Genomic DNA, 113,115 nt, shown 5'->3' on the forward strand with positions numbered 1-113,115 from the left:
GAGAAGACGTCCCGGCCGGTCCACGAGGGACCGGCCCGGACGCCACCGTCAGAGAACTCAGACCAGGTCGAACCGGTCCAGGTCCATGACCTTGCTCCACGCCGCGACGAAGTCCTTCACGAACTTCTCCTTGGCGTCATCGCTCGCGTAGACCTCGGCCAGCGCACGCAGCTCGGAGTTCGAGCCGAAGACGAGGTCGGCGCGGGTGCCGGTCCACTTGACCTCGCCCGTGGCGGCATCGCGGCCCTCGAACGCGTCCTGCGCCTCGGACGTCGACTTCCAGGCCGTGCCCATGTCGAGCAGGTTGACGAAGAAGTCGTTCGACAGGGTGCCCGGCTTGTCCGTGAACACGCCGTGCTTCGACCCGGCATGGTTGGCGCCGAGGACGCGCAGACCGCCGACGAGGACCGTCAGCTCGGGCGCGCTCAGGGTCAGCAGGTTCGCCTTGTCGAGCAGCAGGAACTCGGCCGGCAGGCGGTTGCCCTTGCCGACGAAGTTGCGGAAGCCGTCGTGGGTCGGCTCCAGCGCGGCGAACGACTCGACGTCCGTCTGCTCCTGCGCGGCGTCGACACGGCCCGCCGTGAACGGCACCTCGATCTGGACACCCGCGTCCTTGGCCGCCTTCTCGACCGCCGCGGAACCGCCGAGAACAACCAGGTCGGCCAGCGAGACCTTCTTTGCACCGGAGTTGAAGGACGACTGGATGCCCTCGAGCGTACGAAGCACCTGCGCGAGGCCGTCCGGGTTGTTCACCTCCCAGCTGCGCTGCGGCTCCAGGCGGATACGGCCGCCGTTGGCGCCACCGCGCTTGTCGCTGCCGCGGAAGGAGGACGCCGCGGCCCAGGCCGCGGAGACCAGCTGCGCGGTGGTGAGGTCCGAGGCGAGGAGCTCCTCCTTGAGCGATGCGATGTCCGAGGCGTCGATCGGCTCGCCCTCGGCTGCCGGCAGCGGGTCCTGCCACAGCAGCACCTCGTCGGGCACCTCCGGGCCGAGGTAGCGCACGATCGGGCCCATGTCACGGTGCGTCAGCTTGTACCAGGCACGGGCGAACGCGTCCGCGAACTGGTCCGGGTTCTCGTAGAAACGCCGCGAGATCTGCTCGTAGACCGGGTCGAAGCGCAGCGACAGGTCGGTGGTGAGCATCTGGGGGCGGTGCTTCTTCGACGCGTCGAAGGCGTCGGGGATGATCGACTCGGCGTTCGTCGCCACCCACTGGTGGGCACCCGCCGGGCTCTGGGTGAGCTCGTAGTCGTACTCGAAGAGGTGCTTGAAGAAGTCGTGGCCCCACTGCGTGGGCGTGGTGGTCCAGATGACCTCGAGGCCGCTGGTGGTGGCGTCGGGACCCACGCCGGTGCCGTGGGTGTTCTTCCAGCCGAAGCCCTGCTGCTCCATGAGCGCGGCCTCGGGGTCGTCGCCGACGGCCTCGCTCGGTCCCGCGCCGTGGGTCTTGCCGAAGGTGTGGCCGCCCGCGATGAGCGCGACGGTCTCCTCGTCGTTCATCGCCATGCGACGGAACGTCTCACGGATGTCGCGGGCCGCGGCGACCGGGTCCGGGTTGCCGTTGGGGCCCTCGGGGTTGACGTAGATGAGACCCATCTGGACCGCGCCGAGCGGGTTCTCCAGCTCACGGTCGCCGGTGTAGCGCTCGTCGTCGAGCCAGGTGGTCTCGGGGCCCCAGTACACGTCCTCGTCGGGCTCCCAGACGTCGGCGCGGCCACCGGCGAAGCCGAAGGTCTTGAGGCCCATCGTCTCCAGGGCCACGTTGCCGGTGAGGACCATGAGGTCGGCCCAGGAGAGGTTCTGGCCGTACTTCTTCTTCACCGGCCACAGCAGCCGGCGGGCCTTGTCGAGGCTGACGTTGTCCGGCCAGCTGTTGAGCGGGGCGAAGCGCTGCTGTCCGGCGCCCGCGCCGCCGCGGCCGTCGCTGATGCGGTAGGTGCCGGCGCTGTGCCAGGCCATGCGGATCATCAGCGGGCCGTAGTTGCCGAAGTCGGCGGGCCACCAGTCCTGCGAGGTGGTGAGGACCTCGGCGATGTCGCGTTTCACGGCCGGCAGGTCGAGGCTCTTGAACGCCTCGGCGTAGTCGAACTCCTCACCCAGCGGGTTGGCCACCGCGGGGTTCTTGGCGAGGATCTTCAGGTTGAGCCGCTCCGGCCACCACTGGCGGTTTCCACCGCCCTGGGTCGGGTGCGGCGCGCGACCGTGCGCGACCGGGCAACCGCCGGTCTCTTCCGGCTTCGGGTCGGTGACGATCGCGTCATGGTTCTCAGTCATGGGAATCCTTCCGGACGGGGCGGATCACGGTGCTCTGGAACTGCGAACGGCGGAACAGTCTGGGGCGCCCAGCGGCGGTGCGGGCCTCGGCGGCCGGGAGGGCCCGCCGGATTGGATTTCCGCGAGCGGGGTACCGGATGCCGGGCCGAGCGGACCCGTCTCCTGAAGTCACGTGCTGTTCCCTGCTGTTGCCCTGTCCCTTGGCCGTCGGCCGGAACTGATCCTACGATGGACCAAGTCCAAGTCAATACGACAGACGGGTCCGTACGAATTCAGTCGTCAGACAAAGCACAGTTAGGCTGGTAAGCATGAGCGATCTTCTGGGACGGCTTCGCGGACGTGGCTGGCGGATGACCGCGCAGCGCCGGGTGGTTGCCGAGGTACTCGACGGTGAGCATGTCCACCTGACCGCCGACGAGGTCCTCGCGCGCGCCACCGACCGGCTGCCGGAGATCTCCCGTGCCACGGTCTACAACACCCTCGGCGAGCTGGTCACCCTCGGCGAGGTCATCGAGGTGTCCACCGGCCGCGCGAAGCGGTACGACCCCAACGCCCACCAGCCCCACCAGCACTTGGTGTGCTCGGGCTGCGGCGCCATCCGCGACGTACATCCGGGCGGAGACCCCCTGGCCGCCCTGCCCGCCTCCGAGCGGTACGGCTTCACCGTGTCCGCGGCCGAGGTGACGTACCGGGGAATGTGCCCGGACTGCGCCCACGGGTGACCGGGGACTCGTCCCTGGTCCGCCCGGACTCCCCGCACAGGAGGCAGTGCCATGACCGATCCCGACGCTTCCATCCCCCGGTTCCACCTGGCCGTGCCGGTCGACGACCTCGCCGCGGCGCGTCTCTTCTACGGTGAGGTGCTGGGCCTGGAGGAGGGCCGCAGCGCGGACACCTGGGTGGACTGGAATCTGCACGGCCACCAGTTCGTCACGCATCTCGCGCCGAAGGGCGCGCAGCGCGTGCACAACCCGGTCGACGGCCACGACGTCCCGGTGCCGCACTTCGGGCTGATCCTGCCGGTCCCCGAGTTCCAGAAACTGGCCGAGCGCCTGCGCACGGCAGGCATCGAGTTCGTCATCGAACCGTACGTGCGCTTCGAGGGCGAGAAGGGCGAGCAGCGGACGATGTTCCTGCTCGACCCGGCGGGCAACGCCCTGGAGTTCAAGGCGTTCGCCGACGACTCCCAGGTGTTCGCCGTCTGACTTGACCAGCCCCCGCCTTTCGTCTGCCGATGGTCCGGCTAGCCGTGCAGCAGGTCGCCCAGCACGGACATCAGGAAGCCGGTCAGGGGCCCCAGGGCCATGGCCGCGCCCAGCGCGCCGAGCAAGAGACCCGCGCCCATGTGGGAGAGCGCCCGCCCCCCGCGGACCCGGCTGGGATCGTCGGGATCGTAGGTGACGTCCACGGCCGGATCCCGGCGCCGCATCAGCACGGTGACCGACGACTCCTGCGTCACCGTCACGCCCCCGGCCGTGGTGAACCGCAGGACGGGATTCATGGCCTGCTGCCTGGGCAACGTGCGGTACCGGACGATCTCACCGGGAACCGTCACACCACGGCGCCGCAGGATCCACGGGTCGCGGAGGAAGAACTTCCAGGCCAGCACCAGCAGTCCGGCGCCGCCGGGCAGCAAGAACGCGGCGAGAGTCAGCCACGTCACTTGCTCCGGTGTCCGCACCACGGTGAACAGCAGGACGAGCAGCAGCAGATAGCCGCCCACTCCCGTGCTCACCCGGGCCGCGCGCGTGGTCAGCGAGAGCGGTGTCCGGGGCGTGGGCCCGCTGGTCACCAGCGCCGTGCCGTCCGCCGCCGGCGTGACGCCCTCCATGGCCTGCCGCAGCCCCTCGGTGAACGCGCCCACCGCGTTCCTGTTGCCGCTGCTCACCTGGAAACCGTCACCCGAGGTGTCGCCGCTGATCCGCAGCCGCACCGAGGTCATGCCATCGCTCTCCACGGAGCCGACGGCCCGCAGCGGTATCCGCCACGTCGCGCGTCCCCGCACCACACGTACCTCTCCGCTCTCCAGCCTCATGGCGCCCCCGCGCCCCTTCAGCACAATCCTCATGTCCCGCCCCATGGGCGGATGGTAAGGCCTGATCGCCTCGGCCACCCGCCCAGGTGCGTACCTGGAGGAGGTCAGGGCGCCATCTCGTACTCCCCGGCCAGTGCTTCGACCCGCTCCCACACCCGTGCCGAGCGCGCGTCGTCGACGACCGGGCGCCGTACCGCGCCGAGCGCCCAGTTCTGCTGCGCCTCGGTGGCGGAGTCCTTGCCGTGCAGTTCGACGGCGTGCGCGGAGAAGTCGCGTACCAGGACGGCGAACAGCTCGTCGAGCACGTCCTGGTCGAGGCCGGTCAGACGCGCCTGCTCCAGGATCAGCTGGCCGTGCACGACCAGTGCGAACAGCTGGCCGACGGCGAGCAGGAGGTCGAGGTCGCGGCTCTGCTCCTCGTCGGGGGCCGCCGTGGTGACGAACTCGCAGAGGGCGTCGGCCTGTTCCCGCAGGCGGGCGACGTTGGGCAGCTCGGCGTAGGCGTCGTAGGCGGTGCGCCAGTCGTGGAAGCGGATGGCGCCCAGGCCGCGGGCCGGTCCCTGCCGGAAGAGGAAGTCGTCGTCGGCCGCGTCCAGGCGGGTCGGCACGGGCTCGTACTCGGCGGGGTTCAGCAGGTGGTTGCCCATGAACTTGAGGATCAGGGCCAGGTTGACGTGGACCGTGCCCTCCAGCTTGGGCAGGCCGCGGATCTCGACGGCCGCCTGGGCGAAGTAGTTGTCCTTCTCGAAGCCCTTGGCGGCGATGACGTCCCACATCAGGTCGATGACCTTCTCGCCCTCCGTGGTCACCTTCATCTTCGTCATGGGGTTGAAGAGGAGGTAGCGGCGGTCGTCGGGGCCCGCGGAGCGGAAGTAGTCGACGGCGCGGTCGCTGAACAGCTTCATCCCGACGAGGCGGACGTAGGCGTCGGTCAGCTCGCGGCGCACGTGCGGGAAGGCGGTGACGGGGCGGCCGTAGAGGATGCGGCCGGTGGCGTGGGTGACGGCCTCGTACATCGCGTGCTCGCAGATGCCGATCGAGGCGGTGCAGAGGTTGAACTTGCCGACGTTGACGGTATTGAGGGCGGCGTCGAAGGCGGCACGGCCGGTGTGCAGGATGTCGGCGGGCGCGACCGGGTAGTTCTCCAGCCGGAACTCACTCACGTACTTCGACGAATCGACGACGTTCTTGACCAGGTGGTAGGCCTCGTGGCGGCTGTCGGCGGCGAAGAAGACATAACCTTCGGGGCCCTCGACGTCGGTGCGGCGGCCGAAGACGGAGACGAGCCCGGCCGCGTTGCCGTTGCCGATGTAGTACTTGGAGCCGCTGGCGCGGAAGCCGCCGTCGCCGTCCGGCTCAAGGAGCATGTCGGTGGAGTAGATGTCGGCGCCGTGGGTCTTCTCGGACAGGCCGAAGGCGAACACCTCGCCCTGGCCGAGGAGTTCGGCCGCGCGGGCGCGGGCGGCCTCGTTCTCGCTCTGCCAGACCGGGCCGAGGCCCAGGATCGTGACCTGCCACGCGTACCAGTAGTCGAGCCCGTAGAAGCCGAAGATCTCGTTCAGGGCGGCGATCCGGGCGGTGTCCCAGCGGGCGTCCGGATTGTCCCCGGCAGCGGACGCCGGGGTGAGGAAGGTCGCGAAGAGGCCCTCCTTGGCGGAGAACTCCAGGAAATCCGCAAGCCAGGCGCGGTCGCGGTAGTCCTGGATCAGCCGGCGCTTGCCACGGGCCTCGAACCAGTCGACGGTGGCCCGCAGCAGCCTGCGGGTCTCGGGGTCGAAGTGCTTCGGGTCGTAGGTGCGCGGGTTGAATAGCAGCGGGTCGGCCATGGGTGTTCGCCTTTCCGGCTCGGGAGGTTGCGGCGGATTTCGGGAAATGAGGGGTGGTGTGTGGAGCGTCCGGCCGGTTCAGCCCTGGGGGCCGAGCCGGTGGAGGGTGGCGAGCACGTCGTCGAGCCAGGCCAGCGTCATGCGTTCGTAGGCGATGCCTCCGCGCAGCACGACATGCTGGAGCTCCTGCCCGGCGTCGGGCGTGGCGGGCGTGGCGGGTCCGGTGAAGTCGCGCTGCTCCCCCGCGAGGTAGCGCGCGAGCCGGTCGGCGTGCGCCTGGCGGTGCCGCTCGACCTCGTGGATCAGCGCGGCCGGGTCGTCGAAGGCCGCGCCGCGGATCTTCACGGCGAGCTCATGTCGCACGCTCTCGGGTTCGATCGGCTCGTGCAGCCACCGGGAGAGCGCGGACCGCCCGAGGGCGGCGACGGAGTACTCCTTCTTGTCCGGGCGCGCCTGCTGCGCGACTTCCCGGACGTCGATGAGGCCGTCGCTCTCCATGCGCTTGAGCACGCGGTAGATCTGCTGGTGGGTGGCGGTCCAGAAGTAGCCGATGGACCGCTCGAACCGCCGGGCCAGCTCATAACCGGAGCCCGGCTTTTCCAGCAGCGAGACGAGGATCGCGTGCTCTAGCGCCATGCCCCGATCCTGCTATGCAACTCGTTGCATAAACAAGTGGCGCCGCCCTGGTGAGACACGGCTCACCCGGGTGCCGGCACTCCTGCCCGGGCATCCGGACTGCCCACCACCGCCAGGATCCGCACCGGCGACGCCGCCGACCCACGCGCCGTCGAGACGCTCGCCGCAGGACAGGACCTGGTGATCACTGCCACTCGGCCCGTCCCCGGCCGCGAGCCCGAACTGGCCGCCGTCACCCGCGCGTTGCTCGCCGGGCTGCACGCCACCGGCGTACGGCTCCTGCTCGTCGGCGGCGCCGCCGGTCTCACCCTCCCCGGCACCGACGGCACCCCGGTCGTGGACGCCCCCGATTTCCCGCGCCCATGACGTCGACTGGGCCTACCTCAGCCCGCCATCCCTCCTCGGACCGGGCGAGCCCACCGGCCACTTCCAGCTGGGCGCCGACGAACTGATCCACGAGGCCGAGCGTCCCCAGCACCACCGCGCCCGGTTCACGGCGGCGTACTGACCTAGCGTGCCGCGGTGAAGGCGCCGGAGTTCTCCGACGCCCACTGCGCGAAGCTGAGCGGCGCGCGGCCCAGGACCTGTTGTACGGCGTCGGTCGTACGGCCCGGCGTCCGGGCGTAGTCGGCCAGCGAGCCGAGGAGCCGCTCCGGAATGTCCGTCGGCATGCCCTGGGCGAGCATCGCACGGCGGACGTCCTCGGGTCCGACCTCCTGGAAGGACAGTGCCCGGCCGACCGCCTCGCCGATGATGCGGACCTTGTCACGCTGGTCGAGCGACTGCGCCCCCGTAAGCGCGAGGGCCTGACCGGCCGGCTCGCCGCCGGTGAGCGCCCGTACGGCCACGTCCGCGATGTCGCGCGGGTGGATCGGTGAGGTCACCGCCGAGGGGTAGGCGCCGTACACCGTGCCGCTCGCGCGGATCTGCGGGGCCCATGCCAGGGAGTTGCTCGCGAAGTCCGCGCACCGCAGGATCGTCCACGCCGGCCCGGATCCGCGCACGGCTGCTTCGAACTCCCGGAACTCGTCGATGAACCGGGGGACTCCGACGGGCTGTTCCACGGTCAGCGCCGACAGTGCCACGACCTGCTTGGCGCCTCGCTCCGCGGCCAGCGCGAGCAGGTCGGCCGCGGCGGCGGCCGTGCCGACCGGGCGCAGCCCGAGCAGCACCCCCTCGACATGGGCGGGCAGCTGCGCAGCCAGCGAGCGTGGCCGGGAGGGCTCGCCACGCACCACACGCGCGTCGCCCGGCAGACCGGTGGAGGCTTGATCACCACGCGTCACGGCGGTCACCTCCCGGCCCGCGTCCAGCAGGAGTCGTACGGCCTTGCGCCCCACGTGCCCGGTTGCTCCGATCACCACGAACATGGCACTACCCCTTCCGTCGCCCGGCTTGTCCGAGTGCCGTAATGTACGAGAACCGTAACACTTTCCTTTGGAGTGCGTAAGTTATGAGTTCCGTACCATCTGGTTCCGGGGACGGCAGTCACCGCCGCGCGACCGTCGGGGTCAAGCAGGCGCTGCGCGAGCTGGACACCCAGCTGACCCTGCTCAACCGGCAGGTCGGCGGCCGGGTCGGCCTGAAGGACGTGGACATGGACTGCCTCGACCTCATCAACGCCCACGGCCCGCTGAGCCCCGGCGCGCTGTCCCGCCGGGCCGGACTCCACGCCGCCACCATGACCGGGGTACTCGACCGGCTCGAACGCGCCGGCTGGATCACCCGTGAGCGCGACCCCGCGGATCGCCGGGCCTCACTGGTGCGGGCGCTGCGTGACCGCAACGCCGAGCTGCTCGGGCACTTCGCCGGGATGAACGCCTCCGTGGAGCGGATCTGCGCCGACTACCCGGACACCGAACTCGAACGCTTCACCCAGTTCCTCCACCGCGTCGCCGAGGCCGGGCACAAGGCGGCGCAAGACCTCGACTGACCGGCCGGCCTGCACGGCCGGTGGCGCGCCGCGGCCGGGACACGCGGCGAGGGCCGGGAGCGGAACCTCCCGGCCCTTCTTCAGTCCATCGCCTTGCGCACGAGCGCCGCGAGCCTCGCCTCGTCGTCGGCAGTCAGCTCCGTCAGGGCGTACGAAGTCGGCCACATGGCGCCGTCGTCGAGGTTCGCCTTGTCGCTGAAGCCGAACGTCGCGTACCTGGCGCTGAACTTCTGCGCGCTCTGGAAGAAGCAGACGACCTTGCCGTCCTTGGCATACGAAGGCATCCCGTACCAGAGCTTCGGCGCGAGCTCCGGAACGTTCTTCTTGATCACGGCATGGATCCGCTCGGCCATGACACGGTCCGCATCCTGCATCTCGGCGATCTTCGCGACCACGGCGGCCTCCTCCTCCGCCGCCTTGTCGGCGCGCGATCCGCGGCGCGCGGAGGCCTTGAGCTCCTGGGCGCGCGCCTTCATCGCGCCGCGTTCCTCATCCGTGAACCCGTCGAACTTCTCGGCGGTCTGCTTGGCGGGCTTCTGTGTGGTCGTCATCGCGGTTTCCTCACGTGTGTGCGGTGGGGTCAGAAGGAGGGAGGGGAAGCGTGGTTGCCGGGTGCGCGGGAGGAGCCGGCGCGGCTCCTCCCGACGGGGTGTCAGCCCCAAGCGCCGGCGATCTGGCGGGTCGTGGCGTTGAGCCGGTTGAACAGGTTGGTGACACCGGTCATGAGGACGAGCGCGGCCAGCTGCTTCTCGTCGAAGTGGGTGGCGGCGGCGTCCCACACCTCGTCGCTCACCGCGTCGGCGCGGTCGGCGAGGCGCGTCGCGGCCTCGGCGAGCTCCAGCGCTGCCCGCTCCGGCTCGGTGAAGTACGGGGCCTCGCGCCAGGCTGCGACCGCGGCGAGCCGCTCGTCGCTGACGCCCGCCTTGCGGGCCGACTTCGCGCCGCCGTCGACACAGGCGCTGCAGCCGTTGATCTGGCTGACCCGCAGGTGCACCAGCTCCAGGGTCTGCGCCTCCACCCCTCCGGAGTGCACGGCCTTGAAGAGCGTCTGGATGGCCGGCATGGCGTCGGACAGGACGACGGCGGGGTTCTGCATACGGGACTGCATCTCGGTGTTCTCCTCTTTGTGGAGCGGCTTCTTGTTGTCTCTTTGTGGAGCGGCTTCTGTGTCGGCCCCCGTTCCCTCGGGGCGTGACTCCATATCAGCCGGATCCGCTCGCCACGACCACGGCGGTGGGACACCGTGGGACAGCCGAAACACCCTTGAGCAGCGACGACGTGGCCCGGTAGGTTTCTGACGACACGGGACACGGGGGGTATCTGGTGGATGAGCCGCACCGCACGGCGAAGGCGGATCCGCAGAACGAACTGGCGGCGCGGCTGCGCCTGATCCAGGAACTGTCCGGACTCGGCGTACGGGCCCTCGCGCGCGACGCGGGCCTCAGTTCCTCGTCGCTGTCCCGCTACCTCAGCGGCCAGACCCTGCCGCCCTGGCCCGCGGTGGTCGCCCTCTGCCGACTCGTCAAGCGCGACCCCCGCCCACTGCGCCCCCTGTGGGAACGCTCCTCCAACCCCCTTCCCGCGCCCCCGAAGTCCAGCCGCCAGGGCAGGCCGAGGCCCCGCAACGACCTGCCGCGCGACGTACCCGACTTCACGGGCCGCGAGGCGCAACTCGCGGCCGTGCTCGCCGCGGTGGACAGCCACCAGGTGGTCGCCGTCGACGGCATGGCGGGGGTCGGCAAGACGTGTCTGGCGATACATGCCGCGCACCGGCTGGCCGCCGACTACCCGGACGCGCAGCTCTATGTGGATCTGCACGGGTTCACCGAGGGCCGGGAGCCGCTCGACCCCGACTCCGCGCTGCGCATGCTGCTCGGCGCGCTCGACGTCCCCTCCGAGAAGGTGCCCCGCGAGGGCGTGGAGCAACTGGCCGCCTGCTGGCGGTCCGAGCTCGCCGACCGTCGGGTCGTCGTGGTGATCGACAACGCCGCCGACGCCGACCAGGTCCGCCCCCTGCTGCCGGGCGCCGGCCCGTCCGTGGCCCTGATCACCAGCCGCAACCGGCTCCTCGGCCTGGACGAGGTGCCGCCCGTGTCGCTCGACGTGCTGAGCCCGCAGGAGAGCGCGGAACTCCTTGCCCGTGCCAGCGGCGACCCGAGCGGTCCGGACGGCCGCCTTGCCCGTGACCCTGAAGCCGCCGCGGAGGTGCTGCGGCTCTGCGGCCACCTGCCGTTGGCGCTGCGTCTGGCCGCGGCCCGGCTGCGGCACCGGCCCGGCTGGACCGTGGGCATCCTGGTCGAGCGGATGGCCGAGGGGGCGAGCGAGTTCGACACCGCGTTCGCCATGTCCGTACGGCAGTTGGACCGCGCCCAGGCCCGCCTGTTCCGGCTTCTCGGCCTGCTGCCGGGGGGTTCCTTCGACGCGTACCTGGCGGCGTCCCTGGCGGAGGTGCCGCTGAACAGCGCGCGGGCGATGCTGGAGGACCTGGTCGACGCGCACCTCGTACAGGAGTCGACGGCGGGACGCTACCGCCTGCACGACCTGGTGCACCAGCACGCCCGCCGGGCCGGGGAGGAGCAGGACTCACCGGCCGAACGGCAGCGGGCCCTCGGCCGCTTCCTCGACTACTACGTGCACGCGGCGGCAGCCGCCGACGCCGCGATGCCGTTCCTCTCCCCCGGCCGCCCGCCCTCGGCGGGCCGGGCTCCGGTCGCCCTGCGCCACTTCCCCGACAAGCACGCGGCGTTCGCCTGGCTCGTCGCGGAGTACGAGAACCTGGTGGCCGCCTTCGAGACGGCGGCCGCCGTCGGGGCCGACGCGCACGTATGCGAGCTGCCACGTTTCCTGCGGGCGTACTTCGCGCGGCGGTGCGGCACGACACACCTCAACGTTCTCTTCGAGCGGGCGCTGGCCGCCGCCGAGCGCATCGGCGATCCGCTGCAACTGGCCGACGCGCACAGCGACCTGGGCTTCGCCCGCTACAACGCGGGCCGCATGGCGGAGGCCGCCGCGTCGTACGAGGCGGCGGCCCGGGCGGGAGACCTGGGCTCGGAGGCCGAGCTGACCTTGCGGCGCGGATATCTGAAGTGGGACGAAGGGTTTGTCGAGGAGCCTCTCGAACTCTTCCGGCTGGCCGGGAAGTTGTACGAGCAGGCCGACTGCCCGACGGGCAGGGCCGCCGCGGTGGCGTCCGAGGCCTGGGCGATGCTGCAACTGGGACACCGCGAGGAGGCGGCGCGGCGGGCCCGCGAGGTCCTGGACATCCCCCGTGCGGACCCCGCGTCGCCGCCCGCGCTGACGGCCCTGATCACCCTCGGCGTGGCCATCGCCGACGAGGAGCCCGACGAGGCGGCGAAGCACCTGCATGAGGCGCTGGCCCTGGCCCGCGAGGACGGACACCTGCACAACGAGGCGTGGTGCCTCAACTGCCTGGGTGTCGCGCTCCGGCGCATGGGCCGCCACGAAGAGGCACTGGCCAGCCACCGCAAGGCGTTCGCGCTGCTCGACGAGCTCTTCGAGGAACACTGGAAGATCCACTTCCTCAACGGCTACGCGGAGACCTGCCGCCTCGCCGGCCTGCCCGATGAGGCCCTGCGCCTGCACCGCCAGGCTCTCGAACTCGCCCCACGGCTGGGCTACCGCAACGAGGAAGTCCTGGCGCACGAGGGCATCGCGACCCTCCTCGACGCGACGGACCCCACCGCCGCGGCCGAACACCGCGCGGCGGGCCAGGCCGTCCTGGATGCGCTCACCGCCTGAGGCAGCCGGACCCGCTTCCGGTGGACGGCCCGAGCCGCCCACCGGAAGGTGCGGTCAGAAGCGCACCGCGTAAGCGGCGCGTCGGCGCAGGGACTTGGTCCGCTGGGCCTCGTGGAAGCGGGCGTCCTGTTCGAGGATCTCGGTGGCCCGGCGCACCTTCGCCCCGGCCCGTTCGATCGCTTCGTCGAGCGGCATCACCAGGGGCAGCCCGAAGATATCGACGATCCGCTCCACGCGTTCGCGGACACTGCCGCGCACCACGTGGTACGGGATCTCCAGCTCCTCCAGGGTCTCGATGAGCAGGTCGTCGGACATCTGCCGGAACTTCTCGGAGACCGGCCGGTGGCCGTCCGCCTTCATCTCGAACTCGACCGGCAGGTGCACATAGGCGTCGTAGATCCGCTTGGCACGTGCCTTGGCGACCGCGCCGTAGGCGTCCATGTACTGGCGGTAGAACCGCTTGACCGGGAGTCCGGCCATGTTCTTCACCGCGCGCAGGAACAGGTTCGCCCCGGGGTTGATGCCGACCCGCATGCGGGCCTCGCCGTAGATCCACTCGTGGATCACGGAGCCGTCCGAGATGAACGGCCCCTCGCCCGCCTCGTGGTGGATCCGTTCCTCGAGCCGGCGTAACCCCAGCATCGTCAGTTCCATCGCGCTGAGTTCCTGGACCTGCTTGCCCGGAACGAGGTCCACGAGGATCTCCCGCGACGTCATCGCGTGCGTGCGCGGGATACCCGTGGCCATCGACAGCGTCTCGGTCGTGGTGCTCTTGCCGCTGGAGTACGTACCGGAGATCGCCAGATGCAGACCGGTGTGTGGTGTGGGGGTGCTTGTGTTCCCCATGGTGTGTTCTCTTCCCGTGGTGAGTGGCCCGGCCGGAGCCGGGTGTGGGTGATGTGGTCAGCCGCCCAGGCCGAGGCCTCCGCTGACCGGCAGGACCGCTCCGGTGACGAAGCGGCCCGATTCGCCGGTGAGGTAGCGCACGGCGGCGGCGACGTCGGCCGCCTCCCCGACGCGGCCGAGCGGGGTGATGGACAGCAGGTGATCGCGCCGATCGTCGGTGATCGCGCGGCTCATGTCCGTGTCGATCAGACCTGGCGCGACGATGTTGACCGTGATGTTCCGTGGTCCGAGCTCCCAGGCCAGGGAGCGGGCCATGCCGAGCATTCCTGCCTTGGCTGCCGCGTAGTTGACCTGGCCCGGTGCTCCGTACGCGAAGGTCATGGAGGACATCAGCACGATCCGGCCCCAACGTGCCCGGACCATGCCGCGCACCGCACGTCGCACCATACGGAAGGCACCGTGCAGGTTGACGTCGACGACGTCCGTGAAGTCCTGCTCGTCCATGCGCAGGATCAGGGTGTCCCGGGTGATGCCCGCGTTGACGACGAGCACTTCGACCGGCCCGTGTGCGGCCTCCGCCTCCTTGAAGGCGGCGTCGATACTCGGGGTGTCCGTCATCTCCGCGCGGACACCGAGCAGCCCCTTGGGCGGTGCGGTGTCCCGGTGGGTGACGGCGACACGGTCACCGTCGGCCGCCAGAGCGGTGGCCACGGCGAGCCCGATGCCGCGGTTGCCGCCGGTGACCAGGACCGAACGTCCCATCAGTGGCTCCCCGGGGTGGTGTTGTCGTTCGCCTGACGAGTCCGCAGAGCCTGCCGACTGCGGAGTTCCGCCGTACGCCGGCCGGTGAGCGCCAGATTCAGGCTGGCTGTCGTGACGATCAGGAGGCCTATCTCCCCCAGGCTGGGGCAGGGGCCGCAACCGACCGCGATGTCCGTCGGGCGCTGGTTCACCGCGTGCTGGTTCACCGCGTGCTGGTTCACCGGGGTCACCTCGCCGAGCCGCTCGCCGCCACGCAGCAGCGCGACGCTTCGGCGAACAGGTGCTCGACGGCCGCCGCGAGGCGGTCGGCCGTCAGGGCGTTGGGCAGCAGCCGCCGGGCGAAGCGCGGGCTCAGCGGTGTTCCGGCACCCGGTTCCTCGATCATCAGCGGCGGCAGGAACGCCATCGGCGTACGGGCCAGTTCGGCGTCGCTCTCCGCGAGGAAGCGCGCCGCCCGTTCCCTGTGTACCTCGGGCAGCCAGTCGAGGAACGGCAGACCGACCTCGACGACCTCGTCGTCCTCGGTCTCCTCGGAGCCGACCCCCGCCACGTCCCGCAGAAGCTGACGGGGTGCGGCCCGCCACTCCTCGCGCAGCATGGGTACGCGGCATCGGGCCTCGTCAAGGAGGACGAGCAGCGGCCGTTCCCCCTCCAGGTGCTCGCGCACCTCGGCACGCTGCCTTTCGTCCGGCCATAATCCCGTCGGTGTCCAGTGCCTCGGGCCGAATCCGCGAGTGTGCTCTTCCCAGAGCAGGCGGGCCGGCCCTTCGAGCACTACAAGCACGTCTCCTGATCGGAGCGTGGGCGTAAAGTGCATGATCTCTTTCCCCCGTTGCGTTTCTTGCGTTTCTTGCGTCTTCCGCGTTTCGTGCGTGCCCTATGTTTCGCGCATGTTTACATTCCGCGCCTGCCCGTCATTTCAGCGTGCCGGAATACATGTGCCGCACAGGGCAATTCCGCCGTGCGGTTATGCGGCGACGGCGGGCAGACGGTGCGCCAGCCAGCAGCGGCCGTCGATCCCCGCGAAGTCGTCGACGGTGAGTTCCGCGGTGCGCCAGCGGGCGTCACCCATGGACAGGAGCCGGGAACTCGCGGTGCGCACCGTCGGGATGAAGCTGTGTCCCAAGGGGCGCACCGGCGTGCCCGCGCTGATGACGAAGCGCCGCATCCAGAGCGTGTCGCTGGTGCCGCGGGACAGCCCGTCCTGTGCGTAGAGCAGGACCTGGGCCAGCTGAGCCACGCCCACGAGGGCGTCGACCAGGGAGACCGACGGTCCGTAAGCCGCTTCCGCCCCGCACGTGTGCGTGTCCTCGTCCGTGGCGACGACGCGCTGCAGCCCCTGGATCTCCTGCCGTTCGAGGTCGACGCGGACCTGCTCGGCGTACTGGTCGCGCTGTTTGTAGCCCACGCCGTAATGGCGGGCTCGCGCCGGTCCGAGCGCCTGCTTCTCGTCGTCGTACGTGACCGGGGTCCCCGCCCGGCTGCCCTGTTCGTGCACGAGCGTGCAGCGCACCTTCAGGCTCCCGACGCGGCAGTCGAACGTACTGGCCTGCGTGGCGTGTTCCCCGGTCGGACCCTCGACGGCGACCAGCCTGCCGCGCACGGGAAAGTCCGCGAGGTCCTCGTGCGGCGTGCTGCCGGCCCGTACGTCCGCGCTGCGCAGCCAGATCCTGCGCCGCTCGGCGGCGCCGAGCCCGAAGGCCCGGCCGAGATGCGTCTCCGCCAGGTTCGCGGCAAGCACCAGCGCGTCGATGCTGCTCAGATGCGGTCGCAGCTCACCGGCGCCCGATTTGCGGGACCAGTCGCGCGGATAGGTGAGCGTGCCGCGCGCGGTGACCAGCGCACCCGGGTCGGCGGAGCCGTCGGTGGTGATGTCCTTGAGGCCCTGGGTGACGCGTTTGTATCCGCTTCCGAAAAAGCGGGAGCTGCCGGGCCCGAGGCAACTTTCCAGTGATTCGTATACTAATTCCTTGTTGCTCATTCCCCGTTTACCTTCCCCCGTGTCGCGAGTCATGCGACCCGGACAGAAAAAACACTATCCGGCACATCCGGGGGAAGGCAATTAGTCAAGGTAATCTGTGACGGCCTCCACAGATCGACCCAAAGAAAACCTCAAATAGGGATTCTTTAACTCCAGTTGCACCGCAGAATTCGCGGAATTCGGCCGGACATCATTCGCAGGCGATCACGCGCGGCCAGCGATCGGCCAGCAGATCACCGAGCAGTGTCCGCAGTTGCTCGCGATCCTGCGCGGGCACGGCGGAGAGAAAGTCCTGCTCCACGGCGTCGACGGCATGCCCCGCGCGCTCGAGTGCCTCGCGGCCGCGGTCGGTGAGACGCAGGATGTAGCGCCTGCGGTCCGACGGATTGCGCCGCCGCTCCACATGGCCGGCTCGCTCCATCTCGTCGATCAGCGCCACCATGGTCGTCGGATCGAGGTGGAGGAGTCTGCTCAGATCCTGCTGGGACAGACTCAGGTCACTTTCCAGCGCCGCGAGAACGTAGAAATAGCGCAGGCGCATGCCCTGTGCCATGAGCGCCTTCTCCGCGTCCTCCATCAGGATCGATCCGGCTTTGTTCAGCAGATAGCCGGTCCTGCGGACGAGGGGAAAGTCGAGCCCGGCGGGTTGCGCCGGAGTGGGCGTCGCCTCAGTCATCCGGGCCGCTCCCCTTTGCTGCTGACATCTCGGTGAAGGGACCGGACCAAGGGGAGTTGTTGCTCGGTCGTGCCGAACGTCCCCCGTGCCGATCGTCGATCACGTCAAGGGTACTGGCGCCGGCACCGGCCTCCAAGGCCGGTGCCGGGCATGGTGCCGTACGCGATCGGGGCGGGTAGCCCGGCCGTCCCCGACCGGGCTACCCGTCTCCCCCGGCTCGGTGCGTCACCCGTCCTTCCCGGCACGTACGGACTGGGCCACGACCGGCGCTCCGGCGCTCTCCCCCTCCAAGAGCGCTTGCGCCTCAAGGGCGTTCACCACGGTCCGGTCGCTCTGCCCGTTTCCGGTCTCGCCCCGGGCGCTCTCGTGCAGATCGCGGGTGCGGATGAAGGCGAATCCCACCACCGCCCCGACGGCGGCGACGACCGCGCACACGAACATCACATCCGTCAGCCCGTCCACGAATGCGGCGCGGGCCGCCGCTTCGAGCGCGGGGGCCGCCCCCGAGGGCGCACGGCCCACGGCTTCCGCGCCGCCGCCCGCCGCCACGGCCTCACCGAACTCGTGGGCGGATGACCCCAGTTGCCGCCCCGCATCGGACTGCGTGAAGAGATCGGTCACCCTGCCCTGGAACGCCGCACCGAATCCCGCGATGCCGATGGCGACACCCACTTGCTGGAACGTCTCGTTGATCCCCGACGCCATGCCCGCCTTGGACGGTTCCACGACGGCGATCGACAGCGAGGCGCGCGGCGGATTGAAGAGGCCCATGCCCAGGCCAATCCCGAACATGCTCGGCAGCAGCGCGGTCCACGAGGTGTCCGGACCGGTGAGCGCGACCAGGAAGAGCCCGGCCGCGATGAGCGCGAGGGAGGTTCCCATCAGCAGGCGCTGCGGCACCCGGGTGGTCAGCGACCCGGAGATCGCGGCCGCCACGAACAGCGTCCCGGTCAGCGGGAGGAACCGCAGGCCCGTCTCCCACGGCGAGTACGCGAGGACGTTCTGCACGTACGACACCAGGAGGAAGATCGCGGACATGGTCGCGGCGGCGCACAGCAGCGTCACCACGGACACCCCGTTGAACGTCCTGTTCCTGAACAACGACAGCTGGAACATGGCGCGTTCACCACGCCGCCGCTCCACGACGCCGAACATCCCGAGCAGCAGCACAGCGGCCACGAACATGCCGACGATGGGTGCGCTGCTCCAGCCCTCGGCCTCCCCTCGCAGCAGCCCCAGCACCAGCAGGGTCAGCGCGCCGGTGAACAGCACCATTCCCCACCAGTCCACCGCCGGGGCCGACTCCGCTCGGGACTCGCGCATCCGCAGTGCGCTCACGGCCATGGCGAGCAGTCCGACCGGCACGTTCACCAGGAAGATCCAGCGCCAGCTCAGCCCGTCGGTGAGCGCGCCCCCGATGAGCGGGCCGAAGGCGATGGAAAGCCCCACCACTCCCCCGAATACGCCGAAGGCCTTGCCCCGGTCCTTGCCCTGGTACTCCTGACCGATCAGCGCGGGACCGACGGCGAACAGGACCGCACCCCCCAGTCCCTGGACCCCCCGGGCCACGGACAGGACGACGGCGTCGTTCGCCAGGCCGCAGGCGAGCGAGGCCAGCAGGAACACGACGAAGCCGATGTTGAAGACGCGTTTGCGCCCCAGACGGTCGGCCAGCGATCCGGCTGTCAGCAGCACGGCGGCGAGACCGAGGGCGTACGCGTCGAGCACCCATTGGAGCGAGGTGAAGCTCGCGTCGAACGCATCCCTGATGTCGGGCAGCGCCACATTCACCACGGTCAGGTCGAGCAACAGCATGAACGTGGCCACACACACCACGGCCAGGGTCCACCCCCGCCCGCCCACCGAGGTCGTTCGTCCGGACATCATTCCCCCGAGATCTAAATGATCTACTTTTCAAATCATCGATTTCCCCAACGATTTGAAAAGCTACGAAGGCCCCGGAAACCTGTCAACGGACTGCTCGGGTCCCGGCCATGATCCGGGAGAAATCCGGCCGGATACCGCCGGACGAACCTCACCCGTCACACCTCACCCGAGGAACGACAGCACACCCGAGCAACGCCGGCTCACCCGAGGAACGACAGCCGCACCTCACGACGAGGGTTGTCCCGGTTCGTGTCCACCAGGCACACCGACTGCCACGTCCCCAGCTCGAGGCGACCCCCCACCACCGGCAACGTCGCGTGTGGCGGCACCAGGGCGGGCAGGACGTGGTCGCGGCCATGGCCGGGGCTGCCGTGACGATGCTGCCAGCGGTCGTCGGCGGGGAGCAGGGTGTGCAGCGCGGCGAGCAGGTCGTTGTCGCTGCCCGCGCCGGTCTCCAGGATCGCCACGCCGGCGGTCGCATGGGGCACGAAGACGTTGAGCAGGCCGTCGCGGCCGACCGCGGCCTCACTCAGGAAACTCTCGATGTCGCCGGTGAGGTCGAAGACCTTCTCGGACGACCCGGTCGTGACGTTCAGGACACGTGTGGTGAAAGCATCGGACATGGGTCCATCCTCTCTCAGGGATTGCCCATCCGCTGATATGCGGCGTCCGCCTTTCGAGACGGCATTGACCGTACGCGGACGACCTGGCTACGTTCTGCGGCATGTTGCGTTCAGCCCTGCTCACCACGCGCGGTCACATCGACCTGCTGCGGGTGGCCTCGGCTGCGTGTCGTCGCGGCTGCTGACGCCTCCTCAGCCCGCTTTTCTCCTCTCGCACTTCTCTGCCCTGCTGCTTTCGCGCGGTTGATGTCGCCATCCCGCGCGTAGGCCGTTCGGGCATTCCTCCCCCTGCCGTGGAGCACCCTTGAGCATCAGCCATGCCCCGCCGGATCCAGTACCCGACATTTCGGGTATTTCTAAGTATGACCTCGTCCCCATCACGCCCTCATCCACCCGCAGCGCCCGCGTCCCCCGCTGGCTGCGCCGCACCTCGGGCCCGCTCGCTCTGCTCGCCCTGTGGCAACTGCTCAGCTCCACAGGGGTGTTGAGCAAAGACATTCTCGCGTCGCCGGGAACCATCGCGGGCGTCGCCCGTGATCTCCTCGTCGACGGTTCGCTGACCTCCGCCATGGGGGTGTCCCTGCAACGGGTCGCGGTGGGGCTGCTGCTTGGCACCCTCGTCGGGACCTCGCTCGCGCTGGTCTCCGGGCTGTTCCGCGTCGGCGAGGACCTCGTGGACGCCAGCGTGCAGATGCTGCGCACCGTGCCGTTCGTCGGGCTCATCCCGCTGTTCATCATCTGGTTCGGCATCGGCGAGGCGCCCAAGGTCGCCATCATCACGCTGGGCGTCTCCTTCCCGCTCTATCTGAACGTGTACGCGGGCATCCGCGGGGTCGACTCGCAGCTCATCGAGGCCGGCGAGTCCCTCGGGCTCTCACGGTGGGGACTCGTGCGGCACGTCATCCTGCCGGGCGCGCTGCCGGGTGCGATGACCGGGCTTCGCTACTCCCTGGGCATCGCCTGGCTCGCGCTCGTCTTCGCCGAGCAGATCAACGCGGACTCGGGGATCGGCTTCCTGATGGTCCAGGCGCGCGACTTCCTGCGGACCGACGTGATCGTCGTCTGCCTCATCGTCTACGCGTTCCTCGGCCTCATCGCCGACTTCATCGTCCGCACCCTCGAAAGGCTGCTGCTGCAATGGCGACCGACGTTCACCGGCCGGTGACCCCCACCACCCGTACGACAGCGCACACTTCGGCCGTCCGGGTCGAGAAGCTGACCCGGTCCTTCGACGGTCGCGCCGTCATCGACCACCTCGACCTCGACGTGCGGCCGGGCGAGTTCGTGGCGCTGCTCGGACGCAGCGGCTGCGGCAAGTCGACCCTGTTGCGCATCCTCGCCGGGCTCGACCGGGACATCGAGGGGACGGTCCTCGTGCCGCGCCGCAAGGCCGTCGCGTTCCAGGCTCCCCGGCTCATGCCCTGGAAGCGCGTGTGGCGCAACGTCCTGCTCGGGCTGAAGGGGAAGCCCGAACGCGGGGTCGCCGAGCAGGCGTTGGAGGAGGTCGGCCTCAAGCACCGTACGAACGCCTGGCCCAAGACGCTCTCGGGCGGCGAGGCCCAGCGCGCCTCACTGGCCCGCGCCCTGGTGCGCGAGCCCGATCTGCTGCTGCTCGACGAACCGTTCGGCGCACTCGACGCGCTCACCCGCATCAAGGCCCAGCGCCTCGTCGACGAGCTGTGGCAGCGGCGCGGATGCGCCGTCCTGCTGGTCACCCATGACGTGGAGGAAGCCGTGCTCCTCGCCGACCGGGTGCTCGTCATGGACGAGGGCGTCATCGCGTACGAGACCGAGATCGACCTCGACCGGCCCCGCGGCATCTCCGATCCGCGCTTCGGCGAACTGCGTGCCGAGCTGCTGCAGCGCCTTGGTGTCGACGCTCCCGACCACCACGCAGAAGCCGCCGCGGCGTGAACCCCCCTCACCCCCCTCTCTCATGACCGACGACAACACGACCAGAACGACCCGCACGACCAGAACGAACAACCCGCCCAGACCGAACGGACTCACCATGCGACGACACCTCGCCGCCCCCGCCCTGCTCCTCCCCCTGGCCCTGCTGCTCGCGGCCTGCTCCGGCGCATCCTCCGCGAGCACGTCGTCCGCGGGCGCAGGTGGCGGGACCGACGGCAAGGGGTCGCTCACCCTCAACGTCGGTGACCAGAAGGGCGGTTCGGAGGCCGTGCTGCGCGCGGCCGGAGAGCTCGACGACCTGAAGTACAAGATCCGCTGGTCCACCTTCACCTCCGGGCCTCCCCTCCTGGAGGCCGTCAACGCCAAGGCAGTGGACATCGGCGCCGTCGGCAACACGCCGCCCGTCTTCGCTGCCGGGGCCGGCTCGAAGATCTCCGTGGTGGCCGCGAACCACGGCACCGCGTCCGGCGAGGCGATCCTCGTGCCCGACGGCTCTCCCCTGAAGGAGACCAAGGACCTCAAGGGCAAGTCCGTCGCCGTGGCGCAGGGTTCGTCGGCCCACTTCCAGCTGATCGCGTCCCTCAAGGAGGCCGGGCTCGGCATCAAGGACGTCAAGGTCAAGTATCTGCAGCCGGCCGACGCGCTGGCCGCGTACACCAGCGGCAAGGTGGACGCCTGGGCCGTCTGGGACCCGTACACCTCGCAGGTCCTGGAGAGCAAGAAGGGCCACGTCCTGACCGACGGCGACGGTCTGGTGAACGGCCTCACCTTCCAGGTGGCGGCACCGGGCGCGCTCAAGGACAAGAAGAAGTCCGCCGCGATCGACGACTACCTCAAGCGGTTGCGCAAGGCCCAGGACTGGGTCTACGACCACCCGGAGGCATGGGCGAAGGTCTGGGCGAAGGACACCGGCCTGCCCTACGAGGTGGCGCTCGCCGCCGTCAAGCGCAGCAACGGCACGCGGGTCCCGGTGGCCATCGACAAGAAGGTGATCGCCTCCGAGCAGGAGATCGCGGACACCTTCGCCGGTCAGAAGCTCATTCCGCGCCGCATCGACTTCGGCGACTTCGTCGACACCCGCTTCAACGGCGACCTGCCGCCCTCGACCAGCAAGCCGCGCACGTACCGCAAGGAGTCCTGACCATGACCGTCCACCTCAACTGGTTCCTGCCGACCGGCGGCGACGGACGCACGCTCGTCGACCGGCACGCCTACACCGACGGCGGCATCAAGCGCTCCCGCGTCACCCCGGTCAGCGGGGTGCGGGCCCCCGACATCGACTACCTGATCCAGATCGCCAAGGCGGCCGAACAGCTGGGCTTCGAAGCGGTGCTGACGCCGACCGGCACCTGGTGCGAGGACGCCTGGCTGACGACGGTCGCCCTGGCCCAGCACACCGAGCGGCTCAAGTTCCTGGTGGCGTTCCGCCCCGGTGTCATCTCCCCGGTGCTCGCCGCGCAGATGGCGGCCACCTATCAGCGCATCACGCGCGGACGCCTGCTCCTGAACGTCGTCACCGGCGGCGACTCGACCGAGCAGCGGCGCTTCGGCGACCATCTCGACCACGATCACCGGTACGCCCGTACGGACGAGTTCCTGTCCGTCGTACGGGGTGTGTGGGGCGGAAAGCCCTTCGACTTCCACGGTGAGCACTACCACGTGGAGGGGGGTCTCACCGCGCTGCCGCCGGACCCGCTGCCGGAGATCTTCTTCGGTGGCTCGTCGGCGGCGGCCGGTCCTGTCGCGGCGCGGCACACGGATGTGTACCTGACCTGGGGCGAGCCTCCCGAGCAGGTCAAGCAGAAGATCGACTGGATCCGTGGCCTTGCCGAGGAGCAGGGGCGCACGGTCCGGTTCGGGATCCGGCTGCACACCATCTCGCGCGACTCGGCCGCCGAGGCGTGGGCCACGGCGAACCGGCTGCTCGACGACCTCGACCCGGACACCATCGCCGCCGCCCAGCAGGCACTCGGCCGCAGCGAGTCGGTCGGCCAGCAGCGGATGCTCGCGCTCCACGGCGGTTCCCGCGACGAGCTGGAGATCTCACCGAATCTGTGGGCGGGCGTAGGGCTCGTGCGGGGTGGCGCGGGCACCGCGCTCGTCGGCAGCCACGCGGACGTCGCCGACCGGATCGAGGAGTATCACGCGCTGGGGGTCGAGCACTTCGTGCTGTCGGGCTATCCGCATCTGGAAGAGGCGTACTGGTTCGGCGAGGGCGTGATCCCGGATCTCGCGGCGCGCGGGCTGCTGCCCCGAATTCCGGCCTCCCGGCCGGCCGGGGTGCCCGCGGCGAACGGGCGTCCGGCCTCCGCTCCGGGGGGCGCCCCGCTCCTGGTGGCGGGCGGGCGCTGACCCGCGGGTCGGCGCGGGAAGATCCCGTACCCCGATGGAGTTAGTAGAAGCGTGAACGACATCGGGGTACGGGACGCTGCGGCGCGGGATGCGGCCGCAGAGGAAGCGGTACGCGACGCAACGGCACGTGAGGTGGACGCGGTCGTCATAGGCGCCGGGCAGGCGGGGCTGTCCAGCGCCCATCACCTGCGCAAGGCCGGGTTCGAGCCGGACCGGGATTTCGTCGTCCTGGACCACGCGCCCCGGCCGGGCGGTGCGTGGCAGTTCCGCTGGCCCTCGCTCACGTACGGAAAAGTTCACGGCATGCACGCGCTTCCCGGCATGGAGCTGACCGGCGCCGACCCCGCACGCCCCTCGTCGGAGGTCATCCAGGAGTACTTCGAGGAGTACGAGCGGCGCTTCGACCTGCGCGTGCACCGGCCCGTCGACGTACACCGGGTGCGCGAGGGCGAGGGCGGGCGGCTGCTGGTCGAGACGTCGGCCGGGGCCTGGTCGACACGCGCGCTGATCAACGCCACGGGGACGTGGGACCGGCCGTTCTGGCCGCGCTACCCGGGGCAGGAAACGTTCCGTGGACGGCAGTTGCACACGGCCGTCTACCCGGGGCCCGAGGCGTTCAAGGGGCAGCGGGTGATCGTGGTGGGCGGCGGGGCCTCAGGTACCCAGCATCTGATGGAGATCGCCCCGTACGCCGCGGAGACCACCTGGGTCACCCGGCGCCCGCCCGTCTTCCGCGAGGGCCCCTTCGACGAGAACTGGGGACGTTCGGCCGTCGCCATGGTCGAGGAGCGGGTGCGGCAGGGGCTCGCGCCGCAGAGCGTGGTGTCCGTGACCGGACTGCCCGTGAACGACGCCATCCGCCGGGCCAGGGCCGACGGGGTGCTCGACCGGCTGCCGATGTTCGACCGCATCACGCCGAGCGGCGTCGAGTGGGACGACGGGCGCCGCGTGGACGCCGACATCATTCTCTGGGCCACCGGCTTCCGGGCGGCCATCGAACACTTGGCACCGCTGCGTCTGCGCGAGCCGGGCGGCGGCATCCGCATCGAGGGCACCCGCGCCGTCGTCGACCCCCGCGTCCATCTGGTGGGTTACGGCCCCTCGGCCAGCACGATCGGCGCGAACCGTGCGGGTCGCGCGGCAGTACGGGACATCAGGCGACTGCTGGAGGACGTCCCGGTCACGGTGTGAGACCCGGGACCAGGACGTCCGGGACGCCAAAGCGGCTGCTAGCCGGCCTGCTTGGCCTCGTCCTTGTTCTTGCTCTGATTCTTGTTGAACTCCGCCACATTCTTCTGCTGTTCCTCGAAGCTCGCGGTGAAGCGGGTGTCCCCCGGCTTCACCGTCACGAAGTACAGCCAGTTGCCCGGTGTCGGATTGATCGCCGCGCGCATCGCCTCCTCGCCGGGGTTTCCGATCGGGGTGGGGGGCAGACCCATGCGCGTGTAGGTGTTGTACGGGCTGTTGATCTTCGTGTCGCTGTCGCGGGTGTGCAGCGTGGAGCGGTTCAGGGCGTAGTTGATCGTTGAGTCCATCTGCAGCGGCATGCCCTGCTCGAGGCGGTTGTGGATGACCCGGGCCACCTTGCCCATGTCCGCCTTGGAGCCGGCCTCGGCTTCGATCATGCTGGCGATGGTGACGGTCTGGTAGACGTTCATGGTGTTGCGGTCGGCGCCCGCCGTGACCTGATTGCCGCCGAACTTCTTGGCGGCCGTGTTCACCATGTACGAGAGCACGGTTGCGGGGGTCGACTGCTTGTCGATGGGATACGTCGCCGGGAAGAGGTAACCCTCGGGGTTGCCGCGTGCGTCGCCGGGGAGCTTGAGGTTCGCCTTGGGAAGCGCCTTCTTCGTGGTGCCCGCCGGTACCTCGAGGGCCTTGTCGACGGCCCTGTACACCTGGCTGGTGCGCCAGCCTTCCGGGATGGTCAGCGATTCGGGGCGTGCGTCGTCGTCCGGGAGCAGCAGCGGCACCGCCACGGCGGTGACCGCCGCGACGGTTCCGGTCGCGATCAGGGCGATCCGGCCCCGACGCGTCAGTCGAATCGTGCCCCGGCGCGGAGTCTTGGTCTGCAGCATGCGGGCACATTATCGTGCGAATACGGACATACCGAGCATATTTTCATGTCGCTGGCTCCAGTTGGGCGTCCCTGCGGACCAGAGCGGCGTAACGGCCGTCCTTCTCCAGGAGCTCCTCGTGCGTACCGCGCTCGGCGGTCCTGCCCGCGTCCAGGACCACGATCTGGTCGGCGCCGCGGACCGTGGAGAGCCGGTGGGCGATCGTGAGCGTCGTCCGGTCGGCGGACAGCGCGTCGATGGCGTCCTGCACGGCGTGCTCGGTGTGCGTGTCCAGGGCGCTGGTCGCCTCGTCCAGGATGAGCACGGGCGGATCGCGCAGGATCGTGCGCGCGATGGCCAGGCGCTGCTTCTCGCCCCCGGAGAAGCGGTGGCCCCGCTCGCCGACGACCGTGTCGTACCCGTCGGGCAGGGACGCGATGTGGTCGTGGATCTGGGCGGCGCTCGCGGCCGCGATCAGTTCCTCGTCCGTCGCGTCGGGCTTGGCGAAGCGCAGGTTCTCGGCGACCGAGGCGTGGAAGAGATACGTCTCCTGGGAGACGACGCCGACCGCGCGGGCCAGCGTGTCGAAGTCCAGGTCGCGCACGTCGACGCCGTCGATCGTGACGCGGCCGCCCGTCACGTCGTACAGCCGCGGCACCAGGTAGCTGAGGGTCGACTTCCCCGAGCCGGTGGGGCCCACGACGGCCAGGCTGCCGCCGGCGGGGACGGTGATGTCGATGCCGTCGAGGATCGGGCGGCTCTGGCCGTCCTCCCCGTCGTAACGGAACTCGACGCCCTCGAAGCGGACTTCGCCCTTGATCGTGTCCAGGCGCACCGGGTGCTCGGGCTCGGTGATGTCGATGGGCAGGTCCAGATACTCGAAGATGCGCTGGAAGAGCGCGAGCGAGGTCTGGATCTGCACGCCGGTGGAGAGCAGGCTCACGGTGGGCCGGAACAGGCCTTGCTGGAGCGAGACGAAGGCGACGAGCGTGCCGATCGAGACCGTGGGGCCGCCCATCTGGAAGGCCAGGCCCGCGGTCCAGTAGATGACGGCGGGCATGGCGGCCATGACGATCGAGATGACGGCCATGCGCCAGCGCCCCGCCATGTTCGAACGGACCTCCAGGTCGACGAGGCGGTCGGACTCGTCGGCGAAGGTCTTGGTGAGCGAGTCGGAGCGGCCCATCGTGCGGCCGAGCAGAATGCCGCTGACGGAGAGCGACTCGGTGACCGTCGCCGCCATCGCGGCCATCTGCTTCTGCCGCTGCGTGGCTATCTTCTTGCGTTCGCGGCCAACTCTGCGGCTGATCCACACGAAGACGGGCAGCAGGAGCAGCGAGACGACCGTCAGGCGCCAGTCGAGGGCGAGCATCGCGACGATGGTGGCGATCACGCTGGTGAGGTTCGAGACGAGGGACGTGGCGGTGGAGGTGACCGTCGCCTGCATGCCGCCGATGTCGCTGGCGATGCGGGACTGGACCTCTCCGGTGCGGGTCCTGGTGAAGAAGGCGAGCGACATGCTCTGCAGCCGGCCGTAGACAGCGGTGCGCAGGTCGTGCATGACGCGCTGGCCGACCGTCGTGCTGATCAGGGTCTGCAGGACGCCGAAGACGCTGGTGACGACGGCGCTGAGGATCATCCCGAGGGCGAGCAGGCTCAGCAGGCCGGTCCGTCCCTGCGGGATCGCGGTGTCGAGGATTTCCTTCAGCAGGAAGGGAGTGGCGACCGAGACCAGGGAGGCGGCGCCGACCAGCAGGCCGACGATCGCGAGGCGGGCGCGGTAGGGACGGAAGAGGCGAAGGATGCGGCGGATCTGCCGCGGCTGTTCCTCTTGACCGGGGGCCAGGGGCTGCGGTGTCCACTTGGGTTCGTCGTGAGGCATGGGCTCCTACGGGAGGTGGGACGGCGACCGGCACTCGGGCCGGCAGGGCAGTCGGCGCACGGGCCGACGCGGAGGTCGGCGCTACATGACCGATAGTGACTGAGGGAGCATAGCTCACTGTTACCTATACTCACAATGCACAAGGTCCTGATAATGTTCCCGCATGAACACCCCGGACGCCGACGGACTTCTCGCCGAACAGCTCCTGCGGCTGACCCGCAGGCTGCACCGCATCCAGAAGCGCCATCTGGCGCCGATCGGCATCACCCCGGCCCAGTCGCGCCTGCTGCGCACCCTCGTGCAGTACGAGACCCCGCCGCGCATGGCCGACCTCGCCCAGCACCTCGAAGTGGTCCCGCGTGCCGTGACGAGCCTGGTCGACGGCCTGGAGGCCGGCGATCTCGTGCGGCGCGTCCCCGATCCCACCAACCGCCGAGTGATCCGCATCGAGCTCACGGACGCGGGTCGCAAGGCTCTCGGGGAGCTGCGCGGCGCGCGCCTGGCCGCCGCGGAGGACATCCTGGCTCCACTGGACGCCGAGCAGCGGAAGGAGCTCGGCGGACTGCTGAACGCGCTGTTCGATGTGCGGGACGCCCATAGCCGCTGAGACCGCCGGACGCCTGCCGAAGCCCGATCCTCCGACCCGCTTGACCGTCCGACCGGCCTGACCCCGCCTGACTTCGCCTGACCCGCCCGACCCCGCCGAGGAGAGCTCATGCCGTTCCTGGAGCCCAAGCCGGAAGCTCTGCGCCCCGTGTCGCACCCGGAGGCGCCGGCGCACGACCGGGTGCCCGACCGGCTGGCCAAGGGCACCACCGAGCCCCTGCGCTCGGAGCTGTGCGCGCTGCTCGGCGAGGACAAGGTACTGACGAAGATCTCCGACCTCGTGCGGTACGCCTCCGACGCGAGCCCCTACCGCTTCGTGCCGCAGGTCGTGGTCGTCGCCGAGGACATCGACGACATCTCGGCCGTCCTGTCGTACGCGCACGGCAGGAGCCGCGAGGTCGTCTTCCGCGCGGCGGGCACCTCGCTCAACGGCCAGGCCCAGGGCGAGGACATCCTGGTCGACGTGCGCAAGCACTGGGCCGGCATCGAGGTCATCGGCGAGGGCGAACAGGCGCGCATCGGCCCCGGCACGACGATCCTGCGGGCCAACGCCACCCTCGCACGACACGGGCGCGTGCTCGGCCCGGACCCGGCGAGCGCCATCGCCTGCACGATCGGCGGAGTCGTCGCGAACAACGCCTCCGGGATGACGGCGGGCACCACCCGCAACTCGTACCGCACGGTGGCCTCGCTCACCTTCGTCCTACCGACCGGCACGGTGGTCGACACGGCGGACCCGGACGCCGACGGACAGCTCGCCCATGCCGAACCGGCCCTGTGCGAGGGCTTGTTGAAGATCAAGCGCGAGATCGAGACGGACCAGGAACTCACCGCCCGCATCCGCGCCAAGTACGAGATCAAGAACACGAACGGCTACCGCCTGGACGCGTTCTTGGACGGTGCGACGCCCGTGGAGATCCTGCGCGGCCTGATGGTCGGCTCCGAGGGCACCTTCGGGTTCATCTCGGAGGTCGTCTTCGACACGCTTCCGCTGGACCGGCACGTCACCACGGCCCTGTTGTTCTTCCCCTCCCTGCCGGCCGCCGCGGCGGCCGTCCCCCTGTTCAACGAAGCGGGCGCGCCGGCCGTCGAGCTGATGGACGGCAACACCCTGCGCGCCTCGACCAGCGTCGCGGGAGTGCCCGCCGACTGGGCACGGCTCCCGAAGTCGACCGCCGCGCTCCTGGTGGAGTTCCGCGCACCGGACGAGGCGGGCCGGGAGGCGTACGAGGCCGCGGCCGCCAAGGTCGTCGAAGGGCTCGAACTCGTCACGCCCGTCGCCTCGGTGACCAACACCTTCACCCGTGACCCGAAGACGATCGGCGGCTACTGGAAGGCCCGTAAGGCCTTCGTGACGGCGGTCGGCGGCTCTCGCCCCTCCGGGACGACGCTGATCACCGAAGACTTCGCGGTGCCGCCGTCGCGGCTCGCCGAGGCCTGCGGCGCCCTGCTCGAGCTCCAGACGCGGCACGGCTTCGACGCCGCCGTCGCGGGACACGCCGCGCACGGCAACCTGCACTTCCTGCTCGCCTTCGACGCGGGTCTGCCGTCGGACGTGGAGCGCTATGCCGCGTTCATGGACGAGTTCTGCCGGCTGACCGTCGAGCGCTTCGACGGCTCGCTCAAGGCCGAGCACGCGACGGGACGCAACATCGCCCCGTTCCTGGAGCTCGAATGGGGCCCGAAGGCCACGGAGTTGATGTGGCGCACCAAGCAGGTCATCGACCCGGACTGCGTGCTCGCGCCGCGCATCGTCCTGGACCGCGACCCCAAGGCCCACCTGCGCGGCCTGAAGACCATCCCCAAGGTGGAGCTGATCGCGGACCCGTGCATCGAGTGCGGCTTCTGCGAACCGACCTGCCCCAGTGAGGACTTGACGACCACTCCGCGCCAGCGGATCGTGCTGCGCCGCGAGATGATGCGTCAGGCGCCCGGCTCCCCGGTCGAGGACGGCCTGGTCGAGGCGTACGGCTACGACGCCGTGGACACCTGCGCCGGCGACTCCACCTGCAAGCTGGCCTGCCCGGTGGGCATCGACACCGGAGCCCTGATGAAGGACTTCCGGCACGCACGGCACTCGCCGCGCGAGGAGAGGGCGGCCGCCGTCGCCGCCAAGAACTTCAAGGCGGTCGAGGCTGCCGCGAGGCTCGCGGTGGCCGCCGGTGACCGGATCAGCGACCGGCTCCTGACCTCGGTCACGCGCGCCGCGCGCAAGGCCGTCCGCCCCGACCTGATCCCCGAATGGCTGCCGGAGATCCCGGGCGCGGCAGCCCGCAAACTGCCGCGCACGGCACGCACGGGCACGAGCGCCGTGTACTACCCGGCGTGCGTCAACCGCATCTTCGGGAGCCCCGGTGACCGCTCCCTGCCGGAGGCGATGGTCGCCCTCGCCACGCGCGCGGGCAGGCCCGTCTGGATTCCGGACGACGTGGCGGGGACCTGCTGCGCCACGATCTGGCACTCCAAGGGCTACGACCAGGGCAACACGGTGATGGCCAATCGCATCGTCGAGGCGGCCTGGGCCTGGACGGCCGGCGGCAGGCTCCCCCTGGTGGTGGACGCCTCGTCCTGCACGCTCGGCATCGCGCACGAGGTCGTGCCCTACCTCAGCGCCGAGAACCGCCAGCTGCACCGGGAGCTGACCGTCGTCGACTCCCTCGTCTGGGCCGCGGACGAACTGCTTCCGCACCTGACCGTGCACCGCACCGTCGGCTCCGCCGTCCTGCACCCCACCTGCTCCATGAGCCATCTCGGCGACGAGGCGCAGCTGCGCGCCCTCGCCGAGGCCTGTGCGGACGAGGTGGTCGTCCCGGACGACGCGGGATGCTGCGCCTTCGCGGGCGATCGCGGCATGCTGCACAAGGAGCTGACGGAGTCGGCCACCCGCAAGGAAGCGGCCGAGGTCACCGCCAGGGCCTTCGACGCGCACCTCTCGGCGAACCGCATGTGCGAGGTGGGCATGGACCACGCCACGGGCCGCTCCTACTACTCCGTACTCCTGGAGCTGGAACGCGCCACGCGTCCATAACGCGCCACGCGTCCACGAGGACCGCCCTGTCGTCCCACCTCAATGAGGCGCCCCAAGGAAGGGGCGCGACATAAGTCCAACTCCCTGGCCACTTCGGTCCCTTGCGCCACGCCCATCCCGCCATCAGGGTGGCATCCGTTCCAGCGCAGGCATCCAAGCCACGGAGGTCCGATGCACGACGAGCACGCCACCCCGAACCCCGACGAGTCCGCGACCCCAGAAGACTCCGCGGACGGCGCCTCCCGCCGCGCCGTGCTCCGCACCGCAGGCCTCGCCGGAGCCGGGCTCGGTCTCGGCGCACTCACCGGCGGCACCGCACACGCCGATGCCCCGCAGGCCGCGTCCGCGGGCGCGGCCACGGCCGCCGACGCCCCGCCGCGCAAGGGCAAGACCATGGTCGGCGTACCGTTCGAGCGGCGTTCCACGGTGCGGGTCGGCATCGTCGGACTCGGCAACCGCGGCGGCAGCATGATCGACCTGTTCCTGGCGATCCCGGGAGTGAAGGTCGTCGCGCTCTGCGACCCGGTCAAGGACAAGACGGCGGCCGCGGCGAAGAAGGTCACCGACGCGGGCCAGCCCGCCCCGGCGACGTACACCAAGGGCGATCACGACTTCGAGAACCTGTGCAAGCGCGGTGACGTCGACTTCGTGTATGTGGCGACGCCCTGGGACTGGCACTTCGACATGGCCAAAACCGCCATGCTCAACGGCAAGCACGTCGGCGTGGAGTGTCCCGTCGCCCTCCAGCTCGACCAGCTCTGGGAGCTGGTCGACCTCTCCGAGCGGACCCGCAGACACTGCATGCAGTTGGAGAACTGCTGTTACGGCAAGAACGAGATGCGTGTCCTGCGCATGGCCCACGCGGGCAAGTTCGGTGATCTGCTGCACGGCGCGGGCGCCTACAACCACGATCTGCGCGGCCTGATGTTCGACCCTGACTACTACGAGGGCCCGTGGCGGCGCCTGTGGCACACGCGGCTGCGCGGCGATCTCTACCCCAACCACGGCTTCGGTCCGGTCTCCAACTACATGGACATCAACCGCGGCGACCGCGTCACGCACATCTCCAGCTTCGGCACGCCCGCCCTCGGCCTCGCCGAGTACCGCAAGGCGCACATGCCCGCGGGCGACCCGAGCTGGAAGGAGACGTACATCGAGAGTGACCGCACGATCAGTCTCGTCCAGACGGCCAAGGGGCGGGTGATCCGTCTCGAACACGATGTCAGCACCCCGCACCCGTACTCCCGGATCAACAGCCTCGGCGGCACGAAGGGTGTCTTCGAGGACTACCCCGAGCGCATCTACCTCGAGCCGGACCACACGAACGACGAGTGGGGCGACTTCGGCAAGTACGCGGGCGAGTTCGACCACTGGCTGTGGAAGGAGCACTCCAACCCGCCGGGCGGGCACGGCGGCATGGACTACATCATGATCTTCCGTCTGATGCAGACCATGCAGCTCGGCCTCGTGCCGGACTTCGACGTCTACGACGCCGCGGTCTGGACGTCGCCCGTCCCCCTGAGCCATCTCTCGATCAAGGCGAAGGGCGCGCCGCAGGCCATCCCGGACTTCACTCGCGGGATGTGGAAGAAGGCCCGTCCGGGAGTGGACTCCCAGAAGCCGCAGGCGTAAGGGACTTGGGCCCGGCGGCGTGCACATCGGCGCTGCCGGGCTCCGTCCCTTCCGTCTGTTCCGGCACGAAGGCGATCTCGCCGCCCAGGACCTTCTTCGCCCGTGCCGTGTCCAGTGCGCCTTCCCAGCGCGAGACCACGAAGACCGCGACGCAGTTGCCGAGCAGGTTCGTGGCGACGCGCATCGCGTCCATGATGCGGTCCACGCCGAGCAGCAGGGCGACCGCGCCGGCCGGGATGACCCCGAGCGCGGAAGCGGTCGCGGACAGCGCGAGGAACGCCGAACCGGGCACGCCCGCCATGCCCTTGCTGGTCAGCATCAGGACGAGGACGACCGTGATCTGCTGCCCCAGGCTCAGGTCCACGCCCACGGCCTGTGCGATGAACAACGTGCCGACGGAGAGATAGATCGAGGCGCCGTCGAGGTTGAAGGAGTACCCCGTCGGCAGGACCAGGCCCACCGCGTCGTCGCGGCAGCCCGCCTGGCGCAGCTTCTGCATCATGCGCGGCATGACGGCCTCGCTGGAAGCCGTGCCGAGTGCGAGCAGCATCTCCTCGCGCGTGTAACGGACGAACTTCCACAGGCTCAGGCCAGTCAGTGCCTTCAGGGCGACGCCGAGCAGGACGAGGAAGACCAGGGCGACCGCGTAGCAGACGCCGATGAGCTTGCCGTACGTCGACAGGGCGCCGAGCCCGTACTCCCCCACCAGGTGCGCGGTGGCGCCGAAGACCGCGAGCGGCGCCAGCTTCATGATGAAGCCGACGATCGCGAAGACGACCTCCTGGCCCTGCTCGATGGCGGGCAGGATCGCGGGGACCTTGGTGTTGCCCAGATGCAGCAGGGCCGCGCCCACCAGGCAGGACAGCACGAGGACTTGGAGCAGCGAGTTCTCCGCGAAGGCCCCGATCGCGCTGTCGGGCAGCGAGTGCAGGATGAACTCGCTGGTGGAGGGGAGTTCGCCGCCGCCCGTCTTCTCGTCGACGGCCGACGCGTCGAGGGTGGACGGGTCGACGTTCATGCCGGTACCGGGCCTGACGAGGTTTCCGGCGACCAGTCCGACGACGAGGGCGATCGTGGTCGCGACCTCGAACCAGATGAGGGCCTTGATCCCGATGCGCCCGAAGGCCTTGAGGTCTCCGGCCTTGGTGATTCCGGCGACGACCACGCAGAAGACGAGCGGGGCGATCATCGCCTTGATGAGACGTACGAAGCCGTCGCCGAGCGGCTGGACGGCCGTGGCCACGTCGGGCCACAGCCGGCCGACGAGGACTCCGAGCACCAGCGCGCAGGCGACCTGCGCGAACAGTGAGGTTCGCAATGTGCGTGCTACGCGTCGCCATAGGGACGGTACGGACTGCGGCACGGGCACTCCTGTGGTGAGGCTTCAACCTTCTTCTGGCATGCGGAAGTTCGTTTCCGCGATGCGCCACTATGGCGGAGTGATCGCTTCCGCAAAAGACCTACGAATCACATCGGCGTAAATCTTGGATCTTGCTCCAAGACGTCGAACCGGAACGATGCCCTCCGCAGTGCGGGGTCGCCTGTTGGCCCCGGGGGTAGTCGCTGCTGTCGCCGGGGAAAGGTGGTGTCAGAAGCGCCCTAGTCCTTCAGGTTCGCCTTGTCGCCCATCAGCACCACCGGGTGCTGCTTCGGGTCGAGGCTCTTCAGGAGGTACCGCATGCCCTCCTTCGACAGGCTGACGCAGCCCGAGGTGCCGCTGCCGTGGTCCATGTGCAGCCAGATGCTGCCGCCCTTGGACTGGCCCTGGGGACGGGTCGGGTCGTTGGGCGGGGTGCCCTTGGCGCGGTTGTAGTCGATGGCGATGACGTAGTCGAAGTCGTGCCAGTGCGACTTGGCCCAGTAGTGAGGCGCCTGCATCGACGCACTGCGGGTGTACGGGAGTCCGGCGCCCGGATCGGCCAGGACGCCGCCCGCGTCGGTGAGCGTGAAGACACCGACCGGGCTGCGCTTGTCGTTCTCGCGGTGGTCGGTCGTCCAGCCCTTCTTGCCGTTGTGCGCGGCCCAGCTGCGGGTCTTGTCCCATGTCGAGCCGGACTTCTCCCACAGGACGACCGTCGACTTCGCCGAGTCCACACCCTCTCCGTAGACAGCGACGACCTGCCGGGAGTTCGCGGGGATCTTGCTCCGCAGACGGTCACCCACATCGGGGATGCGCTTGAGGTCGGTCGTCGGTGACGCCTCGGCTCTCTTCGCCCGGCCCGCGCCCTGGTCGTCCTTGGCTCCGGCCCTCGCCCCGTCGTCCGAACTGCCGCAGGACGTCAGAAGAACACCGCAGGCCGCGACGGCGGCCGCCGCTCGCACCGCACCGGCTATACGCATCCGTCCATGGTCGCACTCGGTTCACGCGAGCCGCGCAGGCGCCCGGCCCGCGACCGAGAAGGGGCCGAATCTTTACTCACCGACGGAAAATCGTTTGCCTCGCGCCACCGTGCGAGGCGAACCTTTCACGGCCTGTTACCTCCGCCCGATGTCGGTCGCCTCCCTCGCGGAGCAGCCCTTCGCCCGTTCTCCAACGTCCGATCACCACCGTCCGTTCACGCCGGCACGCTCCGCCGAACCGACGGCCCCGTCTCTCCGACCCTGGGACGTCACACGTCATGCAGATTCGCGATCTTCCATACACCGACCCGGGCATGCCGGATGCCCGCTCGGGCCCTCATTTCCTGCGCTGGCTCGGGCGGAACCAGCTCGACGGCCAGCTGAAGTCCCTCGCCTGGGGCCTGTTGCACTTCGGCTCCATCGCGGTGCTCCCCTACCTCGTCGGCGTCGCCGTGCAGGCGGTGGTCGACCGGTCAGGGGAACGCCTCGCCGTCGCGGGCGCGGTGATGCTGGTGTGCGGCATGGCCATCGCCCTGGGCGACACCATGCTGCACCGCACCGCGGTCACGAACTGGATCACCGCGGCCGCCCGTGTCCAGCAGCTGCTGGCCCGCAAGACCGCCCAGCTCGGCTCGGCGCTCACGCGACGCGTCGCCGCCGGTGAGGTGGTCGCCGTGTCCACCGGTGACGTCGAGAAGATCGGCTGGTTCGTGGAGGCGGCCTCGCGGTTCGCGGCGGCCGCGCTCACGGTCGTCCTCGTCTGCGTGGGCCTGGTCGTGTACCAGCCCGCTCTCGGCGTCGTGGTCGCGGTGGGCGTCCCGGTGCTCGCGCTCGCCGTCCTCCCACTGCTGCCGCGCGCCACCCGGCGGGCCGACCACCAGCGGGAGAAGGCCGGGCGCGCGACCGAACTGGCATCGGACACCGTGGCGGGACTCCGGGTGCTGCGCGGCATCGGCGGCGAGGAACTCTTCCTCGACCGCTACCGCCACGCCTCGCAGGAAGTGCGTACGGCCGCCGTGCGCAGCGCCCGCATGTGGGCGGCGATCTCGGCCGTCCAGGTGCTGCTGCCGGGGCTGCTCCTGATCGTGGTCGTCTGGCACGGCGTGAACCTGGCCCGCGAGGGCCGGATCACCATCGGCGAGCTGGTCACCGTCTACAGCACGGTCACGCTGCTGACCTACCCCTTGCGACACTTCGAGGAGATCGCGATGGCCTACAGCTTCTCGCGCCCCTCGGCCAAGCGGGCCGCCCGGGTCCTCTCCTTGCAGCGCACGACGCATGCCGGTGACCCGCGCGACGACCTGGAGACCCCCACGGGTGATCTCTACGACCCGGCGACCGGGCTCCTCGCGCCTTCGGGACGTCTCACCGCCGTCGTGTGCGGGGATCCGGACGAGGCGGGGCGGCTCGCCGAACGCCTGGGCGGACACGCCGCGTTCGACGACGCGGAGAAGCTGCCGTCCGTACGGCTCGGCGGGGTACCGCTCGACGAGGTTCCGCTGGCCACCGCCCGAACCGCCGTCCTCGTACAGGACAAGGACCCGGTGCTGCTCTCCGGCACACTCCGCGGACTCCTCGACGTACCGGCGTCGGGAGCGGTGAGCCCCGACGAGGCTCTGGAGGCCGCACAGTGCGCGGACGTCCTGGACGCCCTCGCCCAGGCATCGGTGGACGAGGCCCCGCTGGACGCCCATGTCACCGAGCGTGGGCGGTCCCTGTCGGGTGGCCAGCGGCAACGGCTCGCGCTGGCCCGCTCACTGGTCACCGACCCCGGCGTCCTCGTGCTCGACGAGCCGACGTCCGCCGTCGACTCGCACACCGAGGCGCGGGTCGCCGACGGCGTCAAGGGGCTGCGCAAGGGACGTACGACCGTGGTCCTCACCTCGTCGCCACTGCTCCTCGACCGGGCCGAACGGGTCGTCTTCCTCCACGAGGGCGAGGTCGCGGCGGTGGGCGTGCACCGCGAACTGGTGCACACCGAGCCGCGCTACCGAGCGGTCGTCACACGCGAGACGGACGAGGAACAGGCGTCGAAGGCGCTGACCGACACCAAGATCGACACCAAGATCGACATCGAGGAGACGGCATGATCGGCCTGGCGCCCCCGGAGTACGATCCGGCGGCCCCGACCACCGCGGACACCCTGCCCGTGGGCGCGCCCGCGACGGTAGGGGCCTACGTACGCGAGCTGGTCAAGCGGCACCGCCGGGCCTTCGCCCTGCTCATCACGGTCAACACCTGCGCCGTGATCGCCTCGATGGCCGGGCCCTACTTGCTGGGCGATCTGGTCGAGAACGTCGCGGACAACGCCCGCGACCTCCATCTGGGCCGCACCATCGGCCTCTTCACCGTCGCTCTCGTCGTGCAGGCCCTCTTCGTCCATCAGGTACGGCTGCGCGGCGCGATGCTCGGTGAGCGGATGCTGGCCGATCTGCGCGAGGACTTCCTGGTGCGGTCGGTCGGGCTCCCGCCCGGCGTGCTGGAACGGGCCGGGACGGGCGACCTCCTCTCGCGGATCACCACGGACGTCGACCGGCTCGCGAACGCCATGCGGGAAGCGGTGCCTCAGCTCGCGATCGGCGTGGTGTGGGCCGCGCTGCTCATCGGCGGACTCGCCGTGACCGCGCCGCCGCTGGCACCCGCCATCCTCCTCGCGGTGCCGCTGCTCGTGGTCGGCTGCCGCTGGTACTTCAAGCGGGCGCCCTCCGCCTACCGTTCGGAGGCCGCCGGGTACGCCGCGGTCGCCGCCGCTCTCGCCGAGACCATCGACGCGGGGCGGACGGTGGAGGCGCACCGGCTCGGCAAGCGCCGCGTGGACCTGTCGGAGCGTCGTATCCGTGAGTGGACGGCGTGGGAACGGCACACCCTCTATCTGCGTTCCGTCCTCTTCCCGGTCATCACCTTCACCCACACCCTCGTGCTCTGCTCGGTCCTGATGATCGGCGGGGTGTTCGTCCTGCAGGGCTGGATCGGTGTCGGGCAGCTGGCCACGGGCGCCTTGATCGCGCAGATGCTCGTCGATCCGCTGGGGATCATCCTCAGGTGGTACGACGAGCTGCAGGTGGCACAGGTGTCGCTGGCCCGCCTGGTCGGCGTACGGGACATCGAGCCGGACGCGGGCGACGGCTCCGTCGCTCCCGAGGGACGCGATGTGCTCGCGGACGACGTGCACTTCGGATACCGCGCGGGCGTCGATGTCCTGCGGGAGGTCTCCCTCGCCGTCGAGCCGGGCTCACGGGTCGCCCTGGTCGGCCCGTCCGGCGCGGGCAAGTCCACGCTGGGCAGGCTGCTCGCCGGGATCTACGCGCCGCGGGACGGTCACGTGACGCTGGGCGGCGCGGAGTTGTCGGCCATGCCCGCGGAGGATGTGCGGTCCCACGTCGCGCTGGTCAACCAGGAGCACCACGTCTTCGTGGGTTCGCTGCGCGACAACCTCCTGCTCGCGAGGACCGGGGCGCGGGACGCCGAACTGTGGGCGGCGCTGGGCGCGGTCGACGCGGACGCCTGGGCACGGGCCCTGAGCGAGGGCCTGGACACCGAGGTCGGCTCGGGCGGCTTCGCCCTCACCCCCGCGCAGGCCCAGCAGATCGCGCTGGCCCGCCTGGTCCTCGCCGACCCGCACACCCTGGTCCTCGACGAGGCGACCTCGCTCCTCGACCCGCGCGCGGCACGTCACCTGGAGCGTTCCCTCGCGCGCGTCCTGGAAGGCCGTACGGTCGTCGCCATCGCCCACCGGCTGCACACCGCGCATGACGCGGATGTCATCGCGGTGGTCGAGAACGGCCGCATCAGCGAGCTGGGCAGCCATGACGAGCTGGTGGGAGCCGACGGCGCGTACGCCGCGCTGTGGCGGTCCTGGCACGGGTAGTGAGCCCCGCAGCGGCGGGACGAAGCGGTCCTTCTCGCTCCGTCCCGCCGCGAGGGACACCGAGGCCTGACCGCCCTGCGCTCAGCTGCCCGCGGAATCAGGGACGTTGTCGAGCACTTCGCGCAGCCTGAGCGCGAACTCGTCCGGCTTGCCCGGGTATCCGGAGCTGGCGTCCGTGAAGCCGCCGTGGTGGCTGGGGAACACGACCGGCCGCTGCCCCAGCAATGCGGCCGCCGCCTCCGAGGTGCGCCAGGTGACCACGCCCTGCGACTCCTCCCCCACCGCGAGCACGATCCGCGTCGGCGCCGCGGTGAGCGCGCCGCTGTCGAGCTGATGGCCGCTGACAGCCCAGGACCGGTCGGAGAGCAGTGGGTCGCCCCGTGAGCCGTCGTCCTCCGCCGGCAGGCCGAAGGCCGCGGGGTCAGGTGCGGGCTGCGCGAAATAGGCGTCGGTGTATTCGCCCTGCCACGACGTCATCGCGATGAAGGCCGCCATACCCGCGCCCCAGCCGCTCTTGTCGTACGCGTCCAGGACACCCGCCCTCGCACGCTCGGCGGCCCGGGCGTCGGGGAGAGCGGCGAGCAGCGGCGGCTCGTGCGCGACCAAAGTGATCACGTCATCGGGATACGCCGCCACCAGCGTCAGCGCGACCACGGCACCACCGCTGCTGCCGAACAGGTCTACCGGCCCGGCCCCCAGTGTGTGGATCAAGGCGTGCACATCGCCGGCCTGGACCTCGGGGTCGTGGTCGTCCCGGCCGTCGCTGCGGCTGCTGCGGCCGAGGCCGCGCGGGTCGTAGGTGACCACGGTGCGGTCGGGGAAACGGGCCGCCAAGGCCGTGAATCCGTCGGCTGTCATGGGCTGGCCGATCATGAACAGCGGAGGGCGCCCGTCCGCCGTCGGCACGGGGCCGTGCACGTCGTAGGTGAGCTCGGCGCCGGGTGTCGTGAGCGTGTGCGTCGTCATGGTCGTGTAGACCCCGCGCCCCGCCGGAACTCATCGCCGGGGCGCGCCCGGATGGGATCCGCCCTCAGATGTAATTGAGGGCGGCCGCCCCGCCCACTCCCCCGAGGAGCATGAACGCCGGCATCAGGACCTTCAGCTCGACCCAGCTGCCCGCCCGGAACCGCATCAGCTTCGGCGGTCCGATGGGATACCAGCGCTTGCGGCCGATGGGGATGGGCCACAGGATCGGGCAGCCGGAGACGGTGAGCGCGTCCCCGATGTCGTGCACCAGTGCGCCGAGCACGATCGGAAGACCCAGCCACAGGTACTCCTGGCCCGGCGCGGTGAACAGCCAGTCCGCGCCGTTGCCGGGCTTGTCCAGGACGCCGGCGAGGATCCAGGCACTCGTCGCGGCGAGCAGCCACACAAGGACGTCGCTGCTCGACCCGCGCGCGGCCCGCCACAGCAGACCCTCGATGGCAAGCACCATATGGACGAAGAGCAGCGCGAGGACCGCCCAGCGGCCGCCGAAGATGGCGAGAGCGGAGGCTCCCGCGCCGATGAGGACGGCCCACAGCCAGGTGTGCGTGAGGGTGCGGTGGCCGCCGGCGCGGCGCGGGTCGCCCTGCTTGCGGGTCGCCTTGTAGACGGCGGCCGACAGCTTGTCGACGATCTCGCACAGGCCTCGGGAGACGGGTCCGAAGGCTCGCGAGATGGTCGCCGACTTGTGGTCCAGGTCGGGTGCGAGCGCGGCCCCGGCACAGATCAAGGCTCCGGCGAGGAGGACCGGCCAGGGCATCGTGTGCCCGGCGGCCGCCGCGGCCGCTCCGACGCCGAGCCAGGCCGCAGCCCCCGACAGTGAGTGTGCCGGACCCATCATGGCTGTTGCCCGCCCCATTTCCGTTGAACTGACGCCCCGTTGGCGACACAGCGTAGCGTTCGTGATCTTCGTGCGGGCCGCCGGTTCCCTGATCGAGGCAGAAGGAAGGCAAGATGGGGGTGTGACACTCATTGATCAGCTGCCGCCGGATGCCGACCCCGATGCCCTCTTCGAAGCCTTCTCCTCGTGGGCCGAGGAGACGGGGATCACTCTCTATCCGGCTCAGGAGGAGGCGCTGATCGAGGTGGTCTCCGGAGCCAACGTGATCTTGTCCACGCCGACGGGCTCCGGAAAGAGCCTGGTCGCGGCGGGCGCGCACTTCACGGCGCTGGCCCAGGACAAGGTCACCTTCTACACGGCTCCGATCAAGGCGCTGGTGTCGGAGAAGTTCTTCGACCTGTGCAAGCTCTTCGGCACCGAGAACGTCGGCATGCTGACCGGTGACGCGTCCGTGAACTCCGACGCCCCGGTCATCTGCTGCACGGCCGAGGTCCTCGCGTCGATCGCGCTGCGCGACGGCAAGCACGCCGACATCGGCCAGGTCGTGATGGACGAGTTCCACTTCTACGCGGAGGGGGACCGCGGCTGGGCCTGGCAGATCCCGATCCTCGAACTGCCGCAGGCCCAGTTCATCCTCATGTCCGCGACGCTCGGCGACGTCTCGATGTTCGAGAAGGACCTGACGCGCCGCACGGGACGCCCCACCTCCGTGGTCCGCTCCGCGACCCGCCCCGTCCCCCTCTCGTACGAGTACCGCCTGACGCCCATCACGGAGACGCTCACCGAGCTCCTCGAGACCAAGCAGGCGCCGGTCTACATCGTGCACTTCACGCAGGCACAGGCCGTCGAGCGCGCCCAGTCGCTGATGAGCATCAACATGTGCACCCGCGAGGAGAAGGACAAGATCGCCGAGCTGATCGGCAACTTCCGCTTCACCACCAAGTTCGGCCGCAACCTCTCCCGCTACGTGCGCCATGGCATCGGCGTGCACCACGCGGGCATGCTGCCCAAGTACCGGCGGCTCGTGGAGAAGCTGGCGCAGGCCGGTCTGCTGAAGGTCATCTGCGGCACGGACACCCTCGGCGTCGGCGTGAACGTCCCGATCCGCACCGTGCTGTTCACCGCCCTCACCAAGTACGACGGCACGCGCGTACGCACCCTGCGCGCCCGGGAGTTCCACCAGATCGCGGGCCGCGCGGGACGTGCGGGCTTCGATACGGCGGGCCTGGTCGTGGCACAGGCGCCCGAGCACGTCATCGAGAACGAGAAGGCGCTCAACAAGGCGGGCGACGACCCGAAGAAGCGCCGCAAGGTGGTGCGCAAGAAGGCCCCCGAGGGCTTCGTGGGATGGACCGAGTCCGGCTTCGAGAAGCTCATCGCCTCCGAGCCCGAGCCGCTGACCTCCCGCTTCCGCGTCACGCACACCATGCTCCTGGCGGTGATCGCCCGCCCGGGCAACGCCTTCGAGGCGATGCGTCACCTCCTCGAGGACAACCACGAGCCGCGCAAGCAGCAGCTGCGCCACATCCGCCGCGCCATCGCCATCTACCGTTCGCTGCTCGACGGCGGTGTGGTCGAGAAGCTCGACGAGCCGGACGCCTCGGGCCGCATCGTGCGTCTGACGGTCGACCTGCAGCAGGACTTCGCGCTCAACCAGCCGCTGTCGACGTTCGCCCTGGCCGCCTTCGACCTGCTCGACCAGGAATCCCCCTCGTACGCCCTGGACATGGTGTCCGTCGTCGAGTCCACCCTGGACGACCCGCGCCAGATCCTCGCCGCCCAGCAGAACAAGGCGCGCGGGGAGGCCGTCGCACTGATGAAGGCGGACGGCGTCGAGTACGAGGACCGCATGGAGCGGCTCCAGGACGTCACCTATCCCAAGCCCCTGGAAGAGCTGCTCTTCCACGCGTACAACACCTATAAGACGAGCCACCCGTGGGTCGGCGACCACCCGCTCTCCCCCAAGTCCGTGATCCGCGACATGTACGAACGGGCGCTGTCCTTCACGGAGTTCACGTCCTTCTACGAGCTCGCCCGCACCGAGGGCATCGTCCTTCGCTATCTCGCGAGCGCGTACAAGGCACTTGAGCACACCATCCCGGACGACCTGAAGTCCGAGGACCTGGAGGACCTCATCGCCTGGCTCGGCGAGATGGTCCGCCAGGTCGACTCCAGCCTCCTCGACGAGTGGGAGCAGCTCGCCAACCCCGAGGTGATGACCGCCGAGGAGGCCCAGGAGCGCGCCGACCAGGTGAAGCCGGTCACCGCCAACGCCCGGGCCTTCCGTGTCCTGGTCCGCAACGCGCTCTTCCGCCGCGTCGAGCTCGCCGCGCTCGACCACGTCGAGGAGCTGGGCGAACTGGACGCCGACTCCGGCTGGGACGCCGACGCCTGGGGCGCGGCCATGGACAAGTACTGGGACGAGTACGAGGATCTCGGCACCGGCCCCGACGCACGCGGCCCCAAGCTGCTGCTCATCGAGGAAGACCCGGAGCACGGTCTGTGGCGCGTCCGGCAGACGTTCGCCGACCCGAACGGCGACCATGACTGGGGCATCAGCGCGGAGGTCGATCTCGCGGCCTCCGACGAGGAGGGCCGCGCCGTCGTCCGCGTCACGGACGTCGGCCAGCTCTGACGGCTGTCGGCAGGCACCTGCTGAGCACTGCCACCTGACCACTGACCGCTGACCGCTGACCGCTGACCGCCCCGAGCTTCCCCCCGGACAGGAGTCGAGTAACCGCCATGAACAATCCCGCCGACCGTCTTGTCGACGTGCTGGACCTGGAGCAGATCGAGGTCAACATCTTCCGTGGCCGCAGCCCGCAGGAGTCCCTGCAGCGGGTCTTCGGCGGGCAGGTCGCCGGGCAGGCCCTGGTGGCCGCGGGGCGCACCACCGAGGGCGAGCGCCCGGTGCACTCGCTGCACGCCTACTTCCTGCGGCCCGGCCGTCCCGGCGTGCCGATCGTGTACCAGGTCGAGCGGGTGCGGGACGGGCGTTCCTTCACCACCCGCCGGGTGACCGCGGTCCAGCAGGGCCGCACCATCTTCAACCTCACGGCTTCCTTCCATCAGCCCGAGGAAGGGGCCTTCGAGCACCAGTTGCCGCCGCGCATCACGGCTCCCGACCCCGAGACGCTGCCGACGGTCGCGCAGGAGATCACCGAGCATCTGGGCGAGCTCCCCGAGCAGCTGGAGCGCATGGCCAGGCGCCAGCCCTTCGACATCCGCTACGTGGACCGGCTGCGCTGGACCGCCGAGGAGATCAAGGACGCCGAGCCGCGCAGCGCGGTCTGGATGCGCGCGGTCGGCCCGCTCGGCGACGACCCCCTCGTCCACACCTGCGCGCTGACGTACGCGAGCGACATGACGCTCCTGGACGCCGTCCGCATCCCGGTGGAACCCCTGTGGGGCCCGCGCGGCTTCGACATGGCCTCCCTTGACCACGCCATGTGGTTCCACCGCCCCTTCCGCGCGGACGAGTGGTTCCTGTACGACCAGGAGTCGCCGATCGCGACGGGCGGCCGCGGTCTGGCACGCGGCCGCATCTACGACATCGAGGGCAGGCTGCTGGTCTCGGTCGTCCAGGAGGGTCTCTTCCGGGCCTACGGTGAGCGCCACATGGACGGCCGGCCCTCCACGGGGGCGTGAGGACCTCCGCGGAGGCATGAGCGCCCGCCTCAGTCGGGCTTGCTGACCGGTGGTGCGGCCTGGCTCCCGCCCTCGGCATCGATGTGCGGGAGCAGCCGGTCCATCCAACGCGGTGCCCACCAGGCGGATGTGCCCAGGAGCGTCATCACCGCGGGCACCAGCAGCAGCCGGACCACGGTGGCGTCGATGAGCACGCTGGCCGCGAGGCCGAGCCCCAGCATCTTCACCACGATGTTGTCGCTGATGATGAACGCGGCGAAGACGCTCACCATGATCAGTGCGGCACAGGTGATGACCCTTGCGGTGATCTCCAGGGCGTGGGCGACGCTCGCCCTGGCGTCCCGGGTGCGCAGCCACGCCTCGTGGACCCGGGACAGCAGGAAGATCTCGTAGTCCATGCTCAGACCGAAGACGATCGCGAACATCATCATCGGTACGTAGCTCTCGATCGGGACCTTCCCCGATACCCCGAGCGCCGGTCCGCCCCAGCCCCACTGGAAGACGGCCACCACCACCCCGTACGAGGCGGCGATCGACAGGACGTTGAGCACCGCGGCCTTGACCGCGACGAGCAGGCCGCGGAACACGACGAGGATCACGAGGAAGGCGAGCGCCACCACCACCGCGATGATCAGTGGCAGCTTCTTGGAGACGATCTCCAGGAAGTCGGCCTGCGCGGCGGTCGTCCCCGTGACGTACGTGCTCGCCTTCGTCCCCGAGACCGCCTGTGGGAGCACGTCGTCGCTCAGATCCTTGTGCAGATCGGTGGTCCGCTGGTCCTGCGGGGCAGCCACGGAGTACGCCGTGGAGATCAGGACGTCGCCGTCCGACGTGGCATCGAGCGGTGTGATGGCGGCCGCGTCGGGCACGTCGTCGAGGGCCTTCTGCGCCTGGGTCTTCAGTGCCGCCCTGTCCGACTGAGGTACGTCGCTCTGGTCGATGACAAGGGTCATCGGGCCGTTCGAGCCGGGTCCGAACGCGGAGGACATCAGGTCGAAGGCGCGCCGGTCGGTGAAGGACTTCGGGTCGGCCCCGTCACCGATGTGCCCGAGCTGGATGGAGAAGACCGGGACGGACAGGACGGCGAGCACGACGGCGCCGCCGACGAGGAACCACCAGGGCCGCCGCTCCACGCGCTGCGCGTAGCGATGCCAGCCGCCCTGGTCCGTGGCCCCCGGCCCGGTGCTCGTCTCGGCGATCGGGGTCCGCACCCGCAGCTTGTCGATGCGGCGCCCGATCAGGCCGAGGAGGGCTGGCACCAAGGTCAGCGCGCCGAGTACCGCCGTGACGACGGTGACCGCGGCGGCCAGGCCCAGCTTGCCGATGAACGAGATCCCGGACACCCACAGCCCGGACAGGGCGATGATCACCGTGCATCCGGAGACCAGGACCGCCCGGCCGCTGGTCGCCGTCGCGTGCCCCGCGGCCGTGACGGGGTCCTTGGTGAGGAGATTCTGCCGGTGGCGGGTGACCAGGAAGAGGGCGTAGTCGATCCCGACGCCGAGCCCGATCATCGTGGCCAGCGTCGGTGACACGGTGGCGAAGGTGAACGCCGCCGCGAGCAGGCCCAGGCAGGCGAGGCCGCACAACACGCTGACCAGCGCCGTCACCAGAGGCATCAGTGCGGCGAGCACGCTGCCGAAGCCGACCAGCAGGACCACGATCGCCACACCGAACCCGATGGCCTCACTCGTGCGGTCGTCCGCCTCGGGGCGGGCGAGCTCGCCCAGCGGACCTCCGTACTCCACCTCCACACCGGTGGAACGCAGCGGCTGCACCGCCTTGTCGACGCCGTTCAGATAGTCGTCGCCGAGGGTGGAGGGCTGCACGTCGAAGCGGACGGTGATGTAGCCCGTCTTGCCGTCGGAGGACAGCGGTCCCAGGTTCGGCGTACCGGCGGGCTGCTGCTGTGCGGGCAGCGGGCTCTGCGCGGACAGCACGTGCGGAAGCTTCTGCAGACTGCTGACCGCCGAGCTGACCTGGTCGCTCTCGTCACTGAGGGGCTTGGCCGAGTCGTGCAGGACGACCTGGGCGCTGTAACCGCCGGCCGCGGGCTCGTGTGCCTTGAGCACGTCGAGGCCTTCCTGCGACGCGGTGCCGGGAAGGGAGAAGTCGTCGGAGTACGCACCGCCGTAGGCGTGGTTCAGGACCTGCAGCCCGACCAGCGCGGCAAGCCACACGACAATGACGGTCACGCAGTGGTGCGCACACCACTGCCCGATCCCCCGGAGCCGTCCTCGCCGGGGCGGTGAGGCACTCGACCGGGACGATGAGGCGCCCGACCGGGACGATGAGGCGCTCGGCCGTGGCTCGCTCGGCCCGTGTGACTCAGACATGCTTGCTCCCGGAGGCATAGGTCACTCCGGATTCAACGCAACGTCAGCGCACCCGGCACCCGGGGTCGGCGAAACGGGTGACGGCCCCTCGTACCCGCGGGAGAGAGCGTGAGGGGCCGCATGTGCCTAGGTCGGGGCGCCGGCCCGGGCGGCCGGGAGCTTCACCTCACCTTGGTTGAGTACGCGCGGGTGGAAGTAGCAGGCCTGGATCTCGGCGTTGGTGTTGCTCCCCTTCAGCTGCTCCGACCAGATCATGAAGTACGACCAACGGGTCTGGCTGTTCAGCAGGGTGGAACTGGGGACCTTGCCCATCTCCGCGAGGGCGATCGGCTTGCTGCCCGCGATGCTCTGCAGTTGTTGGTAGTCGGCGGAGCTCGGGTAGTTCTTGTACCAGACGTCGAGCGAGGCGACATCGACGTAGCTGTTCCCCGGGTAGTAGCTGGCCCAGCCTCCCTCCGGGTTGTCCTGGACGTTCCACACCCAGATGAGGTTGTTCAGGCCCTTGCCCGTGAGGTAGTCGTGGGTGATCCGGTAGAGCTGCGCGCCTCCGTTCGCACCCGGACGCTTGCCCCACCAGTTCCACTGCTCGTTCATCTCGTGCAACGGCCGGAACAGCACGGGAACGCCTGCCGCCTTCAGCTGCTGCAAGTACGGGACGACCTCGTCGAGACGGCGCTTCCAGGCGTTGTTCAGCGCCGTGCCGTCGGTGACCACCTGCGAGAACTGGGCGTCGGTGATGCGCGACTTGACGCCGCCCTCGAACTCGCAGGAGCTGCCCATCGTCGGCGGACAGACGTGCCAGGTCAGCGCCACGAGCGAGCCGTTGGCCCACTCCGTCTTCGCCTGGTCGATCACCCGCTGCCGGTTGGCGACGTCCTCGGCCCGGAACATCAGGTCCCCGCCCCACAGGCCCGGATACTGCCCGGTGACGTCCTTGACCTGCTGGGTGTACTGGCCCGGATTGCTCGCGGGCTCCTTGTTGTGCTGACCGGACACGATGTTCGAACCCGAGATGGAACGCAGGTAGTTGATCACCTGCTGCTTGGAACTGCTCGGGAACGCCTGGGCGTCGGGGGTGAGGCACAGCGCCAGAAGCGCCGCCGCGAGAAACGCGGTGATGCGTTTTCTGTGCATGGGAAAGCCCCTCTGTCGGGGACGCGAGACCGGAGCGGCCCGCGGTCGACCGCACACTCTGCCCATCGGAAATAACGTTGTCTAGATGTGTGTCTAATTAAGCAAAGGTTCAGTAACGCGCCATGAATGCGGTGCCATTTCAAGCGAAGAGAAACTGAACCGGTCTATGGACGAGGTCTGGAATCCTGTCTAGGTTGTGTGCCAAGGTCAGCGGACCGCGTCCGGGCCGCCCGCAACTCCCCCGAAGGACACGGCAGATGACACGCAGAACCGCCATCGCCCTCGTCGGCACCCTCTCCCTGTCCGCCGTCGCGACCAGGTACGGCCAGGTCGGCGATGCGAGCGCCGACGATCCCAAGCCACCGACGGTGCTCGCGCAGTACTTCAAAGCGGAGCCCGCATGACGGAGCGAAGACTGACCATCCGGGACGTCGCGGCCCGCGCCGGGGTCTCGCGAGCGGCCGTATCGCTGGCGTTCAACAACAAACCAGGGGTGTCCGAGGCGACCCGCACCCGGATCCTGGAGGTCGCCCGTTCGATGGGCTGGGAGCCGAACCGCTCGGCTCGGGCGCTCAACATGCAGGGCACGGGCACGATCGGGCTCGCGATCAGCCGCCCCGCACGTCAACTGGGCCTCGAACCCTTCTACATGGAGTTCATCTCCGGCCTGGAGAGCGTCCTTTCCGAACAGTCCAGCGCCCTGCTCCTGCGCCTGGTGAAAAGCCCGGACGAGGAGATCGAACTCCAGCGTCACTGGTGGCGGTCGGGGCAGATCGCCGGCTCCGTCCTGGTCGACTTCCGTGAGCACGACCCCCGCGTCCCCGTCCTCTCGCAGCTCGGGATGCCCGTGGTTGCCGTCGCCCACCCCTCGCTGACGGGGCCCTTCACCTCGCTGTGGACCGACGACACCACGGCCGTCACCGAAGCAGTGCGGTATCTCGCGGCGTTGGGACACCGCTCCATCGCCCGGGTCGGCGGCACCGCCGAGTTGGGGCACAGCGTGATCCGCCGCGCCGCCTTCACCTCGGCCATGGCCGACCTCCGGCTGCCGGAGGGTCGTCAGCTGGCCACGGACTTCTCCGGAGAGGCAGGGGCCCGAGCGACACGCTCGCTGCTCACCGCGGCGGAGCGGCCCACCTCGATCATTTACGACAACGATCTGATGGCCGTGGCCGGTCTGTCCGTCGCCGCCGAGATGGGCCTGCGGGTCCCCGCCGACATCTCCCTGCTCGCCTGGGACGACTCGCAGTTGTGCAAGCTGACCCACCCGACGCTCTCCGCGATGAGCCATGACATCTACGCCTTCGGAGCGGATGTGGCCCGTTCCCTTTATGAGGTCCTGTCCGGCCGGCGCGTCGCGCCTCACCAGGTGCCCACGCCCGCCCTCACGCCACGAGGGTCCACGGGCCCGCCACCGAAACGCCCATAGGCGGCGCATCCATGTGCGGCAGAATGACATCGATGCCTCCGATCTTTCGGTCAAGGCTTAGAGAGAGCTAGAGAGAGGGACGGGGCATTGATGAAGGACGAGGACCCGGCCGCGCACCGCGACCGCCTGCTCGCCGAGGCCATTGGGCTCCGCGAGGAGGGCCGCCGCGAGGAAGCCCGGCAGCAACTGCTCGCCTTGTGCGAGCAGTTCCCCCTGGACGCGGAAGTGGCGTACCAGACCGCGTGGGTGCACGACGCACTCGGCCTGGAGGCCGAGGCCGTACCGCACTACGTGCGCGCGGTCGAGGAGCCGGGCCTCTCCCCCGATGACCGCCGGGGCGCACTCCTGGGTCTGGGCAGCACCTACCGCGTCCTGGGCCGGTATCCGGAGGCCGTCGCGACCTTGGGGGACGCGGCAGCCGAATTCCCGGATGACGCAGCCCTCAAGACCTTCCTGGCCATGGCTTTCTACAACACCGGCCGGGCACACGACGCGATGGAGATCCTGCTGACCCTGCTCGCCACCACGAGCCAGGACCCGGGCATCGCCACGTACCGTCCCGCGATCGAGCACTACGCCAAGGACCTCGACGCCACCATGTAGCGGCGCGCTCCGCACGGGGCCTGTCTCCAGCAGGCCCGCGTGGGCTACGTCCCCCAGCGGCTGTGACTACGCTCCCCTGCGGCGCATCCACTTGAGCAGGCCTCGTGGCTCCGGCGCCCGCTCTCTCCTGCCTTCCGCGGGCAGCGTGGCTGGCGGGGCCTCGATGTGGTGCGGCGCGGACACTGGCGCGTGGTGCATCGCCGGGTCGTGCGGGCTTGGCTCGGCAGCGAGCTCTGCCTGTGGGCCAGGGACGGCGCCCGCCGTGGCACCGGGCCCAAGCTTCGGTGCGGGGCGCGGCGCCGGGCGCCGGCCCCTGGCCTGGGAGAGGCCGATGGTGAGATTGGCCCGGAGCCAGCGGATCTCGTCGGGATGGTCCGCGGTCATGATCTTGTAGATGATCCGTCCTGCCGGTGACTCCGGTACGCCCCGGCCGAGGGGGTCAGGCATGAGGCTTCGTACATAGGCGCGTTCGTACGGATCCCGGATGATCTCCACGATCTGGACCGGGTCGAGCAGCGAGGCCACGGCCGCGGCGCGCTCCCAGGGGTCGTCCGACTGGCCAAGCAGCGCCCCCGCGTGGCGGCCCCGCCAGTTCCGTGCCCGTAGGTCGACGCCCGCCTCCAGTTGGGCGCGGATCGTGCCGGGGGCTCGACCGGTGAGCAGTGCGGCGTTGACCTCGGATTCCGCGAAGTGCTTCAGCTCTTCTGCCAGATACAGCCAGACCACCGCTCGATAACGGTTGAGATAGAACTTCACCGGGGTGACGAAACCGGCGCGGGTGAGTCGGGTGAACCGGGCCGTGGAGATGCCCATGAGGGCGGCGCCCTCAGTGGTGCCCACGGCTCTGATGCGCTCCAGCCATGCCTCCGGGAATCCGTCCCCGGCACGGACGCGCTCGATCTCCTCGCATGTGACGCGGCGACGCCCACCAACCGTGTCGGCGACGGTGCGGACGCGTCCCAGCATCACGGCGAGCTCGAACTCGCCGCGTTTGAGCCCCAGTTCTCGTGCTGCCCGACTCAGCCCGACCGAGCTCTGTGCCGCCGTGGCAGCGGGCTCGCCGGTCTCCGCGGTCTCACCGGCCGCGGCGGTCTCGGCGGTCTCCTGCGTGATCGTGTGACCTGTCATGGTGGTTCTCCCCCGTGAGGCGTCTTTGCTCTCGGGAAAACCGTAGCGCGATCACCGCGATCCGCGCCGAGCCTGTGGATAACTCTCGACGCATCGACATTTCAGCAGGTCAGAGGTCTACAACCGGTGTTCGCTCCGGCTGCCGGGCGCCCACGCCGAGGTGCTCGCCGACGCGGTTGACGAGGAGTGTCATCTCGTACGCGACCTGGCCGATGTCCGCCTCCGCGGAGCTGAGGACGCACAGACAACTGCCGTCGCCGGCCGCCGTCACGAACAGCACCGCGTCATCGAACTCGATCATCGTCTGGCGCACGCTGCCCGCGCGGAAATGCCGCCCTGAGCCCTTGGCCAAGCTGTGCAGACCCGACGAGACAGCGGCCAGATGTTCCGCGTCCTCGCGCTTGAGATCCGAGCTCGCGCCGGTCACCAGGCCGTCGTTGGACAGCACCAGCGCGTGCCGTACGGGCTCCATACGCTTGGTCAAGTCGTCGAGCAGCCAACCGAGGCCCGTGTTCTGCACCATGTTCCCGTCTCCCCGCCTTCTGTTCCCCCTGGCCGGAGGAACTGACCTGCCAGCCTTCCCCACCATCGGCCCTCCGGCAAGCATGATGGGGACATGGCACAGAAGATGACCGAGGACCAGTGGCGGGCTTTCGTCTCGCACGGCACACGTACCGGCAAACTGTCGACCGTCCGAGCGGATGGCAGCCCCCATATCGCACCGATCTGGTTCTTGTTGGACGGGGACGAGGTGGTGTTCAACACCGGGGCACAGACCGTCAAGGGGCGGAATCTGGCGCGAGACGGGCGTGTCGCCCTTTGTGTGGACGACGACAGGCCTCCCTTCACGTTCGTGATCCTGCAGGGGCAGGCGCGGCTGAGCGACGATCCCGACGAGGTGCGGCACTGGGCTGGCCGGCTCGGCGCCCGTTACATGGGCGAGGGGCGCGCCGAAGAGTTCGGCGAACGCAACGGCGTGCCCGGTGAGCTGCTCGTGCGCGTCAAGATCGACAAGGTGATCGCGCAGGGCGCGGTCGCCGACTGACGTCCTCTCGGGCGTCTGACCTCAGCCCACCGTGTCGAGCAGCCGGGCGGTATGCATCCGTCCGGCGTACTCGACCAGGCGTATCAGCACCTCCTTTCCCGAATCGCGGTCCCGTGCGTCGCACAGCACCACAGGGGTGCCGCGGTCGAGGTCCAGGGCCCGTGACACTTCGTGGGCACCGTACGTACGCGCGGCCGCGAAGCAGTTGACGGCCACCACGAACGGGATGTGCCGGTGCTCGAAGTAGTCGACGGCGGGGAAGCAGTCCTCGAGCCGCCGGGTGTCCGCGAGGACGACGGCTCCTAGGGCGCCCTGGGACAACTCGTCCCACAGGAACCAGAAACGGTCCTGCCCCGGCGTACCGAAGAGGTACAGCGACAGGCCGGACCTGATGGTGATGCGGCCGAAGTCCATGGCGACGGTCGTCGTGGTCTTGCGGTCGACTCCGCCGGTGTCGTCCACCGACTGGCCCGCCTCGCTGAGGAGTTCCTCGGTGCGCAGCGGGCGGATCTCGCTGACCGCGCCGACCAGGGTGGTCTTGCCCACCCCGAAGCCGCCCGCGACCAGAATCTTCAACGCCATGGCGGTCGTGTCGCCGCCGTCGGCGTCAGAGTGCTCGGAGCCCATCGATCACCTCTCGCAGGATTTTCTCGTCGGGTAGCTGTGCGGGGGGCACGGGTCGGTTCACCTTCACGCAGCCCATTTCCAGCAGGTCACCGAGCAGCACCCTGACCACGCCGACGGGCAGGTCGGCGTCGGCCGCCAGTTCGGCCACCGACTGGGTCTCGGTGCGGCACAGTTCGATGAGCGACCGGTGTTCCGGGCCGAGCGTGGTGTCGTCCCCGGGGCCCGGTGCGTTCGCGTCCAGTGCGACGAGTGCGATCAGGTCGAAGCGCACTCCGCTGGGGCCCGGTTGGGTCCGCCCGCCGGTCATCGCGTAGGGACGGACCAGTGGTCCGGCCTCGTTGTCGTACCACTGGCTGCCCGCGTCGCGCGGGACGGCGCTCTTGTCCTCGGTCATCCGCGTGGGCCGTCCTGCGTCATCCGGCGGCCGGCGGCTGCGCCGCGAAGCGTGGCGGGGTGTGCAGATGCTCGCCCACGCGTTTGACGAGGCGTGCCATCTCGTAGGCGACGAGGCCGATGTCGGCGGTCACGGAGCTGAGTACGGCGAGGCATGAGCCGTCGCCCGCCGCTGCCACGAACAGGAAGCCGTCGTCCATCTCCACCATGGTCTGGCGCACTCCCCCCGCTCCGAAGTGCCGGCCCGCCCCCTTGGCGAGGCTGTGGAACCCGGAGGCGACCGCGGCCAGGTGTTCGGCGTCCTCGCGGGTGAGGGCGGTCGAGGCGCCGACGGCGAGTCCGTCGTTGGAGAGCACCACGGCGTGCCGTACCTCTCCGACGCGCAGCACCAAGTCATCGAGCAGCCAGTCGAGTTCGCCGGTCCTGCCGGCCGTGATGCTCTGATCCTGGATCATGGGTGGTCTCCTTCGGTGCTGTCTCTGGCCGGGGCGGGCCCTGGGATGTCGGGGACCGCGCCGACGATCCCGGGCCTGCGGCCGCCGCCGCGGGCCCAGCCGTCGCGGTAGGCGGACATGCGGTCCCGTACGTCTTCGGGGCTGCGTTCGGTGTCTTCTCGGACGCTCACAGACCCGGCCGCCGCGTCGCGCGGGCGTTCGCGCAGCTGGGGGGCCAGGCTGGCCTGGCGTACCCGGCGCGGGAGATCGTCCGAAGGTTCCGGGGCGTTGTCGGGTTCCGGTGCCGGGGGCTTGTGCGGGTGCAGGGCCGTGACGCCGGGAGGTGTCGCCGTCGGGTTGTCCGAGGGGGCCAGAGCGGGGCGGGCGGCCGGGGCCGGCACGGAGTTGCCGTTCAGCGGGGCGGCGTCGGGCACGCGTGCGTGCGCGTTCAGTTCGCGGTCACGTTCCATGGTGTGATCTCCGGGACTCTCCGACGTGGTGCTCTGCAGTAGTGCGGTGGGCAGGAGAACGACCGCGGTGGTGCCGCCGTAGGGGGACGTGCGCAGGTGCACTTTGATGGCGTGGCGTGCGGCGAGCCTGCTGACGACGAAGAGCCCCAGTTGGTCGCTGTCGAAGAGGTCGAGCGCTTCGGACTGCTCGATGCGGCGGTTGGCCTCGGCCAGGGCCTCCGTGCCCATGCCCAGGCCACGGTCCTCGACCTCCAGGGCGTAGCCGTTGCCGACCGGTTCGCCGGTGACGCGTACTTTGGTGTGCGGCGGCGAGAACTGGGCGGCGTTCTCGACGAGTTCGGCCAGGAGATGGGTGAGGTCGGCGACGGCGGTCCCGAGGACAGCGGCAGCGGGGAGTTGTCGTACCTCCACGCGCGCGTAGTCCTCGACTTCGGAGACGGCCGCTCGGACGACGTTCGTCAAGGACACGGGCAGGCGCCAGGCGCGCCCCGGCGCGGCTCCGGAGAGGATGATCAGGCTTTCGGCGTGTCGCCTCATGCGGGTGGTGAGGTGGTCGAGTCGGAAGAGGTCGCTGAGTTCGTTCGGGTCGTCCGCCCTGCGCTCCATGCCGTCGAGGAGGCTGAGCTGGCGGTGGACGAGGACCTGGCTCCTGCGGGCGAGATTGACGAAGACACCCGAGATGCCGCTGGCGAGTTCGGCGCGCTCGATGGCGGCGTGCAGGGCCGCCCGGTGCACCGTGCCGAGCGCTTCGTAGACCTGTCCCGTCTCGTCCTCCGCGGGCGGTCCCGGGGGTGCTTCGGCGTGAATGTCGATCTCCTCGCCGGCGCGCAGCCTCCGCATGGCGTGCGGGAGTTTGTGGCGGGCGATCTCCAGGGCGCCGTTGCGCAGGCTCACCAGCTCGACGACCAGGCCGCGCCCGATGCGTACGGAGATGACCAGTGAGGCGGCGACGGCGACGAGCCCGAGCAGCACGGCGGCACCTGCCGCCGTGAGCAGCCCGCGGGTCAGGGGGTCGGCCCGGCCGGCGGAGTCGCGGTTGGCGCCCGCCTCGATCGCGCGCAGCTCATCGCGTACCGCCGCGTGGGAGTTGTCCCACTTGGCGGCCGATGCCGCGTCGGCGGCTTTGCGGCCCGGTGGTGCGAGGAGCACCTTGTCCTCCACGGCGCGTACGTCGGCGTACGCGCTCCCCTCCGCGACGTCCCGCCAGGCTGCCCGTTCGGACCCGCGCAGGTCCGAGACCGCGGCCTCGGTCAGGGTGCGCCGGGTGTCGACGGCTCCGGTGAACTGGCGCAGTCGCTCACCGTCGAGGGACCCGTCGAGCCGGGCGCTGGACAGGACGGCGTCCTCGCGTGCCAGCATCTCGGCGGCCCGGGCGAATTCGAGCAGCACGCGCGCGTCGGAGCCGAGTTCGGCGTCCTGGACGCCGGTGAGTGCGCCGCCGACCCCGAAGGCGGCCGAGATGGTCTTCGTGTACTGACCATAGGTCGCGTCCCAGCCCGTGCGGCCGTCGATCACGTCGGCCCGTAGGGCGTTCAGGTTCTCGGCGACGGTGACAAAGGATGCGAGCCTGGATGCCACGCCGGTGGGCAGATCGGCGCCGTCGGCGACCGTCAGGTCCTCGCCGCGGCGCAGCTTTGCGATCGCGCGGTCCGTGCGCTCCGCACGCCTCTTGAGTTCGCTGCCGCCGTCGGGTGCGGGCCGGGTCGCGTAGCGCACCGCTGTCACGCGCTCTGCCTGTAGCGCGGCGATGGCCGTGTCGACGGGACCGCGGACCTCTGTGTCGACGCGCTGCAACTGCCTCAGGTGCGCGACGTCTTGGGCCGTGCTGACCGTGGCGTATCCCCACAGCCCGATCAGGGAGACGACCGGCACCATCAGCAGGCAGACGATCTTGGCTCGTACGGTACGAGGGCGTGGCCACCACGTGCGGTCTCGTGATGCCGGGGTCGTCGGCGGGCCGGGGTCCAGGGGGGCGTCCGTGTCGGGCCGCTCGTCGGCGGGCGGCCCCGCGTGTGCGCGCCGACCGCGTGCCGGGGCGCCGGTCGTCGGCGGCGATGTGCCGTCGCTCGCGTCAGGGGTCCTACGGGGTGTAGGCATGGCCTCCTCGCTCGGAGAGATGTCGGGTGTGTCCGCCCGTCCGTGACCGGCCCGGATGCGCCGCTATCCGGCGGCACCCTCCACCGGCCGCTGGGCCGCCACGGAGGCCTCGCGCTCCCCTGAGGTCGGGGAGAGCGCGACAAAAGCTGAGGTCAGGAAGAGATAGGACCCGAGGCCGACCGCCAGGGGGAAGATGAACTGCATGGTCGTCGCGCCGGACAGTGCGACGCCGGATTCGGTGACCCGCACGCTCACGGCCAGCATGCCGGTGTAGTGCATGCTGCTCACCGCTCCGCCCATGACAAGTGACGCGACGGCGACGGCGAGAGGTGACTTGATGTTGAGCGCCGCCCACAGGGCCGCAGTCGCGGCGACCACGGCGATGACCACGGAGAGGCCGACCAGCACGGGGTCGTAGCGCACATCTCCGTGCAGCCGCAGCGCGGCCATGCCCAGGTAATGCATGGACGCCACGCCGAGCCCGGTGGTGAGTCCGCCGAGCGCGAGCGCGCGTCCGCGGTTGCGGCCGTAACCGACGGCGAAGACCCCGACTCCGACGACGGCCATCGCCACGACGAGGCTCAGGATGGTCAGGGGCACGTTGTAGTGGATCTCCGTGCCGGTGACGCCGAAGCCGAGCATGGCCACGAAGTGCATCGTCCAGATGCCCGCGCCGATGGCGGAGGCCGCGGTGATGAGCCAGTTGCGGCGTGACGTGCCCGTGGCGCCGAGCGCGCGGACGGTGCAGCGCAGCCCGAGAGCGGCGCCGATACAGGCCATCGCGTACGACAGCACGGGGGTCAGCCAGCCGAAGGTGGCGTGGTCCAGGTGTCCCATGGCTCCGGGACGCTAGTCCGAACAGGGGCGCACAACGGGGGCGCAGTTCGAAAGGTGTTCAAAGATGACAGAGAGAGGGCCCTGAACGATCGCGTGACGCTCGAACGTGTGCCCCCGACGCGCATGACGGTCGTTGCGTAATCATGGCCACATGAGCGATGACCACACGCGCGTCCGTGAATTCTTTTCCGCCAGAGCGGCCGACTGGGACAGCCGCTTCCCCGACGACGGCCCCGCCTACCGGGCCGCCGCGGCCGAGCTCGGCCTGCGCCCCGGCGGCCGTGTCCTCGACGCCGGGTGCGGCACCGGACGCGCCCTGCCCGCGCTGAGGGAGGTCGTGGGGCCCGCGGGAGTCGTGCTCGGGGCGGATCTGACGCCTGCCATGCTGGAGGCCGCCACACGGGCGGGCAGGGACCGAGAAGGGCAACTCCTGCTCGCGGACGTGTCCCGGCTCCCGGTGCGCGACGCGTCGCTCGATGCCGTGTTCGGCGCGGGCTTGATCTCCCACCTTGCCGATCCGGGCAAGAACCTGCGGGAGTTGAGGCGTGTGGTGCGTACCGGAGGGGTCCTCGCCCTCTTCCATCCCATTGGCCGGGCTGCGCTCGCGGCGCGGCAGGGCCGCCAGATCACGCAGGACGATCTGCGTGCCGAGGCCAACCTCCGCCCGCTGCTCGCCGGTGCCGGCTGGGTGCTGACCTCCTACGTCGACGAGGACGCGCGGTTCCTCGCCCTGGCCGTACGAGAGGACTAGGGGCAGGGCGCGTCGGACTGTCAGCGGCCTCCGGCGATGGCCGCGGCGAACACCTCCGGGTTGTCGAACATGACGTTGTGCCCCGCTCCCGGCACGGTCACGATCTTCACCCCGGAGGACGTCAGCTCCTCTTCCCCCGCGAGTTCACCGCTCCGCGCACCCTGCAAGTAGACACGCTCGACGGGCAGTTCCATGAGCATCGCGCGCATCGTCGGCCGCGTTCCCCTCACCAGACCACTCGCGCTGCGGTGCAGGGCACGGGGGTCGGCCAGCCGCATGGTCGCCGCCCACAAGGGGCCGACCTTGTCGAGCACGCGCGCGTGGCCGTCGGCGACGTAATCCTCTTCTTCGTAGGCCGCGATGCCGCTGCTGCCCGCGGCCGCGGGCGGATTGGGGTCGAGGTTCGCCTCGGTGAGCACCAGCCGGGACACCAGGTCGCCGCGTCGGTGTGCGAGCACGATGGCGACGGAGCCGCCCATGCTGTGCGCGACGATCTCCGCGCCGGTCACCTTGGCCGCGTCGAGCGCCGCGGCCAAGGCGTCCGCGTGGTCCTCCAGGGAGTACCCGAAATCCGCGGGGCGGTCGCTGATGCCGTGGCCCGGCAGATCGACGAAGAGCGAGCGGCGTCCGCTCAGCTCGTCTCTGGCCGCGATGTGAGCGTGGTAGACCGACGACGCCGCGCCGAGCCCGTGCACGTACACCCGGGCCGGTCCGGATCCTTCGCTCTCCGTCCATCGGACACAGCTGCCCTGCGCGTCGAACCGTGCCTGTCGCATCGCCACTCCCCTGGCTCGCCCACTCCTACTTCGGTAGGAGAATACATCGTCACCGATGTATTGCGAGTGAGAGGTACACCGCGAGTGCGGCAGAATGCACGGCATGCTCGAACTGGCCATCCTCGGATTCCTCTACGACACGCCCCTGCACGGCTACGAGCTGCGCAAGCGCATCACCGCCCTGACCGGCCACGTGCGCCCGGTCGCGGAGAGCACGCTGTACCCGGCCATCAAACGACTGGAGAAGGCGGGACTGCTGGCCCGCGAGACACAGCCCGGCTCCGTGGCGGCACCCCGCCATGTCCTGGACCTCACCGCGGAAGGCCGGAGCGAACTGCGGCGCAGGCTCACGCAGCCGCAACAGGCCGACATCACCGATGAGAACCGCTGGTTCACGGTCCTCGCCTTTCTCCGCCACGTCGACGACAAGACGGCACAGGCGGCGGTCCTCGAACGCCGCCTGGCCTTCCTCGAGGAGCCGGCCAGCTTCTTCTACGATGGCGAGCACCCGCTGCGCGCCGAGGATCTGGATGATCCGTTCCGGCGCGGCATCCTCACCATCGCTCGCGCGACGAGCCGTGCCGAACTCGCATGGCTGCGCACGACGTTGGCCTCACTGCGCTGAGGTGGACTCCGACCCGCCACTGTGCGGCACCGGACAGCCGCGGACGCCGGGCACGGGGAAGGTGCCGAGCTCGCCGACCCGGTACCCCTGGGGGTAGCCTCTGATCTCCCAGTTCTGCCGGGCGTAATGCGGTGCGGTGCGGGGCGGCATCAGGCGCACGGTCCGGCCGCGCAGCCGCACCGCGCGCCTGACCACGGTACGGGTGGCGAAACTCGGTGGTTCGTAGCGAAAGGCGCGCAGGAGCGGCTCGTCGAGCAGGGCGAGGGTCGAAGCGCGCAACAAGGGCGCAAGAGGACGCGGATACCAGGAGGCCATGAGGTCGAGGGTCGCGTCGGAGACCTTGCGCGCACCCTCGTCCCACGCGAAGTGCGCCTCCTCGTAGGCATCGAGACACTTCTCGAAGGCTTCGTAGGAGTCCGGGATGTCCTGGATTCCCATGTGCCGCCCCAAGGTGCGGTAGTAGACGGCGGACGCCGTCGTCTCGTGGCGCGACAGCTTGCGCCAGCCGTAGGCGTCGATCCAGCGCTTGGGCATCACCACGAACGTGCACAGCACATAGCGCATGTCTTCATTGCTGATGTCGTAGCTACGGTGCATCTGGTTGATGCGCCGGATCGCAGTGCGGCCCTCGTCCGTGGCGAAGCCGTGCTCCACGACGGTGTCCAGGAGGAGGGCCGTGTCGTCGTACCGCTTCTGCGTACGGTCCGTCAGTTCCGCCGTCTCGGCGAGGAGCCGTCCGATACTGGGAACGGCGTACGTGCGGTAGAGGGCGAGCTCGAGAGCGCGGGCGTAGTCCCAGGGGAATTCGTACGTCGCGGTGAGCCGGTAGATCGTCAGGGCGTCTTGCTCTGGATCGAGACGCCGAATCTCCTTGAGCCGGTCATAGCGCTTCACCGCACGGCCCCCCTTCTGTCGCCGGAGCTCCAACTCTACGTTGGAGTACAACAGATGAGTGATCATCAGCGGCAACCGCAACCGGGGGAAGGTGGCCCACATGCTCGACAAGATTCGCAAGTTGTGGCGCACGGACGAAGCTGTGCGCGGCAAGGAGGAGCGGCGTCGCCCGCACAACCTCTTCGAGGCAGCTGCCGTCTACGTGGCCGCGTCCGCCGACGACGATCAGGACCGCGCGGACGAAGCCGCGGGCTGGGTGTCGCCCGAGGCCCTGTCCTTCGGAGTCAGCGAACTCGCCTGCCGAGCGGTCATCGCCCTCGCCCGGGAGCGCGACGAGTCGCCTGCGGTAGTGGCGCGAACGCTCCTCGGCCTGCCTGCCGCCTGACGTCCGTGTGCGTGGGATCGGGGCAGGCCAGTGCCTCATGGAGGGAGTTGCCTGTCTCGGCCGCGTGCACGAGGCGCTCTCGGACCTCGCGCGGGGTGCGAGGGCGATAGCCGGGGCCGTCGCCGCAGCAGCCCTGCCGGAAGCGGAGTCCGGACAGCAGGACCGCGCTCAAGGCGCGCCAGGCCGCCTTGTCACGGCGCTTGGGCACGGCGAGAGCCGATCCCGCGTTGAGCAACTGGCCCGCACATCGCGGGCAGATGTCGGCACGCACGCGGCCGTAGTCGGCCGGCTTCTTGAAAGAAGCACGGCACGGCAGGCAGACATAGTGCGCACTGGCTCCGGGCATGACACGCACCCTAGGCGACCGTCACGGGCGCACACGAGCGAGTTTCACGCCGCCCGCGAGCACCCTTCCTGGTCACACGCCCCTCGACGATCAACCGGACCTGTGGTTAGGGTGCGCCGACAGATGAAGCGATGGGGAGGCTGGCATGGCCGGAACGGACGACGCTGTCGCCGCCGAGGACGACGCGCTGTACGTGCTGACCGCGGTGCTGCTGACACCCGCGAAATTCCCGAGTGTGCTCGGTGACGACTATCCGGAGGCATGCGCGGCCCTGGGGCTCGCACCACTCGCCACCGGTTACGGCCTGGTGCTCGGCCAGGACGGTGCGGGCGCCCGGTGGACCGTCGTCGTGGACGACGTGTCACTCGTGGCCGTCGCCATCGCCTCCTGGGACTGCGGCATGGAGTACGACCTGTCGCCCGACGAGCGTACGGTGGTCGCCGCGCTGCCCGGCTGGCCGCTGGCGGTCGCCGTCGCGGCGCCCAACGTGCCCGCTCCGCACGATCCCGAGCCCGAGGAAGCGGACCAGAAGCCGCTCTCGCCTCCGCACTCCGACACCTGGGGTCCTGCCCAGCGCCGGCTGGGCGCCGACGAGATCGCGCTCCAGTGGGCGGCGTGGCGCGAGCAGATCGACGACGCCGACTTCCAGGCCGACAGCGCCGATGACGACGCGACGCAGGAGGGCGACGCCGGCCCCGGGAGCGGGGAAGCCCCCGCGGCCGGCGCGGCCGGCGCTGTCGAGGCTGATGCCGCCCAGGCTCCCCTCACCGGCGTGCGTCGCGTGCTGGCCGAAGCGCGGGCGTACGTGAGCACCCCGCCGCCGCTGGGCCGCGTGCGCTCCTCGTTCGCATCCGGCGAGGCACGCATTCTCCGGGCCGACGGTCCTGGCTGGTCGATGGTGGCCAAGACCGACGACATCGCGTTCGTGCTTCTCGACGAGGAGCCGGGCGAGGTGCTGCCGGTGGGGCGCGGTCCCGAACTCCCCTCGCTCCTCGACGCACTCGACAAGATGGCCGTACGCCCCGCCTGATCACCCCGGTCCTTCTGGCCACCTCGATCTTTCTGATCGACGCGAACCTGCGGGGTGCGCGACTCCTCAGAGGTCCTCCTCGGAGGCGAGGACGAACGCGCCCATCGCAGTGTCGTGGTCCGCGTGTTCGCGCAGCGCCACCAGTTCGGCGCGCCAGGACTTGTCCCACGACGTCGCACGGCCGCCGGCCCGCACCAGCGCGAGCGCCATCACCCCGGCCACCGGGGTCCCTCGCTCACGCAGCAGACGGGCGCCCGCGAGCAAGGCCGCACGCGCGCGTGGCGTCGGGACGTCGAGATGCAATGCGTTCGCCAGGGGCAGCCGTTCGGCGCGTTCCTCCACCAGATCCAGCAGCCGCTCCCAGCGCGCCGCGCGATGTCGGCCGTGGCGCACGGCGGCCAGCGCCGTGTCCCAGGTCAGTGCCGCCGCGTCGGGGTACAGGCCCACGGCATGCAACGCGTGGGCCACGGTGTCGGCGACGAGGAGCGTCCGAGCAGAGCCTCGCCGGACGCGCACGGCCTCGGCGATGCCGGAGAGCCGTCGGAGCGCGTCAGCGCGCACCCGCGGGTCCGACGTGCCGGCAAGGTCCTGGAGCCGCCGGATGACGCCCTCCAGGATGGGTCCTCCGACCGGCCCCGGAGGGAACCAGGCCAACTGCTGTGCGGCCGCGTCCCACTCCCGTCGACTCCGCCCCGGGTCCGTGGCGACGTCGGCGACGGCCCGCATGGCGTCGGCCGATCGAGGAGTGAACCAGGCGGGCAGGGCGCGGCACGCGGCGACCACGGTCTCTTCGTCGCCGGCCCTCACCAGACGGGCCAAGAAGTCCGCGTAGGCCTCTCCGACGGATTCGTTCACGCATCCCACGCGCGCGTGGATCACCGCTTCCCGTACGGCGGGTTGGTCCGCCGCCCGGGCCAGGCGGTCCGCGATGGCGGGACGGGCGATCGCGGCAAGGAGATGGCAGGCCACGACGGCGCGTACGTCGCGGTGTTGGTGCGGCGCGTCCCAGGCCGCCACCAGAGCGTCGAACGCCGCGTCACCGGTGAGCGCGCCAAGGGCGCGGACGGCTTCCTTGCGGGAGCCGACAGGGGCATCCGCCGCGCAGGCCACAGGGGTGAGCAGGGCGACCGCCTCCGAGTCCGGCACCACCGCCAGGAGCCGGCGTACGGCTGCCATGGCGGCTCGCCCCCGAACCCCGCCCGTCGCGGCGTGCCGAAACAGGGTGCCCAGCAGATGCTCGGTGGCAGGCGGCACGCCGTCCTGCGGCACACCGAGGACTCCGCCCAGCGCGCCGAGTGCCGCCGCGGCGACGGGTTGCGGCGCTGATTCCGCGAGTGCGGTCAGCAGCGCGGCGTCGCGTACCTGAGCTGCCGCGTCGGCACGGGTGCGCAGTGGAGCCGACTCGTCGGCCGCCACGCGCGCGTGGTGCTCGTCCCACGCGCGCCGTTGCGCCGGCAGCCAGCGACCGGTGACGCCTGCGTGCAGTCCCGCGGCCCAGGCGACGGCGCGGGGACGCGTGCGGCCGGTGAGACCGTCCCGAGCGGCGAGCAGCAGCGAGTCCAGCAGGTCGGTGCGCCGGGTGACGACGGTGCGCAGGATGACCGGCACCGACGCGAAAGACGCGTCTTGATTGATCAGTTCGGCACTGCGCCGCTCCCGCAGCTCCACCGGCCCCACCCAGGCGGCCGCCGCGCGAGCGGCGAGGTCCGGGTCGTCGGACTCCAACGCCATGGCATGCACCAGAGCGTCGAGTTCAGGCAGTGCGGTGAGGTGCGGTGCGAGGAGCTCCGCGAGGGCGGTGCGGAGGCCGGGAGGTGCGGGCGTGCCCTGCGATGCGGCGGACCAGACGGCACGCGCCGCTTCCTCACTGATCCGCAGCGGCGCGACGCTCTTGCGGGAGCGCGGGTCGGACATGACGTGGCAGAGCAGTTCCACCGCGTAGACCGCGCGGTGGTATCTGCCGGTCGCCGCGGCGCTCTCGGCGCAGCGGCGGAGCAGATGTTCCGCCGCGGTCAGGGTGTGGGTGGTCGAGTCGCGGGACTGGACGGTGGTCAGTGCCGCGTCACGCAGGACCCGGTCGGGCAGTGCCGCGAGCAGACGCGGGGGCGCCCCCGCGAGCTGCTGGAGGGCAGCCCTGCGTACCTCCTCCTGGTCGTGCCAGGCCCGCTCGCAGTCTTCCGCGATCCGCGCGAACTGCTCCGGGTCGCCTTCGAGTTCCGCGCAGGCGAGCAGCGCGGGCCAGGCCATCTGGCGCTGGTGGACGCGGTGCTGCCCGGCCATGTCGCGCAGCACCGGTTCTCCCAGGGCCAGCGGAAGGCCGACGGCAAGGCGGCTCAACGTCCACTCGCGACGTGCGAAGCGCTCCACCCAGGGCAGGACGAGCTCGGCCCGGTCAGCAGGGTCCAGGGCCACGAGTGTGGCCATGGGCAGGCTCCGCACCGAGCGGGGCCGGGCGGTGCGTTCCTGGACGAGGCGGCGCCGTTCCGGTGCGGGCAGCATGGCCACCAGGCTGTCGGGCTGGGTGTCGTGACGTCCCGGTCCTCGGTGTCCTGACTGCGTCACGGGGCAGCGACGGGCGAGTTCCAGCACATCCGCGGGCGGGAGTGCGCGCAGGGCTCGTCGGGTGGCGGGCGGCAACGCTCCGGCGGAGACGCGCAGTTCGCAGGGAGAGCCGTCCTGGTCGGGCGGGGCCGCGCGCAGGATCTCCAGGAGTGCGACCGGGTGACGCAGCAGCGTTCGGGCCGCTTGCGGGGTCAGGAGGTCGGGGGCCTTGGCCAGGAGCAGCAGTCCGGCCTCCGGGTCGCGCTGCGCGGCCACGCTCGCGATCGCCCGGTTGCGGCCCACGTAGCGATGGCGGTCGTGGTTGGCGTGGCTCTCGCCACGGGTGACGAGCAGTTGGGCCACGGCAAGTGGTGCGGTGCGGGTCAGTGCGCTCAGGACGCCGACGGGTGGATCGAGGCGGGGCAGCCATGCTCCGACCGTCTCGGCGGGGCATGCGGGCAGCAGGTGGGCGGCGTCCCGTGCACCGAACCGTTCGTGGACCTCGGGCAGCAGGCGTGCGGCGAGAACGCGCCGGTGGCTCAGGCGCAGGACGCGGTAGGTCTCGCGGCGTGCCTCCGCGATGTCACTCAAAGCGAGCTGTTCCAGGGCTGTTTCCGGCACGGGAAGCCGGATGGCCGCCGAGAGCGCGCGGCGGCGCAGGAAAGGATCGGCGAGGGCTTCGGCGAGGGTGGTGAGGTCACGCCGGGCCACGGCCAGGAAGAGGGCGGTGTGCCGTTCGTCAGGGGTGCCGGCGGCGAGGGCCGCGCGGAGTGTGCCGTACGCGTCTTCGGTGAGCGCCCGGGCATAACGGGCGAGGGCGCTCCTACGGGCGGGGAAGGGCAGTGGGTCGAAGTGAGCCGCCAGCCAGGCCGACGTCAGCGGCGCGGGAGTGGGCTGCGGCGGGAGGGGCGGCGTCTGCGACGCCTCGTGTGCGGCCATCAGCGATCACCGTGGGATCGCTGGGCCTCCTTTCGGGAAGTCATGTGCGCCATGGTCACCGCGCAACTGCCGGTGCGCAAGGGGTTTTCCGCTCGCGGCGCCGCCCTGGGCGGGACCGCGAGCGGAGAGCCGTCAGCGGCTGCTCGTCAGGCGACTTCTCACCGGTGTGCTTGCCCGCCGCGGGGTGCCCGATCAGTGACCGAGTTCCTTGCGCGAGACGCGGCGCAGCCTGCGCCGCTGTCCGGGGTCGAGGGTCAGATAGGCCGCGGCCGGGACTCCGAGCACGATCAGCAAGGCGGCCCACCAGGGCAGCCAGATCAACAGGATGAGTCCGGCCGCCACACCTCCTGCGGCAATCTTCGCGTTCTTCGACATGTGTGTCGCCTCCTTCGCGGCTGCTGCCGCTCTCTGTCTTGAGAAACGGGCTCGGGCCTCCCACGGTTCCAGACTCCTCCCCTGATAGACCCCTGAGGAGCGACCCTGACGTAACCCTGAGCCGCGGGGCCGCAGGGCGCGGCTCGCGTGGCTACTCGACCCGCAGCGGCTCGCCGACCTCGTACATGTGGCGCAATACCTGTCGGTAGGAGTCGATGAATCCGGCCTCCGCGTACGGCATGCCCAGCTCGGCGCAGTGGGCGCGGACCAGGGGCTGGGCGCGTCGCAAGCTGGGACGGGGCATGCTCGGGAAGAGGTGGTGCTCGATCTGGTAGTTGAGTCCGCCCAGGAACCAGTCGGTCAGCGCGCTGCCCCGGATGTTGCGGGAGGTGAGGACCTGGCGGCTGAGGTGGCCCCAGCGCTCCCCGTCGGGGTCGGGCATCTCCATGCCCTTGTGGTTGGGCGCGAAGGCCAGGCCGAGGTGCAGGCCGAAGAGCGCCTGGTGGATGGCGGCGAAGGCGAGGGCGTGCCCCACCGGCATGGTCACGAGCAGCAGGGTCACGTAACCGATGAGGTGGGCCACCAGGAGAAAGCCTTCGAGCAGCCGTTCGCGAGGGGCCTGGCGGCGCAGATCCTGGAAGCCGTAGATCTTCATGGCAACGCCCTGGAGCAGCGTCAGCGGGAAGAACAGCCAGGCCTGGTTGCGGGTGAGCCAGCGCCGGAAACCCACACGGACCTTGGCCTGCTTGCTCGTCCAGACGAGAACGTCCGCGGCGACGTCGGGGTCCTTCTCGATGTGGTTGGGGTTGGCGTGGTGGCGGTTGTGTTTGTCGTTCCACCAGGCCGAGCTCATCCCGAGGAGGAGGTTGCCGTGGATGAGCCCGATGGCGCGGCTCACGCCGCGCTCGCCGGTGATCTGGGAGTGCCCGGCGTCATGGCCTATGAACGCCGTACGGGCACACAGCGCAGCGAGGACGGGCGCGAGGAGGAGCACCCACCAGGAGCCGCCGACAAGGAACATCCCCGTCGCCACGGCGGCCAGGGCAGCGGCATTGACGGCGATGGTGCGGGCGTACCAGCCGGTGCGGCGGTCCAGGAGTCCCTGCTCCTTGACGGTGCGCAGGAGAGGCGCGAAATCGCTCCCGGCGGGCTGCCTCGTGGTGGTGCCTGGGGAACGTTCCGCGACTGCTGCGGCGGCCTGGGGCATGGTGGGGTCTCCGGTCTCTGACTGGATCGGGCTGACGTGACACAACGTATGAGCCCGTGACCTGGGACAACCATGGCGCCTTCACCCGTCTCGAGAGGGGGACAGCACCGCCCAGAAGGGGGGTTAGCTACACCCCCGGCACTTCGTGACGTGGATCACCCCGATATCACTCACGCCCGAGGTCCGACGTGTTGTACTCTCGGCCGCTCCAGTCCCAGTAGTCAAGTTTGAGGAATGCGCCATCGCCGTGCCAAGGCCCTCTGCCGCGTCACCTTCCGAGATCTCTGAACTGTCCCGCTGCTCCGTCCTGTTCGTCGCCGCCGACCCGGCACGCACCGGCCGGGTCGCGTTCTGGCACCCCGAGGGGGATGCGCCGCCCGCCTGCTCCGCGGGCACCGTCGAGGAACTGGCCATCGCGATGCCCGGCGACGAAGGAGTCCAGCTCAGCGACGTATCGGCAACAGTGCTTCCGATGCGCGCGGCGCTGCCCGTCCTGACACGCGCGCGTGCCTCGGCGGGCGTTCACCCGACGGCCGCGTTCTGGGGCACGGCGGGCCTGCTCGCACTGCAACTCGCCGCGCGCGGACTGCTGCTGCCCGGACTGACGTCGAGCGATCACGACGCATGGCGCTCGGGCCCGCTGGGCGCCGACGACCTGCGGCGCCTGCGCGACCTCGCCGCGGCGATGCCTCCCGCCGCGCACGCCCTTCCGCTGGAGCTGGAGGGCGGCTCCGAACCCCTGCGGCTGCCCGAACCCGAACGGCTGCTGCGCCAATTCCTGGACGCGGTGGCCGACACGCTGCCGCGCACCCCCGCCGCCTCACTGGCCGCGGGCGCTGCCCCCTTCGCCTCGCCACAGCCCCAGCGCATCCCCGAACAGCGCCCCTGGGCCAGCGATGTCGCCGCCGGGCACGACGCCGGCGTACGGATCTCGCTGCGCGTCGAAGTGCCAGGCCTGGTGTCCGACATCCCCGACGGAACCCGGTTGCCCTTCCGCGCCGTGCTGCAGCTGCACAGTGTCAGCGACCCCTCGCTCGTCGCGGACGCGGCCGAGGCATGGGCCGGCTCCGGCGCCTCGGGGCAGGCTTTCGGGCCTCGCTCACGGATGGACGCCCTGCTCGCGCTGCGACGCGCCACGCGCGCGTGGCCGCCGCTGGCCCCGCTGCTCTCGGCCACCGTCCCCGACGCGATCGAGCTCGCCGACGAAGAAGTCACCTCACTCCTGGGTGAGGGCTCCCGCATGCTCGCCACCGCGGGCGTCGAGGTGCACTGGCCCAAGGAGCTGGCGCGCAATCTGACCGCCCGTGCGGTCATCGGCCCGCCCGACGAGGACACCAAGAACCCCGACAAGCCGTCGTCGGACACGCCCTCGTACCTCTCCGCGGACGCGTTGCTCGCCTTCAACTGGCGGTTCGCACTGGGCGACCAACAGCTGTCCCGCGCAGAACTCGACCAGCTCGCCGAAGCCAACCGCCCCGTGGTGCGCCTGCGCGACCAGTGGGTGCTCATCGACCCCGAAGAGGCCCGGCGCGCTCGCGCGCACCAGGATCACAAGGTCACCCCGATCGACGCCCTGAGTGCCGTCCTGACGGGCACCACCGAACTGGCCGGGCAGCGCGTGGACGTCCAGCCGACTGGCTGGCTCGCCACGCTGCGCGAACGCCTCGCGGACCCCGAGGGCATGGAGCCCGTCGGTCAGCCCGAAGCGCTCGCCGCGAACCTGCGCGACTACCAGCTGCGCGGCCTGAACTGGCTGGCTCGGATGACCTCGCTGGGCCTGGGCGGTTGCCTCGCGGACGACATGGGTCTCGGCAAGACGATCACGCTCATCTCCCTGCATCTGCACCGGCAGACCCACGACGAGACCGCAGGGCCCACCCTTGTCGTGTGCCCCACCTCCCTCATGGGCAACTGGCAGCGCGAGATCGAGAAGTTCGCCCCCGGCACCCCCGTACGCCGATTCCACGGCTCTCGGCGCAGCCTGGAGAACCTCGCCGACGGGGAGTTCGTACTCACCACGTACGGCACGATGCGTCTTGACGCCGACAGCCTGGCGCACACCCCGTGGGGCATGGTCGTCGCCGACGAGGCCCAGCACGTCAAGAATCCGTACTCGGCCACCGCGAAGCAGCTGCGCACCATCGGCGCACGCGCGCGCGTGGCGCTCACCGGCACCCCCGTGGAGAACAACCTCTCCGAACTGTGGGCCATCCTCGACTGGACGACACCGGGCCTCCTCGGCAAGCTCGGCACCTTCCGCACCCGCTACGCCCAGGCCGTCGAGAGCGGCAAGGATCCGGCGGCCGCCGAACGGCTCGGCCAGCTCGTACGCCCCTTCCTGCTGCGCAGGCGCAAGTCCGACCCGGGCATCGCACCCGAACTGCCGCCCAAGACGGAGACCGACCGCGCCGTATCCCTCACCACGGAGCAGACGGGGCTCTACGAAGCCGTGGTGCGCGAGACCCTCGCCGAGATCGCCGGCGCCGACGGCTTCACCCGACGCGGCCTGATCGTCAAGCTGCTCACCGGCCTCAAGCAGATCTGCAACCACCCCGCGCAGTACCTCAAGGAGGACAAGCCGCGGATCGAGGGCCGTTCCGGAAAGCTGGAACTCCTCGACGAACTGCTCGACACGATCCTCTCCGAAGACGCGAGCGTGCTCATCTTCACGCAGTACGTCCAGATGGCGCGCCTCATCGAGCAGCACCTGGCGGCCCGGGGCACTCCGTCGCAGTTCCTGCACGGCGGCACGCCCATCGCGGCGCGCGAGGCGATGGTGGAGCGCTTCCAGGACGGCGTAGTCCCGGTCTTCCTGCTGTCGTTGAAGGCGGCGGGGACCGGCCTGAATCTGACGCGGGCCGAGCACGTCGTGCACTACGACCGCTGGTGGAACCCCGCCGTCGAGGCGCAGGCCACCGACCGGGCGTACCGCATCGGGCAGACGCAACCGGTGCAGGTGCACCGGTTGATCGCGGAGGGGACGATCGAGGACCGCATCGCCGACATGCTGCTGCGCAAGCGGGAGTTGGCGGACGCGGTGCTCGGTTCCGGCGAGGCGGCGCTGACCGAACTCACCGACGCCGAGCTGTCGGATCTGGTGGAGCTGCGAGGGGGGACTCGATGAGCGACGACACGTACGACGAGCAGAACGACGAAACGCGCGGGGGCAGCCAGTACGGGGAGGGCGCCTCCGACCACGAGCGCACCTTCGCCGCCCTGCCGGCCACACACGGCCGGGGGTTCGCGCAGAGCTGGTGGGGCCAGGCCTGGCTCAAGGCCCTTGAGGACACGGCCCTGGATCTGCAGCAGTTGAAGGCCGGACGCAGGTTCGCGCGCGCGGGAGCCGTGGGCGCGGTCTCGGTGCGCCCCGGCCGGATCACCGCCGTCGTCCAGGACCGCGACGGCACCCCACGCCGCTCCGACGTACTGCTGCAGCGACTCAGCGAGGACGAGTGGGACCGCTTCCTGGGCATGGCCGTCGAGCGGGCCGGGCACATCGCGGCGCTGCTCGACCGCGAGATGCCGCCGCACCTGGTGGAGGACGCGGCGGCAGCAGGCGTCGAACTCCTGCCCGGCATCGGCGACCTGGAGCCCCAATGCGACTGCGAGGCGTGGGACCACTGCGGGCACACCGCCGCGCTCTGCTACCAGGTGGCTCGGCTGCTCGACCAGGATCCGTTCGTGCTGTTCCTGATGCGGGGCCGTGCGGAGCGCGAGCTGCTGGACGAGTTGCAGGTACGCAGCGTGGCGCACACGGAGGCCGAGGAGGTGCCCGCGCAGGAGCAGGAGGGGGCCCAGGAGGGCGTGGACGCCGACGAGGCGTACGCGCAGGGGTCCATCCTGCCCCCGCTGCCCGAACTGCCTGCGCTGCCACCTGAGCCGGGCCTGCCGCCTTCGCTCGACACCGAGGAGGAGCCCGCCCCCGGTCTCGATGTGGCCGCGCTCGAATTCTTGGCGACGCAGGCGGCCGCGGAGGCACACCGGATGCTGGCCGAAGCGCTCTCCCCCGGGCACGAGCACCAGCCGGTCGAGGGGGAATTGACGCCGGAGGAGGACGCCGTACGCCTCGCCCTCTCGGCACCCGGACCGGTGACCGCGCGCCTCGCGACCGCCGCGGGCCGCGGCAAGGACGGCCTCGCGCTGGCCGTACGGGCCTGGGAGTACGGCGGCCCGGCAGCGCTGGCCGTTCTGGAGGAGGAATGGACTCCCGCGGCGGACGCGCTGGCACGCGCGCGTGCGGCGCTGGAAGCGGCGTGGGATGACGACGAGCGCCCCCAGCTGCGCGCCGCCCGCAATCGCTGGACCGTGGTCGGAAGCGACGCCCAGCTGCGGCACGGCACCGACGGCCGCTGGTGGCCCTACCGCAAGGAACGCGGTCGTTGGACCCCGGCGGGCCCCGCGGCCCACGACCCCGCGACAGCACTGGCCGCGGTGACCGGCGGCGAATAGGCCGGGCCGGTGCGGGCTTGTTCGCGGGCCCGCACCGAACCGGGCTCTCACAAACCCGCACCGGACCAGATAAATCACTCCTGCATGCAGCGCGGCGGCCCCGGCGTGTTCAAGCCGCTCGCGTGTGCGCCGGGAACACCGGCGCGAGCACTCCCCCCGGCCAGCGATTGAGCGCGGGCATGACATCCGAGAGTGTGGATCGCATCGGTTCAGGGGGTGCTGACCGCGACTGGACTCCCCCGTTCCGCAGGGCCCCGGAGTGTTGGAGCACGTCAGCGCGATCCAGGCGAAGGGGGGCGACCAGGGCCAGGTGCCCAACTGCCGCTGACCGGCCCGTGCATGACGACGGCGCTTCCCGCCCCTCGCGGGAGGCGCCGTCAGCGTGCCCCCTCACGTTCACCTTCCTGCCTCCCTGTGTTCGCGGCGACGGCGAAGTCTGATCGCTGTCACCGAACACTTGCACCACAGGAGGCACTCATGTCCCCGCACGCCGCCCGTAAGCGTCGCATCCGCCGTTCCGTCGCCGCGGGCGTGCCGATAGTTGTCATCGCCGCGATCGCGGTGACCGGGACCGCCACGGGCGCCCAGGCCGGCGGCAAGGAGAAGGCACCTCGGATCACCTCGACGGCGACACTCGGAGAGGTTCCCCTGGAGACCTTCAGCAACTCCCTGATGCCCGGCACGGTGAGCGACGACCGCGGTGTGAAGCTCGGCGGCATAGGCAGTGACATCTATCCGGCGGGCCGCAAGGGCGAGTACTGGACGGTCACCGATCGCGGGCCCAACGGCCAGATCAAGGTGGACGGCAAGAAGCGTCGCACTTTCCCCGTGCCGGGATTTGATCCGGCGATCGTGAAGATCCGCGTCTCCGGTGACACCGTCGAGGTCATCGACGCGCTCCCGCTGACGACGTCCTCCGGGAAGCCCGTCACGGGCCTGCCCAACCAGGAGGGGCGCGATGAGGCGCCGTACACGTACGACGCGAAGACGGCACTGACCTACGACCCGAACGGCCTCGACACCGAGGGCATCGTGCGGGCGCACGACGGCAGCTTCTGGCTGGTCGACGAGTACGGTCCCTCGCTCGTCCACGTCTCCGCGCGCGGGAAGGTGCTCAAGCGCTATGTCCCCGAGGGTCTCAAGCTGTCGGGCGCCGACTACCCGGTCACCGAGGCACTTCCGGGCATCCTGTTGCATCGCAAGGGCAACCGCGGCTTCGAGGGTCTCGCGCAACTGCCGGGCGGTGACCTGGTGATGGCGGTCCAGAGCCCCTTGTCGGTGCCGGACGAGGACGCGGGCGACGCGTCGCGGACGACGCGACTGCTGCGCTTCTCGCCGAAGAAGCAGGCGGTCACCGCCGAGTACGCCTACCGCTTCGACGCGGTGGATGTCGTCGACCCCGGCGAGGACGACACCTCCGAGTTGAAGATCTCCTCCGTGGTGGCCGTCGGCCGTGACCGGCTCATGGTCGAAGAGCGCACCGACAAGGCCGCACGACTGCACACGGTGAAGCTCGACCGCGGTTCCGACATCCTCGGCGAACAGTGGGACGACGCCGCCACGAAGCCCTCCTTGGAGCAGCTCGACGATCCGGCGGCCTCCGGAGTGCCCGTCCTGAAGAAGCGCCTGCTGGTCGACCTGGGTGGCATCGACGGCGTACCCGGCAAAATCGAGGGTGTGGCCCGCGTGAACAGTCGCACTCTCGCCCTCATCAATGACAACGACTTCGGGATGACGGACGGGGCGGAGGCATTCGACGAGGAGGGCCGGCTCGTGGACAGCGACGTGGAGACCACGGTGACGTACGTGCGGCTGCCGAAGGCCATCTGAGCTGCAGGCCCGTTTGCGACGCAGCGTTCAGGACGCCGGTTTGGTGACGTGCACCTTGAGGACGTAGTAGGGCACTTCGTTGTCCGCACCTGAGGGCACCAGGGAGTCCAGGCCGCTCGGCAATTCGCTGGGCAGCTCCGACGGAAGGCCGCTCGGCAGGTTCGAGGGGGCCTTAGTCGGCAGCTCTGTCGGCACGTCCGTCGGCAGCTCGGACGGGATCTGCGAGGGGATGCTCAGCGACGGCTCGGGCTTGCCGTCCGAGCTCTCGCTGCTCTCGGAAGGGCCCTTCGTGCCCGAGCCGTCACCGCTGGTGGCCACCAGGACTACGGCCACGACGGCTCCGATCGCGACGAGCACCGCGAGCAGGATGAACATCCCGCGCCTTCCGCCGGACGGCCCGCCCGGCGGCGGAGCAGGCGGCCACCCGTCCCCTCCAGGGGGCACATGGCCACCGCCCGCGGGAGGCCACCCCCCGCCGTCCGGGGGCGGTCCGAATCCGTCGCCCGGCGGCGGGCCATACCCACCCCCGGGCGGTCCGAAGCCCCCATCACCCGGAGGGGGCGGGCCACCCGGCGGAGGGGGAGGCGGCGGCGGTACGGGCGGCATGGCCATACCGTCCAGAGTCGCCTCGGGAGGGGCAAGATGCGACCCCTGCGGGCAAGTTGATACCTGCCGAGCGAGAACGGAGCTGGAGCTTCCGGTCAGCCTCGCGCGCCAAGGAGGTGATCCATGGCCAGCTGGTCGAGGTACTCGAAGGCCATGCCACGCTCTGCCGCCGACGTCACGTCGAAGTCCTCGAAGGCACCCCGGTCGGCGAGCAGACCACTGAGGCCGTCCTCGGCGGTCGGCAGGGACAGCTCGTCCAGGCGAGACGCCCGCAGGGCCTCCTGGACGTCCGGGTCGGCGCGGAACGCGGCCGCACGCTCCCGAAGGATCAGGTAGTTGCGCATGCAGCCGGCAGCCGACGCCCACACACCGGTGTAGTCCTCCGTACGCGGCGGCTTGAAGTCGAAGTGCCGCGGCCCTTCGTAGCCGCCCCGCTCCAGGAGGTCGACCAACCAGAAGGCGCTGCGCAGATCGCCCGCTCCGAAGCGCAGGTCCTGGTCGTACTTGATGCCGGTCTGGCCGTTGAGGTCGATGTGGAAGAGCTTGCCCGCCCACAGGGCCTGGGCGATGGAGTGCGGGAAGTTGAGGCCCGCCATCTGCTCGTGGCCCACTTCGGGGTTGACGCCGAACAGTTCGGAACGCTCCAGGCGCTCGATGAACGCGAGGGCATGCCCGACGGTGGGCAGCAGGATGTCGCCGCGGGGCTCGTTCGGCTTGGGCTCGATCGCGAAGCGCAGGTCGTACCCCTGCTCCGTCACGTAGTCGCCGAGCAGGTCGAAGGCCTCCTTCATGCGGTCGAGAGCGACGCGTACGTCCTTCGCCGCACCGGATTCCGCGCCTTCTCGGCCGCCCCACGCGACATAGGTGTGGGCGCCCAGCTCCACCGCGAGGTCGATGTTGCGGATGGTCTTGCGCAGCGCGTAGCGGCGCACGTCGCGGTCATTGGCGGTGAAGCCCCCGTCCTTGAAGACGGGGTGCGTGAAGAGGTTCGTGGTCGCCATCGGCACGACGAGGCCGGTCGCGTCCAGGGCCTGCCGGAAGCGCTTGATGTGCGACTCGCGCTCGGTGTCCGACGCGCCGAAGGGGATCAGGTCGTCGTCGTGGAAGGTCACTCCGTAGGCACCCAGTTCGGCCAGCTGCCGCACGGAGTCGGCCGGGTCGATGGCCTCCCTCGTCGCGTCACCGAACGGGTCCCTCCCCTGCCAGCCGACGGTCCACAGGCCGAAGGTGAACTTGTCCTCAGGAGTGGGCTGGTACGTCATTCTCAGCTCCCTTGATGACTGGTGCACGACTGTGCGGTCGAGCCGGGCACGGCTACGCGCCCGCTCATGTGCGGCTGCCGCGACTATTTCGTCATGGCACTAAACAAATTAGTATCCGAAGGCATCCCTGGGAAGGTCGGACGGAAAGAAGTCCGGGCATGCCCGGAAAGAGCCGCGGGAACGGAGACCCCCGATGTCATCAGCGCCAGCAGCCGACGGACCCCTCGTCGTCGGCGTGGACAGCTCCACGCAGTCCACCAAGGTCCTGGTCGTCGACGCCGCCACGGGCAGGGTGGTGGCAAGCGGTCAGGCCCCGCACAGCGTCAGCTCGGGCGCCGCCCGCGAGAGCGACCCCGAGGAGTGGTGGAACGCCCTGTGCTCGGCCCTCGAACAGTGCGGCACCGTGGCGCGTGAAGCCGCCGCGGTGTCGGTCGGCGGCCAGCAGCACGGCCTCGTCACACTGGACGCGCAGTCCAGGCCGGTGCGGCCCGCACTGCTGTGGAACGACGTGCGCTCTGCGGCGCAGGCCCGCACCCTGGTGGACCGGCTGGGCGGCCCCAAGGCGTGGGCCGAGCGCGTCGGCAGTGTGCCGGGGCCCTCCTTCACGGTGACCAAGTGGGCCTGGCTCACCGAGCACGAGCCCGAGGCGGCCCGAGCCACCGCAGCCGTGCGGCTCCCCCACGACTACCTCACCGAACGCCTCACGGGAAGCGGCACGACCGACCGGGGCGACGTCTCCGGAACGGGGTGGTGGGCATCGGCGACGGAAGCGTACGACGAGGAGATCCTGGGGCTCGTGGGCCTTGATCCCGAGCTGTTGCCGCGCGTGGTCAGGCCCGGCGAGGTCGCGGGCACCGTGCGCGGGAGCGGTGAACTTCCCTTCTCCAAGGGCACGCTGGTCGCCCCGGGGACCGGCGACAACGCGGCGGCGGCGCTCGGGCTCGGCCTGCGCCCCGGCACCCCGGTGCTGAGCCTGGGAACCTCGGGCACCGTGTACGCGGTGTCCACGCGGCGCCAGGCGGATCCGACCGGCACGGTGGCCGGATTCGCCGACGCACGCGGCGACTGGCTGCCGCTCGCCTGCACCCTCAACTGCACCCTGGCCGTGGACCGGGTGGCCGCGCTGCTGAGCCTCGACCGTGAGGCGGTGGAGGCCGGCGGCGCCGTAACCCTGCTGCCCTACCTCGACGGCGAGCGCACCCCCGACCTGCCGCACGCTTCGGGGCTGCTGCACGGCCTTCGGCACGACACGACTCCGGGGCAGCTGCTGCAGGCGGCCTACGACGGGGCCGTGCACTCGCTGCTCGGCGCCCTCGATCTGGTCCTGGACACGGACGCGGACCGCTCGGCTCCGTTGCTGCTCATCGGCGGCGGGGCGCGGGGCAGGGCCTGGCAGGACACCGTGCGGCGGCTTTCCGGACGGGCCGTTCAGGTGCCCGAGGCCAAGGAGCTGGTCGCGCTCGGTGCCGCCGCCCAGGCAGCGGGCCTCCTCACGGGTGAGGATCCGGCGGCCGTCGCACGCCGCTGGGGCACCGCCGAGGGGCCCGTACTGCCCCCCGTGGAGCGGGACGACTCGGCGCTCGCGCGGATCGCCGGGGTAGTCTCCGACGCGACGCCGCTGCTCGGCGCCGGGGGCCACGAGGACGCACGGCCATGAGGACGGAAGAACAGGGACTGACGGGGGCATGACCGCACCACCGCACGACGCGCACCGAGGCACGTCCGGAGTTCCGCTGCCCGACACCCAGCAGGGGATGCGCCGCCGCAACCTCTCGCGCGTCATGCACGCCGTCGCGGCGCACGGACCACTGTCCCGAGCCGCCGTGGCCAACCGGATCGGCCTGACGCGGGCAGCCGTCTCCACCCTGGTGGACGAGTTGATCCGCTCCGGGCTCCTGGACGAGCTGGGACCCGAGCGCCCCGGCAAGGTGGGGCGCCCCGGCTCCGCGCTCGCGGTGAGCAGAAGCGGGCCCGCCGGCATCGGTGCCGAAGTGGGCGTCGACCACCTCGCCGTGTGCGCGGTCGATCTGCGCGGAGAGGTACGCGTGCGTGCCGTGCGACAAGGGGACAACCGAGGACGCGCCCCGCAACCCGTCATCAAGGAACTCATCGCGCTGGTGCGGCAGGTGAGCGAGGAGGCCCGCCAGGCGGGGCTGCGTCCTGCGGGGCTGGCCCTTGCCGTCCCGGGCCTGGTCGCCCGCGATACGGGGGTGGCGGTGCGCGCCCCCAATCTCGACTGGCACGACGTCGACCTCGGCGCCCTGCTGCCGGGCGGGCTGCCCCTGACGGTGGACAACGAGGCCAACTTCGGAGCTCTGGCCGAGCTGTGGCTCGGCGACGAGGCGCCCCAGGACTTCCTCCACGTGTCGGCGGAGATCGGCATCGGAGCCGCGTTGGTCGTCGACGGGCGGCTGCTGCGCGGTACACGCGGCTTCGCGGGCGAGTTGGGACACGTACCGGTGTGGCCGGACGGCCCACCGTGCCCGTGCGGCGGGCGCGGTTGCCTGGAGCAGTACGCGGGCGAGGAAGCGGTGTGGCGTGCGGCGGGTCTTGATCCGGGTACGGACCGCGTCGGCCTGCTGGCGGAGCGCGCCGCGCAGGGCGAGGAGAACGTACGCCAGGCGCTGCACAGTGCGGGAGCCGCTCTGGGGATCGCGCTCACCGGCGCCGTGAATCTGCTCGATCCGCGTTCGGTGGTGCTCGGCGGCGCCCTGTCCCGGCTCGCGCCGTGGTTGCTGCCCTCTTTGGAGGGCGAGTTGAGACGCCGTACGGCGGGCACGGCCTGCGCTGTCACCGTTTCCGGGCTCGGTTCCGACGGTCCGCTGCTGGGGGCGGCGCACTCGGTCGTACGGGCGGTCCTGGATGATCCGGCGGGGGTGGCACCGTAGGGGGGCCTGTCCTCTCGTCGTCCTCCGTGTCGGCGCTCGCCCCTTCTCTCATGGGTGCTGACCGGCTGCTTCTCTAAGGTCCCCTGCTTGTCGATGGGCTCCTTGTGGCCCCCTCCGTTGCGGGCCGCCTTGCTGTCAGCGCCACTCCGCTTCCCCAGCGAAGTGCACGTCGTACTTGTCGTGCAGCTCATCCATGCTGTCCCACTCCGCCTCGCCTCTAGCGATGCGACCCAACTGCCGGAAGTATTCAAACCGTGCGATTCCCGGGGTGAGAACGGCGAAGAACTCCGCCGGGCCGTCGGCCGACGCTCCGAAGGCGTGCACCGTGCCCGGTGGGACCACGACGAGACCGCCCTCGCCCACGGCCGTAAGTACGCCGTCGATCAGGAACTCCATGGTTCCGTCGAGCACATGGAAGAGCTCGGTGGACAAACGGTGGTGATGCGGGCGCGTGCCGTCGGCACCGGCGGGCAGGGCGAGGCGATTGGCCCCCAGCAGTCCGCCGGTGGCAAGGCTGTCCTCCAGCAACCGGAACCGGCCGCCTCCGGGCAGCGACACTTCCTCCGCGTCGCGTGCGTGGACGATCAGGGCGTGCGGGTCGTGGGGCACGTCGTACTCCTCGTGGGCGCTGTGCATGCTCGTGAGGCACCAGTCCATCGCGGGAACACGAAGCGTCCAAGAAGCTGTTCATGAAGGCAGTGATCACTTGAGCCGATGAATGTGCTCGCGTGGACCGGATGCGGGAAGGGCGCGAACACAGTGGAGCTTCGGCAGCTGGAGTACTTCGTGGCGGTCGCGGACGAGGGCGGTTTCGGTCGGGCGGCCGTACGGCTGCACGTCGTACAGGCCTCAGTGAGTCAACAGGTCGCCCGTCTGGAGCGGGAGTTGGGCCTGCGCCTCTTCGACCGGACCACCCGCCGCGTCGGGCTCACGGCGGCCGGCGAACGATTGCTGCCGGAGGCAAGGGCCGCGCTCGCCTCCGCTGCCCGCGTGAGCCACGTGGCCGAGGAGATCGTCTCCGGCGCGGAGGGCGTGTTGCGTCTGGGCACCGCCCGAGCGTTCGCGGAACGCGTGCATCCGGCGCTCGATCTGCTGGCGGAACGCGTCCCGGGTCTACGGGTCCGGCTCGTCCAAGTGCCTCGGGAGGAGCGTATCGAGGCACTACGGAGCGGCGAGCTGGATGCCGCGCTCATCCGAGGCGCCCGTCCGCTGCCGGGGCTCTCCATGACGCCGGTCTGGGACGATCCGCTGATCGTCGCGCTGCCGGCCACTCATCCGCTGGCAGTCTTGCCCCGCTTCGAGCCCGCCGATCTCGCGGGCCTGCCGCTGCGGTTGGCCCCGCGGGAACGCAATCCGGCGTTTCACGATCTGGTGACGGAGCTGATGCGGCGCACGGGCATCGATGTGCCGACCGGCCCGCCCTTCACCACCTTGCAGGAAACCCTGGCGGCGATCGCCGCGGACTCGGCGAGCGGCGCACCGTCCTGGACCGTCTTCGACCTTGTGGGCGATCTCCCCCTGGCCCGGCGTATCGCCTTCGGGCCGCTGCTCGGCGCGCGCTCAGCCGTCAGCCTTGCCGTGCGGCCGGGGCCACTGTCCCCCGCGACGCGACATCTGCTCGACGCCTTGGAGGTCACGCGTGCGCAGTAAGTACTGGGCCCAACCCCCGGAAATGGGGGGACTTGAGTCTCCAGTAGGGGGAGACACGAAGGTGGGGCCATGAACGGCGACACGCTCCACTCGATCGGTGATCTGGCGCGGCGGACCGGACTGACGGTCAAGACCGTCCGGTTCTACTCCGACGCCGGGATCGTGCCGCCCACCGACCGCAGCCCGGCCGGCTACCGCCTGTACGGCACCGACGCCGTCGCCCGCCTCGACCTCGTACGCACCCTGCGCGACCTGGGTCTTGACCTGCCCACCATCCGGAAGGTCGTCGACCGGGAGGTCTCGCTCCCCGAGGTGGCCGCGGCACACGCGGACGCGCTGGAAGTGCAGATCAGAGTGCTGCGCCTGCGGCGCGCCGTCCTCACCGCGGTGGCCAAACGCGGCTCCACCCCTGAGGAGTTGGAACTCATGCACAAGCTGGCCAAGCTCTCCGAGGACGAACGCAATCGTCTGATCGACGACTTCCTGGACACCGTCTTCGACGGCCTGGACGACCACCCCGCCTTCGCGGCGGTCGCCCGCTCCCTCACGCCCGAGCTGCCGGACAACCCCGACGCAGAGCAGGTCGAGGCCTGGGTGGAGCTGGCCGAGCTGTTCCAGGACCCCGGGTTCCGCTCCACGATGCAGGGCATGGCCAGAGATCTGGCGGCCGACCGCGCCCCGGACAACGGCACCGGGCTGCCACGCATCCTCGCCGAGGCCATTCGCTCGCAGGTCGCGCCGGCCCTGGCGGCAGGCACCAAGCCGGCCTCGCCCGAGGCAGAGGTGATCGTCACGGCGCTCGCCGGGCACTACGCGCACATCCTGGGCATCCCTGACGACACCACCCTCCGCCGACGCCTGGTGTCCCGCCTTGCGGCCATGGACGACCCCCGGCGGGACCGATACCTGGTGCTGCTCGCGGTCATCAACGGGTGGCCCGCGCCCGACAGCCTGGCGCCGGCGCTCGACTGGATCGGCCGGGCCCTGCGTGCGCGACTGCCCCGGTAGTGGGCCGGACCGGCTCGATCGGCGCCGACCCCGCCAACCCGACCGCCCCCACCGAGGCTGCCGATGCGGCGCCCCGGCGTTTCCTCGCCGGCTACCGGGACCTGCTGGACGTACCCGGCTTCCGGCGACTCGCCGTGATCGGCATGACGTCGAAACTGCCGCCGAGCATGGTCGGCCTCGGCCTGCTGCTCCTGATCGGGCGAAACCACTCCTACGGAACCGCGGGGCTCGCGGTGAGTGCCCTGGCAGTCGGCCAGGGCGTCACCGCTCCCCTGCGCGGCCGACTCATCGACCGACATGCGCCACGACGGGTCCTGCCGTGGCTGCTGGCCGCATACCTGACGGCTGTTCTCCTGCTGATCGTGGTGGCGCGGGGCGGCGGGTCCGTCGTCGCGATCCTCGCGCTCGCCACGGCGATGGGTGCCAGCGCTCCCCCCGTCGCCGTCATGATGCGCTCGGTCTGGCACCTCTCCACTGGCGGCTCGCAGGACAGTTCCCCGGGCGGCGGGCTACTGGCCACGGCGATGGCTCTCGACTCGTCGATGACGGGCGCCGCCCTGGTCACCGGGCCTGTGCTCGCCAGTTGGCTGAGCCTGTCGATCTCACCGGTCGCGCCGTTCGCGGTCGTGGTGCTGCTGACGGCCGCTTCAGTCGGCCTCCTGATCAACTCGCCGGGCCCACCGTCACGCCCCACTCGGCCCGGACGTCGGCTCGTCCCTCTGACATCCGCTCCGCTGCGGCGCCTGCTGGCCGCTGACGCCCTCTTCGTCATGGCGGTGACCGCGGTCGACGTGGTGCTGCCGATCTACGCACGGGAGCACCACGCGGCAGGGCTGACCGGCCTGTACCTGGGGGCTCTTTCCGTCGGCAGCGTGCTGGGCAGCCTCGTTCTGGGTGCCGCGCCGAGGCTCCTCTCGCATGGTTCCAAGGTCTCCGTACTGCTCTGCGTCTTCGCGGCCGGGACGGGCGGGCTGGCGCTCACCACCGGAGTGTCGCCGCTTGCCGTGCTCCTGCTCTGCCCCCTGGCCGGGCTGATGATCGGCTGCACGTTCGCGGCGCTGCGCACGATTGGCGGCGACCTCGCGCCAGAGGGGCGCGTCACCGAGACGATGTCCTGGCTGAGCACCTCCGACATGGTCGGTGGAGCGGTGGGCGCTGCGGCCTTCGCACACATCGCAGCAGACCAGGGGAGCCGCACCGCACTGTTGCTGATCCCTGGGGTCGCCTTGCTGGCCGCGGCGATCAGTCGGAACACGCGTACGCGGAGACTGTGACGGGACCTCAGGCGGGACATGCGTCATGCAGCGCGGCTCTATGTCATTCCGGTGAACCGAGCGTCGCCCTCGTATCCCGCGGGCAGAACCCCGAAACTGGTCTGACTGAACAGACCGAGCCGAAATTGGATGGACCGGACAGAGCCGGCACGTGAGGGGACAGCGAGCGATGGAAATGGACCGGCACGCCCACGTCCTGAGCAGCACCAGCGAGGAAGCCACGCGCCACTACGAGCGAGCGCTCGACGCGCTGCTGTTCTTCCGGGCCGAAGTCGCCGACGAGGCAGAGGCCATGGTGGCGGCATCTCCCGATTCGGCGATGGCGCACGTCTTCGGCGCCTACCTCGGTCTTCTCGGCACCGAGGAGAAGGACGCGGCCGACGCCCGGCGTTCCTTCAGCGCCTTCCGAGCCGCGGCCGATTCCTCCGGGCTCTCGCCTCGCGAGTCGATGCACGCGGCGGCTGCCGAGACGTGGCTGAGCGGGGACATGCTGCGAGCCGGTCAGATCCTCGGCGAGATCAGCACCGAGTTCCCTCGCGACGCGCTCGCCCTGGCCGTCGGCCACCAGATCGACTTCTTCACCGGAGACGCGCAGCGGCTGCGTGACCGGATCGGTGGCGCGCTCTCCGCGTGGGACAGGGACGACCCGCACTTCGGTCCGCTGCAGGGGATGTACGCCTTCGGGCTCGAAGAGGCCGGGCACTACGGCCAAGCCGAGGAGATCGGACTTCAGGCGGTCGAACGTCACCCACGGGACGTGTGGGGCATCCATGCGGTCGTTCACACGTATGAAATGCGAGGAAGGTTCGGCCAGGGCATCCGCTACCTGGACGCGCGGACCGCGGACTGGGCCGACGGCAACTACCTCTCCGTCCACAACTCGTGGCACTACGCCCTGTACGCGCTGGAGGCGGGCAGCATCGAGCGGGTCCTCGGCGTCTACGACAACACCCTCCACAACGAGGCGTCGCAGGCCATCGCCATGGAACTCCTGGATGCCTCGGCCCTGTTGTGGCGGCTGCTCCTGGTGGACATCGACGTCGAATCCCGCTGGGCGGCGCTCGCCCGGGCATGGGCCGGGCGCAAGGACGGTGCCTACTACGCCTTCAACGACGTCCATGCGGTGATGGCGTACGTGGGGGCAGGGCGGCTCTCCGACGCCGAGCGGCTGGTGAAGGAGCGCGAGCACTGGCTCGACCGGACCGACCCGGCGGTGTCGAATCACGCCATGACACGCGAGATCGGCATCCCGGTGTGCCGCGCCCTCATCGCCCACGGCCAGCACCGGTACGCCCGGGTGGTGGAACTGCTGGCCCCGATCCGCCACCACCTCAATTCCTTCGGCGGCAGTCACGCGCAGCGCGACGCCATCCAGCGCACGCTCGTGGAAGCGGCCATCCGTTCCGGCCGACACGACCTGGCGCGCACCTTGCTCAGCGAACGCATCAACCTGCGTCCCATCTGCCCTTACAACTGGCGGGCCCGCGCCCGGCTGGCGGACCGCCTTGGCGACGCCGCTCAGGCTAAGTCCGCCCGCATCCGCGCGGAGGAACAGGCCGCGGCGGGTGCGGCTGTGCTGGGCTGAGGCGGGCTGGTTCGAGCTGGGGCGGCCGGTTGTTCTGGGTCGAGGCGGGTCGGCTCGGGCTGCGGCAGCGGGCCGTTCCGGGCTTAGGCAGGCCGGAACGAGCTCCGGCGAGCTGAGCCATCGCCTCGACTGACCCGGCGGCGCGCTCAGGTTTCCTCTGCGGTCTCGCCACCCTCAGGAGTGACCACGTTATCCACAATCACGGTGTCGTACACAGATTCCGATCCGGCCCTTCCACCTCAACCGGCCAGCGCCGTAACGTAATTGACGCGGGACACCATCGCCTTGGCGGCGGTTTTGTGTTCTCGCGGATCGGGGGATTCAGGTGTCGGGAGCAAGCCGTCGCGGGCTGTATCGCAGGGCCGTCGGGCCGCACCAGGCCCACGATTCCCCCACGGAGCGACAGAGAGCCCACGCGTTCCTCACGGAGCGACAGAGGAGAGCGGTCCAGCCATGAACCAGCCTCGCATCCTGACCGTGCGACCGGAGCCCGGCGAGTACGCGTGGACATTCGGCGGTGCGCCACCCGTGGCGCGGATCGCTCCGGGCACGGTGCTCGACCTGTACACGGAGGACTGCTTCGCCGGGAACGTGCGATCGGAGAAGGACCTGGTCTCCGAGGTCTGCCAGTTCCCGTTCCTGAATCCGCAGACCGGGCCCTTCCATGTCGAGGGAGCGGAACCCGGCGACACCGTCGCCGTGCACTTCGTGTCGATCGAACCGGCCCGCGACTGGGCGGCGTCCACCACGGTCCCCCTCTTCGGAGCGCTCACCTCCACCCACTCCACCGCCTCACTCCAGCCCCCGTTGCCCGAAACCGTATGGATATGGCAACTCGACCGGATCCGGCGCACCGCACATTTCAGCGCGCGTGACAGCGACTTCGAGATAGCTCTGCCGATGGATCCGATGCACGGCACGGTCGGCGTCGCACCGGCCAACCTGGAGGTGCGCTCGGCTCTCGTGCCCGACGCGCACGGCGGCAACATGGACACCCCCGAAATGCGGGCCGGGGTCACCTGCTACCTCGGGGTCAACGTGGAGGGCGCACTCCTGAGCCTGGGCGACGGACACGCCCGGCAGGGCGAGGGGGAAACCTGCGGAGTCGCCGTCGAGTGTGCGATGAACACAGTTGTGATCGTCGAACTCCTGAAGGGGATCTCCACGCCCTGGCCGCGCCTGGAATTCGACACCCACCTCATCTCCACCGGCTCGGCGCGCCCGCTGGAGGACGCCTTCCGAATATCCCAACTCGACCTGGTGCAGTGGTTGGTGCGCGACTACGGCTTCAGCGAGCTCGACGCCTATCAGTTCGCGACCCAGACCGTCGAGTCGCCGCTCGCCAACGTCTGCGACACCAACTACACGTGCGTGGCCAAGCTCCGCAAGGAGTGGCTGCCCGCGCGCGAGACTCACCGGGGGCTCCACGCGCGGCTGCGAGAGACGGCGGCGCTGCTGCCCCACTGAGAAGTCCAGCTGTTCCCCCCACCGAGAGGCAGGCCAGCCATGGATCGAGCAAGACGCTTCCCCACCAGGCGCAGGCTGTTGCAGGGCGCGGCGCTGGCCGCCGTCCCCACCGCGCTCCTCCCCGCCACCCGCGCCACGGCCCGGGCTCGGGTGGTCGACTATCCCCTCGCCGAGTGGGTCGCGGCAAGCAGTTCCAACTACACGGCCGCCAACCGCCCCAGCACATATCCCGTCGACTACGTGGTCGTCCACGTCACCCAGGAGACCTACGCCGACACCCTCGCCATCTTCCAGAACTCGGCGAAGAAGGTGTCGGCCCACTATGTGGTGCGTTCCAAGGACGGGCACATCGCCCAGTGCGTCCGCGAGCGGAATGTCGGATGGCACGCGGGCAACTGGGACTACAACACCAGAAGCATCGGCATCGAACACGAAGGATGGGTGGATCAGCCGGAGTACTTCACCGACGCGATGTACGAGCAGTCCGCGCTGCTGACCTCGGCCATCTGCGATACGTACGACATCCCCAAGAACCGCGAGCACATCATCGGGCACGTGGAAGTCCCCGGGGCCGACCACACCGATCCAGGTCAGCACTGGGACTGGACGCGTTACATCCGTCTGGTCAACTCCGCCTGACCGCCGTCGGCTCGCACCCCAACAGCTGTCGAGGCGCTCGTCAGGGCGGTTGTCGCAGCGCTTGTCGGGGCAGGCTCCCGGGGCGACGATGGCTGCATCCATCGCCGTCCCGGGAGGCAGAGTTGTCCGAACCATGGGTGGCCCTGGAAGCCGGCGCCGATCCTGCCGAGCGGGTGCGGGTGCTGCGGCACGCGCACGAGAGGTTCACCGAGGCGGGAACGCTCACACGACCGGTGCGTTCCGTGGTGGCCGATTCCTGGCGGCGCTCGGCCAGGGCCAGAGTCAGCCCGGAGGACACCGGCGCGGCGGTGGAGCTCACCGACGGCGACCTCGGTTCGTATCGCGCCGAGCATCCGCTGGCCGGGGTGATGCCGCTGTTCCGTGAGCTGATGGGCACGTTCGCGATGGACGGTGAACATCTGCTCGCGGTGTGCGACGCGCACGGCAGGCTGCTCTGGGTCGAGGGACACTCCGCGACCCGGCAGAAGGCGGGGCGGATGAACTTCGTTCCCGGCGCACGGTGGGCGGAGTCCGCGATGGGGACGAACGCTCCGGGGACGGCGGTGGCGGTGGACCGGCCGGTGCAGGTCTTCGCGGCCGAGCATTTCATCCGGCGCGTCCAGCCGTGGACGTGCGCTGCTGCCCCGGTGCACGATCCGCGGACCGGGCGGCTGCTCGGCGCTGTGGACATCACCGGGGGTGACGGGCTCGCGCATCCGCACAGTCTCGCCTTCGTACAGGCGGTGGCTCGGGCCGCGGAGTCACAACTGGCGCTGCTGGCACCGCCGCTGGAGAGCAGGGACTTCGTGGGTCTCACCGCGCTCGGGCGTGATGAGGCGTTGTTGCTGACCGGCGGTCGCAAGGTGCGGCTGAGCCGCAGGCACAGCGAGATCCTCGTCCTGCTGGCCCGCCGCCCGGAGGGGATGACCGGTGACGAGCTGTTGTGCTCGCTGTACGAGGACGAGTCGGTGACGCCGGTGACGCTGCGGGCCGAGTTGGCGCGGCTGCGGCGGCTTCTGGGGCCGGAGTTGCTGAGGTCACGCCCGTACAGGCTCTCGGTGGCGGTCGAGTCGGATGTCGACGCCGTCGAACGACATCTCGGGTCGGGGGCGGTCACGGCGGCCGCCGCCGCGTACGCGGGTCCGCTCCTGCCCACGTCGCAGGCACCCGCCGTGGCGCGGTTGCGGCGCAGGCTCGCTGATCAGCTGCGGGCCGCGCTCATCGCACGCCGCGACCCGGATCTCTTGGCGGACTGGGTGCACACGCCGTGGGGTGAGGACGACCTGACGGTGTGGCGAGCGCTGGCGCAGGTACGGTCGACGCCGCCGGTGCTTGCCCGGCTCAAGGAACTGGACGCGGAGTTGATCGAGACGAGATAGAAAGGCGCTGCGACCGCCGGGCACCACGTCAGCCTCCCGCAACGTACCTGCAACGTCCGTGCTTCTAGCCTCCGGGCGAGAGCTGCCCAACGGCGGGCAGTCTTCCCCGGGAGGCCACCAAGATGACCCGTTACGCAGCGCCCGGCACCGACGGCGCAGTTGTCTCCTACCAGTCCCGCTACGACCATTTCATCGGCGGCGAGTACGTCCCGCCCGCCCGTGGCCAGTACTTCGAGAACCCGAGCCCGGTCAACGGACAGCCCTTCACCGAGATCGCCCGCGGCACGGCCGAGGACGTGGAGCGCGCCCTGGACGCGGCGCATGCCGCCGCGCCCGCGTGGGGCCGCACGTCCCCGACCGAGCGTGCGGACGTCCTGCGGAAGATCGCCGACCGTATGGAGGCGAACCTCGAACAGCTCGCGGTGGCCGAGAGCTGGGAGAACGGCAAACCCGTCCGCGAGACGCTGGCCGCCGACATCCCGCTCGCCATCGACCACTTCCGCTATTTCGCGGGCGTCCTCCGCGCGCAGGAGGGGTCGCTGAGCGAGGTGGACGAGGACACCATCGCGTACCACTTCCACGAGCCGCTCGGCGTCGTCGCGCAGATCATCCCGTGGAACTTCCCCATTTTGATGGCGACATGGAAGCTCGCGCCCGCTCTGGCGGCGGGCAACGCGGTTGTCCTGAAGCCCGCGGAGCAGACTCCGGCCTCGATTCACTACTGGATGAGCCTGGTCGCCGATCTGCTGCCGCCGGGTGTCGTGAACATCCTCAACGGCTTCGGCGTCGAGGCGGGCAAGCCCCTCGCCTCCAGCCCGCGCGTCGCGAAGGTCGCCTTCACCGGTGAGACCACGACGGGGCGGTTGATCATGCAGTACGCCTCGGAGAACATCAAGCCGGTGACGCTGGAGCTGGGCGGGAAGTCGCCGAACATCTTCTTCGACGACGTATGGGCCGCCAACGACGACTTCCGTGACAAGGCGCTCGAGGGCTTCACGATGTTCGCCCTCAACAACGGCGAAGTTTGCACCTGCCCGTCGCGTGCTCTCGTCCAGCGCGGCCACTACAGCGAGTTCATGGAAGCGGCGGTCGCCCGCACCGAGCAGATCGTGCCGGGGCACCCGCTGGACACCGACACGATGATCGGGGCCCAGGCCTCCAACGATCAGCTGGAGAAGATCCTCTCCTACCTGGACATCGGCCAGCAGGAGGGCGCGAAAGTCCTGACCGGCGGTCAGCGGATCACGTACGACGGCGAACTGGCCGGCGGCTACTACGTCCAGCCGACGATCTTCGAGGGCGACAACCGTATGCGGATCTTCCAGGAGGAGATCTTCGGTCCGGTCGTCTCGGTCGCGTCGTTCAGCGACTTCGACGACGCCATCAAGACCGCCAACGACACGCTCTACGGTCTGGGCGCCGGCGTGTGGACGCGTGACATGAACACCGCCTACCGCGCGGGCCGCGCGATCCAGGCGGGCCGCGTCTGGACGAACTGCTACCACGCCTACCCCGCGCACGCGGCGTTCGGCGGCTACAAGCAGTCCGGCATCGGACGCGAGACACACAAGATGATGCTGGAGCACTACCAGCAGACGAAGAACCTTCTGGTCTCCTACTCGCCGAAGAAGCTCGGCTTTTTCTAGAGGCACGAGAAAAGGCGCCTGACCTGGTCTTTTACCCGTCAGGCGCCTTCCGCTCGGCCCACGCTGAGCCGGGCCCGGTTTACGTGGTAACCCCCAGTTCCTCCCATCGCTATTCCGCTTCTGACCAGCTGTTCCGGACCAGTGGCGGACCAAAACCCCGACTCACCGCCCAGGTGCCGCGCCCTGACTGACGCGATCCCACTCCTTCATCGACTGTTCGATGAGGAGGTTGGCCTGCTCCCGGACGCCATCCAGGAACTTGGCGTAATGGCGGAAGAGGACCTCGATGCTCTGGCCCGCGCGGCGAGCACATTCGGCCGGGTCCACTCCGGAGTACAGCCAGAACGAGATCCCGGCGTTGTCCTTGCCGATTACCTCATCCACCCTGGTCAGAGCGGATACATCTGATCACCGAGTTGCTGCCTCCGCAGGTATGGCCCGGGGCTCTGGCGGCGCGGCCATGACCTCGGCATGATGATCGCTCGTGCTGTGGAAACTCGCTAACCTGGGCGTGACGAACGCCTTCGCGATGCTGCGCCTGCTCCCCATGACCGACCGGGACAAGGACACAGAGATCCTGGCCCTGCGCCACCAGATCGCGGTACTAGAGCGGCAGCTGAACGGAAAACGAGTCGCCTTCACCGCAGGCGATCGAGCGCTCCTGGCAGCGCTCCTGAACGGCCTCCCGAAGAGTGTTCTTCGGCGTATGCGGCTGCTGGTGCGACCTGACACGGTCCTGCGCTGGCACCGTGACCTGGTCGCGTGCCTGCACGCCATCCGGTCCCGACCCCCTCGAGAAGGCCGACCGCGGACCGTCCGCTCCATCCGAGCCGTCGTCCTGCGCCTGGCCCGAGAGAACCCCACTTGGGGATATAGGCGCCTGCACGGCGAACTGCTTGTACTCGGAGTGAAAGTAGCCGCGTCAACCGTCTGGGAAATACTGAAGGACGCCGGCATCCCACCCGCCCCCGAACGGGCGTCGAGCACGTGGGCGGACTTCCTACGCTCCCAAAGCGACGCCTTTCTGGCCTGCGATTTCTTCGAAACCGTCACCCTGTCAGGAGCCCGACTCTACGTATTCGCGGTGATCGAACACGCAAGCCGCCGCATCCGCATTCTGGGCGCCACCGCGCATCCCAACGCGCCCTGGATAACGCAGACAGCCAAGAACCTCGTCATGGACCTTGAAGACCGCTGCAGCCGAGCGCGGTTCCTGATCCGGGACAGGGACGGCAAGTTCCCTGCCCTGTTCGACGCCATTCTCGCCGACGCCGGCATAGAGGTGGTCCTCAGCGGCGTACGCATACCGCGTATGAACGCGATCATGGAACGCTGGGTGGAGACCTGCCGACGAGAACTGCTGGACCGCACCCTCGTCTGGAACCACCGGCACTTTCTCCACGCTCTCCGCGAGTTCGAGCAGTTCTCCAACGAGCATCGGCCGCATCAGGGCATCGCCAACTCCCGCCCACTGCACACCCTCCCCGCACCCATCACCGATCCCGAGCAGATCAACCGCCTTGACATACGAAGACGCGACCGCCTGGGGGGCATCCTCCACGAATACCAACATGCAGCCTGACCTGCACGGATGAGCTTTTCGGCAAGGACAACGCCTGCGTGCGCGGATCGTGGCGCAGCCTAGTGAACCCCAGGGCGGCGTTCGCCTTCCGGTCGCCGCCGTGGTTGAGCCGGCGCGAGCTCCGGCGGCCCGAAGAGTACTCGACGGGGCTGACTCCGCAAAAGGCGGCAAACGATGCCTCGGTGTGCACTCGTTCGAGATCGTCCCCCATGGTGATCAGGAGCGTTACGGCGCTGTCCGGACCGATACCCACCGGTGCGAGCAACTGCGGGGCGTGAATCCAGGAGTGGCTGACAGGTTCAGCCGGAATGACACGAGCCGCGGTTTGTAGATGCTTGTGGCGCGGAATAGTGCACCTTCCGACGTCCATCTATTGTCGAAACTGTTCACGTTGTACGACAGCGTCCAGCGATCCCCTGCGGGCGTCGGCCTCCAACGCGGCGGTCCTTCGCGTGGCGAGCAAAACAGAGCAGCGCCGCACGGCGAACGCGGGCTCTGGGTCAGCTCAGTACTCAGTACTTCGTCAACCGTCCGGGCCGCTCGAAGTAGAAGCCTCTGGGCCCCTGCAGTTCACCACTCTCCCCAGGTGGTCCAGCAGCCGCGACACCCTTGACCAGCGCGCTGCCGTTGAGGACGCGCTTGCCGTCGAATTGGTGGCCGGTGAAGCCGAACATATGGGTTCCCCGGCCCAGCCGCAGCAGCCCCAAGGTGACGTGCGTCGCCGAGAGGGGCACACCGTCGGACACCAGTGGGATGGACAGGAAGAGGTTCTTCTTCTCGCGCGCCGCGGGACCGGTCCACAGCGCAACGGTCACCCGAGGCTCGTCCAGGTCTGGGATGCACCCGCGCACGTAGTACGGCTTGGCGACCGGGGTGGTGGTGTAGTGCCACAGCGCATCCGCGACGGCGCACTGCGTACGGAACAGCACGTCTGGGGAGACGGTGGCTAGCGGTTGACCCATGACGGGCACTTCTGCACCCCTCTGCAGTAGGCGGTGATCACACCGATCTTCCCCTTCGTGCCGGGGGCGGTGTAGCGGCCGTCGTCGGTCTTCTTGTCAGGTTTGCCGTCGAGGGCGGCGTTGATGAGCCTGCACGACGTGATGTTGTGCGGCCTGGAGAAGTGGATCCAACCCAGCTCCGAGTTGCCTGTACGCGTGGGGATGCGACGACCGTCCCAGTCCTTCTGCACACACTTCTCATGGGTGTTCCAGGACTCTCGCGAGTCCGCGGTGGACGGGACGGCGGCAAAGCCGAGAGCGGCGAGAGCCGCGGCGGCGGCGATAGTTCTTCTCAACGTTCCTCCTGGGCAAGATGCTGGTCACATCAGGGTTGTCCGTCAGAACGAGTGGCTATGAGCAGGGACTGACTAATCACCCGGTTGAGGGCGTGTCGGCCCTTTGCCTACTGGCGCGCTCACCACCGCGCAGCTACTCCTGCCGAGACACGGACGGACCAAGGCCGCGGGCAAAATGCTGAGTTCGTGGGTGAAGTACTCGCCGAACCGCTTGAGGTTCTCCGTAATCACTGGGGAGACCTGGGCTAGGTTGTCCGGCTCGATCTTCCAGCCCTCGCGTGGTGCAACTGAGCCTCGCGTCACTTGAAGCAGAAGGAGGCAGGGCATGCGGCAGCCAGCACGGGTACGCCCAGCCGCCACCCGAAAGGGCGAGCACACTGCTCCTGGACAGTCGCGCGCCGGGACCCCCCTTTCACGCAGGCCCCCGTCGGCACCATCAAACGGATCCCCTCAAATCACAGACGCCCCTATAACGGTGGATCACTGGATGCCGTTCTGACCAGGTTAAAGACCTCCCGGGCGGCATATCGCTTGAGGCATCGGATGATCTCACGTCGGGTTTTGCCCTCGTGGATGCGGCGTTCGTAGTACGCCTGGGTGCGGGGGTCGTGCCGAAGCCGGGTGAAGACGCATCAGCCGGCTCAAGGAAGCCCCCAGCGGGATGTCCGATTCGAAGGACTCGACATCCCGCTGCGCACACAGATCTCCGCCCTGGACAGCCGCCGCATCCCCGCGATGGCCGCCACCTGGACCACCGCACTCACCTCCCGCATCGCAGCCCTGACCTCAGACCTCGAAGGCATGGCCAAGGCCCGTGAGACCCTCGCCTCACACTTCAGCGGCCATGTCACCGACCTTCTGCAGCGCCTCGACCAGGCCAGCCGTTTTTCCACCTTCCCCGAGGGGGATGCCCCCTGGTCCGGGCAGAAGTTCCTCACCATCCGCTACAAGAAACCGGACCTGGCTGCCCTCACCGCCCAGATGCGCGAATCCGTCGATGCACTGGCGGGCAATCAGCGCACCCGCAGCCTCAAAGGCATCGACATCGTGATGCGCTGCCTCCTCGCAGCCGTCCCCCCGCGGGTTCAACGCCGAAGTCATGAAACCCAGCGCCTGGACCGCGTCCCCGTCGAGGAGATGAGCCGCTGCGGGAGGTTGTCAGGACGTAGATAGCGGCGAAGGCGCCGCTATGCCGGGCGAGATGTCCGCTTGAGAGGTCGGCCGACCGTGCGGGGGTCCAGACGGGGGCTCCATCGAAGATCCCCGGGGAGGATCCCCGCTGCTCGGGCCCGTATAGTCCAGCGGCTTGCCGTGGAGTAGGAAACCGCTTCAGCCCCCCACACCGCGCGCATCAACTTGAGCGGAGGAAGCGGAGCCTTCGGGCGCAGACGGCCTGTCCTCTTATCCCTCACCATCTTGCGTTGCGAAAGGGCAAACCTGTACAGCATGGCCACCTGACGGAGATGCTGCTCTCCGCGCTTCCGCGCCCCGAGCGGGCCGGCTACAAGACGAGCCATCTCCAGGTGGGGGCGCAAGTCATACGTGCAGATGCCCTCGGTGTAGTCCACGGACGGAACAACCAACCGCAGGATCTGAGAGATGGGCATCGCCGCGACTACGCTGGGCGTGAGGTGGTGAGGGGATTCCGCTCGGGCCGATTCCATCGTCAGCGCGCAGACATGATGGTCCCGACGGGAGAAATTCACGTGGAACTCCCACTCTTCGAATCCCGTCACACCTCCCACTCGCGCACCTTGACTCGTCGCATCCACCCAAGGGGGGGCCTGCGAGGGCCTTGGGTGGCGGCCGGGCCGTCTGGGGGCTTTCTCGGCAGGCTCGCCCCTTCCGGGCCTGCTGGCCTGCGCGATGATGCCGAGGACGTTGTGCTTTCGGGCTTCGCGCAGCCAGTTGTTGACGCAACCAAGACTCCGACTCCACACGGCTGCAACGACGTGTCGAGGCGGGAGCCCTCTGTTCACAGCGGCCTCGTACACCCCAGCGACCATCTGAGAGTGGGCCTCTCCCCCTCCTCGCGGACGCCCGGACCACGAGTTGTCGAGTTCCCGTGCAAGTTCAGGGCCGAGGTTCGCCGCAGTGCTTGCGACGGCAAGCATCCGGTCGCCTTCCAGCCGGAACCACTGCGTGCCCTCCGTGGGCAAAGGCTCCGCGCCTTCGGAGCAAACAGTCAGTAAGCAGGCCCTCAAGATGCCGTGCTGGCCCGGCCTGAAGCCGATCGTCACCAGCAGGCCCGCGAGTCCTGGCACCCCTCGAAGCTCCACGCCGAAGGTTTCATCGTCCGCGGAGCCTTCGCCACCAGGCATCACCTGCACGTCCACTCGCTCATCCCCTCCGCGACCTTTACCAATTCTCGCCTAGTGAGGAGGCTTATGGAGGACGCAGCATGCCACCTAGGTTCGTCATGCCCCGGCCGGGCTCCCACCAATGACCTCTCCTCCGGAGTTCCACATGTCGAACCCCTCATCGTCCCCCCAGCGTTCTCTCCTACCACCTCTGGTGCGCGCCGGGCAGATCATCTCCCTCGGCCTCGGCATCGCCTTCGGCAGCATGTCCCTCTACAACCTGTTGACCACCCCGTCCATCGCCGCTGCTGCCTGGGCGGCGCTCTGCGGAGTTGGTATGAGCGTGTGGGACAAGCTCCTCACGTACGGCACGGCGCTGCAGGCGACCACAGAGCCCGAGAGGGAGTGAGCCCCTTGGGGTCCGGGAGCACATGCTCGCTCCTCTACGCGGCAGGGGGCGTGGGACTGTCGAGGGTGGGTGATCTTCTCGTGATCCTGCGCAACTTTTGTGTCCGCCTGGTCATGGCTGAACTACAAGCCGACGATGACGGCGGGCAGCCTCATCGGTCTCTCGACTCCTCAGGTGCAGGCGCCAGCGTTCCATGGGCTCCCCGTGATGCTCTGCGACGAGTGGCTGCGTACGAATGAGGTGTCCGACGCAGACCTCGGACCAAGATCCGGACCAGGAGCGGACCAACTCCGCTCCTAACCATGGACATTCCCTCGTTTCCGCAGGTCAAATCGCTAGGAGACCGTGTACCACCAGCAGACGAAGAACCTTCTGGTCTCCTACTCGCCGAAGAAGCTCGGCTTCTTCTAGAGGAACGAGAAAAGGCGCCTGAGCTGGGCTTCTGCCCGCCAGGCGCCTTCTACTGGTCCTCCCAACGCTGCCACTTCCTAGCCGCGCGTGTCCTTGGCGGGCGTCTTGAGGCCCCGGACGGGCGGGGGCCCGTGATCGCCGTGTTGCGGTCCGGTTGCCGCCTTCTGCATCTCTTCGTCGAGCGCCATGGCCGCGGTGACCAGAGCGAGGTGCGTGAATGCCTGCGGGAAGTTTCCGAGCTGCTCTCCCGAGGGGCCGATCTCCTCGGCGAAGAGGCCGACGTGGTTGGCATAGGTGAGCATCTTGTCGAAGGCGTGACGAGCCTGGGTGAGCCTGCCACTGCGGGCGAGTGCCTCGACGTAGAAGAAGCTGCACAGGTTGAAGGTGCCCTCCGAGCCGCGCAGGCCGTCCGGGGATGCCTTCGGGTCGTAGCGGTAGACCAGGCTGTCGCTGACCAGCTCCTCCTCCATGGCGTCCAGGGTGCTGATCCAGTCCGGATCGTGGGGCGACACGAAGCCGACCTTGGGCATGAGCAGGAGCGAGGCGTCCAGTACGTCGGTGTCGTAATGCTGCACGAATGCCTGGCGCTTGGGGTGCCAGCCCCGTTCGATGATCTGTCGGAAGACCGTGTCCCGCACCTCGGTCCAGCGAGCGACATCGGCGGGGCGGGAGAACTCGTGCGCCGCGCGGATGCCGCGGTCGAACGCCACCCACGTCATCAGGCGGCTGTAGGTGAAGTTCTGACGGCCGCCGCGGGTCTCCCAGATGCCTTCGTCAGGCTGGTCCCAGTTGTCGGCGAGCCAGTCCAGGACGTCACTCAGCGCCTTCCAGCCGCGGATCGCACCGATGTCACCACCCACGATCAGGGCGTCCGACGCCTCGCCGTAGATGTCGAGTTGCAGCTGGCCGGACGCCGCGTTGCCCGCCCGTACCGGACGGGATCCCTGGTAGCCCTCCAGGTGGTCGAGGCGCTCCTCGACCAGATGGGGATCGCCGTCGACGCGGTACATGATCTGCAGGGGGTCCGCCGAGGAGAAGCCTTCGGGGTTGATGCGGTCTCGCAGCCAGCGGCGGAAGGCGAACGCCTCTTCTTTGAATCCCAGGTCGATCAATGCCCTGACGGACAGCGACGCGTCACGGATCCAGGTGTAGCGGTAGTCCCAGTTGCGCTCACCGCCGGTCTGCTCGGGCAGCCCCATGGTGGCGGCGGCGATGGGTGCCCCGGTGGGCGCGTACGTGAGCAGTTTGAGCGTGATCGCCGAGCGGTTCACGATGTCCTGCCAGCGGCCCCGGTAGGTGCAGGAACGCAGCCACGACAGCCAGAAGGCACGACACGTCTCGAACGCGTCGACGCTCCCTTCGAGCGTGGGGTGGGGCGGGGCGGGTTCTCCGGCGGCTGTGCTGGTCAGCACCACGGCGGCCGCCTGTCCGGCGGACAGGGTGAAGCGGGCCGTGATGTCGTCTCCGTCCGAGCGGAGCGTGACGCCGGCGGTGGATTGCAGATGCAGGTCTCTGCCGGGGCCGTGGAAGAGCACGGAGTGGTCATCGGTCGTCGAGAGCGTGTGCGTGGCACGGCCGTAGTCGAAGCGGGGCCGGCAAGCGAGGGCGAAGGGCACGCTGCCCCGTACGACGCGTGCGATCCTCACCAGAGTGTGTCCGTCCGCCGGGGCGGAGGAGTCGATGGGCACCATGAAGTCGGCGACTTCACCGACTCCCCCGGGCGCCATGAAGCGGGTGATCAGGATGGCCGTGTCGGACAGGTAGAGCTGCCGGACCGTCATGTCCTCCCCGTCCGGGACCTCCGCGGCGAGACGGCAGTGCCCTCCGCGTTCGCTGTCCAGGAGCGAGGCGAAGACGCTGGGTGAGTCGAAGCGGGGGGTGCACCACCAGTCGATGGTTCCCCCGGACGAGATGAGGGCGGCGGTCTGGAGATCGCCGACCATGCCGTGATCCGCAATGGGCGGGTACTGGTTCACAATGCCTCCCAGTCTGGTCCGACACACTGCGGCGACACGGACCGTCGCATGCCGGCGATGTGTCCACGCCAGCGTTCCGCGGTGCCCCACCCGTCGCCTCACCCACGGAGGGTGAAACCGTGAACGTGCCGATCTCCGCAATGGCTGAGTAGCCGCTACCTCCGGCGAAGGGCCGCGGACGTCAGTGTCGGTCGGCGGTGAGGTGGGGCGTGAGTGGGCCTTGCCGGTCAGGCCGCCGGGTGACCGGCCCGAGGTCCGCGAACACGACTGCCTCCCGCCACCCCAGCAGGTATTGGGTCCCTGCCTGCGAATTCCGCGGCACGCTCACGCGATCGGTGCCCCATCGGCAATGTCTGCCGCAGCCCGTACGAACTCGCGGACGCTCTGTGCGGTGTTCCCTTCCCGCCAGACCGGCCCCCGCTCAATCGGCTGTGCGTCGTGCAGCGGCACATAGACGACATCCGGCCGCGGATAGTAGCGCCGGGAATGTTCTCCGACCGGCAGAACGCCCTTTCCCATCGCCACCAGCGTGAGCATTTCGGAGAACGATCCTCCGGTCGGCCCCTTGGGAACTGGCCTGCCGGAAGGGGTGCAGTCCGGTGTGCGATCCCGCTTGAACCCCGCTGAGGTCACCTCCGGATACTGCACCACGGGGTGTTCAGCGAGCACTTCGAGCGACACCGACTCCTCGCCAGCGAGCGGATGCCCGGCCGCGGCGGCGAGCACTCGCTTCTCCGTCAGCAGCACCGGCCCACAGGCCATCCCGTCAAACGGGTACGAGGCGATGAGGACGTCTATCGAGCCGTCGAGCAGGCTCGCGCGGGAGTTGGACAGCTGCACCTCCCGTACATCGACCCTGCAATCGGGGTGGCGCTCGCTGAACAGGCCCACCACCTTCAGGAGTGCGGGTGCCGTCCACTCGCCGAGGAAGGCGACCCGCAGCACTCCGGTGACACCACGACTGGCATCGGTGGCCCTTCGTAGCGCCTCCTCCATTCCGGCGACCAAGGGCATCAGGTCATCGGCCAACTGCCGCCCGACCGTAGTGAGTCGAACCGTTCTGCTGGTCCGCTCGAACAGCATGCCGCCGACCCGTCGTTCAAGCTTCTTGATCACCTGGCTGACCCGCCCGGTCGTGACGCACAGGCGCTCGGCGGTGCGGCCGAAGTGCAGCTCCTCGGCAAGCGTCAGGAAAGTCTCGATCTCCACCCGCTCCAGCATGAGCCCCCCGTTCGTTGAATCAGGCTCAACGATCGTATTCCGATCCCGCCTTGATGACGGACTCCTCTCCAAGGGATCGTGAACAGCGCCCACCCGGACTCCACCGTCGAAGGAAACCCCGTGAACAACGTCTCGGACATCACCACCGGCCCGGCCCCGACCGAAGAGCCCCGGCGGCAGCACAGCCACCCCGCAGGAAGCCTCGGCGCCCAGCCCGGACGGCCCTCGCTGCACGTCAAGGCGTTCGACCACCTGGTCCTCAACGTCGAGGACGTCGAGCGGTCCCTGGACTTCTACACCGGGCTCCTCGGTCTGGAACCAGTACGCGTTGCACAGTGGCGAGCCGGCGAGATCCCGTTCCCGTCGCTGAGAGTCACCGATGAGACCATCATCGACCTGTTCAGTCGCCCTCGGGGACAGTCCAACGTCGACCACATCTGTCTCACCGTGGAGCCGCTGGACTGGGAGGAGGTCATCGCTTCGGGGGCCTTTACCGTCCTCGAAGGTCCCGTCGACCGCTTCGGCGCACGGGGCAACGCCACATCGATCTACGTGCAGGACCCGGACGGCAACACCGTGGAACTCCGCTGGTACCCGCAGGACGCCTCAGCCTGACAGCGCTCAAGCTGGGGGACGCGTCCGCCAGGCCCGGGCGAAGAGTTCGGGCAGGGGGCCGGCGACGGGCCGGGAGCAGACCTTGCGTCCGATGACCCGGACTCCGAGCAGCCCGGCCTTCCAGGTCTCCATCGGAGGGTAGAACTTGTCCCCGCCCGCCCAGTCGCCGGGCAGGAACACTCCCCGCCCGGCCCGGGCCCTGCGGTCGGCGACCACCAGACCGGCCTCGACGAGTGCGGCCGCAACGGCCTTGTGGTGCGCGGGAGTCCACCGGTTGAAGCGGCGGATACGGCGGGCGGTGGGCACGGGCAGGGCGAGCAGCTGCAGATACAACGTGGCGGCGTCCGTATCCAGGCCGGTGGTGGCGGCCACCTCCTCGACCACCTCTGGTGCGGACAGCCGCGGATCACTCTCGTAGCCGCCCGGCGGCAGCGCCCCCTCGGTGATGCGCTGCACGATCCGCTCGAACTCGGGACCACGCAGCCGGCGGACCAGCGCCAGATGCGAGTCCGCCACGTCGATCACAGCCTCCAGGCGCCGCGAGCGCTCGTCGGCCCCGTAGCGGCCGGGCCGGAAGTACACGCCGGGCGCCTCGCGCTCACCTCGCCGGTCGAACCCTGCCTCGGACACGACGACCAGGCCGTCGTCCAGCGTGGGGTGGGCAAGCGGCTCGGCGGCGTCCAAGTAGGGCAGGGCGCCGGGGAAGCCCGGCAGCAGTTCCGCCACGGTGCGGCCGCGCAGGCTGCGGCCGCGGGCGGAGAGCAGCAACTCCGGGTGGGCCAGGCGTTCGCGCAGCAGCCGTAGGGTCTCGGGGACACCCCGGCGTACGGGATCTCCTTCTGGAAGCTCGGCGTACACCCAGTCGACGGCGTCGCACACCACTACGAGCAGCTCCCTGAAACGGAAACCCTCGTCGCCCTCCCAGCCGCCGCCGCTGATGCTGTTCATCCGCAGCCGGGTGTCAGGGTCGCGGGTCAGCCGCGGCTCGCGCGCGGGATCGGCGAACACGGCGCACACGGCTGCCGGGGCCATCCGTACATCGCTGTGCTCGGCGGCGACGGCGAGCGTCGTCTCGGGCACGGCGGGGCGTACGCCCTGTTGCCTGCGCCAGGCCTCGGCGATCCGCTCGGCGAGCGCCATCTGCCCGCCCTCCAGCCACAGCTGCCCGGGGTCCGCGGGCAGTACGTCGGCCAGCAGGTCGAGGCGCTCGGCCACCCGCAGGGCCGCCAACTCCCGCTCACCGGCCTCGGCTTCGGACTGCTTGAGTCCCATCACCTTGCGCGCCTCGGCATCGAGGCCCCCGTACCCGTACTTCACATTGGGCATTCCGGCGAGCAGCAGCGCGGCCCCGGCCCGGCTCAGCCCGGTCCGCTCGGCGAGCACCGCGGCCGCCGCGCGGTCCCAGGGCGCGGGGCCCTTCTGCCGTACGAGGTGCACGAGGCGTCGCAGTCGGTCAGGTGTGTCCCAACCGGCTGCGGGCACCGGCTCGGTGGCCGTGATCCGACCGAGGGCCGGCGGCTGCGCGGCGCCGCTGCGCAACTCGACGAAGCGCTGCCCTTCCCGGCCGGCCCCGAGCCCGTGCAGCGCGACCACCGCACCCTCGTGGGTCCGAGTGGCATGCGTGTCCTTGTCGGCGAGTTCGAGGACGCCCGTACGCATCCGGACGCGAACCTCCGGGTCGGCAAAGGGAGTTTCGGCCCATACATCCAGCATCGCCAGCTGGACCGCGCGCAGATGGTCCTGCACGTGGAAAGAGCTCGCCCGCAGGGCCACGGCACCGCACCGGCCGATGAACCGGTACCAGTTCCAGCCCCGATACCGCGCGGGCGCCTCCTCACCACTCCCGGTCAAGTAGCCGCCGACCTCGGTGAACATGGCGAGCGTGCCGGGGCTCCAGTATCCGGAACCTTCGATGAAACCGTCGAGGGCGTGGGCGATCCACTTCTCGTCGAAGGGCTGTGCGGGGCGTATCGGGGTGTGGGGCATGCGGCCATCCTGCCGGATCACGTGCCTGCCGTTCGCCGGTGCCGGGGCACGCGCGGTTTCCTTGCTGCATCCCTTCCGCTGCTGGGCACAAGGGGCGTGTGCGGTCCGAGAACAGCTGGGTGTACACACAACCCGGCCGGGGCCTGGACTGCTTGTGTTGAGGTGGCCGAGGCTGTCGGACCGCCGGGACCGACCCTTGTGGGTAGTCGGGGACGTCACCGGCCAGGATGCGAGCTGCGCGGTCCTCGAGACCTGCTCGCTGAAGAACGTACCTGCGGCCCGCCGGTCTGGGGCCACGGCTCAGGCCGACTTCTGGCCAAGTATGCGAAGGCAACCGCGCCGGCCTTGGGATTCACCTTCGACGGGGGCTCGTTTGTACGGCATGGCCGACTGTATGCCAGGCGCCTATGCCCCCTCAGCACAACGGCCGCGTCTCGGGTACGCGCGGCAAGCGGGCAGGCTCCTCCTCCTCCTTCGGGTCACGTTCACGTCCGGACTCGTCAGCCGCGCCTTCGCGGCACCCCTGCTGAACAGGTGCGATGGACAGAGGTGAAGGGATTGTCCAAGAACGCCCGGTTGCAGTTCACCACCCCTGGAGTATCACGTTCCGCGCATGAGTGAATACGGAGCGTTCCGTTCTCTCGCCCCCGCTTCTCGTGAGCCTCGACGAAAGGGCATAGGCATGCCTTCGGCCATGCGTAAGAAGACGAACACCCCAAGGGCCCGGCGGTTGGCCGCTGTCGCCGTCGCGCTGGGCAGCTGCTTGGCGCTCGCTGTCCCGGCGGGAGGTGCCGGCGCGGTGCCCGCCGACCCTGTGCCGACCGTCTTCTTCGGCGACTCCTACACCGCCAACTTCGGCATCACCCCCGTGAACAACCAGGACAGCGAGAAGGGCTTCTGTTTCCAGGCCACGGAGAACTATCCCGCCGTCGCCACCCAACGCCTCAAGGACGAAGGCATCACCCTCGATGTCCAGTCGGACGTCTCCTGCTCAGGCGCACTCGTCCACCACTTCTGGAACGAGCAGCAACTACCCTTCGGCATCGGGGCAGTCCCGGCGCAGCAAGACGCCCTCAAGGCCGACACCCGCCTCGTCGTGGGCAGCATGGGTGGCAACACGCTGGGATTCACCAGCATCATCAAGCAGTGCTCCGACGAACTCCGCCAACACCCTCTGCTGCCCGGAGAGCCGGTGGACCCGGACAAGCCGGGCGGCGAGTGCCGCGACTTCTTCGAGTCGGAAGACGGAAAGGCATGGCTGGACGACCGGTACCAGCAGGTCGAAGGGGACCTGGAGCAGATGCTCCAGCGCATGGGCTACTTCGCCCCGGACGCCGAGCGTGTCCTGGTCGGCTATCCCAGGCTCGTGCCCAAGGACCCCTCCAAGTGCCTGACCCCGGCCCCCGGCCAGACAGAACTGCCGTTCGCCGACATCCCCGAGGACGCGCTGCCGGTCTTGGACCAGGTGCAAAAGCGCCTGGATGACGTCATGAAGCAGGCCGCCGCGGATGACGGCGCCGACTTCGTGGACCTCTACGATCACACCGGGAGCAACACGGCGTGCGACGGTGCCGATCGGGGCATCGGCGGCATGCTGGAGAGCTCCAAGGTCGAACTCGGCCAGCCGGTCCCGTGGTACGCACATCCCAACGAGAAGGGCCGCGACATCCAGGCCAAGCACGTGGCCACCAAGGTCGGACACATCCTCGACCGGTAAGAGGCACAGCCTCCCCTGCTGGAGACCGGTCCTGCGCCCTTGCCGCGCGCGGGTCCGGTTCTCACCGGCCTGCCGCCCGCACTCATCGTCACCGCGGAGGCAGACGTCCTGCGCGACGAAGGCGAAGCCTACGCCGCCAAACTCCGCACCGCGGGCGTCCCCGTCCGTGCCGGCCGCCACACCGGCATCATCCACGACGTCGTCGTGCTCAACGCCCTGCGCCCCACCCACGCTGCCGGCCGGCTGGGCCGGTGCGCTCGGCAGCGTGGGAGGCATCACCGACGAACCGCAGCGCTCTCGGTACGTGGGCGGGCTCAGTCGACCCACGGACAGCGCACCGAGCCCTTGTCGCGTCTCCCCCGAATACCGCAGGATCCGAGTACGTACCTGTTGCCAGCTGTCCGGGCCGACGCGCAGCCGATGCGACTCACGCCACTGCCTGATCCAGACCAGCCGCCGGCCGTCGGAGCCGCCGGCCGCGTACAAGTGCGCTGCGGCATAACTGGTTTGGCCCCAAGGCGGGCGCCAGAGCCTTTCGGGGTAATGCAGGTTCGTTTCCTCACTCTCCATACGGGTGAAGCACCGGTGCCCTTGGCGCGTAGTGGGCAATAAGGCCACGGCATGTTCCGATCCCGCCCGGCAGAAAGACTTCTCGATGCGTTTTCGTTCCGCCTTCACAGCCGTTCTCGGCGCCGCCCTGCTCCTGGCCGTGAACCCCGCTTCCGCCTCCGCCGCAACCGGCCAGTTCCGCTACGACTACGTCACCGACGAGGGCTACGACGTCACCGGCTTCCTCACCGACCCGCCCAACGAGCAGTGCCTCACCCTTCCCGGCGTCGGCCAGGACAACCCCCAGCCCGGCCACTCCCCCAAGAACCGCACCGACGCCTGGGCCACGGTCTTCAGCGAGCCCGACTGCCAGGGCGCTTTCTTCAAGCTCCGCCCGCACACCGGCGGCGCTTCGGAGCGACTGAAGGTGCGCTCGGTCGTCTTCGACTGAGCGCGTTCTCATCCGCCGATGTCTCCTCAGGGCCGACTCGCCGCCAGGGCGGGCGGCCCCGGGAGCGGGCGCCAACGCCTGCCCGCTGTGAACCGCTGACGACATCACCGCCGGGCGACGATGACCGCCGCCACCTTGGCGGGCCGCTGCGGGGCGGCGTGGGAGTCGGTCCAGATCGCGCCGGGGGCTACGCAGTTGACCTGGATGCCGTCGGCCGCCACCTCCTTGGACAGCCCGACCGTCATGGCATCCACGCCGTCATGTCGCCGATGGCTCGGCGGGCGCACAGCAGGTAACCCAGGACGTCGATCTCCAGAGCCTGCCGCATCCCCTTCGGATTGCCGCTGGCCGACGGTCCGACCGGCCCGCTCACGACTGGACAGCCCTCGCCCGACACCACGGCCTTCGACGCGCCACCGCCAACCATGCGCGAGCCCGTCAGCGCGGCCGAGTTTCAGGCGCCCACAGGTTGCCAGGTCTGCTCGGTCATCCCTCCTCGGCCGACCGGAAACGTGGCCGGCCGTCCGCGGCCCGTGCCATGGATTGCCATGGCGGATCCAGCATGTCCCGGACCAGCGCGTCGATGAAGGCGACCTGCTCCTCGTCCAGATAGTCCCGGAATCCGCCGACGACACCGCGTCGCGTCTTGTACGACTCCGGGTCGCCGGGGACGGACGGCCGCAGCTTCTCCGAGCGCAGTGTGTCGTCGCGTTCCATGGCCCGCATCGCGTCGAACCGGGCGTACTCCGCCGCCACCCGCAGCGTCGCGGGTTCCGTGGCCCCGGGCAGGCCGCAGAAGTCCAGGATGCGGGCGAGTTCGCCGGTGGTGTCCGCGCTCAGGCGCTCATAGGAAGAAAGCATGAAGGCGGCCGGTGTGTGTTGCTGGGCCTGCCAGATGTTCCAGAATTCCAGGCAGGTGCGTACGCTTCCGACGTCCTCGGACAGGAATTCATCGAGGGTTCCGGTGTAGGGGTTTCCCTCCCGCCGCGTCCGCTGGAAATAGTGGGACACGGCCACGTCCCGGATGTCCCGGACCAGCAGCACGACCTTGCGGTCCCGGTAGAACCCCTTGTCCGACGACAATTCGCCGGGTGCCCGCCACGCCACCTGGTCGTCGTGCCAGAAGACGATCCGGGGAACGCCGGGGTCGGCCGCGGTGAAATGTGTCAGGTCCAGGTCCCGGCACATCTCCATCGGAAGACGGTGCGCTTCCGAGATGGCGCGGGCCAGCAGAACCCGCAGCCAGGTACGGCCGCATTTGGGAAACGAGACAACGTAGATCTCCCCGTCCGCATCAACTGTCGGAGAACTCCGTTGTGCAGGCGCCGCGTTGTCAGGAGTCACAGCTCGGCATTGTCTCGGGCTGCCCGACCGGTGACAACAGGGCCTCGTACGGCCGGGAGGACATCGGTCCACGCCGCCGAGGGCTACCCCTCTCCTCCCGCAGGGCACCCGCGACGGACCTCCGTGGTGACGATCAGGACAGCTTCGTCCGACGCAATGTGTGGAGGCGGGTCATCACGGCGCCCGCCGCATCCCTCACCCGCGCACCCCTGTCACATCCACCACAGGGAGCAATTCTTTCCGGACGAACTTCGGCGCTTTTCTGCGTGGTGGCGCGAAAGCCTGGAATTTTCGACGGTGGCGCTTTTGCGGCGGCTTCCCGAAGTCCTTTCTTCGGCGTGACGTCCGTTGGGTAGCCCCATGTCCGACCGGCGGCGAGAGCCGTCCGTTCGTCACGGATGAACCCATCGAAGGAGTGATCGCATGGAGCAGCCGGAGATCGAGCAGGTCACCGAGGAACTTCCGGAGTTCGGCCTGATGATCGACATCCCCAGCGAGGACTGAGGCACTCGACCCGTCCGCGTATCAGCACAGGGTGCGTGGTGGTTCGTCCGCCACGCACCTCCGCGACCGAGCAACGACGGAGGCCGGAACGTGCTTGTGCCCCCTGACGCCGTGGCCGCCCGCCGCGCCGAGGACGCCCTCTGGCACACCACCGACGCGGTGCTGCGCAGGACGGGAGCGGGCGGGTCCGCACCGTTCCGGCACCCTGCCCGCAAGGCCGCCGCCCATCAGGCCGGCGCGGAACCGCCGCCGCTGACCGCATCACCGGAGCGCACGGCCTCGGCCGGCGAGCCGCCGGCAGCCGTTCCCCCGCCCCGTAAGGCCGCCGGCCGCTGGGCGGTCGATCTCGCCGACCCGGCACCCCACCTCGCCGCGGCGGTCGGCCGGGCACTCGCCTCGCTCCCGCAGGGGCGGGAAGCGAAGACGGGTACGGAGGGGCCGGGCGCCGTCGTCCGGGCCTGGGAGCCCGAGCAGGCCGCCGTACTGGCCGAGACCGCCGAGCGGCTTGATGAGGTGTGGCCGACGATGCTGGCCGAACTGCAGGAAGGTGTACGGCAGATCGCCCTGCTGGCCGGGCGCGCCATCGATGGTTTCACCGACTTCACCACGCACGGCGCCGTGTTCGTCAACGCGTCCCGGCTGACCGTGGGGCGTACCGGCCTGCCCGGCTGGGTCCGGCTGGCCGACGCCCTGGTCCACGAAGGCACCCACACCCGGTGCAACGCCGCTGCCTTCAGTACCCCCTTCCTCGTGTCCGCCACGGGTTCGGGCACCTCCGTCATGACCCCGCTACGGCCGGATCCCCGGCCGCTGACCGGGCTCTTCCAGCAGACGGTGGTCCTGGTCCGCCAGACGATCCTGTACCGGCTGATCCACCAGGAGGCGCCGCTGTCGGACCTGCAGCGGGAGGCCGTGGCCGAGCGCCGGGCCCGGCTGCTGGAGAAGGCACTCCAGGGCGTCGACACGCTCGGTCGCCACCGCACCACCCTCACCCCCGCCGGTGAGGCCGTGCGCGCCGAGGCGGCCGACGTGCTGGCGGCGGAGGCCGCGCGGGAAGAAGCGCGTACGGGGCGGCTGTCGGGAGGCCGTGCGTGAGCGTCTTCGCACCGACGGCCTGGGCCCCGGAGGTCTTCGCCCCGTGGCCGCACACCCCAGGCGCGCTGCTGGCCCGCGTCGCCGCCCGGTCGACGGCCTTCGACGCGAGCGGCGCCGGGGGCGGCGCCTCTGTCCTGATCGGCAGCGCAGCGGGCACGACCGCCGCCGATGTCGGGCGGCGCGCCCGCGGCGAACTGATGGAACGTATGGGCAACGTGCTCGCCGGACGGGCCGCTGAAGCCGAGGCCGAGGCGGAAACCGGAGCGGGCGGCGGACGGCCGTCGGCGGCGGGCGCCGGGCTGGTCCGAACCTGCGACTGGTTCGCGCTGCGCCGCAGCGGCGTCCCTGCCGCCGACCCCGCGGATCCCGCCACCGGTCCTGTCGACGGGTCCAACCGCGGTGTCCCGGCACGCGGGGTGCGGCAGCTCTGGTGCCGGGGCCGGGCAGCAGGCTCCGGTGAGGACAGCTGGGTACCGGCGGGCGCCGCGTTCCTCCAGCACCGCCCCCCGCCGGGCTGCGCGGCCACCCACCGGGCCGGGTCGACCGGTGTCGCCGCCCACCGGAGCCCGGACGCGGCGGCAGCGCACGCCGCGTGGGAGATCCTGGAACGCGATCTGGTACGCCGCAGCTGGTACGACCCGCTCCACTACCCGCCGGTGCCGTTCGACGCCCGCGGCGCGCTGCCGCCCGGTGCGAGCGAACTGCGGGCCCTGCTCCATCGCGAGGGCCTGGAGGCCACCGCGCTCGCCCTCCCCGCCCCCACGGGCACCGGGGCCGTCGCCGTCTGTGTGCACGGGCCGGATCGCACACGTCAGACGTTCGGAGCCCGCTGCGGCCCCGCCCACGACCTTCCGGAGACGGTGGCACGGGCCTGCTGGGAGGCGCTGATGGTCCGCTGGAGCATGATCGCGCCGGTCGCTGTCCGCGCCTGGGAGCATCTGGCACGCACCGGGGACCCACGCACCGGGCTGGACCACGCCCTGTGGACGTTCCATGCCCAGGACGCGCTGACGCACTGGGCCGGACCGGCCACCGCCCTCCGCGCCCCTCCTGTCCCGGCCTCGCGGCCCGCCCGAGACCCCGGTCCGGTCGCGCTGCTGGCCGCGCACACCGGGCGCGAGGTGATCATCGTCGACCGCTGCGCGGGCCCTCCGGCGGACGAGGGCCTGACCGTCGTCCGGCTGATCGCCCCAGGAGCCTCGCCCCTGCCGGCCCGCCCCGTACCCGGCCAACTCCCGCACCCGTTCGGCTGATCGCCCCGGCAAGGCCCGTACGAAACAGCTCCGCCGCGTCCCCGGCCGCCCATGACCACCGTCCGTGCCCTGTCCGCTCCTGCACCGGGAGGACCTCATGTCCGCGCTCCCGCACGACACGTCGGCACAGCCCTCGTACGCCGCGCTGTTCGCCGACCGGTACGACGACTGGTTCGCCGCGTCGACCACGGACTCCACTGTCGGCTTCCTGGCGGCTCTCGCCAAGGAGGGGCCGCCCGGCCCCCTGCTCGAACTGGGCAGCGGCACCGGCCGGGTGGTCCTGCCACTGGCCGCGCTGGGTCTGACCGTCGAAGGGCTCGACGCCTCCCCCGAGATGACGGCCCAGCTGCACGCCAAGCCCGGCGGCGGCGCGATCAGGGTGGCGCTCGGCGACTTCGCCGCGCCCCCGGACCCCGCGGACACCGGGCGGTACGCGCTCGTCTACACGGCCGGGGGCACCTTCGCCGAGCTCGACACCCAGGAGGCTCAGCGCCGCTGCCTCGCCTCCACCGCCCAGCGGCTGAGGCCCGGCGGACGCTTCGTGCTCGACGCGCATCTGCCCGAGGCGCTCGCCACCCTCGGCAGCGGCACACAGCCGGTGGACACCCCGGGTGGGGGCTTCGTGCTCCGCACCCGCACGCTGCACCCCGCCCGCCAGCAGTACACCTCCGACTACGCGGTGCTCGACGACGGCAGGATGCGCCACGTACGCGTCTCCTTCCGCTACTTCTCCCCCGGAGAGCTCGACCTGCTGGCGGAATTGGCGGGCCTGCGGCTGGTACGGCGTACCGGCGGCTGGTCGGGACGGCCGCTGACCGACTCCTGCACCCACCACGTCTCCGTGTACGAGCTGCCCGCATGACCGCCGCGAGCGCATCGCGAGACCCCGGGCGCTACATCGCGGACAACCACCGGCTCTGGCAGCAGTGGACTCCGCTCAAGGCCGCCTCCGACGACTACGACCTCGACGGTTTCCGTGCGGGCGGCAACCGGATGCGGCCGCTGGAGCGGGACGAGGTGGGCCCCGTCGAGGGCAGATCCCTGCTCCATCTGCAGTGCCACGTCGGCCTCGACACCCTGTCCTGGGCCCGGCTCGGCGCCCGCGTCACCGGGGTGGACTTCTCCTCCCGCGCCGTGGAGATCGCCACCGGCCTGGCCGCCGACGTCGCTCCGGACGCCCGCTTCGTCGAAGCCGACGTCCTCACCCTGCCGGACGTCCTCACCGGCAGCTTCGACATCGTCTACACCTCCAACGGAGTCCTGGGCTGGCTCCCCGATCTGCGTACCTGGGCCCGTGTCGTCGCGCACTTCCTCGCCCCCGGCGGCTTCCTCTACCTCTTCGAGTTCCACCCGTCCGCCTGGATGCTCGACACCGCTATCGAGGACCCCGAACTACGCCTTCGCTACTCCTACTTCGGCGAGCCCGCCCCCCTGGCCTTCGAGTACCGCAGCCCCACCTCCGTACCCGAAACCCGCATCCCGGACGTCGAGTACGTCTGGGGGCACACCATGGGCGATCTGATCACCGCCCTCGCCGACGCCGGGCTGCGGGTGGACTTCCTGCACGAATGGCCTTTCGTGGGCTGGCGCCTGCTGCCGTTCATGGAACGCGACCCGGACGGCTGGTGGAGGCTGCCCGGAGCGCTCCCGGCGATGCCGCTGACCTTCTCGCTGCGCGCCTCCAAGCCCGCAGGGCCCAGTCGCCCGTGACACCGCCACCGCCACCCACCGCCCGGAGGACCGTCGCATGCGCATCGCCTACCTGCACTCCGGCAGCATCCCGTCGGTCTACGCCAACGGCGTCCACGTCATGCGCATGTGCGACGCGCTGGCCGACGCCGGGCACGACGTGCGCCTCTACGCCCTGCGCGGCGAGATGACCTCCGACGACGTCCATGCCTACTACGGCACCCGCAACCGTTTCCCCGTACGGACCTTCCCGATGCCCCGGCTGCCGCTGCTCGGCCCCTGGCTGCGCGCCTGGCAGGTGCGCCGCGCGATCCGTCGCGACGGTGTGCCCGACGCGGTGTACGGCCGCGACCTGCGCGCACTCGTGGCCGCCGGCGGCCTGGCGCCAAGCGTCTACGAAACCCACCTGTTGTGGGACAGCCGTCGGGAGCGGGCGGTCGAACGCCTGCTGCTGCGCAGCCGGTCCTTGCGCGGTGTCGTGTTCGTCTCGCAGGCACTGGCCGACGACTACGCGCGCGCCTTCCCCGCGCTGCGCGCCGCCGGCGGACCGGCACAGGTCACCGCGTCCGACTGCGCCGACCCGCCCCCGCCCGGACCGGCCACCGTTCTCCCCGGGCGGCCGGACGCGCTCAGGATCGGTTACGTCGGCCATCTGTACCCGGGCCGCGGCACCGACATCATCCTGGCGCTCGCCGACCGGATGCCGGAGGCCGACTTCCACGTCGTCGGCGGCACCGAGGCCGACCTGGAGCACTGGAGACAACGCACCGACCAGCCCCACCTGTACTTCCACGGCCACCGTCCGCCCGCCGGACTCCACCCGTACTACCGGGCGTTCGACGTCGTGCTGGCCCCCTACCAGCAGCGCGTGGCCTGCGCGCAGGGCGTCGGGGACATCAGCCGATGGGTCTCGCCCATGAAGCTGTTCGAGTACATGTCCCACGGGCTGCCCGTGGTCTCCTCCGACCTGCCCGTGCTGCGCGAGGTCATGGCCGACGGCGTCAACTGCCTCCTCGTGTCACCCGACGACATCGACGCGTGGGAACGGGCGATCCGCCGGCTCGCCGCCGACCCGGACCTCCGAGCGGCTCTGGGGGCTGAGGCCCGCCGCCAGTTGCTGGCCACATACACCTGGCGGCACCGCGCCGACCGCGTGCTGGCCCCGTTCGCCGGGCCGCGCCCGGCCGCCGAGCCGGCCGCCCGTCCGGGGAGGCGCTGATGCGCGCGCTGGTCACCGGCGCTGCCGGTTTCATCGGATCCCATCTCTGCGAGCACCTGCTGGCGGCCGGCGACGAGGTCATGGGCGTCGACTCCCTCACCGATCACTACGACCCGGCGGTCAAGCGCCTGAATCTGCGAACCGCCCTGACCCATCCCCGCTTCACCTTTCGCCACGTGGATCTGCTGGGCTCCGACCCGGCCGGGCTGATCACCGATGCGGACGTCGTGTACCACCTGGCGGGCCAGCCGGGTGTCCGGCCGTCCTGGGGAGACCACTTCGCCCTCTACAACGACCGCAACGTGCTCGCCACGCAGCGCCTGCTGGAGGCCGCGCGCGCCCACCCGCCCGCCAAGTTCGTGTACGCGTCCAGCTCCTCCGTCTACGGAGACGCGCTCGGCCGCCCCACCCCGGAGACCGCGCACCCGCGGCCGGTCTCCCCGTACGGCGTCACCAAGCTCGCCGGCGAGCACCTTTGCGAGCTGTATCGCACGGTGCACGGGTTGCCGACGGTCGCGCTGCGTCTGTTCACGGTCTACGGGCCGCGCCAGCGGCCCGACATGGCGCTGGCTCGCCTCCTCTCCGCGGCGAGCGGAGGGCAGGCGTTCCGGCTCTACGGCGACGGCGAGCAGACCCGCGACTTCACGTACGTCTCCGATGTCGTGGCCGCGATGCGCGCCGCGGCCCGCAGTCCGTTCACCGGCGTCGCCAACATCGGTGGTGGCAGCCCGGTCTCCATGAACATGGCCGTCGCCGCCTTCGAACGTCTCGTCGGACCGGTGCTGTTGTCCCGTCACCCGGCCGTCCCGGGCGATGCCCGGCACACCGGCGCCGACATCGGCCGGGCCCGCGCCGCCTTCGGATTCCGGCCCCGCGTCGAGTTCATGGACGGTCTGGCGGCCATGGCACGGGCTGCCGAACCGATCTTCGCCCCGGCGCCGGGCCGGACCGCCGTCCCGGTGGGCGCACCACTCGTACACCCGCCGGACAGGCGCAGTCGCGCGCGGACAGGAGACGACCGGTGATCCCGCCCTCCCCCCGTCCTTCGGGGCCCACCCCCGTCCGGTCCGCCGCGCTGCACAGGGTGGAGCTCACCCCTGCCGGGTATCCCGTCGCGCTGCGGCGGGTGCTCTCCGGGGATCTCGTCGTCCTCGCCGGTGGGCTCCGCCACCTCGGCCATCTGTCCGACATCGAACGGCTCGCCCGCGCGGCCGCGGCCCACCGGCTGCCGGGCAGCACGACCGTGGAGGCGCCCCTGGACGAGCTGCACCGGTACGCCGACACCCGCGCGATCGAGGCGATCCGTACCGACCTGGAAACCCGGCTGCGCCCGCTGGGGCGACGCGTCCTGCACGACGTGACGGCCGCCATCACCCCGCGCGATACCCGCCCCTACCTCAGCGAGCACCTCGGCATCCGCATCATGCCTCCGCTCGGTACGGTCACCGATCACTCGGAATTCGCCTCGCGCGAAGGCTTCCTGACGCCCCGTCACGCCCATGTCGATTCCTGGTTCAACACAGCCCTGAACTCCGTCAATCTCTGGATGGCCATAACCCCCGTACAGCGCGGCAACGGCCTGATCCTCTATCCGGACGCCTTCCGCCGCCCCCTCCGTCACGACGGCCACACCCTGCTTCCCGGGCAGCACACGGGGGATCCGGTTGATCTCGCCCTCGACCCCGGCGACATCCTCCTGTTCGCCGGTGACCACCTGCATGCCTCGCAGCCCAACACCACCGACGCCACCCGGTTCGTCCTGACCAAACGCTTCTCGGCCGGGCCTCCCCGCTACCCCTTGCGAGCCACGGGGTGGGTCCCCTACCTCGACCAGCGGCTGCTCAGCACCCCCCTCGCCCCGCTGGCCGCGCTGCGCTCCCGGCTGACACCCGCCGGTCTGCGGCAAGCGCTGCGAGGCCGCCGATGAGCGGCGGGGAGCCTCCCGGCCACAAAGTCTTCGGCATCGGCCTCTCGCGCACCGGCACCCAGTCACTGACCGCCGCCCTGCACGTCCTGGGGTACAACGTCGTCCACTACCCGGCGGACGAGGACACGTATCGGACGCTGCTGCGCGGTGACGCGCGCTTCCCGCTGCTCACCCGCCACGACGGGATCACCGACATCACGACCGTCCCCTACGTCGCCCAGCTCGATCGGGCGTGGCCAGGCGCGAAATTCGTCCTCACCGTCCGCGACGAGGCCCTGTGGCTGCGCTCCTGCGCCCGGCACTGGAGCCGTCCACCACACCGCAAGACCGAGTACGGGGAGCGCTACCTCTCCCTGCAGCTCTTCCTGCGGGCTGCGGTCTACGGCTGCCACACATTCGACGAGGACCGGTTCCGGCACGTCCACCGCCGTCATCTGGCCGAGGTACGCGCCCTGTTCGCCGACCGTCCGGACTCGCTGCTGATCCTCGACCCGTCCTCCCCCGACCCCTACGCCCGTCTGGCCGCCTTCCTGGGCCGGCCGGTCCCGAAGACCCCGTATCCGCATGAGGGCCGCTGGCCCGCATGATGTGGGGCTCCAATGCTCGGACCATCCGATGACCTGCACCTCCCGACCGACGGAGCCATCCGGCAAGCATATGTACAGCCCCACAACCACCAGCTGCTGAGCGGGGCCCCGCCGCAGCCCACGCCCGCAGGCTGCCCCCTCCGGCTGGTGTCAGGCGCTCTGCCCGGCTGACGTGCCCCGGGCGGAGAAGCGGCCGACCTTGTCGACCACATCCGCGCTGTGCAGGCGCATCGACTGCTCCAGCGCGAACTCCGCCATATAGCGCCGGAACACGTCGACGTCCTCATCCGCGGCGTTCAGCATCTTGCGGTTCGCCGTGACCGCCGGACCTCGGAGCCGGTCGAGGCTGGCCTCGACAGCACGGTCCAGTTCGTCCGGGGTGTGTATCTCGTCCACGAGGAGCCGGGCCTCCGGGTCGGTTGCCTGGATCTTGCGGCCCTCCAGGATGATCTGGCGTGCCAGGCGCGGCCCTGTGTACCGGGTCAGCCGGAGGTTGGCGACTCCGGGA

99 protein-coding genes and 4 pseudogenes (1 of these 103 only partly in view) are annotated in these 113,115 nt (G+C 70.1%); 54 read left to right on the forward strand and 49 right to left on the reverse strand.

Annotated features, from left to right (window positions below):
• Window positions 1–57: 57 nt before the first annotated feature.
• Complete coding sequence (katG, locus tag ACWGIH_RS23425; RefSeq protein WP_453442764.1) at window positions 58–2,274, reverse strand: catalase/peroxidase HPI; 2,217 nt, start codon at window positions 2,272–2,274, stop codon at window positions 58–60.
• A gap of 308 nt (window positions 2,275–2,582) precedes the next feature.
• Between katG and ACWGIH_RS23430 the strand changes: the two genes are divergently transcribed.
• Window positions 2,583–2,996 carry a Fur family transcriptional regulator gene (locus tag ACWGIH_RS23430; protein ID WP_453442765.1) on the forward strand — a complete coding sequence of 138 codons (414 nt, stop codon included), beginning with the start codon at window positions 2,583–2,585 and terminating at the stop codon, window positions 2,994–2,996.
• A gap of 51 nt (window positions 2,997–3,047) precedes the next feature.
• Window positions 3,048–3,479: a VOC family protein gene (locus ACWGIH_RS23435; RefSeq protein WP_453442767.1), complete on the forward strand. Its 432-nt coding sequence runs from the start codon at window positions 3,048–3,050 to the stop codon at window positions 3,477–3,479.
• A gap of 38 nt (window positions 3,480–3,517) precedes the next feature.
• On the opposite strand, the gene ACWGIH_RS23440 is transcribed toward ACWGIH_RS23435, so the two are convergent.
• The 3 genes from ACWGIH_RS23440 to ACWGIH_RS23450 all read right to left on the reverse strand — a co-directional run bounded on the left by ACWGIH_RS23440 (window position 3,518) and on the right by ACWGIH_RS23450 (window position 6,771).
• Window positions 3,518–4,342 carry a hypothetical protein gene (locus ACWGIH_RS23440; protein ID WP_453442769.1) on the reverse strand — a complete coding sequence of 275 codons (825 nt, stop codon included), beginning with the start codon at window positions 4,340–4,342 and terminating at the stop codon, window positions 3,518–3,520.
• Window positions 4,343–4,413: 71 nt separating this feature from the next.
• Window positions 4,414–6,135 carry an acyl-CoA dehydrogenase family protein gene (locus ACWGIH_RS23445; protein WP_453442771.1) on the reverse strand — a complete coding sequence of 574 codons (1,722 nt, stop codon included), beginning with the start codon at window positions 6,133–6,135 and terminating at the stop codon, window positions 4,414–4,416.
• Window positions 6,136–6,213: 78 nt separating this feature from the next.
• Complete coding sequence (locus tag ACWGIH_RS23450; protein ID WP_453442772.1) at window positions 6,214–6,771, reverse strand: PadR family transcriptional regulator; 558 nt, start codon at window positions 6,769–6,771, stop codon at window positions 6,214–6,216.
• Window positions 6,772–6,888: 117 nt separating this feature from the next.
• Between ACWGIH_RS23450 and ACWGIH_RS23455 the strand changes: the two genes are divergently transcribed.
• On the forward strand, window positions 6,889–7,137 hold the full coding sequence (locus ACWGIH_RS23455; protein WP_453443184.1) for a hypothetical protein: 249 nt from the start codon (window positions 6,889–6,891) through the stop codon (window positions 7,135–7,137).
• 143 nt (window positions 7,138–7,280) lie between these two features.
• On the opposite strand, the gene ACWGIH_RS23460 is transcribed toward ACWGIH_RS23455, so the two are convergent.
• Window positions 7,281–8,141: an NAD(P)H-binding protein gene (locus ACWGIH_RS23460; protein WP_453442773.1), complete on the reverse strand. Its 861-nt coding sequence runs from the start codon at window positions 8,139–8,141 to the stop codon at window positions 7,281–7,283.
• A gap of 83 nt (window positions 8,142–8,224) precedes the next feature.
• On the opposite strand from ACWGIH_RS23460, the gene ACWGIH_RS23465 reads away from it, so the two are divergent.
• A complete protein-coding gene (locus ACWGIH_RS23465) occupies window positions 8,225–8,704 on the forward strand; it encodes a MarR family winged helix-turn-helix transcriptional regulator (RefSeq protein ID WP_453442774.1) in 480 nt (159 codons plus the stop codon).
• Between the two features lie 80 nt (window positions 8,705–8,784).
• Here ACWGIH_RS23465 and ACWGIH_RS23470 read toward each other — a convergent pair whose 3' ends face one another.
• A complete protein-coding gene (locus ACWGIH_RS23470; protein ID WP_453442775.1) occupies window positions 8,785–9,255 on the reverse strand; it encodes an iron chaperone in 471 nt (156 codons plus the stop codon).
• Between the two features lie 101 nt (window positions 9,256–9,356).
• Window positions 9,357–9,812 (reverse strand): carboxymuconolactone decarboxylase family protein, encoded by a 456-nt coding sequence (locus ACWGIH_RS23475; protein WP_453442776.1) that lies wholly within the window; start codon window positions 9,810–9,812, stop codon window positions 9,357–9,359.
• Window positions 9,813–10,027: 215 nt separating this feature from the next.
• On the opposite strand from ACWGIH_RS23475, the gene ACWGIH_RS23480 reads away from it, so the two are divergent.
• Complete coding sequence (locus ACWGIH_RS23480; RefSeq protein WP_453442777.1) at window positions 10,028–12,463, forward strand: tetratricopeptide repeat protein; 2,436 nt, start codon at window positions 10,028–10,030, stop codon at window positions 12,461–12,463.
• A 54-nt stretch (window positions 12,464–12,517) separates the two neighbouring features.
• Here the strand turns inward: ACWGIH_RS23480 and ACWGIH_RS23485 are convergent, their stop codons facing one another.
• From ACWGIH_RS23485 to ACWGIH_RS23520, 8 genes are all read right to left on the reverse strand, one after another.
• Window positions 12,518–13,309, reverse strand: a complete 792-nt coding sequence (locus ACWGIH_RS23485) for an AAA family ATPase (RefSeq protein ID WP_453442778.1) — start codon at window positions 13,307–13,309, stop codon at window positions 12,518–12,520.
• Between the two features lie 57 nt (window positions 13,310–13,366).
• The gene (fabG, locus tag ACWGIH_RS23490; RefSeq protein ID WP_453442779.1) at window positions 13,367–14,071 is read right to left on the reverse strand and encodes a 3-oxoacyl-ACP reductase FabG; all 705 of its coding nucleotides are present in this window, start codon (window positions 14,069–14,071) and stop codon (window positions 13,367–13,369) included.
• Window positions 14,071–14,292 carry a hypothetical protein gene (locus ACWGIH_RS23495; RefSeq protein WP_453442780.1) on the reverse strand — a complete coding sequence of 74 codons (222 nt, stop codon included), beginning with the start codon at window positions 14,290–14,292 and terminating at the stop codon, window positions 14,071–14,073. Before ACWGIH_RS23495 ends, fabG begins: the two co-directional genes overlap by 1 nt.
• A gap of 5 nt (window positions 14,293–14,297) precedes the next feature.
• Window positions 14,298–14,738: a hypothetical protein gene (locus tag ACWGIH_RS23500; RefSeq protein ID WP_453442781.1), complete on the reverse strand. Its 441-nt coding sequence runs from the start codon at window positions 14,736–14,738 to the stop codon at window positions 14,298–14,300.
• A 300-nt stretch (window positions 14,739–15,038) separates the two neighbouring features.
• On the reverse strand, window positions 15,039–16,052 hold the full coding sequence (locus tag ACWGIH_RS23505) for an AvrD family protein (RefSeq protein WP_453442782.1): 1,014 nt from the start codon (window positions 16,050–16,052) through the stop codon (window positions 15,039–15,041).
• Between the two features lie 190 nt (window positions 16,053–16,242).
• The gene (locus ACWGIH_RS23510) at window positions 16,243–16,728 is read right to left on the reverse strand and encodes a MarR family winged helix-turn-helix transcriptional regulator (RefSeq protein ID WP_453442783.1); all 486 of its coding nucleotides are present in this window, start codon (window positions 16,726–16,728) and stop codon (window positions 16,243–16,245) included.
• 225 nt (window positions 16,729–16,953) lie between these two features.
• Complete coding sequence (locus ACWGIH_RS23515) at window positions 16,954–18,612, reverse strand: MFS transporter (protein ID WP_453442784.1); 1,659 nt, start codon at window positions 18,610–18,612, stop codon at window positions 16,954–16,956.
• A 203-nt stretch (window positions 18,613–18,815) separates the two neighbouring features.
• Window positions 18,816–19,238: a secondary thiamine-phosphate synthase enzyme YjbQ gene (locus tag ACWGIH_RS23520; RefSeq protein ID WP_453442785.1), complete on the reverse strand. Its 423-nt coding sequence runs from the start codon at window positions 19,236–19,238 to the stop codon at window positions 18,816–18,818.
• 101 nt (window positions 19,239–19,339) lie between these two features.
• On the opposite strand from ACWGIH_RS23520, the gene ACWGIH_RS23525 reads away from it, so the two are divergent.
• From ACWGIH_RS23525 to ACWGIH_RS23550, 6 genes are all read left to right on the forward strand, one after another.
• On the forward strand, window positions 19,340–19,423 hold the full coding sequence (locus ACWGIH_RS23525; protein ID WP_349817350.1) for a putative leader peptide: 84 nt from the start codon (window positions 19,340–19,342) through the stop codon (window positions 19,421–19,423).
• Window positions 19,424–19,542: 119 nt separating this feature from the next.
• Window positions 19,543–20,403, forward strand: a complete 861-nt coding sequence (locus tag ACWGIH_RS23530; RefSeq protein WP_453442787.1) for an ABC transporter permease — start codon at window positions 19,543–19,545, stop codon at window positions 20,401–20,403.
• A complete protein-coding gene (locus ACWGIH_RS23535) occupies window positions 20,376–21,152 on the forward strand; it encodes an ABC transporter ATP-binding protein (RefSeq protein ID WP_453442788.1) in 777 nt (258 codons plus the stop codon). Before ACWGIH_RS23530 ends, ACWGIH_RS23535 begins: the two co-directional genes overlap by 28 nt.
• 97 nt (window positions 21,153–21,249) lie before the next feature.
• Complete coding sequence (locus ACWGIH_RS23540) at window positions 21,250–22,293, forward strand: ABC transporter substrate-binding protein (RefSeq protein WP_453442790.1); 1,044 nt, start codon at window positions 21,250–21,252, stop codon at window positions 22,291–22,293.
• 2 nt (window positions 22,294–22,295) lie between these two features.
• Window positions 22,296–23,504 carry an LLM class flavin-dependent oxidoreductase gene (locus ACWGIH_RS23545; protein WP_453442792.1) on the forward strand — a complete coding sequence of 403 codons (1,209 nt, stop codon included), beginning with the start codon at window positions 22,296–22,298 and terminating at the stop codon, window positions 23,502–23,504.
• Window positions 23,505–23,636: 132 nt separating this feature from the next.
• On the forward strand, window positions 23,637–24,695 hold the full coding sequence (locus ACWGIH_RS23550) for an NAD(P)-binding domain-containing protein (RefSeq protein WP_453443186.1): 1,059 nt from the start codon (window positions 23,637–23,639) through the stop codon (window positions 24,693–24,695).
• A gap of 38 nt (window positions 24,696–24,733) precedes the next feature.
• Here ACWGIH_RS23550 and mltG read toward each other — a convergent pair whose 3' ends face one another.
• Together mltG and ACWGIH_RS23560 are read right to left on the reverse strand one after the other, a co-directional pair.
• Window positions 24,734–25,579, reverse strand: a complete 846-nt coding sequence (mltG, locus tag ACWGIH_RS23555) for an endolytic transglycosylase MltG (RefSeq protein ID WP_453443188.1) — start codon at window positions 25,577–25,579, stop codon at window positions 24,734–24,736.
• A gap of 46 nt (window positions 25,580–25,625) precedes the next feature.
• Window positions 25,626–27,443: an ABC transporter ATP-binding protein gene (locus ACWGIH_RS23560; protein ID WP_453442794.1), complete on the reverse strand. Its 1,818-nt coding sequence runs from the start codon at window positions 27,441–27,443 to the stop codon at window positions 25,626–25,628.
• A gap of 163 nt (window positions 27,444–27,606) precedes the next feature.
• Here ACWGIH_RS23560 and ACWGIH_RS23565 point away from each other — a divergent pair, with 163 nt between their 5' ends.
• From ACWGIH_RS23565 to ACWGIH_RS23575, 3 genes are all read left to right on the forward strand, one after another.
• Entirely contained in the window at window positions 27,607–28,050 is a 444-nt protein-coding gene (locus ACWGIH_RS23565) for a MarR family winged helix-turn-helix transcriptional regulator (RefSeq protein WP_453442796.1), read from the forward strand.
• A gap of 108 nt (window positions 28,051–28,158) precedes the next feature.
• Window positions 28,159–31,077 carry an FAD-binding and (Fe-S)-binding domain-containing protein gene (locus ACWGIH_RS23570; protein WP_453442798.1) on the forward strand — a complete coding sequence of 973 codons (2,919 nt, stop codon included), beginning with the start codon at window positions 28,159–28,161 and terminating at the stop codon, window positions 31,075–31,077.
• Window positions 31,078–31,248: 171 nt separating this feature from the next.
• The gene (locus ACWGIH_RS23575; protein ID WP_453442800.1) at window positions 31,249–32,709 is read left to right on the forward strand and encodes a Gfo/Idh/MocA family protein; all 1,461 of its coding nucleotides are present in this window, start codon (window positions 31,249–31,251) and stop codon (window positions 32,707–32,709) included.
• On the opposite strand, the gene ACWGIH_RS23580 is transcribed toward ACWGIH_RS23575, so the two are convergent.
• Together ACWGIH_RS23580 and ACWGIH_RS23585 are read right to left on the reverse strand one after the other, a co-directional pair.
• Window positions 32,648–34,072 carry a cation:dicarboxylate symporter family transporter gene (locus tag ACWGIH_RS23580; RefSeq protein ID WP_453442802.1) on the reverse strand — a complete coding sequence of 475 codons (1,425 nt, stop codon included), beginning with the start codon at window positions 34,070–34,072 and terminating at the stop codon, window positions 32,648–32,650. The genes ACWGIH_RS23575 and ACWGIH_RS23580 overlap by 62 nt on opposite strands.
• A 236-nt stretch (window positions 34,073–34,308) precedes the next feature.
• On the reverse strand, window positions 34,309–35,049 hold the full coding sequence (locus tag ACWGIH_RS23585; protein WP_453442804.1) for a L,D-transpeptidase family protein: 741 nt from the start codon (window positions 35,047–35,049) through the stop codon (window positions 34,309–34,311).
• Between the two features lie 278 nt (window positions 35,050–35,327).
• Here ACWGIH_RS23585 and ACWGIH_RS23590 point away from each other — a divergent pair, with 278 nt between their 5' ends.
• Together ACWGIH_RS23590 and ACWGIH_RS23595 are read left to right on the forward strand one after the other, a co-directional pair.
• Window positions 35,328–37,139, forward strand: a complete 1,812-nt coding sequence (locus ACWGIH_RS23590) for an ABC transporter transmembrane domain-containing protein (RefSeq protein WP_453442806.1) — start codon at window positions 35,328–35,330, stop codon at window positions 37,137–37,139.
• Window positions 37,136–38,917 (forward strand): ABC transporter ATP-binding protein, encoded by a 1,782-nt coding sequence (locus ACWGIH_RS23595; RefSeq protein ID WP_453442808.1) that lies wholly within the window; start codon window positions 37,136–37,138, stop codon window positions 38,915–38,917. Before ACWGIH_RS23590 ends, ACWGIH_RS23595 begins: the two co-directional genes overlap by 4 nt.
• A gap of 81 nt (window positions 38,918–38,998) precedes the next feature.
• Here ACWGIH_RS23595 and ACWGIH_RS23600 read toward each other — a convergent pair whose 3' ends face one another.
• Window positions 38,999–39,883 (reverse strand): alpha/beta fold hydrolase, encoded by an 885-nt coding sequence (locus ACWGIH_RS23600; RefSeq protein ID WP_453442810.1) that lies wholly within the window; start codon window positions 39,881–39,883, stop codon window positions 38,999–39,001.
• 64 nt (window positions 39,884–39,947) lie between these two features.
• Window positions 39,948–40,742 carry a metal-dependent hydrolase gene (locus ACWGIH_RS23605; RefSeq protein WP_453442812.1) on the reverse strand — a complete coding sequence of 265 codons (795 nt, stop codon included), beginning with the start codon at window positions 40,740–40,742 and terminating at the stop codon, window positions 39,948–39,950.
• Between ACWGIH_RS23605 and ACWGIH_RS23610 the strand changes: the two genes are divergently transcribed.
• Together ACWGIH_RS23610 and ACWGIH_RS23615 are read left to right on the forward strand one after the other, a co-directional pair.
• On the forward strand, window positions 40,741–43,377 hold the full coding sequence (locus ACWGIH_RS23610) for a DEAD/DEAH box helicase (RefSeq protein WP_453442814.1): 2,637 nt from the start codon (window positions 40,741–40,743) through the stop codon (window positions 43,375–43,377). The two genes, ACWGIH_RS23605 and ACWGIH_RS23610, sit on opposite strands and share 2 nt — an antisense overlap.
• Before the next feature lie 107 nt (window positions 43,378–43,484).
• Window positions 43,485–44,390 (forward strand): acyl-CoA thioesterase, encoded by a 906-nt coding sequence (locus ACWGIH_RS23615; protein ID WP_453442816.1) that lies wholly within the window; start codon window positions 43,485–43,487, stop codon window positions 44,388–44,390.
• A gap of 29 nt (window positions 44,391–44,419) precedes the next feature.
• Here the strand turns inward: ACWGIH_RS23615 and ACWGIH_RS23620 are convergent, their stop codons facing one another.
• Both ACWGIH_RS23620 and ACWGIH_RS23625 read right to left on the reverse strand, forming a co-directional pair.
• Window positions 44,420–46,585, reverse strand: a complete 2,166-nt coding sequence (locus ACWGIH_RS23620; RefSeq protein WP_453442818.1) for an MMPL family transporter — start codon at window positions 46,583–46,585, stop codon at window positions 44,420–44,422.
• 267 nt (window positions 46,586–46,852) lie between these two features.
• On the reverse strand, window positions 46,853–47,860 hold the full coding sequence (locus ACWGIH_RS23625; RefSeq protein ID WP_453442820.1) for a glycosyl hydrolase: 1,008 nt from the start codon (window positions 47,858–47,860) through the stop codon (window positions 46,853–46,855).
• Window positions 47,861–48,117: 257 nt separating this feature from the next.
• Here ACWGIH_RS23625 and ACWGIH_RS23630 point away from each other — a divergent pair, with 257 nt between their 5' ends.
• The 3 genes from ACWGIH_RS23630 to ACWGIH_RS23640 all read left to right on the forward strand — a co-directional run bounded on the left by ACWGIH_RS23630 (window position 48,118) and on the right by ACWGIH_RS23640 (window position 49,892).
• A complete protein-coding gene (locus ACWGIH_RS23630; protein WP_453442822.1) occupies window positions 48,118–48,264 on the forward strand; it encodes a hypothetical protein in 147 nt (48 codons plus the stop codon).
• Window positions 48,261–49,289: a LacI family DNA-binding transcriptional regulator gene (locus tag ACWGIH_RS23635; RefSeq protein WP_453442824.1), complete on the forward strand. Its 1,029-nt coding sequence runs from the start codon at window positions 48,261–48,263 to the stop codon at window positions 49,287–49,289. Before ACWGIH_RS23630 ends, ACWGIH_RS23635 begins: the two co-directional genes overlap by 4 nt.
• Window positions 49,290–49,379: 90 nt before the next feature.
• A complete protein-coding gene (locus ACWGIH_RS23640; RefSeq protein ID WP_453442825.1) occupies window positions 49,380–49,892 on the forward strand; it encodes a tetratricopeptide repeat protein in 513 nt (170 codons plus the stop codon).
• A gap of 66 nt (window positions 49,893–49,958) precedes the next feature.
• On the opposite strand, the gene ACWGIH_RS23645 is transcribed toward ACWGIH_RS23640, so the two are convergent.
• Entirely contained in the window at window positions 49,959–51,020 is a 1,062-nt protein-coding gene (locus ACWGIH_RS23645) for a DUF6397 family protein (RefSeq protein ID WP_453442827.1), read from the reverse strand.
• Window positions 51,021–51,129: 109 nt separating this feature from the next.
• Window positions 51,130–51,543 carry a roadblock/LC7 domain-containing protein gene (locus tag ACWGIH_RS23650; RefSeq protein WP_453442829.1) on the reverse strand — a complete coding sequence of 138 codons (414 nt, stop codon included), beginning with the start codon at window positions 51,541–51,543 and terminating at the stop codon, window positions 51,130–51,132.
• Window positions 51,544–51,636: 93 nt separating this feature from the next.
• Here ACWGIH_RS23650 and ACWGIH_RS23655 point away from each other — a divergent pair, with 93 nt between their 5' ends.
• Window positions 51,637–52,065, forward strand: coding sequence for a PPOX class F420-dependent oxidoreductase (locus ACWGIH_RS23655; RefSeq protein ID WP_453442831.1), 429 nt, complete (start codon window positions 51,637–51,639; stop codon window positions 52,063–52,065).
• A 21-nt stretch (window positions 52,066–52,086) separates the two neighbouring features.
• Here the strand turns inward: ACWGIH_RS23655 and ACWGIH_RS23660 are convergent, their stop codons facing one another.
• The 5 genes from ACWGIH_RS23660 to ACWGIH_RS23680 form a co-directional block, all read right to left on the reverse strand.
• Window positions 52,087–52,692, reverse strand: a complete 606-nt coding sequence (locus ACWGIH_RS23660) for a GTP-binding protein (protein ID WP_363205958.1) — start codon at window positions 52,690–52,692, stop codon at window positions 52,087–52,089.
• On the reverse strand, window positions 52,673–53,086 hold the full coding sequence (locus ACWGIH_RS23665; protein WP_453442833.1) for a DUF742 domain-containing protein: 414 nt from the start codon (window positions 53,084–53,086) through the stop codon (window positions 52,673–52,675). The genes ACWGIH_RS23660 and ACWGIH_RS23665 overlap by 20 nt, the downstream gene beginning before the upstream one ends.
• 19 nt (window positions 53,087–53,105) lie before the next feature.
• Window positions 53,106–53,540, reverse strand: coding sequence for a roadblock/LC7 domain-containing protein (locus ACWGIH_RS23670; protein ID WP_453442835.1), 435 nt, complete (start codon window positions 53,538–53,540; stop codon window positions 53,106–53,108).
• The gene (locus tag ACWGIH_RS23675; RefSeq protein ID WP_453442836.1) at window positions 53,537–56,086 is read right to left on the reverse strand and encodes a sensor histidine kinase; all 2,550 of its coding nucleotides are present in this window, start codon (window positions 56,084–56,086) and stop codon (window positions 53,537–53,539) included. Before ACWGIH_RS23675 ends, ACWGIH_RS23670 begins: the two co-directional genes overlap by 4 nt.
• A 63-nt stretch (window positions 56,087–56,149) precedes the next feature.
• Complete coding sequence (locus tag ACWGIH_RS23680; protein WP_453442838.1) at window positions 56,150–56,923, reverse strand: MHYT domain-containing protein; 774 nt, start codon at window positions 56,921–56,923, stop codon at window positions 56,150–56,152.
• A 151-nt stretch (window positions 56,924–57,074) separates the two neighbouring features.
• Here ACWGIH_RS23680 and ACWGIH_RS23685 point away from each other — a divergent pair, with 151 nt between their 5' ends.
• On the forward strand, window positions 57,075–57,674 hold the full coding sequence (locus ACWGIH_RS23685; RefSeq protein WP_453442840.1) for a class I SAM-dependent methyltransferase: 600 nt from the start codon (window positions 57,075–57,077) through the stop codon (window positions 57,672–57,674).
• Between the two features lie 20 nt (window positions 57,675–57,694).
• On the opposite strand, the gene ACWGIH_RS23690 is transcribed toward ACWGIH_RS23685, so the two are convergent.
• On the reverse strand, window positions 57,695–58,450 hold the full coding sequence (locus tag ACWGIH_RS23690; protein ID WP_453442841.1) for an alpha/beta fold hydrolase: 756 nt from the start codon (window positions 58,448–58,450) through the stop codon (window positions 57,695–57,697).
• Window positions 58,451–58,553: 103 nt separating this feature from the next.
• Here ACWGIH_RS23690 and ACWGIH_RS23695 point away from each other — a divergent pair, with 103 nt between their 5' ends.
• Complete coding sequence (locus tag ACWGIH_RS23695; protein WP_453442843.1) at window positions 58,554–59,075, forward strand: PadR family transcriptional regulator; 522 nt, start codon at window positions 58,554–58,556, stop codon at window positions 59,073–59,075.
• Here ACWGIH_RS23695 and ACWGIH_RS23700 read toward each other — a convergent pair.
• Window positions 59,064–59,969, reverse strand: a complete 906-nt coding sequence (locus ACWGIH_RS23700) for an oxygenase MpaB family protein (protein ID WP_453442845.1) — start codon at window positions 59,967–59,969, stop codon at window positions 59,064–59,066. The genes ACWGIH_RS23695 and ACWGIH_RS23700 overlap by 12 nt on opposite strands.
• A 100-nt stretch (window positions 59,970–60,069) precedes the next feature.
• Between ACWGIH_RS23700 and ACWGIH_RS23705 the strand changes: the two genes are divergently transcribed.
• Window positions 60,070–60,354 (forward strand): hypothetical protein, encoded by a 285-nt coding sequence (locus ACWGIH_RS23705; protein WP_453442846.1) that lies wholly within the window; start codon window positions 60,070–60,072, stop codon window positions 60,352–60,354.
• Between the two features lie 491 nt (window positions 60,355–60,845).
• Entirely contained in the window at window positions 60,846–61,730 is an 885-nt protein-coding gene (locus ACWGIH_RS23710; protein WP_453442847.1) for a hypothetical protein, read from the forward strand.
• Between the two features lie 66 nt (window positions 61,731–61,796).
• On the opposite strand, the gene ACWGIH_RS23715 is transcribed toward ACWGIH_RS23710, so the two are convergent.
• The 3 genes from ACWGIH_RS23715 to ACWGIH_RS23725 all read right to left on the reverse strand — a co-directional run bounded on the left by ACWGIH_RS23715 (window position 61,797) and on the right by ACWGIH_RS23725 (window position 66,792).
• Window positions 61,797–65,210 (reverse strand): hypothetical protein, encoded by a 3,414-nt coding sequence (locus ACWGIH_RS23715; RefSeq protein ID WP_453442848.1) that lies wholly within the window; start codon window positions 65,208–65,210, stop codon window positions 61,797–61,799.
• Between the two features lie 192 nt (window positions 65,211–65,402).
• Complete coding sequence (locus ACWGIH_RS23720; RefSeq protein WP_361042450.1) at window positions 65,403–65,585, reverse strand: hypothetical protein; 183 nt, start codon at window positions 65,583–65,585, stop codon at window positions 65,403–65,405.
• Between the two features lie 151 nt (window positions 65,586–65,736).
• Window positions 65,737–66,792, reverse strand: a complete 1,056-nt coding sequence (locus ACWGIH_RS23725) for an acyl-CoA desaturase (protein ID WP_453442850.1) — start codon at window positions 66,790–66,792, stop codon at window positions 65,737–65,739.
• A gap of 247 nt (window positions 66,793–67,039) precedes the next feature.
• Here ACWGIH_RS23725 and ACWGIH_RS23730 point away from each other — a divergent pair, with 247 nt between their 5' ends.
• From ACWGIH_RS23730 to ACWGIH_RS23740, 3 genes are all read left to right on the forward strand, one after another.
• Window positions 67,040–69,916 carry a DEAD/DEAH box helicase gene (locus ACWGIH_RS23730; RefSeq protein ID WP_453442851.1) on the forward strand — a complete coding sequence of 959 codons (2,877 nt, stop codon included), beginning with the start codon at window positions 67,040–67,042 and terminating at the stop codon, window positions 69,914–69,916.
• On the forward strand, window positions 69,913–71,241 hold the full coding sequence (locus ACWGIH_RS23735) for an SWIM zinc finger family protein (protein ID WP_453442852.1): 1,329 nt from the start codon (window positions 69,913–69,915) through the stop codon (window positions 71,239–71,241). Before ACWGIH_RS23730 ends, ACWGIH_RS23735 begins: the two co-directional genes overlap by 4 nt.
• Before the next feature lie 477 nt (window positions 71,242–71,718).
• Window positions 71,719–73,071 (forward strand): esterase-like activity of phytase family protein, encoded by a 1,353-nt coding sequence (locus ACWGIH_RS23740; RefSeq protein ID WP_453442854.1) that lies wholly within the window; start codon window positions 71,719–71,721, stop codon window positions 73,069–73,071.
• Between the two features lie 27 nt (window positions 73,072–73,098).
• Here ACWGIH_RS23740 and ACWGIH_RS23745 read toward each other — a convergent pair whose 3' ends face one another.
• Together ACWGIH_RS23745 and xylA are read right to left on the reverse strand one after the other, a co-directional pair.
• Complete coding sequence (locus ACWGIH_RS23745; RefSeq protein ID WP_453442856.1) at window positions 73,099–73,446, reverse strand: hypothetical protein; 348 nt, start codon at window positions 73,444–73,446, stop codon at window positions 73,099–73,101.
• A 326-nt stretch (window positions 73,447–73,772) separates the two neighbouring features.
• Window positions 73,773–74,939, reverse strand: a complete 1,167-nt coding sequence (xylA, locus tag ACWGIH_RS23750; RefSeq protein ID WP_453442858.1) for a xylose isomerase — start codon at window positions 74,937–74,939, stop codon at window positions 73,773–73,775.
• A gap of 193 nt (window positions 74,940–75,132) precedes the next feature.
• Between xylA and xylB the strand changes: the two genes are divergently transcribed.
• Together xylB and ACWGIH_RS23760 are read left to right on the forward strand one after the other, a co-directional pair.
• Entirely contained in the window at window positions 75,133–76,596 is a 1,464-nt protein-coding gene (gene xylB / locus ACWGIH_RS23755; protein ID WP_453442860.1) for a xylulokinase, read from the forward strand.
• A gap of 28 nt (window positions 76,597–76,624) precedes the next feature.
• Entirely contained in the window at window positions 76,625–77,827 is a 1,203-nt protein-coding gene (locus ACWGIH_RS23760; RefSeq protein ID WP_453442862.1) for an ROK family protein, read from the forward strand.
• Window positions 77,828–77,962: 135 nt separating this feature from the next.
• Here ACWGIH_RS23760 and ACWGIH_RS23765 read toward each other — a convergent pair whose 3' ends face one another.
• Complete coding sequence (locus ACWGIH_RS23765; RefSeq protein ID WP_453442863.1) at window positions 77,963–78,463, reverse strand: cupin domain-containing protein; 501 nt, start codon at window positions 78,461–78,463, stop codon at window positions 77,963–77,965.
• A gap of 123 nt (window positions 78,464–78,586) precedes the next feature.
• Here ACWGIH_RS23765 and ACWGIH_RS23770 point away from each other — a divergent pair, with 123 nt between their 5' ends.
• The 8 genes from ACWGIH_RS23770 (at window position 78,587) to exaC (ending at window position 88,475) form a co-directional block, all read left to right on the forward strand.
• The gene (locus tag ACWGIH_RS23770) at window positions 78,587–79,477 is read left to right on the forward strand and encodes a LysR substrate-binding domain-containing protein (protein WP_453442865.1); all 891 of its coding nucleotides are present in this window, start codon (window positions 78,587–78,589) and stop codon (window positions 79,475–79,477) included.
• Between the two features lie 69 nt (window positions 79,478–79,546).
• Window positions 79,547–80,485 carry a MerR family transcriptional regulator gene (locus tag ACWGIH_RS23775; protein WP_453442867.1) on the forward strand — a complete coding sequence of 313 codons (939 nt, stop codon included), beginning with the start codon at window positions 79,547–79,549 and terminating at the stop codon, window positions 80,483–80,485.
• A complete protein-coding gene (locus tag ACWGIH_RS23780; protein WP_453442869.1) occupies window positions 80,485–81,759 on the forward strand; it encodes an MFS transporter in 1,275 nt (424 codons plus the stop codon). The genes ACWGIH_RS23775 and ACWGIH_RS23780 overlap by 1 nt, the downstream gene beginning before the upstream one ends.
• Before the next feature lie 169 nt (window positions 81,760–81,928).
• Complete coding sequence (locus ACWGIH_RS23785; RefSeq protein ID WP_453442871.1) at window positions 81,929–83,344, forward strand: tetratricopeptide repeat protein; 1,416 nt, start codon at window positions 81,929–81,931, stop codon at window positions 83,342–83,344.
• A gap of 453 nt (window positions 83,345–83,797) precedes the next feature.
• The gene (locus ACWGIH_RS23790) at window positions 83,798–84,811 is read left to right on the forward strand and encodes an acetamidase/formamidase family protein (protein WP_453442873.1); all 1,014 of its coding nucleotides are present in this window, start codon (window positions 83,798–83,800) and stop codon (window positions 84,809–84,811) included.
• Between the two features lie 39 nt (window positions 84,812–84,850).
• Window positions 84,851–85,450, forward strand: coding sequence for an N-acetylmuramoyl-L-alanine amidase (locus tag ACWGIH_RS23795; protein WP_453442875.1), 600 nt, complete (start codon window positions 84,851–84,853; stop codon window positions 85,448–85,450).
• A gap of 122 nt (window positions 85,451–85,572) precedes the next feature.
• Entirely contained in the window at window positions 85,573–86,829 is a 1,257-nt protein-coding gene (locus ACWGIH_RS23800) for a GAF domain-containing protein (protein WP_453442876.1), read from the forward strand.
• 122 nt (window positions 86,830–86,951) lie between these two features.
• Window positions 86,952–88,475: an acetaldehyde dehydrogenase ExaC gene (exaC, locus tag ACWGIH_RS23805; RefSeq protein ID WP_453442878.1), complete on the forward strand. Its 1,524-nt coding sequence runs from the start codon at window positions 86,952–86,954 to the stop codon at window positions 88,473–88,475.
• A 162-nt stretch (window positions 88,476–88,637) separates the two neighbouring features.
• Here exaC and ACWGIH_RS23810 read toward each other — a convergent pair whose 3' ends face one another.
• A complete protein-coding gene (locus ACWGIH_RS23810; RefSeq protein ID WP_453442880.1) occupies window positions 88,638–88,859 on the reverse strand; it encodes an integrase in 222 nt (73 codons plus the stop codon).
• A 100-nt stretch (window positions 88,860–88,959) separates the two neighbouring features.
• Here ACWGIH_RS23810 and ACWGIH_RS23815 point away from each other — a divergent pair, with 100 nt between their 5' ends.
• Window positions 88,960–90,057 carry an integrase core domain-containing protein gene (locus ACWGIH_RS23815; RefSeq protein WP_453442882.1) on the forward strand — a complete coding sequence of 366 codons (1,098 nt, stop codon included), beginning with the start codon at window positions 88,960–88,962 and terminating at the stop codon, window positions 90,055–90,057.
• A gap of 34 nt (window positions 90,058–90,091) precedes the next feature.
• Here the strand turns inward: ACWGIH_RS23815 and ACWGIH_RS23820 are convergent.
• The 4 genes and pseudogenes from ACWGIH_RS23820 to ACWGIH_RS23835 form a co-directional block, all read right to left on the reverse strand.
• Window positions 90,092–90,328: pseudogene (locus tag ACWGIH_RS23820) on the reverse strand (transposase); the annotation flags it as partial.
• 241 nt (window positions 90,329–90,569) lie between these two features.
• Entirely contained in the window at window positions 90,570–91,019 is a 450-nt protein-coding gene (locus ACWGIH_RS23825) for a hypothetical protein (protein WP_453442884.1), read from the reverse strand.
• Window positions 91,004–91,354, reverse strand: coding sequence for a hypothetical protein (locus tag ACWGIH_RS23830; protein ID WP_453442886.1), 351 nt, complete (start codon window positions 91,352–91,354; stop codon window positions 91,004–91,006). The genes ACWGIH_RS23825 and ACWGIH_RS23830 overlap by 16 nt, the downstream gene beginning before the upstream one ends.
• 467 nt (window positions 91,355–91,821) lie before the next feature.
• Window positions 91,822–91,974, reverse strand: a pseudogene (locus ACWGIH_RS23835) (IS110 family transposase); the annotation flags it as partial.
• A 115-nt stretch (window positions 91,975–92,089) separates the two neighbouring features.
• Between ACWGIH_RS23835 and ACWGIH_RS23840 the strand changes: the two are divergent.
• Window positions 92,090–92,527 carry a hypothetical protein gene (locus ACWGIH_RS23840; RefSeq protein WP_453442887.1) on the forward strand — a complete coding sequence of 146 codons (438 nt, stop codon included), beginning with the start codon at window positions 92,090–92,092 and terminating at the stop codon, window positions 92,525–92,527.
• A gap of 1,293 nt (window positions 92,528–93,820) precedes the next feature.
• Window positions 93,821–94,063 carry a hypothetical protein gene (locus tag ACWGIH_RS23845; protein ID WP_453442889.1) on the forward strand — a complete coding sequence of 81 codons (243 nt, stop codon included), beginning with the start codon at window positions 93,821–93,823 and terminating at the stop codon, window positions 94,061–94,063.
• A 488-nt stretch (window positions 94,064–94,551) separates the two neighbouring features.
• On the opposite strand, the gene ACWGIH_RS23850 is transcribed toward ACWGIH_RS23845, so the two are convergent.
• The gene (locus ACWGIH_RS23850) at window positions 94,552–96,450 is read right to left on the reverse strand and encodes a glycoside hydrolase family 15 protein (protein ID WP_453442890.1); all 1,899 of its coding nucleotides are present in this window, start codon (window positions 96,448–96,450) and stop codon (window positions 94,552–94,554) included.
• Window positions 96,451–96,774: 324 nt separating this feature from the next.
• Complete coding sequence (locus ACWGIH_RS23855; protein ID WP_453442891.1) at window positions 96,775–97,671, reverse strand: LysR family transcriptional regulator; 897 nt, start codon at window positions 97,669–97,671, stop codon at window positions 96,775–96,777.
• 228 nt (window positions 97,672–97,899) lie between these two features.
• Here ACWGIH_RS23855 and ACWGIH_RS23860 point away from each other — a divergent pair, with 228 nt between their 5' ends.
• Window positions 97,900–98,286 (forward strand): VOC family protein, encoded by a 387-nt coding sequence (locus ACWGIH_RS23860; RefSeq protein WP_453443190.1) that lies wholly within the window; start codon window positions 97,900–97,902, stop codon window positions 98,284–98,286.
• A gap of 6 nt (window positions 98,287–98,292) precedes the next feature.
• On the opposite strand, the gene ACWGIH_RS23865 is transcribed toward ACWGIH_RS23860, so the two are convergent.
• A complete protein-coding gene (locus ACWGIH_RS23865; RefSeq protein WP_453442893.1) occupies window positions 98,293–100,272 on the reverse strand; it encodes a hypothetical protein in 1,980 nt (659 codons plus the stop codon).
• A gap of 694 nt (window positions 100,273–100,966) precedes the next feature.
• On the opposite strand from ACWGIH_RS23865, the gene ACWGIH_RS23870 reads away from it, so the two are divergent.
• The 3 genes and pseudogenes from ACWGIH_RS23870 (at window position 100,967) to ACWGIH_RS23880 (ending at window position 102,989) form a co-directional block, all read left to right on the forward strand.
• Complete coding sequence (locus ACWGIH_RS23870) at window positions 100,967–101,989, forward strand: SGNH/GDSL hydrolase family protein (protein WP_453442894.1); 1,023 nt, start codon at window positions 100,967–100,969, stop codon at window positions 101,987–101,989.
• A 57-nt stretch (window positions 101,990–102,046) separates the two neighbouring features.
• Window positions 102,047–102,226, forward strand: a pseudogene (locus tag ACWGIH_RS23875) (alpha/beta hydrolase fold domain-containing protein); the annotation flags it as partial.
• Between the two features lie 418 nt (window positions 102,227–102,644).
• A complete protein-coding gene (locus ACWGIH_RS23880) occupies window positions 102,645–102,989 on the forward strand; it encodes a hypothetical protein (protein ID WP_453442896.1) in 345 nt (114 codons plus the stop codon).
• A gap of 128 nt (window positions 102,990–103,117) precedes the next feature.
• On the opposite strand, the pseudogene ACWGIH_RS23885 reads toward ACWGIH_RS23880, so the two are convergent.
• Both ACWGIH_RS23885 and ACWGIH_RS23890 read right to left on the reverse strand, forming a co-directional pair.
• Window positions 103,118–103,362 (reverse strand): annotated as a pseudogene (locus tag ACWGIH_RS23885) (oxidoreductase); the annotation flags it as partial.
• 113 nt (window positions 103,363–103,475) lie between these two features.
• Window positions 103,476–104,441 (reverse strand): sulfotransferase domain-containing protein, encoded by a 966-nt coding sequence (locus ACWGIH_RS23890; protein WP_453442898.1) that lies wholly within the window; start codon window positions 104,439–104,441, stop codon window positions 103,476–103,478.
• Window positions 104,442–104,927: 486 nt separating this feature from the next.
• Between ACWGIH_RS23890 and ACWGIH_RS23895 the strand changes: the two genes are divergently transcribed.
• The 8 genes from ACWGIH_RS23895 to ACWGIH_RS23930 all read left to right on the forward strand — a co-directional run bounded on the left by ACWGIH_RS23895 (window position 104,928) and on the right by ACWGIH_RS23930 (window position 112,607).
• Window positions 104,928–105,932 (forward strand): aKG-HExxH-type peptide beta-hydroxylase, encoded by a 1,005-nt coding sequence (locus ACWGIH_RS23895; protein ID WP_453442900.1) that lies wholly within the window; start codon window positions 104,928–104,930, stop codon window positions 105,930–105,932.
• Window positions 105,929–107,185 (forward strand): YcaO-like family protein, encoded by a 1,257-nt coding sequence (locus tag ACWGIH_RS23900; protein WP_453442901.1) that lies wholly within the window; start codon window positions 105,929–105,931, stop codon window positions 107,183–107,185. The genes ACWGIH_RS23895 and ACWGIH_RS23900 overlap by 4 nt, the downstream gene beginning before the upstream one ends.
• A gap of 97 nt (window positions 107,186–107,282) precedes the next feature.
• Window positions 107,283–108,047, forward strand: a complete 765-nt coding sequence (locus ACWGIH_RS23905) for a class I SAM-dependent DNA methyltransferase (RefSeq protein WP_453442902.1) — start codon at window positions 107,283–107,285, stop codon at window positions 108,045–108,047.
• Entirely contained in the window at window positions 108,044–108,895 is an 852-nt protein-coding gene (locus tag ACWGIH_RS23910; protein ID WP_453442904.1) for a class I SAM-dependent methyltransferase, read from the forward strand. The genes ACWGIH_RS23905 and ACWGIH_RS23910 overlap by 4 nt, the downstream gene beginning before the upstream one ends.
• A 37-nt stretch (window positions 108,896–108,932) precedes the next feature.
• The gene (locus ACWGIH_RS23915) at window positions 108,933–110,093 is read left to right on the forward strand and encodes a glycosyltransferase family 4 protein (protein ID WP_453442906.1); all 1,161 of its coding nucleotides are present in this window, start codon (window positions 108,933–108,935) and stop codon (window positions 110,091–110,093) included.
• Window positions 110,093–111,118 carry an NAD-dependent epimerase/dehydratase family protein gene (locus tag ACWGIH_RS23920; protein WP_453442907.1) on the forward strand — a complete coding sequence of 342 codons (1,026 nt, stop codon included), beginning with the start codon at window positions 110,093–110,095 and terminating at the stop codon, window positions 111,116–111,118. Before ACWGIH_RS23915 ends, ACWGIH_RS23920 begins: the two co-directional genes overlap by 1 nt.
• Complete coding sequence (locus tag ACWGIH_RS23925; protein ID WP_453442909.1) at window positions 111,115–112,020, forward strand: phytanoyl-CoA dioxygenase family protein; 906 nt, start codon at window positions 111,115–111,117, stop codon at window positions 112,018–112,020. The genes ACWGIH_RS23920 and ACWGIH_RS23925 overlap by 4 nt, the downstream gene beginning before the upstream one ends.
• The gene (locus tag ACWGIH_RS23930; protein WP_453442910.1) at window positions 112,017–112,607 is read left to right on the forward strand and encodes a sulfotransferase family protein; all 591 of its coding nucleotides are present in this window, start codon (window positions 112,017–112,019) and stop codon (window positions 112,605–112,607) included. The genes ACWGIH_RS23925 and ACWGIH_RS23930 overlap by 4 nt, the downstream gene beginning before the upstream one ends.
• Window positions 112,608–112,757: 150 nt before the next feature.
• Here the strand turns inward: ACWGIH_RS23930 and dpgC are convergent, their stop codons facing one another.
• Window positions 112,758–113,115: the 3' end of a (3,5-dihydroxyphenyl)acetyl-CoA 1,2-dioxygenase DpgC gene (dpgC, locus tag ACWGIH_RS23935; protein WP_453443192.1), read on the reverse strand. Its footprint extends 890 nt past the window's final position; the window shows 358 of its 1,248 coding nt (coding positions 891–1,248); its start codon lies beyond the right edge, outside the window; the stop codon is at window positions 112,758–112,760.

It is taken from the genome of Streptomyces sp. NPDC054872 (assembly GCF_053610705.1).

Bases quoted from the DNA above. Each gene is read 5' to 3' on its own strand.
- ACWGIH_RS23535 (WP_453442788.1), top strand. From the start codon at position 20,376: ATGGCGACCGACGTTCACCGGCCGGTGACCCCCACCACCCGTACGACA.
- ACWGIH_RS23735 (WP_453442852.1), top strand. From the start codon at position 69,913: ATGAGCGACGACACGTACGACGAGCAGAACGACGAAACGCGCGGGGGC.
- ACWGIH_RS23785 (WP_453442871.1), top strand. From the start codon at position 81,929: ATGGAAATGGACCGGCACGCCCACGTCCTGAGCAGCACCAGCGAGGAA.
- ACWGIH_RS23625 (WP_453442820.1), bottom strand. From the start codon at position 47,860: ATGCACAGAAAACGCATCACCGCGTTTCTCGCGGCGGCGCTTCTGGCG.
- ACWGIH_RS23505 (WP_453442782.1), bottom strand. From the start codon at position 16,052: ATGAGCAACAAGGAATTAGTATACGAATCACTGGAAAGTTGCCTCGGG.
- ACWGIH_RS23870 (WP_453442894.1), top strand. From the start codon at position 100,967: ATGCGTAAGAAGACGAACACCCCAAGGGCCCGGCGGTTGGCCGCTGTC.
- ACWGIH_RS23590 (WP_453442806.1), top strand. From the start codon at position 35,328: ATGCAGATTCGCGATCTTCCATACACCGACCCGGGCATGCCGGATGCC.
- xylA (WP_453442858.1), bottom strand. From the start codon at position 74,939: ATGACGTACCAGCCCACTCCTGAGGACAAGTTCACCTTCGGCCTGTGG.
- ACWGIH_RS23595 (WP_453442808.1), top strand. From the start codon at position 37,136: ATGATCGGCCTGGCGCCCCCGGAGTACGATCCGGCGGCCCCGACCACC.
- ACWGIH_RS23640 (WP_453442825.1), top strand. From the start codon at position 49,380: ATGAAGGACGAGGACCCGGCCGCGCACCGCGACCGCCTGCTCGCCGAG.
- ACWGIH_RS23670 (WP_453442835.1), bottom strand. From the start codon at position 53,540: ATGATCCAGGATCAGAGCATCACGGCCGGCAGGACCGGCGAACTCGAC.
- ACWGIH_RS23685 (WP_453442840.1), top strand. From the start codon at position 57,075: ATGAGCGATGACCACACGCGCGTCCGTGAATTCTTTTCCGCCAGAGCG.
- ACWGIH_RS23660 (WP_363205958.1), bottom strand. From the start codon at position 52,692: ATGGGCTCCGAGCACTCTGACGCCGACGGCGGCGACACGACCGCCATG.
- ACWGIH_RS23915 (WP_453442906.1), top strand. From the start codon at position 108,933: ATGCGCATCGCCTACCTGCACTCCGGCAGCATCCCGTCGGTCTACGCC.
- ACWGIH_RS23465 (WP_453442774.1), top strand. From the start codon at position 8,225: ATGAGTTCCGTACCATCTGGTTCCGGGGACGGCAGTCACCGCCGCGCG.
- ACWGIH_RS23920 (WP_453442907.1), top strand. From the start codon at position 110,093: ATGCGCGCGCTGGTCACCGGCGCTGCCGGTTTCATCGGATCCCATCTC.
- ACWGIH_RS23460 (WP_453442773.1), bottom strand. From the start codon at position 8,141: ATGTTCGTGGTGATCGGAGCAACCGGGCACGTGGGGCGCAAGGCCGTA.
- ACWGIH_RS23655 (WP_453442831.1), top strand. From the start codon at position 51,637: ATGGCACAGAAGATGACCGAGGACCAGTGGCGGGCTTTCGTCTCGCAC.
- katG (WP_453442764.1), bottom strand. From the start codon at position 2,274: ATGACTGAGAACCATGACGCGATCGTCACCGACCCGAAGCCGGAAGAG.
- xylB (WP_453442860.1), top strand. From the start codon at position 75,133: ATGTCATCAGCGCCAGCAGCCGACGGACCCCTCGTCGTCGGCGTGGAC.
- ACWGIH_RS23600 (WP_453442810.1), bottom strand. From the start codon at position 39,883: ATGACGACGCACACGCTCACGACACCCGGCGCCGAGCTCACCTACGAC.
- ACWGIH_RS23525 (WP_349817350.1), top strand. From the start codon at position 19,340: ATGTTGCGTTCAGCCCTGCTCACCACGCGCGGTCACATCGACCTGCTG.
- exaC (WP_453442878.1), top strand. From the start codon at position 86,952: ATGACCCGTTACGCAGCGCCCGGCACCGACGGCGCAGTTGTCTCCTAC.
- ACWGIH_RS23725 (WP_453442850.1), bottom strand. From the start codon at position 66,792: ATGCCCCAGGCCGCCGCAGCAGTCGCGGAACGTTCCCCAGGCACCACC.
- ACWGIH_RS23720 (WP_361042450.1), bottom strand. From the start codon at position 65,585: ATGTCGAAGAACGCGAAGATTGCCGCAGGAGGTGTGGCGGCCGGACTC.
- ACWGIH_RS23690 (WP_453442841.1), bottom strand. From the start codon at position 58,450: ATGCGACAGGCACGGTTCGACGCGCAGGGCAGCTGTGTCCGATGGACG.
- ACWGIH_RS23675 (WP_453442836.1), bottom strand. From the start codon at position 56,086: ATGCCTACACCCCGTAGGACCCCTGACGCGAGCGACGGCACATCGCCG.
- ACWGIH_RS23855 (WP_453442891.1), bottom strand. From the start codon at position 97,671: ATGCTGGAGCGGGTGGAGATCGAGACTTTCCTGACGCTTGCCGAGGAG.
- ACWGIH_RS23715 (WP_453442848.1), bottom strand. From the start codon at position 65,210: ATGGCCGCACACGAGGCGTCGCAGACGCCGCCCCTCCCGCCGCAGCCC.
- ACWGIH_RS23865 (WP_453442893.1), bottom strand. From the start codon at position 100,272: ATGCCCCACACCCCGATACGCCCCGCACAGCCCTTCGACGAGAAGTGG.
- ACWGIH_RS23645 (WP_453442827.1), bottom strand. From the start codon at position 51,020: ATGACAGGTCACACGATCACGCAGGAGACCGCCGAGACCGCCGCGGCC.
- ACWGIH_RS23585 (WP_453442804.1), bottom strand. From the start codon at position 35,049: ATGCGTATAGCCGGTGCGGTGCGAGCGGCGGCCGCCGTCGCGGCCTGC.
- ACWGIH_RS23930 (WP_453442910.1), top strand. From the start codon at position 112,017: ATGAGCGGCGGGGAGCCTCCCGGCCACAAAGTCTTCGGCATCGGCCTC.
- ACWGIH_RS23475 (WP_453442776.1), bottom strand. From the start codon at position 9,812: ATGCAGTCCCGTATGCAGAACCCCGCCGTCGTCCTGTCCGACGCCATG.
- ACWGIH_RS23740 (WP_453442854.1), top strand. From the start codon at position 71,719: ATGTCCCCGCACGCCGCCCGTAAGCGTCGCATCCGCCGTTCCGTCGCC.
- ACWGIH_RS23435 (WP_453442767.1), top strand. From the start codon at position 3,048: ATGACCGATCCCGACGCTTCCATCCCCCGGTTCCACCTGGCCGTGCCG.
- ACWGIH_RS23545 (WP_453442792.1), top strand. From the start codon at position 22,296: ATGACCGTCCACCTCAACTGGTTCCTGCCGACCGGCGGCGACGGACGC.
- ACWGIH_RS23910 (WP_453442904.1), top strand. From the start codon at position 108,044: ATGACCGCCGCGAGCGCATCGCGAGACCCCGGGCGCTACATCGCGGAC.
- ACWGIH_RS23775 (WP_453442867.1), top strand. From the start codon at position 79,547: ATGAACGGCGACACGCTCCACTCGATCGGTGATCTGGCGCGGCGGACC.
- ACWGIH_RS23845 (WP_453442889.1), top strand. From the start codon at position 93,821: ATGTCGAACCCCTCATCGTCCCCCCAGCGTTCTCTCCTACCACCTCTG.
- ACWGIH_RS23605 (WP_453442812.1), bottom strand. From the start codon at position 40,742: ATGATGGGTCCGGCACACTCACTGTCGGGGGCTGCGGCCTGGCTCGGC.
- ACWGIH_RS23695 (WP_453442843.1), top strand. From the start codon at position 58,554: ATGCTCGAACTGGCCATCCTCGGATTCCTCTACGACACGCCCCTGCAC.
- ACWGIH_RS23610 (WP_453442814.1), top strand. From the start codon at position 40,741: ATGGCTGTTGCCCGCCCCATTTCCGTTGAACTGACGCCCCGTTGGCGA.
- ACWGIH_RS23635 (WP_453442824.1), top strand. From the start codon at position 48,261: ATGACGGAGCGAAGACTGACCATCCGGGACGTCGCGGCCCGCGCCGGG.
- ACWGIH_RS23540 (WP_453442790.1), top strand. From the start codon at position 21,250: ATGCGACGACACCTCGCCGCCCCCGCCCTGCTCCTCCCCCTGGCCCTG.
- ACWGIH_RS23630 (WP_453442822.1), top strand. From the start codon at position 48,118: ATGACACGCAGAACCGCCATCGCCCTCGTCGGCACCCTCTCCCTGTCC.
- ACWGIH_RS23560 (WP_453442794.1), bottom strand. From the start codon at position 27,443: ATGCCTCACGACGAACCCAAGTGGACACCGCAGCCCCTGGCCCCCGGT.
- ACWGIH_RS23445 (WP_453442771.1), bottom strand. From the start codon at position 6,135: ATGGCCGACCCGCTGCTATTCAACCCGCGCACCTACGACCCGAAGCAC.
- ACWGIH_RS23615 (WP_453442816.1), top strand. From the start codon at position 43,485: ATGAACAATCCCGCCGACCGTCTTGTCGACGTGCTGGACCTGGAGCAG.
- ACWGIH_RS23450 (WP_453442772.1), bottom strand. From the start codon at position 6,771: ATGGCGCTAGAGCACGCGATCCTCGTCTCGCTGCTGGAAAAGCCGGGC.
- ACWGIH_RS23790 (WP_453442873.1), top strand. From the start codon at position 83,798: ATGAACCAGCCTCGCATCCTGACCGTGCGACCGGAGCCCGGCGAGTAC.
- ACWGIH_RS23520 (WP_453442785.1), bottom strand. From the start codon at position 19,238: ATGTCCGATGCTTTCACCACACGTGTCCTGAACGTCACGACCGGGTCG.
- ACWGIH_RS23575 (WP_453442800.1), top strand. From the start codon at position 31,249: ATGCACGACGAGCACGCCACCCCGAACCCCGACGAGTCCGCGACCCCA.
- fabG (WP_453442779.1), bottom strand. From the start codon at position 14,071: ATGGGACGTTCGGTCCTGGTCACCGGCGGCAACCGCGGCATCGGGCTC.
- ACWGIH_RS23705 (WP_453442846.1), top strand. From the start codon at position 60,070: ATGCTCGACAAGATTCGCAAGTTGTGGCGCACGGACGAAGCTGTGCGC.
- ACWGIH_RS23570 (WP_453442798.1), top strand. From the start codon at position 28,159: ATGCCGTTCCTGGAGCCCAAGCCGGAAGCTCTGCGCCCCGTGTCGCAC.
- ACWGIH_RS23680 (WP_453442838.1), bottom strand. From the start codon at position 56,923: ATGGGACACCTGGACCACGCCACCTTCGGCTGGCTGACCCCCGTGCTG.
- ACWGIH_RS23650 (WP_453442829.1), bottom strand. From the start codon at position 51,543: ATGGTGCAGAACACGGGCCTCGGTTGGCTGCTCGACGACTTGACCAAG.
- ACWGIH_RS23515 (WP_453442784.1), bottom strand. From the start codon at position 18,612: ATGTCCGGACGAACGACCTCGGTGGGCGGGCGGGGGTGGACCCTGGCC.
- ACWGIH_RS23665 (WP_453442833.1), bottom strand. From the start codon at position 53,086: ATGACCGAGGACAAGAGCGCCGTCCCGCGCGACGCGGGCAGCCAGTGG.
- ACWGIH_RS23905 (WP_453442902.1), top strand. From the start codon at position 107,283: ATGTCCGCGCTCCCGCACGACACGTCGGCACAGCCCTCGTACGCCGCG.
- ACWGIH_RS23710 (WP_453442847.1), top strand. From the start codon at position 60,846: ATGGCCGGAACGGACGACGCTGTCGCCGCCGAGGACGACGCGCTGTAC.
- ACWGIH_RS23430 (WP_453442765.1), top strand. From the start codon at position 2,583: ATGAGCGATCTTCTGGGACGGCTTCGCGGACGTGGCTGGCGGATGACC.
- ACWGIH_RS23825 (WP_453442884.1), bottom strand. From the start codon at position 91,019: ATGGGTCAACCGCTAGCCACCGTCTCCCCAGACGTGCTGTTCCGTACG.
- ACWGIH_RS23440 (WP_453442769.1), bottom strand. From the start codon at position 4,342: ATGAGGATTGTGCTGAAGGGGCGCGGGGGCGCCATGAGGCTGGAGAGC.
- ACWGIH_RS23510 (WP_453442783.1), bottom strand. From the start codon at position 16,728: ATGACTGAGGCGACGCCCACTCCGGCGCAACCCGCCGGGCTCGACTTT.
- ACWGIH_RS23565 (WP_453442796.1), top strand. From the start codon at position 27,607: ATGAACACCCCGGACGCCGACGGACTTCTCGCCGAACAGCTCCTGCGG.
- ACWGIH_RS23760 (WP_453442862.1), top strand. From the start codon at position 76,625: ATGACCGCACCACCGCACGACGCGCACCGAGGCACGTCCGGAGTTCCG.
- ACWGIH_RS23840 (WP_453442887.1), top strand. From the start codon at position 92,090: ATGGCCGCCACCTGGACCACCGCACTCACCTCCCGCATCGCAGCCCTG.
- ACWGIH_RS23765 (WP_453442863.1), bottom strand. From the start codon at position 78,463: ATGCACAGCGCCCACGAGGAGTACGACGTGCCCCACGACCCGCACGCC.
- ACWGIH_RS23485 (WP_453442778.1), bottom strand. From the start codon at position 13,309: ATGGGGAACACAAGCACCCCCACACCACACACCGGTCTGCATCTGGCG.
- ACWGIH_RS23880 (WP_453442896.1), top strand. From the start codon at position 102,645: ATGCGTTTTCGTTCCGCCTTCACAGCCGTTCTCGGCGCCGCCCTGCTC.
- ACWGIH_RS23795 (WP_453442875.1), top strand. From the start codon at position 84,851: ATGGATCGAGCAAGACGCTTCCCCACCAGGCGCAGGCTGTTGCAGGGC.
- ACWGIH_RS23745 (WP_453442856.1), bottom strand. From the start codon at position 73,446: ATGTTCATCCTGCTCGCGGTGCTCGTCGCGATCGGAGCCGTCGTGGCC.
- ACWGIH_RS23470 (WP_453442775.1), bottom strand. From the start codon at position 9,255: ATGACGACCACACAGAAGCCCGCCAAGCAGACCGCCGAGAAGTTCGAC.